Source organism: Luteimonas sp. 9C, assembly GCF_902506295.1.
In the GTDB taxonomy this organism is placed as follows: domain Bacteria; phylum Pseudomonadota; class Gammaproteobacteria; order Xanthomonadales; family Xanthomonadaceae; genus Luteimonas.
In genome coordinates this window covers 561502-674275 of the sequence record NZ_LR733312.1, presented here as the reverse complement: position 1 = coordinate 674275, position 112774 = coordinate 561502, and the positions used below count along the sequence as shown (strand labels likewise).

The 112774-nt window shown below is 69.9% G+C and carries 101 protein-coding genes and 1 pseudogene (2 of these 102 running past the window's edge); 45 read left to right on the top strand and 57 right to left on the bottom strand.

Annotation, left to right across the window (positions count from 1 at the left end; genetic code table 11):
- Both CURTO8I2_RS02930 and CURTO8I2_RS02925 read left to right on the top strand, forming a co-directional pair.
- Positions 1 to 465, top strand: the 3' end of a protein-coding gene (locus tag CURTO8I2_RS02930; RefSeq protein WP_159678530.1) for an acetyl-CoA carboxylase carboxyltransferase subunit alpha. 495 nt of this gene lie to the left of the window's left edge; 465 of the gene's 960 nt are visible here — the last part of the coding sequence; the start codon falls outside the window, past its left edge; its stop codon occupies positions 463 to 465.
- 11 nt (positions 466 to 476) lie between these two features.
- Complete coding sequence (locus CURTO8I2_RS02925; protein ID WP_159678528.1) at positions 477 to 1217, top strand: tetratricopeptide repeat protein; 741 nt, start codon at positions 477 to 479, stop codon at positions 1215 to 1217.
- A gap of 4 nt (positions 1218 to 1221) precedes the next feature.
- Here CURTO8I2_RS02925 and CURTO8I2_RS02920 read toward each other — a convergent pair whose 3' ends face one another.
- Positions 1222 to 2283: an NADH:flavin oxidoreductase/NADH oxidase gene (locus CURTO8I2_RS02920; RefSeq protein ID WP_159678526.1), complete on the bottom strand. Its 1062-nt coding sequence runs from the start codon at positions 2281 to 2283 to the stop codon at positions 1222 to 1224.
- Between the two features lie 151 nt (positions 2284 to 2434).
- Here CURTO8I2_RS02920 and tilS point away from each other — a divergent pair, with 151 nt between their 5' ends.
- Genes tilS through CURTO8I2_RS02905 form a run of 3 tightly spaced genes read left to right on the top strand, consistent with a single transcriptional unit; the run spans position 2435 to position 4937 of the window.
- Entirely contained in the window at positions 2435 to 3763 is a 1329-nt protein-coding gene (gene tilS, locus CURTO8I2_RS02915) for a tRNA lysidine(34) synthetase TilS (protein WP_159678524.1), read from the top strand.
- Between the two features lie 9 nt (positions 3764 to 3772).
- Positions 3773 to 4045: an exodeoxyribonuclease VII small subunit gene (locus tag CURTO8I2_RS02910; RefSeq protein WP_159678522.1), complete on the top strand. Its 273-nt coding sequence runs from the start codon at positions 3773 to 3775 to the stop codon at positions 4043 to 4045.
- The gene (locus tag CURTO8I2_RS02905) at positions 4038 to 4937 is read left to right on the top strand and encodes a farnesyl diphosphate synthase (protein ID WP_159678520.1); all 900 of its coding nucleotides are present in this window, start codon (positions 4038 to 4040) and stop codon (positions 4935 to 4937) included. Before CURTO8I2_RS02910 ends, CURTO8I2_RS02905 begins: the two co-directional genes overlap by 8 nt.
- 34 nt (positions 4938 to 4971) lie before the next feature.
- Here CURTO8I2_RS02905 and CURTO8I2_RS02900 read toward each other — a convergent pair whose 3' ends face one another.
- The 3 genes from CURTO8I2_RS02900 to pmbA form a co-directional block, all read right to left on the bottom strand.
- Positions 4972 to 5418 carry a DUF4870 domain-containing protein gene (locus CURTO8I2_RS02900; RefSeq protein ID WP_159678518.1) on the bottom strand — a complete coding sequence of 149 codons (447 nt, stop codon included), beginning with the start codon at positions 5416 to 5418 and terminating at the stop codon, positions 4972 to 4974.
- 149 nt (positions 5419 to 5567) lie between these two features.
- Complete coding sequence (locus tag CURTO8I2_RS02895; RefSeq protein WP_159678516.1) at positions 5568 to 5978, bottom strand: DUF4870 domain-containing protein; 411 nt, start codon at positions 5976 to 5978, stop codon at positions 5568 to 5570.
- A gap of 90 nt (positions 5979 to 6068) precedes the next feature.
- Positions 6069 to 7451, bottom strand: coding sequence for a metalloprotease PmbA (gene pmbA, locus CURTO8I2_RS02890; protein ID WP_159678514.1), 1383 nt, complete (start codon positions 7449 to 7451; stop codon positions 6069 to 6071).
- A gap of 23 nt (positions 7452 to 7474) precedes the next feature.
- Here pmbA and yjgA point away from each other — a divergent pair, with 23 nt between their 5' ends.
- The gene (gene yjgA, locus CURTO8I2_RS02885) at positions 7475 to 8083 is read left to right on the top strand and encodes a ribosome biogenesis factor YjgA (protein WP_159678512.1); all 609 of its coding nucleotides are present in this window, start codon (positions 7475 to 7477) and stop codon (positions 8081 to 8083) included.
- Positions 8084 to 8186: 103 nt separating this feature from the next.
- On the opposite strand, the gene tldD is transcribed toward yjgA, so the two are convergent.
- The 4 genes from tldD to CURTO8I2_RS02865 all read right to left on the bottom strand — a co-directional run bounded on the left by tldD (position 8187) and on the right by CURTO8I2_RS02865 (position 15801).
- Complete coding sequence (gene tldD / locus CURTO8I2_RS02880) at positions 8187 to 9650, bottom strand: metalloprotease TldD (RefSeq protein WP_159678510.1); 1464 nt, start codon at positions 9648 to 9650, stop codon at positions 8187 to 8189.
- Between the two features lie 78 nt (positions 9651 to 9728).
- On the bottom strand, positions 9729 to 13613 hold the full coding sequence (locus tag CURTO8I2_RS02875; RefSeq protein ID WP_159678508.1) for a YhdP family protein: 3885 nt from the start codon (positions 13611 to 13613) through the stop codon (positions 9729 to 9731).
- 51 nt (positions 13614 to 13664) lie between these two features.
- Complete coding sequence (gene rng, locus CURTO8I2_RS02870) at positions 13665 to 15185, bottom strand: ribonuclease G (RefSeq protein WP_159678506.1); 1521 nt, start codon at positions 15183 to 15185, stop codon at positions 13665 to 13667.
- A gap of 7 nt (positions 15186 to 15192) precedes the next feature.
- Entirely contained in the window at positions 15193 to 15801 is a 609-nt protein-coding gene (locus CURTO8I2_RS02865) for a Maf family nucleotide pyrophosphatase (RefSeq protein WP_159678503.1), read from the bottom strand.
- A gap of 119 nt (positions 15802 to 15920) precedes the next feature.
- On the opposite strand from CURTO8I2_RS02865, the gene CURTO8I2_RS02860 reads away from it, so the two are divergent.
- From CURTO8I2_RS02860 to CURTO8I2_RS02850, 3 genes are all read left to right on the top strand, one after another.
- Entirely contained in the window at positions 15921 to 16652 is a 732-nt protein-coding gene (locus CURTO8I2_RS02860; RefSeq protein WP_159678502.1) for an SIMPL domain-containing protein, read from the top strand.
- A 1-nt stretch (position 16653) separates the two neighbouring features.
- The gene (locus tag CURTO8I2_RS02855; protein ID WP_159678501.1) at positions 16654 to 16827 is read left to right on the top strand and encodes a hypothetical protein; all 174 of its coding nucleotides are present in this window, start codon (positions 16654 to 16656) and stop codon (positions 16825 to 16827) included.
- Between the two features lie 426 nt (positions 16828 to 17253).
- On the top strand, positions 17254 to 17919 hold the full coding sequence (locus tag CURTO8I2_RS02850) for an energy transducer TonB (RefSeq protein ID WP_159678500.1): 666 nt from the start codon (positions 17254 to 17256) through the stop codon (positions 17917 to 17919).
- A 289-nt stretch (positions 17920 to 18208) separates the two neighbouring features.
- On the opposite strand, the gene rlmH is transcribed toward CURTO8I2_RS02850, so the two are convergent.
- The 6 genes from rlmH to leuS form a co-directional block, all read right to left on the bottom strand.
- Positions 18209 to 18682, bottom strand: a complete 474-nt coding sequence (gene rlmH, locus CURTO8I2_RS02845) for a 23S rRNA (pseudouridine(1915)-N(3))-methyltransferase RlmH (protein ID WP_159678499.1) — start codon at positions 18680 to 18682, stop codon at positions 18209 to 18211.
- 39 nt (positions 18683 to 18721) lie between these two features.
- Positions 18722 to 19135, bottom strand: a complete 414-nt coding sequence (gene rsfS, locus CURTO8I2_RS02840) for a ribosome silencing factor (protein ID WP_159678498.1) — start codon at positions 19133 to 19135, stop codon at positions 18722 to 18724.
- A 28-nt stretch (positions 19136 to 19163) separates the two neighbouring features.
- Positions 19164 to 19823 carry a nicotinate-nucleotide adenylyltransferase gene (gene nadD, locus CURTO8I2_RS02835; protein ID WP_159678497.1) on the bottom strand — a complete coding sequence of 220 codons (660 nt, stop codon included), beginning with the start codon at positions 19821 to 19823 and terminating at the stop codon, positions 19164 to 19166.
- Between the two features lie 8 nt (positions 19824 to 19831).
- The gene (holA, locus tag CURTO8I2_RS02830) at positions 19832 to 20878 is read right to left on the bottom strand and encodes a DNA polymerase III subunit delta (protein WP_159678496.1); all 1047 of its coding nucleotides are present in this window, start codon (positions 20876 to 20878) and stop codon (positions 19832 to 19834) included.
- A 28-nt stretch (positions 20879 to 20906) separates the two neighbouring features.
- Positions 20907 to 21437: an LPS assembly lipoprotein LptE gene (lptE, locus tag CURTO8I2_RS02825; RefSeq protein WP_159678495.1), complete on the bottom strand. Its 531-nt coding sequence runs from the start codon at positions 21435 to 21437 to the stop codon at positions 20907 to 20909.
- A 66-nt stretch (positions 21438 to 21503) separates the two neighbouring features.
- A complete protein-coding gene (gene leuS, locus CURTO8I2_RS02820; RefSeq protein ID WP_159678494.1) occupies positions 21504 to 24260 on the bottom strand; it encodes a leucine--tRNA ligase in 2757 nt (918 codons plus the stop codon).
- 166 nt (positions 24261 to 24426) lie between these two features.
- Here leuS and CURTO8I2_RS02815 point away from each other — a divergent pair, with 166 nt between their 5' ends.
- Entirely contained in the window at positions 24427 to 26121 is a 1695-nt protein-coding gene (locus tag CURTO8I2_RS02815) for a diguanylate cyclase (RefSeq protein WP_236550985.1), read from the top strand.
- 62 nt (positions 26122 to 26183) lie between these two features.
- On the top strand, positions 26184 to 27551 hold the full coding sequence (locus tag CURTO8I2_RS02810; RefSeq protein ID WP_159678492.1) for an amidohydrolase family protein: 1368 nt from the start codon (positions 26184 to 26186) through the stop codon (positions 27549 to 27551).
- Between the two features lie 77 nt (positions 27552 to 27628).
- Here the strand turns inward: CURTO8I2_RS02810 and CURTO8I2_RS02805 are convergent, their stop codons facing one another.
- The 3 genes from CURTO8I2_RS02805 to CURTO8I2_RS02795 are packed head-to-tail and all read right to left on the bottom strand — an operon-like array spanning position 27629 to position 28864.
- Positions 27629 to 28207, bottom strand: a complete 579-nt coding sequence (locus CURTO8I2_RS02805) for a hypothetical protein (RefSeq protein ID WP_159678491.1) — start codon at positions 28205 to 28207, stop codon at positions 27629 to 27631.
- Positions 28195 to 28407 carry a helix-turn-helix transcriptional regulator gene (locus CURTO8I2_RS02800; protein WP_201295472.1) on the bottom strand — a complete coding sequence of 71 codons (213 nt, stop codon included), beginning with the start codon at positions 28405 to 28407 and terminating at the stop codon, positions 28195 to 28197. Before CURTO8I2_RS02800 ends, CURTO8I2_RS02805 begins: the two co-directional genes overlap by 13 nt.
- Before the next feature lie 10 nt (positions 28408 to 28417).
- Positions 28418 to 28864 carry a hypothetical protein gene (locus tag CURTO8I2_RS02795; protein WP_159678490.1) on the bottom strand — a complete coding sequence of 149 codons (447 nt, stop codon included), beginning with the start codon at positions 28862 to 28864 and terminating at the stop codon, positions 28418 to 28420.
- A 191-nt stretch (positions 28865 to 29055) separates the two neighbouring features.
- Between CURTO8I2_RS02795 and trxA the strand changes: the two genes are divergently transcribed.
- On the top strand, positions 29056 to 29904 hold the full coding sequence (gene trxA, locus CURTO8I2_RS02790; RefSeq protein WP_159678489.1) for a thioredoxin: 849 nt from the start codon (positions 29056 to 29058) through the stop codon (positions 29902 to 29904).
- 75 nt (positions 29905 to 29979) lie between these two features.
- Positions 29980 to 30459 (top strand): DUF4442 domain-containing protein, encoded by a 480-nt coding sequence (locus CURTO8I2_RS02785; protein ID WP_159678488.1) that lies wholly within the window; start codon positions 29980 to 29982, stop codon positions 30457 to 30459.
- Here the strand turns inward: CURTO8I2_RS02785 and CURTO8I2_RS02780 are convergent.
- Complete coding sequence (locus CURTO8I2_RS02780; RefSeq protein ID WP_159678487.1) at positions 30426 to 31754, bottom strand: hypothetical protein; 1329 nt, start codon at positions 31752 to 31754, stop codon at positions 30426 to 30428. The two genes, CURTO8I2_RS02785 and CURTO8I2_RS02780, sit on opposite strands and share 34 nt — an antisense overlap.
- A gap of 220 nt (positions 31755 to 31974) precedes the next feature.
- Between CURTO8I2_RS02780 and CURTO8I2_RS02775 the strand changes: the two genes are divergently transcribed.
- The 6 genes from CURTO8I2_RS02775 (at position 31975) to CURTO8I2_RS02750 (ending at position 40270) form a co-directional block, all read left to right on the top strand.
- Positions 31975 to 33678, top strand: a complete 1704-nt coding sequence (locus CURTO8I2_RS02775; protein ID WP_159678485.1) for an NAD(P)/FAD-dependent oxidoreductase — start codon at positions 31975 to 31977, stop codon at positions 33676 to 33678.
- 134 nt (positions 33679 to 33812) lie between these two features.
- Positions 33813 to 35891, top strand: coding sequence for a bifunctional serine/threonine-protein kinase/formylglycine-generating enzyme family protein (locus CURTO8I2_RS02770; protein ID WP_159678484.1), 2079 nt, complete (start codon positions 33813 to 33815; stop codon positions 35889 to 35891).
- Positions 35892 to 35999: 108 nt separating this feature from the next.
- Positions 36000 to 36698: a DUF502 domain-containing protein gene (locus tag CURTO8I2_RS02765; RefSeq protein ID WP_236550984.1), complete on the top strand. Its 699-nt coding sequence runs from the start codon at positions 36000 to 36002 to the stop codon at positions 36696 to 36698.
- A gap of 75 nt (positions 36699 to 36773) precedes the next feature.
- Positions 36774 to 38654, top strand: a complete 1881-nt coding sequence (locus tag CURTO8I2_RS02760) for a DUF885 family protein (RefSeq protein ID WP_159678480.1) — start codon at positions 36774 to 36776, stop codon at positions 38652 to 38654.
- Positions 38655 to 38958: 304 nt separating this feature from the next.
- The gene (locus CURTO8I2_RS02755) at positions 38959 to 39375 is read left to right on the top strand and encodes a hypothetical protein (RefSeq protein WP_159678478.1); all 417 of its coding nucleotides are present in this window, start codon (positions 38959 to 38961) and stop codon (positions 39373 to 39375) included.
- A gap of 16 nt (positions 39376 to 39391) precedes the next feature.
- The gene (locus tag CURTO8I2_RS02750; protein WP_159678476.1) at positions 39392 to 40270 is read left to right on the top strand and encodes a bile acid:sodium symporter family protein; all 879 of its coding nucleotides are present in this window, start codon (positions 39392 to 39394) and stop codon (positions 40268 to 40270) included.
- A gap of 244 nt (positions 40271 to 40514) precedes the next feature.
- Here the strand turns inward: CURTO8I2_RS02750 and CURTO8I2_RS02745 are convergent, their stop codons facing one another.
- The 3 genes from CURTO8I2_RS02745 to CURTO8I2_RS02735 all read right to left on the bottom strand — a co-directional run bounded on the left by CURTO8I2_RS02745 (position 40515) and on the right by CURTO8I2_RS02735 (position 44809).
- Positions 40515 to 41984 (bottom strand): pitrilysin family protein, encoded by a 1470-nt coding sequence (locus CURTO8I2_RS02745; protein WP_159678474.1) that lies wholly within the window; start codon positions 41982 to 41984, stop codon positions 40515 to 40517.
- 10 nt (positions 41985 to 41994) lie between these two features.
- Positions 41995 to 43416, bottom strand: coding sequence for a pitrilysin family protein (locus CURTO8I2_RS02740; protein WP_159678472.1), 1422 nt, complete (start codon positions 43414 to 43416; stop codon positions 41995 to 41997).
- Between the two features lie 100 nt (positions 43417 to 43516).
- Positions 43517 to 44809, bottom strand: coding sequence for a dicarboxylate/amino acid:cation symporter (locus tag CURTO8I2_RS02735; protein ID WP_159678470.1), 1293 nt, complete (start codon positions 44807 to 44809; stop codon positions 43517 to 43519).
- A gap of 219 nt (positions 44810 to 45028) precedes the next feature.
- Here CURTO8I2_RS02735 and CURTO8I2_RS02730 point away from each other — a divergent pair, with 219 nt between their 5' ends.
- The 3 genes from CURTO8I2_RS02730 (at position 45029) to CURTO8I2_RS02720 (ending at position 48848) form a co-directional block, all read left to right on the top strand.
- Positions 45029 to 46732: an alkaline phosphatase gene (locus CURTO8I2_RS02730; protein ID WP_159678469.1), complete on the top strand. Its 1704-nt coding sequence runs from the start codon at positions 45029 to 45031 to the stop codon at positions 46730 to 46732.
- Positions 46733 to 46884: 152 nt separating this feature from the next.
- Positions 46885 to 47670 (top strand): 3-hydroxybutyrate dehydrogenase, encoded by a 786-nt coding sequence (locus CURTO8I2_RS02725; protein WP_159678468.1) that lies wholly within the window; start codon positions 46885 to 46887, stop codon positions 47668 to 47670.
- Positions 47667 to 48848, top strand: coding sequence for a patatin-like phospholipase family protein (locus CURTO8I2_RS02720; protein ID WP_159678466.1), 1182 nt, complete (start codon positions 47667 to 47669; stop codon positions 48846 to 48848). The genes CURTO8I2_RS02725 and CURTO8I2_RS02720 overlap by 4 nt, the downstream gene beginning before the upstream one ends.
- Positions 48849 to 48910: 62 nt before the next feature.
- Here CURTO8I2_RS02720 and CURTO8I2_RS02715 read toward each other — a convergent pair whose 3' ends face one another.
- Positions 48911 to 49369, bottom strand: coding sequence for a CopD family protein (locus tag CURTO8I2_RS02715; RefSeq protein ID WP_159678464.1), 459 nt, complete (start codon positions 49367 to 49369; stop codon positions 48911 to 48913).
- A 134-nt stretch (positions 49370 to 49503) separates the two neighbouring features.
- Between CURTO8I2_RS02715 and CURTO8I2_RS02710 the strand changes: the two genes are divergently transcribed.
- Complete coding sequence (locus tag CURTO8I2_RS02710) at positions 49504 to 50094, top strand: class I SAM-dependent methyltransferase (protein WP_159678462.1); 591 nt, start codon at positions 49504 to 49506, stop codon at positions 50092 to 50094.
- Positions 50095 to 50189: 95 nt separating this feature from the next.
- Positions 50190 to 51533: a polyhydroxyalkanoate depolymerase gene (gene phaZ / locus CURTO8I2_RS02705; protein ID WP_201295471.1), complete on the top strand. Its 1344-nt coding sequence runs from the start codon at positions 50190 to 50192 to the stop codon at positions 51531 to 51533.
- Between the two features lie 91 nt (positions 51534 to 51624).
- On the opposite strand, the gene CURTO8I2_RS02700 is transcribed toward phaZ, so the two are convergent.
- Complete coding sequence (locus CURTO8I2_RS02700; protein ID WP_159678461.1) at positions 51625 to 52581, bottom strand: sensor domain-containing protein; 957 nt, start codon at positions 52579 to 52581, stop codon at positions 51625 to 51627.
- Positions 52578 to 52952, bottom strand: a complete 375-nt coding sequence (locus CURTO8I2_RS02695; protein ID WP_159678459.1) for a PadR family transcriptional regulator — start codon at positions 52950 to 52952, stop codon at positions 52578 to 52580. Before CURTO8I2_RS02695 ends, CURTO8I2_RS02700 begins: the two co-directional genes overlap by 4 nt.
- A gap of 120 nt (positions 52953 to 53072) precedes the next feature.
- Between CURTO8I2_RS02695 and CURTO8I2_RS02690 the strand changes: the two genes are divergently transcribed.
- Together CURTO8I2_RS02690 and CURTO8I2_RS02685 are read left to right on the top strand one after the other, a co-directional pair.
- Entirely contained in the window at positions 53073 to 54011 is a 939-nt protein-coding gene (locus tag CURTO8I2_RS02690) for a peptidylprolyl isomerase (RefSeq protein ID WP_159678457.1), read from the top strand.
- Positions 53969 to 54553 (top strand): GNAT family N-acetyltransferase, encoded by a 585-nt coding sequence (locus CURTO8I2_RS02685; RefSeq protein WP_159678455.1) that lies wholly within the window; start codon positions 53969 to 53971, stop codon positions 54551 to 54553. Before CURTO8I2_RS02690 ends, CURTO8I2_RS02685 begins: the two co-directional genes overlap by 43 nt.
- Here the strand turns inward: CURTO8I2_RS02685 and CURTO8I2_RS02680 are convergent.
- Positions 54550 to 55002 carry a hypothetical protein gene (locus CURTO8I2_RS02680; protein ID WP_159678453.1) on the bottom strand — a complete coding sequence of 151 codons (453 nt, stop codon included), beginning with the start codon at positions 55000 to 55002 and terminating at the stop codon, positions 54550 to 54552. The two genes, CURTO8I2_RS02685 and CURTO8I2_RS02680, sit on opposite strands and share 4 nt — an antisense overlap.
- A gap of 316 nt (positions 55003 to 55318) precedes the next feature.
- On the opposite strand from CURTO8I2_RS02680, the gene CURTO8I2_RS02675 reads away from it, so the two are divergent.
- Positions 55319 to 55615 (top strand): hypothetical protein, encoded by a 297-nt coding sequence (locus CURTO8I2_RS02675; protein ID WP_159678452.1) that lies wholly within the window; start codon positions 55319 to 55321, stop codon positions 55613 to 55615.
- A 9-nt stretch (positions 55616 to 55624) separates the two neighbouring features.
- On the opposite strand, the gene CURTO8I2_RS02670 is transcribed toward CURTO8I2_RS02675, so the two are convergent.
- Genes CURTO8I2_RS02670 through CURTO8I2_RS02650 form a run of 5 tightly spaced genes read right to left on the bottom strand, consistent with a single transcriptional unit; the run spans position 55625 to position 59916 of the window.
- Positions 55625 to 56410, bottom strand: a complete 786-nt coding sequence (locus tag CURTO8I2_RS02670) for a sulfite exporter TauE/SafE family protein (RefSeq protein WP_159678450.1) — start codon at positions 56408 to 56410, stop codon at positions 55625 to 55627.
- A gap of 6 nt (positions 56411 to 56416) precedes the next feature.
- The gene (locus CURTO8I2_RS02665; RefSeq protein WP_159678448.1) at positions 56417 to 58099 is read right to left on the bottom strand and encodes a bifunctional protein tyrosine phosphatase family protein/NAD(P)/FAD-dependent oxidoreductase; all 1683 of its coding nucleotides are present in this window, start codon (positions 58097 to 58099) and stop codon (positions 56417 to 56419) included.
- Between the two features lie 16 nt (positions 58100 to 58115).
- Positions 58116 to 58529: a DUF6691 family protein gene (locus tag CURTO8I2_RS02660; protein WP_159678447.1), complete on the bottom strand. Its 414-nt coding sequence runs from the start codon at positions 58527 to 58529 to the stop codon at positions 58116 to 58118.
- On the bottom strand, positions 58526 to 58948 hold the full coding sequence (locus CURTO8I2_RS02655; RefSeq protein WP_201295521.1) for a YeeE/YedE family protein: 423 nt from the start codon (positions 58946 to 58948) through the stop codon (positions 58526 to 58528). Before CURTO8I2_RS02655 ends, CURTO8I2_RS02660 begins: the two co-directional genes overlap by 4 nt.
- An 11-nt stretch (positions 58949 to 58959) precedes the next feature.
- Entirely contained in the window at positions 58960 to 59916 is a 957-nt protein-coding gene (locus CURTO8I2_RS02650; protein ID WP_159678444.1) for an MBL fold metallo-hydrolase, read from the bottom strand.
- A gap of 127 nt (positions 59917 to 60043) precedes the next feature.
- Here CURTO8I2_RS02650 and CURTO8I2_RS02645 point away from each other — a divergent pair, with 127 nt between their 5' ends.
- Both CURTO8I2_RS02645 and CURTO8I2_RS02640 read left to right on the top strand, forming a co-directional pair.
- Positions 60044 to 60691: a peroxiredoxin gene (locus CURTO8I2_RS02645; RefSeq protein WP_159678442.1), complete on the top strand. Its 648-nt coding sequence runs from the start codon at positions 60044 to 60046 to the stop codon at positions 60689 to 60691.
- A gap of 26 nt (positions 60692 to 60717) precedes the next feature.
- Positions 60718 to 60996 (top strand): annotated as a pseudogene (locus CURTO8I2_RS02640) (metalloregulator ArsR/SmtB family transcription factor); the annotation flags it as partial.
- Positions 60997 to 61136: 140 nt separating this feature from the next.
- On the opposite strand, the gene CURTO8I2_RS02635 reads toward CURTO8I2_RS02640, so the two are convergent.
- The 12 genes from CURTO8I2_RS02635 to CURTO8I2_RS02580 form a co-directional block, all read right to left on the bottom strand.
- A complete protein-coding gene (locus tag CURTO8I2_RS02635) occupies positions 61137 to 62084 on the bottom strand; it encodes an aldo/keto reductase (protein ID WP_159678438.1) in 948 nt (315 codons plus the stop codon).
- A gap of 155 nt (positions 62085 to 62239) precedes the next feature.
- Positions 62240 to 62947: a DUF4349 domain-containing protein gene (locus CURTO8I2_RS02630; RefSeq protein WP_159678436.1), complete on the bottom strand. Its 708-nt coding sequence runs from the start codon at positions 62945 to 62947 to the stop codon at positions 62240 to 62242.
- An 89-nt stretch (positions 62948 to 63036) separates the two neighbouring features.
- Entirely contained in the window at positions 63037 to 63381 is a 345-nt protein-coding gene (locus CURTO8I2_RS02625) for a GFA family protein (RefSeq protein ID WP_159678434.1), read from the bottom strand.
- A 27-nt stretch (positions 63382 to 63408) separates the two neighbouring features.
- The gene (locus tag CURTO8I2_RS02620) at positions 63409 to 65223 is read right to left on the bottom strand and encodes a carboxypeptidase regulatory-like domain-containing protein (RefSeq protein ID WP_159678432.1); all 1815 of its coding nucleotides are present in this window, start codon (positions 65221 to 65223) and stop codon (positions 63409 to 63411) included.
- The gene (locus tag CURTO8I2_RS02615) at positions 65220 to 67472 is read right to left on the bottom strand and encodes a hypothetical protein (RefSeq protein ID WP_159678430.1); all 2253 of its coding nucleotides are present in this window, start codon (positions 67470 to 67472) and stop codon (positions 65220 to 65222) included. Before CURTO8I2_RS02615 ends, CURTO8I2_RS02620 begins: the two co-directional genes overlap by 4 nt.
- Positions 67469 to 68617: a BatA domain-containing protein gene (locus CURTO8I2_RS02610; RefSeq protein WP_159678428.1), complete on the bottom strand. Its 1149-nt coding sequence runs from the start codon at positions 68615 to 68617 to the stop codon at positions 67469 to 67471. Before CURTO8I2_RS02610 ends, CURTO8I2_RS02615 begins: the two co-directional genes overlap by 4 nt.
- The gene (locus CURTO8I2_RS02605; protein WP_159678426.1) at positions 68614 to 69543 is read right to left on the bottom strand and encodes a DUF58 domain-containing protein; all 930 of its coding nucleotides are present in this window, start codon (positions 69541 to 69543) and stop codon (positions 68614 to 68616) included. The genes CURTO8I2_RS02610 and CURTO8I2_RS02605 overlap by 4 nt, the downstream gene beginning before the upstream one ends.
- An 8-nt stretch (positions 69544 to 69551) precedes the next feature.
- Positions 69552 to 70553: a MoxR family ATPase gene (locus CURTO8I2_RS02600; RefSeq protein WP_159678424.1), complete on the bottom strand. Its 1002-nt coding sequence runs from the start codon at positions 70551 to 70553 to the stop codon at positions 69552 to 69554.
- A gap of 52 nt (positions 70554 to 70605) precedes the next feature.
- Complete coding sequence (locus tag CURTO8I2_RS02595) at positions 70606 to 71304, bottom strand: DUF4159 domain-containing protein (protein ID WP_159678422.1); 699 nt, start codon at positions 71302 to 71304, stop codon at positions 70606 to 70608.
- Positions 71305 to 71937: 633 nt separating this feature from the next.
- Positions 71938 to 73272, bottom strand: a complete 1335-nt coding sequence (locus tag CURTO8I2_RS02590) for a TldD/PmbA family protein (RefSeq protein ID WP_159678420.1) — start codon at positions 73270 to 73272, stop codon at positions 71938 to 71940.
- 12 nt (positions 73273 to 73284) lie between these two features.
- The gene (locus CURTO8I2_RS02585; RefSeq protein ID WP_201295470.1) at positions 73285 to 74919 is read right to left on the bottom strand and encodes a TldD/PmbA family protein; all 1635 of its coding nucleotides are present in this window, start codon (positions 74917 to 74919) and stop codon (positions 73285 to 73287) included.
- 279 nt (positions 74920 to 75198) lie between these two features.
- Positions 75199 to 76830: a TldD/PmbA family protein gene (locus CURTO8I2_RS02580; RefSeq protein WP_201295469.1), complete on the bottom strand. Its 1632-nt coding sequence runs from the start codon at positions 76828 to 76830 to the stop codon at positions 75199 to 75201.
- Between the two features lie 203 nt (positions 76831 to 77033).
- On the opposite strand from CURTO8I2_RS02580, the gene CURTO8I2_RS02575 reads away from it, so the two are divergent.
- The gene (locus CURTO8I2_RS02575; RefSeq protein ID WP_159678418.1) at positions 77034 to 78845 is read left to right on the top strand and encodes a DUF885 domain-containing protein; all 1812 of its coding nucleotides are present in this window, start codon (positions 77034 to 77036) and stop codon (positions 78843 to 78845) included.
- 311 nt (positions 78846 to 79156) lie between these two features.
- Entirely contained in the window at positions 79157 to 80824 is a 1668-nt protein-coding gene (locus tag CURTO8I2_RS02570; protein ID WP_159678416.1) for an alpha/beta-hydrolase family protein, read from the top strand.
- Between the two features lie 36 nt (positions 80825 to 80860).
- Here CURTO8I2_RS02570 and CURTO8I2_RS02565 read toward each other — a convergent pair whose 3' ends face one another.
- From CURTO8I2_RS02565 to CURTO8I2_RS02555, 3 genes are all read right to left on the bottom strand, one after another.
- Entirely contained in the window at positions 80861 to 81271 is a 411-nt protein-coding gene (locus tag CURTO8I2_RS02565) for a CrcB family protein (protein ID WP_159678414.1), read from the bottom strand.
- Positions 81268 to 81672, bottom strand: coding sequence for a fluoride efflux transporter CrcB (gene crcB / locus CURTO8I2_RS02560; protein WP_159678412.1), 405 nt, complete (start codon positions 81670 to 81672; stop codon positions 81268 to 81270). Before crcB ends, CURTO8I2_RS02565 begins: the two co-directional genes overlap by 4 nt.
- 123 nt (positions 81673 to 81795) lie before the next feature.
- Complete coding sequence (locus CURTO8I2_RS02555) at positions 81796 to 82872, bottom strand: substrate-binding domain-containing protein (protein ID WP_159678410.1); 1077 nt, start codon at positions 82870 to 82872, stop codon at positions 81796 to 81798.
- Positions 82873 to 83079: 207 nt separating this feature from the next.
- Here CURTO8I2_RS02555 and CURTO8I2_RS02550 point away from each other — a divergent pair, with 207 nt between their 5' ends.
- From CURTO8I2_RS02550 to CURTO8I2_RS02535, 4 genes are read left to right on the top strand one after another with little or no spacing between them, the layout of a single operon-like run.
- Positions 83080 to 84765 (top strand): OFA family MFS transporter, encoded by a 1686-nt coding sequence (locus tag CURTO8I2_RS02550; protein ID WP_159678408.1) that lies wholly within the window; start codon positions 83080 to 83082, stop codon positions 84763 to 84765.
- 52 nt (positions 84766 to 84817) lie between these two features.
- Complete coding sequence (fdhD, locus tag CURTO8I2_RS02545; RefSeq protein WP_159678406.1) at positions 84818 to 85705, top strand: formate dehydrogenase accessory sulfurtransferase FdhD; 888 nt, start codon at positions 84818 to 84820, stop codon at positions 85703 to 85705.
- Entirely contained in the window at positions 85702 to 88056 is a 2355-nt protein-coding gene (locus tag CURTO8I2_RS02540; protein ID WP_159678404.1) for an FdhF/YdeP family oxidoreductase, read from the top strand. The genes fdhD and CURTO8I2_RS02540 overlap by 4 nt, the downstream gene beginning before the upstream one ends.
- Positions 88046 to 88324 carry a hypothetical protein gene (locus CURTO8I2_RS02535; protein ID WP_159678402.1) on the top strand — a complete coding sequence of 93 codons (279 nt, stop codon included), beginning with the start codon at positions 88046 to 88048 and terminating at the stop codon, positions 88322 to 88324. Before CURTO8I2_RS02540 ends, CURTO8I2_RS02535 begins: the two co-directional genes overlap by 11 nt.
- A gap of 530 nt (positions 88325 to 88854) precedes the next feature.
- Here the strand turns inward: CURTO8I2_RS02535 and CURTO8I2_RS02530 are convergent.
- The 9 genes from CURTO8I2_RS02530 to CURTO8I2_RS02490 all read right to left on the bottom strand — a co-directional run bounded on the left by CURTO8I2_RS02530 (position 88855) and on the right by CURTO8I2_RS02490 (position 99472).
- Entirely contained in the window at positions 88855 to 89214 is a 360-nt protein-coding gene (locus CURTO8I2_RS02530; RefSeq protein WP_159678400.1) for a VOC family protein, read from the bottom strand.
- A gap of 79 nt (positions 89215 to 89293) precedes the next feature.
- Complete coding sequence (locus CURTO8I2_RS02525; protein ID WP_201295467.1) at positions 89294 to 89764, bottom strand: NUDIX hydrolase; 471 nt, start codon at positions 89762 to 89764, stop codon at positions 89294 to 89296.
- 13 nt (positions 89765 to 89777) lie between these two features.
- Positions 89778 to 90542, bottom strand: coding sequence for a 2,3-dihydro-2,3-dihydroxybenzoate dehydrogenase (locus tag CURTO8I2_RS02520; protein WP_159678398.1), 765 nt, complete (start codon positions 90540 to 90542; stop codon positions 89778 to 89780).
- Positions 90543 to 90601: 59 nt separating this feature from the next.
- Entirely contained in the window at positions 90602 to 94531 is a 3930-nt protein-coding gene (locus tag CURTO8I2_RS02515; RefSeq protein ID WP_159678396.1) for a non-ribosomal peptide synthetase, read from the bottom strand.
- Entirely contained in the window at positions 94528 to 94755 is a 228-nt protein-coding gene (locus CURTO8I2_RS02510; RefSeq protein ID WP_159681521.1) for a phosphopantetheine-binding protein, read from the bottom strand. Before CURTO8I2_RS02510 ends, CURTO8I2_RS02515 begins: the two co-directional genes overlap by 4 nt.
- Before the next feature lie 35 nt (positions 94756 to 94790).
- Positions 94791 to 95426: an isochorismatase family protein gene (locus CURTO8I2_RS02505; protein WP_159678394.1), complete on the bottom strand. Its 636-nt coding sequence runs from the start codon at positions 95424 to 95426 to the stop codon at positions 94791 to 94793.
- On the bottom strand, positions 95426 to 97075 hold the full coding sequence (locus CURTO8I2_RS02500) for an AMP-binding protein (RefSeq protein ID WP_159678392.1): 1650 nt from the start codon (positions 97073 to 97075) through the stop codon (positions 95426 to 95428). The genes CURTO8I2_RS02505 and CURTO8I2_RS02500 overlap by 1 nt, the downstream gene beginning before the upstream one ends.
- A 25-nt stretch (positions 97076 to 97100) precedes the next feature.
- Positions 97101 to 98267, bottom strand: a complete 1167-nt coding sequence (locus CURTO8I2_RS02495; RefSeq protein WP_236550983.1) for an isochorismate synthase — start codon at positions 98265 to 98267, stop codon at positions 97101 to 97103.
- Positions 98264 to 99472 carry an MFS transporter gene (locus CURTO8I2_RS02490; RefSeq protein WP_159678390.1) on the bottom strand — a complete coding sequence of 403 codons (1209 nt, stop codon included), beginning with the start codon at positions 99470 to 99472 and terminating at the stop codon, positions 98264 to 98266. Before CURTO8I2_RS02490 ends, CURTO8I2_RS02495 begins: the two co-directional genes overlap by 4 nt.
- 278 nt (positions 99473 to 99750) lie before the next feature.
- Between CURTO8I2_RS02490 and CURTO8I2_RS02485 the strand changes: the two genes are divergently transcribed.
- The 7 genes from CURTO8I2_RS02485 (at position 99751) to CURTO8I2_RS02455 (ending at position 108939) form a co-directional block, all read left to right on the top strand.
- Positions 99751 to 102018, top strand: a complete 2268-nt coding sequence (locus CURTO8I2_RS02485) for a TonB-dependent siderophore receptor (RefSeq protein ID WP_159678388.1) — start codon at positions 99751 to 99753, stop codon at positions 102016 to 102018.
- A gap of 112 nt (positions 102019 to 102130) precedes the next feature.
- Positions 102131 to 103162 carry an alpha/beta hydrolase-fold protein gene (locus tag CURTO8I2_RS02480; RefSeq protein WP_236550982.1) on the top strand — a complete coding sequence of 344 codons (1032 nt, stop codon included), beginning with the start codon at positions 102131 to 102133 and terminating at the stop codon, positions 103160 to 103162.
- A complete protein-coding gene (locus CURTO8I2_RS02475; protein WP_159678386.1) occupies positions 103159 to 104484 on the top strand; it encodes a class I SAM-dependent methyltransferase in 1326 nt (441 codons plus the stop codon). The genes CURTO8I2_RS02480 and CURTO8I2_RS02475 overlap by 4 nt, the downstream gene beginning before the upstream one ends.
- 98 nt (positions 104485 to 104582) lie before the next feature.
- Positions 104583 to 105965: a YncE family protein gene (locus CURTO8I2_RS02470; protein WP_159678384.1), complete on the top strand. Its 1383-nt coding sequence runs from the start codon at positions 104583 to 104585 to the stop codon at positions 105963 to 105965.
- Between the two features lie 75 nt (positions 105966 to 106040).
- Positions 106041 to 107090 carry an ABC transporter substrate-binding protein gene (locus CURTO8I2_RS02465; protein ID WP_159678382.1) on the top strand — a complete coding sequence of 350 codons (1050 nt, stop codon included), beginning with the start codon at positions 106041 to 106043 and terminating at the stop codon, positions 107088 to 107090.
- On the top strand, positions 107087 to 108142 hold the full coding sequence (locus CURTO8I2_RS02460) for an iron ABC transporter permease (protein WP_159678380.1): 1056 nt from the start codon (positions 107087 to 107089) through the stop codon (positions 108140 to 108142). The genes CURTO8I2_RS02465 and CURTO8I2_RS02460 overlap by 4 nt, the downstream gene beginning before the upstream one ends.
- Positions 108139 to 108939 carry a heme ABC transporter ATP-binding protein gene (locus tag CURTO8I2_RS02455; protein ID WP_159678378.1) on the top strand — a complete coding sequence of 267 codons (801 nt, stop codon included), beginning with the start codon at positions 108139 to 108141 and terminating at the stop codon, positions 108937 to 108939. Before CURTO8I2_RS02460 ends, CURTO8I2_RS02455 begins: the two co-directional genes overlap by 4 nt.
- Before the next feature lie 118 nt (positions 108940 to 109057).
- Here CURTO8I2_RS02455 and CURTO8I2_RS02450 read toward each other — a convergent pair whose 3' ends face one another.
- On the bottom strand, positions 109058 to 110206 hold the full coding sequence (locus tag CURTO8I2_RS02450) for a 5-(carboxyamino)imidazole ribonucleotide synthase (protein ID WP_159678376.1): 1149 nt from the start codon (positions 110204 to 110206) through the stop codon (positions 109058 to 109060).
- Complete coding sequence (gene purE / locus CURTO8I2_RS02445; RefSeq protein ID WP_159678374.1) at positions 110203 to 110706, bottom strand: 5-(carboxyamino)imidazole ribonucleotide mutase; 504 nt, start codon at positions 110704 to 110706, stop codon at positions 110203 to 110205. Before purE ends, CURTO8I2_RS02450 begins: the two co-directional genes overlap by 4 nt.
- A gap of 121 nt (positions 110707 to 110827) precedes the next feature.
- Between purE and CURTO8I2_RS02440 the strand changes: the two genes are divergently transcribed.
- The 3 genes from CURTO8I2_RS02440 (at position 110828) to CURTO8I2_RS02430 (ending at position 112422) form a co-directional block, all read left to right on the top strand.
- Positions 110828 to 111097, top strand: a complete 270-nt coding sequence (locus CURTO8I2_RS02440) for a Trm112 family protein (RefSeq protein ID WP_159678372.1) — start codon at positions 110828 to 110830, stop codon at positions 111095 to 111097.
- A complete protein-coding gene (gene nadC, locus CURTO8I2_RS02435; protein ID WP_159678370.1) occupies positions 111094 to 111966 on the top strand; it encodes a carboxylating nicotinate-nucleotide diphosphorylase in 873 nt (290 codons plus the stop codon). Before CURTO8I2_RS02440 ends, nadC begins: the two co-directional genes overlap by 4 nt.
- 114 nt (positions 111967 to 112080) lie before the next feature.
- Positions 112081 to 112422 (top strand): DUF3301 domain-containing protein, encoded by a 342-nt coding sequence (locus tag CURTO8I2_RS02430; protein WP_159681518.1) that lies wholly within the window; start codon positions 112081 to 112083, stop codon positions 112420 to 112422.
- Between the two features lie 75 nt (positions 112423 to 112497).
- Here the strand turns inward: CURTO8I2_RS02430 and CURTO8I2_RS02425 are convergent, their stop codons facing one another.
- Positions 112498 to 112774 carry the 3' portion of a ClpXP protease specificity-enhancing factor gene (locus tag CURTO8I2_RS02425; RefSeq protein ID WP_159678368.1) on the bottom strand. The gene runs 212 nt beyond the window's last position, so the window shows 277 of its 489 coding nt (coding positions 213–489); the start codon falls outside the window, past its right edge; its stop codon occupies positions 112498 to 112500.

Sequence of the window (112774 nt, the reverse complement as noted above, 5' to 3'; positions counted from 1 at the left end):
GGCATCGGCGCCGAAGAGCGCGGCCAGTCGGAAGCCATCGCCCGCAACCTGCTGGAGATGGCGGAACTCAAGACGCCCATCATCTGCACCGTGATCGGCGAAGGCGGCTCGGGCGGCGCGCTGGCGATCGGCGTCGGCGACCGCACCCTGATGCTCGAATACAGCACCTATTCGGTGATCTCGCCGGAAGGCTGCGCGTCGATCCTGTGGAAGGACGCGGGCAAGGCGCGCGATGCCGCCGAGCAGCTCGGCCTGACCGCCAAACGGCTCAAGTCGCTGGGCCTGGTCGACAAGGTCGTGCGCGAGCCGATCGGCGGCGCGCACCGCAATCCGCGCCAGACCGCGACGCGTCTCAAGGCCGTGCTGATGAACGAGCTCGACCAGCTGGAACAGTTGCCGGTCGAGACGCTGCTGCAGCGCCGCTACGAGCGCCTGCGCAGCTACGGGGCGTACGAGGCGGCCTGAGGGGCGACACGATGGGGCCGATCCTGCTGCTCTCGATCCTGCTGCAGATCGGCTGCGGCGTGCACGTGGTCCGCACCGGACGGCCGCTGTACTGGATTTTCATCCTGCTGATCGGCTCCTACATCGGCGTGCTGGTGTATCTGCTCGCCGAAGTGCTGCCCGAACTGCGCAGCAACCGCGGCGCGAACCGGGCGCTGGGGCGTGTGCGCGACCGGATCGACCCGACGCGCCACACGCGCGCGGCGAGTCGCGATCTGGAAATCGCCGACACGCTCGACAACCGCCGCCGGCTCGCCGAGCGCAAGCTCGAGGACGGCGACTACGCCGGCGCCGAAACCCTCTACCGCGAGGCCCTGCGCGGCCTGTACGCGACTGATCCGACGCTGATGCTCGGTCTGGCGCAGGCACAGTTCCATCGCGGCGAACCATCCGCCGCCCGCGAGACGCTCGACGCGCTGATCGCCGCGAATCCCGACTTCCGTTCCCACGACGGCCATCTGCTCTACGCCCGCGCGGTCGAAGCCGGCGACGATTTCACGGCCGCCGTCGAAGAGTACGAAGCGCTGGTCCAGGACTATCCCGGCGAAGAAGCCCGGGTCCGCTACGCGGGCCTGCTGCAGCGCCACGGTCAGACGGACAAGGCCAAAGCGCTGTACGCCGACACGCTGCGCCGCGTCGATCTGGCGCCCGCGTACTACCGCCGCGAGCAGCGCGAATGGGTGGACATCGCCAGGCGCGAAGTGCGCGCCTGACGTCTCACCACGCGCGCAGGTACGGGTCCGGCGTCTCGATCTCGACGCCCAGGTCCCGCGCCGCACGACGCGGGAAGTAGGGATCGCGCAACAGCTCGCGTGCCAGCAGCACGAGGTCGGCATCGCCGTCGGCGACGATGCGCTCGGCCTGCGCCGGCGTCGTGATCAGACCCACCGCGCCGGTCGCGATGCCGACGTCCTCGCGGATGCGGCGCGCGAACGGCACCTGGTAGTCCGGTACCGCGTCGATCGACTGCAGCGGCGACAGGCCGCCGCTGGAGGTGTCGATCAGATCCACGCCGCGGTCCTTGAGCAGGCGTGCCAGCGCGACGCTCTGCTCGATATCCCAGCCGCCGTCGACCCAGTCGCTCGCCGAGATGCGTACCCACAGCGGCAATCGTTCGGGCCAGACGCCGCGCACGGCATCGACCACGTCGAGCACGATGCGGACGCGATTGTCGAAAGGGCCGCCCCACGCGTCATCGCGCGTGTTCGACAAGGGCGAGAGGAACTGGTGCAGCAGGTAGCCGTGCGCGGCATGGAGTTCGGCGACCTCGAAACCTGCGTCCAGTGCGCGCACCGCGCTCGCGCGGAAGTCGTCGACCACCTGCGCGATGCCGGCCGCATCGAGCGCCTGCGGCGCCGGATAGTCCGCGTTGTAGGCCAGCGCCGACGGCGCCACGACCTGCCAACCGCCGTCCGCGACCGGCACCGCGCTGCGGCCGCGCCACGGTGCGAACGTGCTGGCCTTGCGCCCGGCATGCGCGAGCTGGATCGCCGGCGCGGCGCCCTGCGCGCGGATGAAGTGCGCGATCGGCGCCCAAGCCTGCGCCTGCGCGGCGTTCCAGATGCCGGCGTCCTGCGGCGAGATCCGGCCTTCGGGCGAGACTGCGCAGGCTTCGGTCATCACCAGTCCCGCGCCCCCCACCGCGCGGCTGCCCAGATGCACGCGGTGCCAGTCGTCGGGCAGGCCGTCGACCGCGCTGTACTGGCACATCGGCGACACCGCGATGCGGTTGCGCAGGGTCAGGTCGCGCTGGCGGAACGGGGTGAACAGAGCGGACATGCGGGCGCTTCCTATGGCTGGGATCCGCGACTGTAGGCGGACGACGCGCGCGCGGCGACCGCACCACCGGATCGCTGCATCGCACCCTTCGGATGGACGCGGTCGCCGGCGCAGGCGGGTCGACGCGGACCCGCCTCGCTACCATGGCGGCATGCCCACCGAACTGCCCTTGCCCGACCTGCCACCCGATGCATCGGGACGCATCGTGGTGGGCTTTAGCGGCGGCCTGGATTCGGGGGTCCTGCTGCACGCGCTGGCGGAAACGCCCGCCCTGCGGATGCGTGGCCTGCGCGCCGTCCATGTCCACCACGGCCTCCAGCCCGGCGCCGACAGCTGGGCCGCATACTGCGTGGCGACCTGCGCACGTCTCGACGTCCCGTGCAGCGTGGTGCGCGTCGACGTGGCACGGAACACCGGCACCGGCCTCGAAGCCGCGGCCCGTGACGCGCGCCACGCCGCGTTCGCCGCGCACCTCGAGCCGGGAGACCTCCTCGCCCTGGCCCATCACCGCGACGACCAGGCCGAGACCATGCTGCTGCGTGCACTGCGCGCGTCGGGGCCGGATGGCCTCGCCGCGATGCGTCCAGTGCGCCGGTTCGCGAACGGCTGGCTGTGGCGGCCGCTGCTCGCGCTGCCGCGTGCGCAACTGCAGGCCTACGCACAGGCGCATGGTCTGCACTGGATCGAGGACCCGAGCAACGCCGCGGATGACGCCGACCGCAATTTCCTGCGCAATCGCGTGCTGCCGCTGCTGCGCGCGCGGTGGCCGCATGCGGACGCCGCACTGTCCACGGTCGCCACGTTGCAGGCCGACACCAGCGCTTTGCTCGCTGCGGGCGACGACGCTGCGCTGGCCACAGCGAGCACGGGCGATCCGGCCGTGTTGCGACTCGACGCGTTGCGCGCGCTCCCCGCTGCACGACGCGCACGCGCGCTGCGCCTCTGGATCGACACACGTGGCCTGCCCTCGCTACCGGCGCGCGCCATCGACTGGTGCAGCGCCGACCTCGCGACCGGCCGCACGGATCGCGTGCCCTGCTTCGACTGGGCCGGCCACCGTCTGCAGCGCTGGCGCAGACTGCTGCAGGCTGCGCCGGTCCGGGCGCCGCTGGACCCCGGCTTCACCGCGCGGTGGGATGGCGGCACGCCGCTGCGACTGCCCGACGGCGGCCGGCTGTGGCTCGACGGCGCGGCGGCGGGTCCGGGTTGGACCGTCCGCGCACGACGAGGCGGCGAGCGCATCCGTCTGCCCGGCCGCGCCCACACCCACGCGCTCAAGCACGTGCTGCAGTCGCTCGGCGTCCCGCCCTGGATCCGTGCGCACCTGCCGCTGCTCGTCGATGCCGACGAGCGCGTGCTGGCCGCCGGCGACCTGGCCTTCGACGCCGGCTTCGACGCCTGGCTGCGGGCGGGCGGTTGCCGCCTGCACTGGTCGCCCCCCGGCGCCATGCACACGGTGCTGGACGCGCCGATCGCTTAAAATCCGCGCATGCCGAAGAAAACCGCCGCCGCCGAAACCAGTCCTGTCGCCGACTTCGAAAACGCCCTGACCCAGCTCGAGTCGCTGGTCGAGCGCATGGAGGGCGGCGAGTTGAGTCTCGAAGACTCGCTGGGCGCCTACGAGCGCGGTGTCGGCCTGTATCGGCGATGCCAGCAGGCACTCGAAGATGCCGAGCTGCGCGTCAAGCTGCTCACCGATCCGACCACGCCGGAACGCGCGCAGCCCTTCGGTGACGCCGCGGTCGAGGATTCCGATGCCTGACGCGGCGCGCGACACCGCCGCGCTGATCGAGGCCTGGCGCGCACGCACCGACGTCACGCTGCAGCAGGCCCTCGACGCCGTCGCCGGCAGCGAGCCACGCCTGCACGCGGCCATGGCCCATGCGGTCCTGCTGGGGGGCAAGCGCATGCGTCCGTTGCTGGTCCACGCCACCGCATACGCCTTCGGCGCGCCGGCGAGCGCCGCCGATGCCGCGGCGGCCGCGGTCGAACTGGTACACGCCTACTCGCTGGTCCACGACGATCTGCCGGCGATGGACGACGACGCCCTGCGGCGCGGCCAGCCGACCGTGCACGTCGCCTTCGACGAGGCGACCGCGATCCTCGCCGGCGATGCCTTGCAGACGCTCGCGTTTTCGCTGCTCGCCGAGGCGCCGCTGGCTGCCGACGTCCGACTGGCGATGGTCGCCACGCTCGCACGTGCGTCCGGTGCACTCGGCATGTGCGGCGGCCAGGCGCTCGATCTGGCGGCGACGGGCGACAGCGTGTCGATCGGCGTGGACGCGCTCGAACGCCTGCACGCGATGAAGACCGGTGCGCTGCTGCGCGCGGCGGTCGCGCTGGGCGCACTCGCGGCGGGCGTGGATGCATCGACACGCGCACGGCTCGACGGTTTCGCCGATGCGCTGGGCCTGGCCTTCCAGATCCGCGACGACCTGCTCGACATCGAAGGCGACAGCGCCACGCTGGGCAAGACCGCCGGCAAGGACGTCGCGCAGGACAAGGCCACGTTTCCTGCGCTGATCGGCGCCGATGCCTCGCGTGCTCGGCTCGATGCGCTCGCCACGCGCATGCATGAGGCACTCGCGCCGTTCGGAGAGGCCGTCGCCCCGCTGGCCGCACTCGGCCGCCGCGCGATCGAACGCGATCACTGACGCGCGGGCACCGCGCGCCCGGGCTTAAACAGGATCAGCCGCCGAAGAACCGGATCGTCATCGGGTGCCGATAGTGCTCGCCGTTCAAGGCGCGCACCGCGGCGACGATGCTGCTGATCAGCCACAGCATCGCCAGTCCGCACGCGGCCGCCACCAGCAACAGGCCGGCCGGCAGCGTCACGATCGCGCCGATGCCCAGCGTCAGCACCGTCGCACCCAGCAGGCCGATGGCGGCCACGACGATCGCGCAGGCGTAGAGGCACATGCTCAGGTGGAAGTTCAGCGCGTCGCGCGCGTGCGCGGCCACGAAGGCATCGTCGTCGCGCCTGGCCAGATACACCACGCCGGCCACCAGCGCGCCGGCCACACCCGACATCCAGCTGGTCAGCAACGCGAGCACCAGCGCACCGATGTGCATCGCCGCCGCCCAGTGGCGGCTATCGCTGGCGGGCAGCGTCTGCGGGAAGGATGCGGTCTGCATGGGACACCTCCGGTCGTGGGTCGTGCATCCAGCCTGCGCGTGCGCCCGTTGCAACGCCAGATGCGGACGTCACCCGGACTTCCGGCACCCCGAACGCGACAGGCCCCGGCGCGGACGCCGGGGCCTGCGGATGCCGCGCCGTCGATCGTTTACTTGATCAGGCGCAGCGCGAACGGGTAGCGGTAGGCCACGCCTTCGTTCGCCTTCATGCCGCCGATGATGGTCAGCACCAGCCAGGCGATGCCGATCAGGACACCGAGCGGCACGGTCAGCAGCGCACCGAGGCCGAAGGTCACCAGCGTGATCAGGAACAGCACCACGCCGAGCAGCAGCAGGGTGATGTTGAAGTTCAGCGCCTCGCGCGCCTGGTCGGCGGCGAACGGCATGGTGTCCTTCTTCACCAGCCAGATCACCAGCGGGCCGACGATGTTGCCGATGCCGCCGGTGAACAGGCCGGTCAACGCCGACAGATGGCCGAACAGGCCCCACTGGCGTTCTTCCGAAGACGCCACGCCGGCGGGTGGAGGCGATGCGGTGGTGTACTTGTCGAACTCGCTCATGCGGAACGCCTCAGGTTGGGTGAAAGGAACAGGCCATGGCCTTGCGGCGCACTGTTCAGGCAAGCAGCGCCAGCGTCAAGTGCGGAAACGTCATTCGCCGCCCGCCACGGTCATGCGGCCGAGCAGGATCGAGCCGGTGCGCACGTGCGACCGCGGATCGACGTCGCTGCCGACCGCCTCGATGCCGGCGAACATCTGTTTCAGGTTGCCGGCGATGGTGATGCCATCCACCGCATGGCGGATCTCCCCGCCCTCGACCCAGAAACCGGACGCGCCGCGCGAGTAGTCGCCGGTGACCGCGTTGACGCCCTGCCCCATCAGGCCCGTGACCAGCAGTCCGCGGTCCATGCCGCGCAGCAGGTCCTGCAGACCGCCGGCGTTGGCGGGGATCTCCAGGTTGTGCACGCCGCCGGCGTTGCCCGTGCTCTGCAGGCCCAGCTTGCGCGCCGAATAACTGCCCAGCACGTAGCGCTGCAGGACGCCGTGCTCGATCAGCGGCGACTCGCGCGTGGCCACGCCCTCGGCATCGTAGGCCGAAGACTGGAAGCCGCGTTCGAGGAACGGGCGCTCATGGATGCCGAACCACTCGGGGAACAGCTGCGTGCCGACGCTGTCGAGGAGGAAGCTCGCGCGGCGGTACAGCGCGCCGCCGGAGACGGCGCCGAGCAGGTGTCCGATCAGCGAACGGGCCACCTCGGCCTGGAACAGCACCGGATAGCTGCCGGTCGCGAGCGGCCGCGGGTCCAGACGCGCGAGCGTGCGCTCGGCCGCGCGCCGGCCGATGGCGGCGGGTGATTCGAGATCGGATTGCGCCAGCGCCACGCTGTACCAGCCCTCGCGCTGCATGTGCTCGCCTGCGCCGGCGATCAGCGCGCACCCGATGCTGTGGTGACTGCCGCGCTCGGCACCGACGAAGCCGTGGCTGTTGGCGTAGACGCTCAGGCCCTTCGACGTGCTGACCGAGGCACCATCGGAATTGGCGATCCGCGCATCGCAGTCGCGGCCCGCCGCCTCGCAGGCCAGCGCGAGATCCACCGCGGCGTCCGCGTCCAAGGCCCAGGGGTGCCAGGCGTCGTACTCGTCGAAGCGGCCATCGGGGCCCGGCCGCGCCATCAGTTCGGCGTCGGCAAGTCCGGATGCCTCGTCGTCCTCGGTGAAGCGCGCGATCGCGCAGGCCTGGTCGACCGTCGCGGCGAGGCTGTCTTCGCGCAGATCCGCGGTGCTGGCGGTGCCCTTGCGCTTGCCGAAATAGACCGTCACGCCGATGCCGCGGTCGCGCGTGGACTCGACGGTCTCGACCTCGCCCATGCGCACATTGACGCTCAGACCGGCGTCTTCCGAGCACGACACCTCGGCCTGGGTGGCGCCGGCGGCGCGGCAGCGGTCGAGCAGGCGCTGCGACAAATCGGCCAGCGCATCGAGGCGGACGGCCGAATCCTCGGCCGGATGAACATCGATCAGGGCGTGGGACATGGGCAATGACTTATCCTGTTGCAATGAGAGGCATCAACGAAGCATCGGGCGAGTACCTGGGTCCCAGCCGCAAGCAGAACCGGCGCGAAGCGCTGGAAGTGCTGTCGCTGGCCGACGCCCTGGTCGCACTGTCCGAAAACCAGCTGGGCAAACTGCCCGTTCCCGAAGGCCTGCTGCCGCACATCGCCGATGCGCGACGCATCACGTCGCACATCGCACGCAAACGCCAGCTGGCCTTCCTGGCCAAGCAGATGCGGCGCGAGAGCGACGAGACGCTGGAAGCGATCCGCGACGCGATGGACGCCGGCGGCGCGGCGGCGCGCGTGGAGACCGCGCAGCTGCACCGGGCCGAAGCCTGGCGCACGCGTCTGCTCGACGACGGCGACGCGGCGCTGGCCGAACTGCTCGACGCGTACCCGGAGGCCGATCGCCAGCGCCTGCGCCAGCTGGTGCGCAATGCGCTGGCCGAGCGCGCGAAGAACAAGCCGCCGGCCGCGTTCCGCGAGCTTTTCCGCGAACTGCGCAACGTGTTCGCGGCGGCGTCGCTGGCGGCGGGCGAAGACGCTGCGGCCGAGGAAGCGCGTCTGGAAGACGAAGCCGACGAACCCGGCGACGGCGACGGCGCAGCCTGAGTGTGCCCTCCCGTCATTCCCGCGTGCGCGGGAATGACGGAGCGGTCAGCGCGCGCCTTCAGGCCGCGCCGAATCCCAAAACCCCGAACCGCCACCCCGGCGCTCAAGCCTGGGTGCCGCCGACGGTCAGCTGGTCGATCAGCAGATGCGGCTGGCCCACACCGACCGGCACGCTCTGGCCGTCCTTGCCGCAGACGCCGACGCCTTCGTCCAGCGCCATGTCGTGGCCGATCATGCGCACGCGCTGCATCGTTTCCGGACCGTTGCCGATCAGCGTCGCGCCCTTGACCGGCGCGGTGATCCTGCCGTCCTCGATCAGATAGGCCTCGGTCGCCGAAAACACGTACTTGCCGTTGGTGATGTCGACCTGGCCGCCGCCGAAGTTCACCGCGTAGAGGCCCTTCTTAACCGAGCGGATCATGTCCTGCGGATCGTCCTGCCCGGCCAGCATGTAGGTGTTGGTCATGCGCGGCATCACCAGATGCGCGAAGGATTCCCGGCGGCCGTTGCCGGTCGGCGCGACGCCCATCAGGCGCGCATTGAGCGTGTCCTGCATGTAGCCGGTCAGCACGCCATCCTCGATCAGGGTCGTGCAGGTCGTCGGCGTGCCTTCGTCGTCGATGTTGAGCGAGCCGCGCCGGCCGGCGAGCGTGCCGTCATCGACGATGGTCACGCCCGGCGAGGCCACGCGCTGGCCGATACGGCCTGCGTACGTGCTGGTGCCCTTGCGCGCGAAATCACCTTCCAGGCCGTGGCCGACCGCTTCGTGCAGCAGCACGCCCGGCCAGCCGGCGCCGAGCACGACCGGCATGGTGCCGGCCGGCGCATCGATCGCCTCGAGGTTGACCAGCGCCTGGCGCAGCGCCTCGCGCGCGAAGCGTTCCGGCTTGCCGTCGCCCAGCAGCTCTTCGTACGAATACCGCCCGCCGTAGCCCGAGTAGCCGGACTCGCGGCGACCGTTGTGTTCCACCAGCACCTGGATGTTGAGCCGCACCAGCGGGCGCACATCCCCGGCCAGCACGCCGTCGCTGCGCGCGACCAGCACGGTGTCGACGCCGCCCGACAGACTGACCATCACCTGCTGCACGCGCGGATCGGCGGCGCGCAGCAGGCGGTCGACGCGCCGCAGGGCTTCGACCTTCGCCTCGCTGCCGAGCACGTCGATCGGGTCCTGCGCGGGATACAGATCGTGCGCGCGGGTGCGCGACAGTGCGAGCGGTGCATGCGCGCGGCCGTCGCGGGCGATCGCGCGCGCCGACTGCGCCGCGCCCAGCAGGGCGACCGCATCGATGTCGTCGGAATAGGAGAAGCCGGTCTTCTCGCCACTGATCGCGCGCACCCCGACGCCCTGCTCGATCGCATGCGAGCCGCTCTTGACGATGCCGTCCTCGACCGCCCAGCTCTCGCGACGCGAGTGCTGGAAATACAGGTCGCCGAAATCGATGCCGGGACCGAGCAGGGCGGAGAACGCGCGGTCGAGACCGGAGGTGTCGAGACCGGCGGGCAGCAGCAGACGGGATTCGGCCAGCGCGAGCGCGCCGCCGGAGGACACGGAGGATTCGGACATCCCAGCAGTGTGGGGGCAAAGCCGGCGATGGCAAGCCGGCACTGGTCGTGCGCAGACGCGATGGCCCGGGAAAACGCTTCAGTCGGCGGATTGCGACCCTGTCGTAGGCGCCGTCGCGGGCTGCGCCGCGTCGCGACGTTCGACCACGTCCACCTTGGGGTCCTGCCAGGGACCGCTGACGTGATAGTTGCGCGCGCCCATCTCCGCCAGCGGCTTGCGCAGCACCGCGTTGGCGACTGCGCCCACCGCAGCGCCCACGGGGCCCAGGGTCAGCGCGCCCACGGCCGGCAGCAGATTGCCGGTCTTGGGCAGCACCTCGATGTTCTGGTCGTGCGTGCGCGCGGCCAGGTCGGCACTGCCGCGGATGCGGATCTCCGCCGCAGGTCCGTCGATGACGAGGTTCTCCCCGCGCGCGGTGCCGTTGCCGAAGCGGATGTCACCGGCGATGCGGTTGAAACCGAAGCCCTTGCTGAAGAAATCGCGGAAATCGAGCATCAGGCGGCGCGGCAGTTCGGCGACGCTCAGCAGACCCAGCACGCGTCCCGCGCCCGGCTCCACTTCGACCAGTTGCCCATCGCGCAGCGCGATCGACATCGCGCCATCGAGCTGCGCGACCTGGAACGCGTTCGGCGCACCGGGCCAGGCCGCGTCGAAGTCCACCCGGCCCTGGCCGCCGACGATGCTGCCGGCGAACCCGAGTCCCGATGCCAGCGTTCCGAAATTCCTGCTCTCGACATCGGCCTGCAGGCGGGTGCGCGCCGCGGCGCCGCGACCGGTCCAGCGCCCCGTCACGTCGATGCGGTGCTCCGGCGCGCGCAGCTGCAGGCGCTCGATCGCCAGTCCGCCGGGCACCCGGCGCGATGCCGCGTCCACGCGGCCGAGCACGACGCTGCCGTAGCGCAGGTCGTCGATCGCGAGCTCGATCGGAGGTACGGCGGCGGGATCGAGCGTGTCCTGCGCCGGCGTCGATGCCGGCACCCGGGCGATCGCCGGCACCGTCGGCGGCGCGGTCGCCGCAGCGTCCGGCTTCGGCGCAGGCGCCGGCCAGTGCAGGCGCTGCAGCGCGATCGAGACCGGCGCCCCCGCGCGGTCTGGCATCCGCACGTCACCCGCCAGCGCGGCGCCATCGAGACGCAGATCGGTGCCGCCATCCCGGCGCGCGGCGGTGATGCGCGTCTGCCCCAGCCGTCCACCGGCCAGGCGCAGGTCGGCCGTGGTCACGTCGACCTGCTGCAAGGCCGGACCGTCGCCATCGCCGCCCCCGCCCATCAGGCCGATCCAGTCGAGCACGTCGACCACCGGGGTGCGGCCGAAGACCACGAGACCCGCCGCCGGCGCTGCCGCGTCGACCCGCGCGCGGCCCAGGTCGACGCGAATGCCGGCGCGTGCGCCGCCGGTGCGCGCCCGCAGTGCGAGCTGGTTGCCGAACCCGACCAGGACGTCGCCGGTGCCGAACGGCAGCGGCGCCTCGATGGTGGTGCGCAGCGCGCGCGTGGCGGGCTTGTCCAGCGGTGCCGGCAGGCGCAGCGTCGTGCCGACCAGATCCGAGCGCAGCAGCAGCCGCGCCGCTGGCGCGCCGTCGGCCGCCGGCGCGCCGGGTACGGCGACCTGCACCTGCCACGGCGCGCGGCCGCGGACGTGCGGGCGCAGCCACGCCAGATCGGGCGCGCGCGCCAGCAGGGCGCTCGCATCGAGCGGCATGTCGAGCTGGCCTTCGAACGCATGTGCGCCCTGGCGCACGTGGCCGGGCCCCGCGCGCAGTGCCAGCGTGCCGGCCTGTCCGTCCTGCTGGGCGGCGAGCGCATCGGCATGGAAACCCGACTGGTCGAACGCCAGCTGGCCGCGCACGTGGTCGAACGCGAGATCGAAGCGCGACTCGCGCATCGCGACCCCGTCGAGCCGCACGGCGCCGTCGAGCCGCATCGGCGCACCGTGCCCCACCGCCAGCGACACCGACGCCTCTGCCGGACCTGCCAGATCGAGCGCATCGAGCGTGTCGGCGTGCGCGGCCCGGAGCGGGCTCTGCCGCAGCAGTGCCAGCAGCTGCTTCGCATCGGCCTGCGCCGTCGCGGTGACTTCGACCGGGGTCTGTCCGTAGTCACGGATCCCGGCGACCACATCGCGTACCGGCACGCCGGCGAGCTTCCCGGTCGCCGCGTCGAGCCGGAACCCGTCGTTGACGAACCGGATGTGGCCGGCAAGCCGGGTCATCGCAGGCCAGTCGTGCTGGAAGCGGACGGTCGCGTCCGCGATGTCGCCTTCGGCGAAGAACACGCCCCGGCGGTCCTTGCCGGCGTCCGTCCCGAACGGCCAGTCGTCGAGATCACCGGCGACGATGCCACGGCCGTTGCGCACGGTGCCGGCAACCAGGGCCATGTCCAGCCACTCGCGCGCGGCGACCGGCATGGTGTGGCGGACCCAGAACTTCTTCGCGACCGGAATCTGCGAGGCGTCGACATCCGCCGCCAGGTCCAGCCGCGGCCGCGTGCCGTCACCGTCGAACGACAGGCCGCCGCGCGCATCGGCGGCGTAGCCCTCGCCTTCCACCCGCAAGGCCGGCGTCTGGATGCGCCACACGCTGCCATCGCGCCAGCCGGCGATCTCGCCGTCGAGCCGCAGCGGATGCGGCACGCCGAAACCGGCCGGCCAGTCGAACACCGGGCGCGCGTCCGGATCGGGGCGGAACACCACGCCCTGTCCGTCGCCGACCAGGGTGCCACCGAGGCCATCCAGGCCCGGGCGATCGCCAACCGGCGAAAATCCGAACGCCTCAATCCGGGCCGACATCCGCACCGGACCGCCGGCACGCGCGGCGAATGCGACGTCCGACAGCACCGCGTGCGGCGCCGCGGACCGCACCCACGCACGCAGCGACGGCGGTACGCCTTCGCCCAACGCCGCCAGCGCGAGCAGTGGCGCCACCTCGACGCGTCCGGCCTGCATCGCCCAGTGCCGGCCGCCGGCGAGCACCAGCCCGTCGAGCACCTGTTCGCGGCCCTGCTGCGTGATGCGCAGCCTCGGCGCATCGAGTCGCCAGTCGCCGTCGGCATGCGTCCAGCGCACGCGCGCGCTCGCGCCTTCGAAGGCGACGGTGGGCGCGTCACCCGCTGCGCGTGCCACATCGTCCGCACGCTGCAACGACAGCGCGTCCAGCATCACTTCGCTGGTGACCGCCTCGACCTTGCGCGCGCGCAGGTCGATCCAGGCCGTCACCCGGCCGTGGCCCTCGCGGATCGCCACGCCACTGGGCGCCAGCAGCGGCGACCACAGTTGCAGGTCGTTGCGCGGCATCGCCACATACGCACGGCCATCGCCCTGCGCGCGCTGCAGATCCAGGCGCAGATCCAGGGGCGCACCGTCGGCCTCGACCCATGCACGCGCGGCCGCGCGGACGCGGCGCCGGTCGACGCGCAGGCGCAGATCCACGCGCGGCAGCGTGTGCGCGATCGACAGCGACGGCGCCTCGACCGTCAGCCGCGCATCGACCACCTGCAGCTCGCCCAGGCCCTGCAGCGCATCGAGCGGATCGTCTTCCGCATGGGCGGCGCCCGGCAGACCGCGAACCTGCCAGCTGCCGTCGTCCGCGCGCTGCAGCGTCAATTCGATGCCGTGCAGCCGCAGCTCGGTCAGCGAACGCCCCGGCAGCAGACCCGAGTACTGCGCGACCTGGATTTCGGCCGTGCCGATCGGCACGGCGGCCGCGGGATCGCCGATGCGCAGGCCGGTCACGCGCAGCAACGGCCCGCGCCGCGTCCAGGTCGCATCGAGCGTGTCGAACGCGACGGGTCGACCGGCGCGCTCGCCGAGCCAGGCTGCCACGGCCTGCGGATGACGCTCCAGCCACGGCAGCGCGAGTTGCGCCGCCGCCACTGCCACCAGCGCCATCGTGACCAGTACCGCCGCCGCCAGATACCACGCGCTCTTCCGCACGCGACGCAGCCGCGCCGCCCAGGCCGCGGTCATGCCCGTGCCCACACGGCCGACGCCGGATGTGCACGTCTCCAGCGGGGGCGGTCAGAGCAGTACAACGTCGAACTGTTCCTGCAGGTACTGGTCGTCGGACTGGAAGCGGATCGACTTGCCGAGGAACTCTTCCAGCTCGACCACGGCCGCCGACTCCTCGTCGGTGATCGTCGACACGACCTTCGGCGACGCGATCACCAGCAGACGTTCGGCCTCGAACTGGCGCACCGCGCGGACGATCTCGCGGAAGATCTCGTAGGTCACGGTCTCGATCGTCTTGACGATGCCGCGCCCGTTGCAGGCCGTGCAGGTCTCGCCGAGCTGGCGTTCCAGGCTCTCCACCGTGCGCTTGCGGGTCATTTCGACCAGGCCCAGCGGCGAGAAATCGTAGACCGTGGTCTTGGCGTGGTCCTTGGCGAGCGACTTCTCCAGCGTGCGCAGCACCTGGCGCTTGTGCTCGGGGTCCACCATGTCGATGAAGTCGATGACGATGATCCCGCCGAGATTGCGCAGGCGCAGCTGGCGCGCGACCGACTGGGCCGCCTCGAGATTGGTGCGGAACACCGTTTCCTCGAGATTGCGCTGGCCGAGGAACGAGCCGGTGTTGACGTCGACCGTGGTCATCGCCTCGGTCTGGTCGATGACCAGATAGCCGCCGGACTTCAGCGGCACGTCCTTCTTCAGGGCGCGCTGGATCTCGTCCTCGACGCCGTAGAGATCGAAGATCGGCCGCGTGCCGGTGTAGCACTCGATGCGGTCGACCAAACGCGCCTGCTCCGCAGGACCCGGCGCCGGCAGGTACTGCGCGGCGAAGATGCAGAGCTTCTCGTAGGTATCGCGCGAATCGACCTTGACCTTGTCGACATCGCGGCGCATCAGGTCACGCACCGCACGCATCGGCAGCGTCAGATCCTCGTAGACCCGCGCGCCGACGCGCGAGTCGCCCGTGGTGTGTCCGATCAGCGCCCAGGCGCGTTGCAGATAGGCGATGTCCTCGGCCAGCGCTTCGGCACTCTGGCCTTCCGCGTTGGTCCGCACGATGTAGCCGTGACCGCCGGTCGCCGCGGCCAGTTCGGAGACCAGGGTCTTGAGCCGCGTGCGCTCGACGTCGTCCTCGATCCGCGCCGACACACCGACCACCCGCGACTGCGGCAACAGCACGAGATAACGCGAGGGAATGCTGATCTGCGTCGTCAGACGCGCGCCCTTGGTGCCGATCGGATCCTTGACCACCTGCACCACGATGTCCTGGCCGTCGCGCAGCAGCTCGGTGACCGGCAGCGTCGGCGCGGTCGAGGGGAACAGGCTGTCGCCCGCGCCGTCGCCGTCGGTGCCGGTCTGCGGCGGGCGCATCACGTCGTTGGCGTGCAGGAACGCCGCGCGTTCCAGGCCGATGTCGACGAACGCCGCCTGCATGCCCGGCATGACCCGCTGCACCTTGCCCTTGTAGATGTTGCCGACCACGCCGCGCCGCCAGCCGCGTTCGATGTGCAGCTCCTGCAGCATGCCGTTCTCGACCACCGCCACGCGGGTCTCGCGCGGCGTCACGTTGATCAGGATCTCTTCGGACATGTCCGTGTCACGCCTTGTGGTCGTAAATGGCGAAGGGCTGCGGCTGCAGTCCGAACGATCGCAGCAGCGCTGCGGTCTGCTGCAGCGGCAGCCCGATCACGCCCGAATGGCTGCCGTCCATGCGTATGACGAACAGCTCGGCGCCGCCCTGGATCGCATACGCGCCGGCTTTCCCGTGCGGCTCGCCGCTGGCGACGTAGGCCGCGATGGTGTCGGCGTCGAGCACATCGAACGTGACCTCGGTGATCACGGTCGCCTCGGCCTGCCGGCCGATGCCGGCCAGGACCACGGCCGAGATCACCCGGTGCGTGCGGCCCGAGAGCGCCTGCAACATGCGCGTCGCATCGGCGGCGTCGCGCGGCTTGCCGAACACGACGCCGTCGAGCACGACCTCGGTGTCCGCGCCCAGCACGATCGCATCATCCGGCTCGCCGGATTCGATGAGCGCCCGCAGGCCGGCCCGCGCCTTGTCGGCCGCCACGCGCACGACGTAATCGGCAGCGGATTCGCCGGCGCTCCGGACCTCGGGCACGTCGACGTCGACCCGCCCGAAGGACAGTCCGAGACGGGCCAGGAGATCGCGGCGGCGGGGGGATTGCGAAGCCAGATGCAGCATCCGGGAAGGATACCGTGCGGGCGGTGTCCGACCGCCGGCTGAACATGCGTAACCCCGGACCGGCTCACGGGCCGTTCACCGGTGCGTGACGACCCTTGTTCATCTCAACGGAGCCTCGAATGCACCTGATCCCCCGCCCCCTGCTGCTCGCCTGCGGCCTCGCCCTCGGAACCCTGACGATGACCGCCAGCGCCCAGCCCGCCACGCACCACGCCGCCCCCAGCGACGGCACGCTGCTGTCGATTTCGGCCCAGGCCGAAGCCAGCCGTGCGCCCGACATCGCCACGCTCTCGACCGGCGTCGTGACCCAGGCCGCCGACGCCAATGCGGCGATGCGCGCCAATGCCGAGCAGATGTCCACGCTGATGGCGGCGATCAAGGCCGCCGGCATCGCCGAGCGCGATGTGCAGACGTCCGGCATCAATCTCAGCCCGCAGTACCGTTACGCCGAGAACCAGCCGCCGGCGATCACCGGCTACCAGGCCAGCAACACGGTCAACCTCAAGGTGCGCGACATCGGCAAGCTCGGCCAGGTGCTCGATGCGCTGGTCGCCAGCGGTGCCAACCAGATCAACGGCCCGACGTTCGAGATCGAGGACGCCGACGGCGTGCAGGACCTGGCGCGCGCCGATGCGCTGAAGAAGGCGCAGGCCCGGGCCGAGGTCTATGCGGCGTCGCTCGGCATGCGTGTGCGTCGCATCGTCAGCATCAGCGAGGGCGGCGGCTTCACGGCGCCGCGTCCGATGATGGCGATGCGTGCGATGGCCGACAGCGCACCGGAGACCTCGGTCTCACCGGGCGAAACCACCCTGACCGCCAACCTCGACATCGTTTTCGAACTGGGACGCTGACATGAGCCAAAACAGGACCACCCCCGAACCGGCGACCAAGCCCGGCCAGAATCCCGGATATCCGGAAAAGAACCCGACCGACAAGGGCGACGCCCAGCAGCCGGCGGATACCGGGGATCAGAACCCCGACGACGGCGGCCTCGACCGGGAGCCGGAGAACATGCCCGAGGACTGAGCCTCGGCCGGACACGCACTGACAGGGCCCGCCATGCGCGGGCCCTGTCGTATCCGGATGCCGCACAGGCAGGACGCGCGCCGCGCTCGACGTGTCGTGCGCCGCTGCGCGGCCCGGGCCAATGGAGTCGCGCTCGAACAGCTCGGGACGCGTGGATCGGGGCCCAGATCGGCCGGCCGGGCAGCTCGCACGCCGTGGAGTCCGTGCCTGCGCGCGTCTCGGCGACGTGCCGCCAATCCCGCGCAGGTCTCCGTTCGTCGGGGCGGTCTTGTCGTCCCGCCCCGATCGGCGCAGGTTCGGGACGACGATGCGACGGCGCGGCTGGCCTTCGACCCCATGGCCACCGCTGCCACGTTGACGCTTCCACGGGCCATCCGGCCCGCACACAGGAGGTGGTGCATGGTGCTGCAGCCCATTGGTCCCCGCATGCGCGGACCCGTCCACGAACCGTCACGTCCCGATGCGGTGCGCATCGTCGGACTCAGCGGCACCCTCGCCCTCAATGCCATGCTGTTCATGGTGCTGCTGGTGCCGGCCAGTCGCGACGCGCTCGAATACGCCCTGCCGGAGCGCAAGCAGGAATTCAACTGGATCACCCCGCCCGCGCCGAAGCCCGAGCTGCCGCCCGAACGGGTCGAGGTGGTGCAGCCGCGCAGCACGCCGTCACCGGTCGTGCCGCAACAGACGCTGCCGCGGATCGCACCGGTCGAGGCCGCGATCCTCGTCGATGCGGGCACCCTGCCCGCCCTGCCGACGATCGAAGGCCCGCCAGTGGCTGTCACGCCGACCGTGATCGACACCACGCCGGTGTCCGGCATCGCGCTGCAGTACGCGAGCGCACCCGCACCCGATTATCCGCGTGCGGCGCTGACCGCCGGTGCCGAGGGTGTGGTGTTGCTGGAAGTCCACGTCGGCATCGATGGCCGCCCGATGGACGTGCGCATCCACCGCAGCAGCGGCAACCGCGACCTCGATCGCGCTGCCCTTCGCCACGTGCAGCGGACGTGGACCTTCCAGCCGGCGATGCGCGATGGCGTGCCGGTGGAGGCGATCGGACTGGTGCCGATCGCGTTCAATCTGTCGAAGGGGTAACCCGAGCCTGCACCCAGCCCGATCCGCATGTTGTAGCGAGCGGGCACCGAGCACCTCTCCCTCAGGGGGAGGTGTTCGCGCGTCGGATGAGGAGCCGGTCACAGGGAAAGCAAACCGGCACTTTCCTGCAGAACGCAAGGAAGCAACACGTCACTCCCTTCATTCCATTGGCTTCCAACAGCCGCTTGTCTGGTCGTGCCGTCATGACGCTTCGATGCGTTGCGAAACGCACCGCACGGACGAGTATCCAGAGACAGCGCCACCGATCGATCAGATCGACGCGCGGCAGCTACCCAGCGCGGTGGTACGGATGGTTCGCCAGCATGGCCGCCGAGCGGTAGACCTGCTCGGCCAGCACCAGGCGCACCAGCATGTGCGGCAGCGTCAACGGCCCGAGCGACCAGCGCTCGTCGGCGCGTGCGAGCACATCGGGCGCGTGCCCTTCCGGCCCGCCGATCAGGAACGCGAGGTCGCGTCCCTGCATGCGCCAGTGCTCGAGGCGCTGCGCGAGATCTTCGGACGAATGCAGCCGGCCGCGGCCATCGAGCGCGACCACCAGCGCGTCGCGCGGAATCGCGGCGAGCACGCGCGCGCCTTCGTCGGACATCGCGCGCACGGTGTCGCGGCCTTTGCCACGCAGGCCGGGCTCGACTTCGATCAGATCCAGCGGCAGCCAGTGCGACAGCCGCTTGCGGTATTCGGCGAAACCCTCGGCCACCCAGCCGGGGGCGCGTTCGCCGACGGCGATCAGCTTCGCTTTCACGTCGCCGGGGATCCCGGCGGATGTGCCGGGATGCCGCGATCAGGCATCGCGACGCGGGCCGCGCGACTCGTCCGGCGGCTGGTCGCCGACGGTCCACAGGCGCTCGAGCGCATAGAACTCGCGCACCCGCGGCAGCATCACGTGGACGACAACGTCACCCAGATCGACGAGCACCCACTCGGCCTCGCGCTCGCCCTCGACGCCCAGCGGCTGGCAGCCGAGCTTCTTGGCGTGCTTGACCACTTCGTCGGCGATCGACTTGACGTGGCGGCTCGACGTGCCCGACGCGATGACCATGAAATCGCAGACGCTGCTGCGACCACGCACGTCGATGTCGACCACATCGACGGCCTTGATCTCAGCGACGGCGGCGCGGGCCACTTCGAGGAGCGCGTCCGGGGACGGCGGCGGCTCGGGCAGGCGGGTCTTGATGACGTGTGCGGGATTGGACAAGGGTCTGGCTCGGAAAGTGCGGCGGAAATTATAGCGGAGCGCGGGCGGCGGCTCCGTACAACCCCTTCTCCTGGATGAATGCGGCGACGGCAGGCACGAGTGCATCGCCGGTCGATGCGCCTGCGGACAGACGGGCGCGCACCGCGGTCGCCGACTCGTGCGACAGCGGCTGGAGCAGGCGCAACACCCGACCGGCGGGTGCCGCCTGCAGATCCAGCGGCGCGCGGGTCCACCGGTCGCGCAGTGCATCGGCGAGTCCGGCAGGCAGTGCCGCGTCCAGCGCACTGCCCGGCCGTTCGGCGACGACCAGATGCGCGAGCCCGAAGAGATCATGCCAGCGGTGCCAGCCCGGCAGGCCCAGCAGGCTGTCGGCCCCGACCAGCCAGGCCAGCGGCCTGGCGGGACCCAGCTCCTCGCGCAGCTCGGCCAGCGTGTCGACCGTGAAGCTGCGGCCCTGGCGGTGCAGCTCGCGGCGGTCGAGCACGAGGCCCGGCACGCCCTCGATCGCCCGCGCGACCATCGCCGCACGCATCGCGCCATCGGCGCCCGGCGGCGCACGATGCGGCGGATCGCCGGCCGGCATCAGGTGCACCGTGCAGCCGAGTGCATCGCGCGCGGCGCAGGCGATCGCCAGATGCCCGCGGTGGATCGGATCGAAGGTGCCGCCGTAGACCAGGTGCAGCGTCATCGCCGCGGTCAGGCTGCCAGCAGTGCGCCGGCGCGTGCATCGGCGACCGCCACCAGGAGGCGTTCCAGTGCAAGCCAGCCGTCGACGGGATCCTGACCCCAGCGGCCGCGGCCCTTGGCGATGCGGTCGACCCGCCCGGCCTCGGCGACGAACCGTACCCAGCGCGCCTCGGGGTGGCGCTGCAGCGCCCGGCGATAACCCGCTTGGCGGGCGTCCCAGATGCGCTGCGCCTTGAATTCGTTGGCCATGTTGCCGCCGCGGGCCTGCACCTGCGCCAGCTGCGCGGCGCGCGCGAGTTCCATGACCACCATGCCCATCAGCGCCGGAATCGCCGCGCCCTCGGCGCGCAGACCGGCGAGCATGCGCACGACCTGGGTCGGCTGGCCGTTGAGGGTGGCGTCGAGCAGACGGAACACGTCGAAACGCGCGGCATCGGCAACCAGCGCCTGCATCCGCGGCCCATCGAGCGTGCTGCCGTCGGCCAGCAGCGCGAGCTTGTCGACTTCCTGCGCCGCGGCCAGCAGGTTGCCGTCCACGCGCTCGGCCAGCTGCTGCACGGCGGCGCGATCGGCCAGCACGTTGCGACTGCGCAGGCGCGCTTCGATCCAGCCTTCCAACTCGTGCGGCTTGACCTGCCAGGCAACGACCAGATGGCCGATGCCGGTGATCGCCTCGCTCCACTTGCCGCCATGCTGCCGGCTCCACTCGCCGCCCGTGACCAGCAGCGTGACGTCGGACGGCGGATCGGCGCAGAAGCCGCTGATGACCGCAGCGCCGTCCTTGCCGGGTTTGGTCGTCGGCAGGCGGATCTCGACCAGGCGTCGTGAGGCGAACAGGCTCGGCGCCCGGAACGTGGCCTCGACCGCGCTCCAGTCGATGTCGCGGCCTTCGGGCTCGAACACCTCGCGCTCGGCGACCCCCTGCGCGCGCGCGGCGGCGCGTACCGCATCCGCAGCTTCCAGCACGCGCAGCGGCTCGGGGCCGGCAATCAGGTACGCGGGGCGCAGCGGCTCGCGGTCGAGCTGCGCGGGCAGGCGCTCGGGACTCAGTTCCACGGGCGGCGCACTCCGAGCACGACGGCGCTCACTCGCGCGCGCGTTCCTGCGGATTGCGGAACACGGCGTCGATGCGGCGCAGGATCGACGCGCTCATCTCGCGTTCCATCTCGTTCGACAGCAGGTCGCGCTCGGAGTCGGTGCCGATGGACTGGGTGGGAATCGACAGATAATCGCGTGCGAGTTCCACCGCCTGCTCCGGCACGATGTCGTCGCCATTGGCGTCCACCATCGAGAACACCACCGCGTAGCGGAGCGTGTATTCCTGCGCTCTACCCTGCGCGTCGATGCTCAAAGGCGTGGACGCCCAGCGCTCCGATTCGATCCGCAGCGTCGCGACATCCGTGCTGCTCGCGCTCGCCCGCTGGACACCGGCACTGTCGAGCGAACGGTTCAGCAGCTGCACAAGACCGCTGTAGCGATCCCGCGCAGTGACCTTGACCGGCCCGAGATCCGGCGGCAGCGTCAATGCGTTGCGCAGATGGAATCCGCAGGCCGGCAGCAGGAGCACGAGGCCGAGAACGGCAAGACGGATCGAAAACGGGCGAAGTCGGTTCATGCGCGAAGTCTGGACGAGGCGGAAGGGGGCGGCAAGCGGCGCGGGAAGGGCGATGGAACGCCGGGTTCAGCCGGCGACGATGTTGACGATCTTGCCGGGCACCACGATGACCTTGCGCACCGTCAGCTCACCGAGGAACTTCGCGACATTCGGCTCGGCGAGCGCCATCGCCTCGATCGCGTCCTTCGGCAGATCCACCGCGACCTCGATCGTGCCACGCAGCTTGCCGTTGACCTGGATCGCCAGCGTGACCGCGTCGCGCGCCAGCGCGGCCGGATCGGCCTGCGGGAACGCCTGGTCCTCAAGCAGCGTTTCGGCGTGGCCCAGCACCTGCCACAGCGTGTGCGCGATATGCGGGGTGATCGGGTTGAGCAGCAGGACGATGGTTTCGAACGTCTCCTGGCGCAGCGCGCGCGCGTTCGCATCCATCTCGTCGAACTTGCCGACATGGTTGAGCAGTTCCATCACCGCGGCGATCGCGGTGTTGAAGCTGTGCCGGCGGCCATAGTCGTCGCCAACCTTCTGGATCGCCTCGTGCAGCTGGCGGCGCAGGGTCTTCTGCGCGGGCGTCGCCGCAGCGACATCGAACGCGCCGACTTCCCCGCCCTGCACGTGCTTCTGCACCTGGTTCCACAGGCGCCGCAGGAAGCGCGACATGCCTTCGACGCCGGCCTCGTTCCACTCCAGCGACTGCTCGGGCGGCGCGGCGAACATCGAGAACAGGCGCACGGTGTCAGCGCCGTACTTGCCGATCATCGACTGCGGGTCGACGCCGTTGTTCTTCGACTTCGACATCTTCTCGGTGCCGCCGATCGAGACCGGTTGGCCGTCGAGCTTCGACGTGGCGCCGGTGATCCGGCCCTTGTCGTCGCGGACGATCTCGACATCGGCCGGGTTGATCCAGTCCTTGCCGCCGTTGCCCTGCTCCCGATAGAACGTGTCGGCGATGACCATGCCCTGGGTCAACAGGTTGATCACCGGCTCGTCGCTGCGCACCAGGCCTTCGTCGCGCATCAGGCGGTGGTAGAAGCGGAAATACAGCAGGTGCAGGATCGCGTGCTCGATGCCGCCGATGTACTGGTCGACCGGCGTCCAGTAGTCGGCGCGCGCGTCGACCATGTCAGCCGCGCCGGGCGAGGTGTAGCGCGCGGTGTACCAGCTCGACTCCATGAAGGTGTCGAAGGTGTCGGTCTCGCGTTCGGCCGGACCAGAGCAGGCCGGACACGTGGTCTTGCGCCACTCGGGGTTGGACTTGATCGGCGACTGCACGACGCCCGGATTGGCGAAGGCGTCTTCGACGTCCTCCGGCAGCAGCACGGGCAGTTGGTCCTCGGGCACCGGCACCGCGCCGCAGGCATCGCAGTAGATCACCGGAATCGGGCAGCCCCAGTAGCGCTGGCGGCTCACGCCCCAGTCGCGCAACCGGAAGTTGACCTTGCGCGCGCCGCGGCTTTCGGCCTCGAAGCGCGACGCCAGCGCATCGAGCGCCTGCTGGAAATCGAGACCGTCGAACTCGCCGGAGTTCACCAGCCAGCCGCGGTCGGTATAGGCGCCTTCCTCGGCGATGCGGCGCTCGAAGGACTCGACCACCTGCACGGCCGCGCCGGTGTCGTAGACATCCAGCGTCGCGCCGCCACCGAGCGCGGTCGCCATCGGATCGGCATGCGACGTGCGATCGCGGCCGATCTCCTGCAGCGCGTCGCGGACTTCGTCCGGCACGACCACCATCCGGATCGGCAGGCCGTAGGCCTTGGCGAATTCCCAGTCGCGCTGGTCGTGGCCGGGTACCGCCATGACGGCGCCGGTGCCATAGCCCATCAGCACGAAGTTGGCGACCCAGACCGGGATTTCTTCACCGGTCACCGGATGGATCGCGCGCAGGCCGGTGTCCATGCCGCGCTTGACCTGGGTCTCGAGCTCCGCCTCGGACACGCCGCCCTGGCGCAGGTCGGCGATGAATTCGGCCAGATCCGGGTCGCGTTCGGCCGCACGCATCGCCAGCGGATGCTCGGCGGCGACCGACACGAAGGTCACGCCCATCAGCGTGTCGGGGCGTGTGGTGTAGACGGCCAGTTTGTCGTCGCTGCCGACGACATCGAACGAAAATTCGAGACCTTCGCTGCGCCCGATCCAGTTGCGCTGCATGGTCTTGACCGAGTCCGGCCAGCCGCCCAGCGTGTCCAGACCGTCGAGCAGCTCCTGCGCGTAGGCGGTGATCTTGAGGAACCACTGCGGGATCTCGCGCTTCTCCACCAGCGCCCCGGAGCGCCAGCCGCGGCCGTCGATGACCTGCTCGTTGGCCAGCACGGTCTGGTCCACCGGATCCCAGTTGACGACCGAATTGCGGCGGTACGCCAGGCCCTTCTTCATCAGTCGGACGAACATGCGCTGCTCGTGGACGTAGTAGTCAGGGGCGCAGGTCGCGAACTCGCGGCTCCAGTCGATCGCATAGCCCAGTGACTGCAGCTGGCCGCGCATGTGGTCGATGTTGGCGTAGGTCCACTTCGCCGGCGCGGTCGCGTTCTTGATCGCGGCGTTCTCGGCCGGCAGGCCGAACGCGTCCCAGCCCATCGGCTGCAGCACGTTCTTACCCGTCATCCGCTGGTAGCGGCTGATGACGTCGCTGAGCGTGTAGTTGCGCACGTGGCCCATGTGCAGCGCGCCGGATGGATACGGCAGCATCGACAGGCAGTAGTACTTGGGCTTGTCGGCCCGCTCGGTGACCTCGAACGCGCGGGTCGACGTCCAGAAGGTCTGGGCATCGGATTCCACCGGCGTGGGCTGGTAGGCGTTGGGATCGACGACGACGGGTTCGCTGGACACGGGACGCTGCTTGCTGCGGAAACGGCCGGGAAGCCTACCGCAGCGCCGATGCCGCCGCCATTCGGACGGCGCCAGCCGCCGCGCCGTGAACGTGACGCACGTCACTGCGGCTAGAATCGCGTCAGCACCGTCAGGTTCCCCCGCCTTGCCTGCATCGTCTTCCCGGTTGTCGTCCTACCGCCTGCCCGCGTTCGCGCTGGCTCTGCTGCTGCTGTTGGGCGTCGGGATCGCCAGCGTCTGGGGCGTGTCGAGCCTGCGCACCAGCAACGAGTGGATCGGGCACACCTACGAGGTGATCAACCGGATCGAAGTCGCCGAGCGCGCGATCCGGAGTACCGAGGCCAACGCGCGCGCCTACCGGCTGACCGGCCATCCGGAGTTCCGCAGTCAGTACTTGATTGCCACGCATCAGGTGGAAACGGCCCACGAGGCGCTGGCGTCCGCGATCCGCGACAACCCCGCCCAGCACGCGCAGGTGAATCGGATGCGCGAGGCGGCGCAGGCGCATCTGGCCGAACTGCGCCGGCTGTTCGATCTGCAGGAGCTGCGGGGCCCCGACGCGGCCCGCCAGGCCACGAATTCGACCCTGACCCTGCGCCAGTGGAACGAATTCGACACCGCGGCATCGGAAATGCGGCGCGAGGAACTGCGCCTGCTCGATCAGCGCAAGGCACGCAGCGACCGGTCAGCGACCCTGCTGAGCGTCATCGTCGTGCTGGGCATGCTGCTGTCGGGCGGACTGATGATCTCGCTGATGGTCAGCGTCACCCGCGAGAACAAGCGTGCGCGGCGGCTCGAACTCGAAGCACGCGGCGCGGCGCACGAGATGGCGTTGAGCATGGCGCAGGTGGGGGAGCTGTCGAAGCAGCGGCATGAGCTGGCCCGCTATTCCGGTCTTCTGCAGAGCTGTCAGACGCTGGACGAGATCGTGCAGCTGTCGATCGACACCATCCGCCGTCTGGTGCCCGACGCCAGCGGCCGCTTCTATCTGATCCGCGCCTCGCAGAATTTCCACGACAGCGTCTCCAGCTTCGGCGATCACCTGATCAGCAGTCCCGATTCGCTGCTGCCGGCCGATTGTTGGGCGCTGCGTCGCGGGCAGGCGCACATGGTCTCCGGCGAAGAGAAGCGCCAGCTGAGCTGCGCGCATCTGGATGCTGGCACCCCGGCGCCGGGCATCACATCGCTGTGCCTGCCGCTCAGCGCGCAGGGCACGTCGATCGGCCTGTTGCAGGTCAGCGCAGCCACCGATGCGATGGACCACGGCTCGGCAGTCGACGAGCTCATCGGCCAGCTTGCCGAGCAAGTGGGTCTGGCGATCGCCAATCTGCAGCTGCGCGAGACGCTGCGCACGCAGTCGCTGCGCGACCCGCTGACCGGCTTGTTCAACCGCCGCTATCTCGAGGAAAGCCTCGCCCGCGAACTGCAGCGCTGCGAGCGGCGCGGCCTGCCACTGTCGGTACTGATGCTCGACGTCGACCACTTCAAGCGATTCAACGACACGCATGGCCACGCCGCCGGCGATGCGCTGTTGGGACAGGTCGGCCGCCAGATCCAGGCCGGGGTGCGCGCCGACGACATCGCCTGTCGTTACGGCGGTGAGGAGTTCACCGTGGTGCTGCCCGAGCTCGACGCTGCCGGCGCCCTCGTGCGCGCCGAACAGATCCGCCGCGCGGTCGAGATCGCGACCGTCCAGCATCTGGGTCAGCAGCTCGGCCCGGTGACGATGTCGATCGGCATCGCGACGTTCCCCGGCGACGGTCTGACGCCCGAAGTACTGCTGCAACTGGCCGATGCCACGCTGTATCGCGCCAAGGCCGAAGGCCGCAACCGCGTGCTGCACGTCTCCTACGACGATTGATGCCGCCCGCGCGGCGCGGCGGCGTGCTTCAATCCGGGACCGCCGCCGCTCCGGAGTTCCGCATGGCCCGTCGTCCCCTTGCCCGCCCGCTCGCCCTTCCATCGCTGGGTCTACTCGCGACCGCGCTCCTGTTGCCCGCTGCCGCGAGCGCCGCGACGCAGACTGCCGTGCACTGCGAGCGCCTGTTCGATGCGCGCAGCGGCCGCGTACTGGGCGAGCACACGATCCTGGTCGAGGACGGCAGGATCCGCGAGGTGATTCCCGGCCGCGCGAAACTGCAGGACGGCGTGGAATCGATCGTGCTCGGTGATCGCACCTGCATGCCCGGCTGGACGGATCTGCACGTGCACCTTGGCTCGCAATCGAGTCCGGCGAGCTATTCGGAGGGCTTTCGCCTCGATGAGGTGGACTACGCGTTCCGCGCGGTCGGCTATGCCGACAAGACGCTGTCCGCCGGCTTCACCACCGTGCGTGATCTCGGCGGCGACGTCAGCGTGCATCTGCGCGATGCGATCAACCAGGGCCTGGTGCCCGGGCCGCGCATCTTCGCCGCCGGCAAGTCCATCGCGACCACGGGCGGCCATGCCGATCCGAGCAACGGCTACAACTCGATGCTCTCGCACCTGATGGGCCCGCCCGGCCCCACCGAAGGCGTCATCAACTCGATCGACGACGCGCGCCAGGCCGTGCGCCAGCGTTATAAAGAAGGCAGCGACGTCATCAAGATCACCGCCACCGGCGGCGTGCTGAGCTACGCGCGCAGTGGCGATGCGCCACAGTTCACGGTGGATGAGGTGCAGGCGATCGTCGACACCGCCAAGGACTACGGCTATCGCGTCGCCGCGCACGCGCACGGGACCGAAGGCATGAAGCGCGCGGTGCTCGCCGGCGTGACCAGCATCGAACACGGCACGCACATGGACGACGAAGTCATGCGGCTGATGAAGCAGCGGGGCACCTGGTATGTGCCGACGATCTATGCCGGCCGCTTCGTCGCCGACAAGGCCAAGGAACCCGGCTACTTCCCCGAAGTCGTACGGCCGAAGGCCGCGACGATCGGCGCGCAGATCCAGGACACCGCGGCGCGCGCGTATCGCGCCGGGGTGCCGATCGCATTCGGCACCGACCAGGGCGTCGGCCCGCACGGCGACAACGCGCGCGAATTCCTCTACATGGTCGAGGCCGGCATTCCGGCGGCGTACGCGCTGCAATCGGCGACGCTGCATGCGGCCACGGTGCTCGGCGTCGACGACCAGGGCGTCATCGAGGCCGGAAAGCGCGCCGACATCATCGCCATGCCGGGCGATCCGGTCGCCGATATCAACGCGGTGATGGGCGTCGATTTCGTCATGACGGCCGGTCGCGTGCATCGCAGTCCCGACGCGGACATCACCGCGGACGATCGAGCGACGCCAGCGCGCGCCCTGTAGGCGCGCGTTGCGCGCGATCGACGTGCACGGAAAGCCGGATCGCGCGCCAGAGCGCGCCTGCAAAGGACATCCCGACGTCAACGTCGGGACGGCAGGCGCCACGCCAGCAACAGCGTCCAGCCCCACCAGCCCACCAGCACCATGCGCGCGCCGAGCTGATCGCCGAACAGCGACGGCACCAGCAAGCTCAGCGCCACCAGCGCGCAGATGACCAGCGACGGCCAGCGCACCGCACGCAGCGCGAAGGCCGCCATCAGCGCACCCGCACCGAACGCCAGGTTCCAGACCATCCACGCCGTGGCATGCCAGCGACTGGCGCCGGCATCGAGTTCATTCGGGTCCAGCGTCCAGACGCCCTGCGCCGCGAACGCCAGTGCGGCCAGCAGCCACAGGCGCAGCGCGATGCCGGCGCCCAACCCCGCCTCCGGCAGCGCCGCGCGCAGGCGCCAGGCCGCAAACGCCACGACGAATCCGGGCCCACACCAGGCCAGCAGATTGAACAGCCACGCCAACGGCATGCCGCGCGCACCCGACCACGCCAGCGGCGCGCCCGCAGGCACGGCGGTCATCACCGCGAACACCAGCAGCGTCATCAAGGTGCAGGCGTGCGCACCGGCGACCAGCGGCCGCAACCGCACGCCGCTCACGCCGCCCACCGGAACACGCCTTCGACGCCGACGCCAAACGTCCGCGCGATCCGGAACGCGAGTTCCAGCGACGGCGCATAGCGCCCCGCCTCCAGCGCGATGATCGTCTGCCGCGTGACGTGGCAGGCATCGGCGAGCGCCTGCTGGGTCATCTCGCCGTGCTCGAAGCGCAGGCGGCGGATCTCGTTGGCGATGGGCGTGCCGGTCATCAGACGCGGCTCATCGACGTTCGCGCGCATAGGCCATCGCGACCGAGGCATGGCCCGCAAAGTTGGCGATGATCACGCCCAGCAACAGCGCGCCCGGCAGGCGCAGATGGACGTCCAATAACACCGCGCGCGACGCCGGCACCGCCAAAGCGAATGCCAACCCAACCGCCCACGCACTCGCGACGGACCGGAACGCACGGTCGCCCCGCGCCAGGAACAACGCGTCCCGTTCGTCTTCGAGCACGCCGCGACGTCGCTCGGCATCGGCGAGCGCACGACGCCGGAACCAGTGCGACAACAGCAACACGCCCGCCATGCTGGCGAGCGGAAACGGGCTGGGCTCGATGACGCCGGTCATCAGGGTCCACGCGGCAAGACAGGCCGCGCCGAGCGCAGCACCGCGCGCATAGCGCTCGCCGAACGCCCGGACAGCGGATTGCAGAGAATCGATCGCCATTCGTGTCTCCTCCAACAGACATCAGGTGAAAATTAATTTACATCCCGTCGCAACCATGTCAACTATTTTTGACATGGTTGTATCCTGCGGATCCGTCGCCATCCTTCTGGATCGCGTCCTCGCGCACGCCTTCATCAATGGACTCCCGCATGCTTTTCGACGGCAACGCCCCCGCTTCCGCTCCCGCTGCAATGCCCCATGTCTTCGACGCGACCACTGCGACTTTCGAGACCGATGTCCTGCAGAAGTCACTGGACACCCCGGTCCTGATCGACTTCTGGGCCGAATGGTGCGGCCCGTGCAAGTCGCTGGGGCCGGTGCTGGAGAAGCTCGCGGCCGAGTACAACGGCGCGTTCGTGCTCGCCAAGGTCGATGTCGACAAGGAGCAGCAGATCGCGGCGGCGTTCCAGATCCGCTCGGTGCCGACGGTGTTCCTGCTGATCGGCGGCCAGCCGGTCGACGGCTTTCCGGGCGCGCTGCCCGAAGGCGAGATCCGCGAATTCCTGAAGAAGCACGGCGTCGAGCCTGCCGAGGGTGACGCCGTCGAGGCGGTCGAAGCCGCGCCGCTGGATCCGCTCGCCGAAGTCGCCCGCCTGCGCGACGCGGTCGCGGCTGAGCCGGACAAGTCCGAACTCCAGCTCGACCTCGCGCTCGCCCTGCTGCAGACCGGTGCGACGCAGGAGGCCGAACGCCTGCTCGACGGTCTGCCGGCGAACCTGTCCACCGACGATCGTGCGGTCAAGGCACGCGCGCGCCTCGGCTTTGCTGGCGCGCTGGCCGGCGCCCCGTCGACCGATGCGCTGCAGGCGGCGCTCGAAACCGATGCCGGCGATCTGCGCGCGCGTCATCTGCTCGGCGTGCAGCACATCGTTGCCGGCAATACCGAAGCGGGCCTGGAACAGCTCATCGAACTGCTGCGCCGCGACCGCGATTTCGACGACGGCCTGCCGCGCAAGGCCCTGATCGATGCGTTCCGCGTCATCGAGGATGCCGAACTCGTCGGCCGCTACCGCCGCAAGATGGCTTCGCTGCTGTTCTGATGCGGATGCGCCTGCGGGCGCGCTCCGTACAGACGCGTATGGCAAGATCGGCGTCCCCTCGCCGATCGTCCGTCCATGAGTCCGCGCCGCTTCCGCCTGCTGATGAACCTGTGGCCGCCGTTCCTGTTTTCGGGCATCCACGTGACCCGGATCGACGACGGCTTCCGGCATGCGCGCGTCGAACTGCGCCAGCGCTGGTTCAACCGCAACTACGTCGGCACGCACTTCGGCGGCAGCCTGTTCGCGATGACCGATCCGTTCTGGATGATCATGACCCTGCGCGCACTCGGCAGCGATCACGTGGTCTGGGACAAGGCCGGCGAGATCGAGTTCATCCGTCCCGGCCGCGGCACCGTGCACGCGGCCTTCGATCTCGATGACGCGACGGTCGAGGCGATCCGCACCGTCACCGCAGACGGCAGCAAGCATCTGCACTGGTTCACCACCGACGTCGTCGACGCCTCGGGCGAACTAGTCGCCCGCGTGCGCAAGCAGGTCTACGTGCGTCGCAAGCGGCGCAGTCAGTCGGACGTCGCGGTCGATTCGACGAGGTAGGGCGGCAGCGGGAGCGACCACGTCGCACCGCGGCTGGTGTCGTACTGCGGGATCTCCAGTGAACGTCCATCCGCGGTGACCGTGATGTCACGGGCGGGACTGCGCAGGTCTTCCGGGCGGCGCGCGAGGCGTTCGGCGAGCGTGCCGGTGTCAGGCTGCTCGCGCAGCCAGGCGAGCGTGGCCAGGACTTGCAGGCGGGCGTTCTGGTCCTGGGCGCGCAGAGCGTAGAGGTCGTATGCAGTACCTATGGTGTCACCCAGAATGCAGCCAGCGCTGTTGGCGATGCATTCGAAACGACGCCAGATCGGAACCGGGCCAGTGCTGAAGCTGGGGCGCTGGTCCGTCTGCAGGGTGAGCGACTGCGCCGCGCACGGTGCAAACATCTGCTCGGCAACGATGGCGCGATAGCCCTCACGATCGAGCACCAGCCAGCTCCATGCGTTGTGTTCGCGCATCTCCGGCATCCACTCGGCGATGCCCATGCTCCACGCCAGTTCCCCGCGCATGGCTGGACAGATCGAACCCTCCGCGGCGATTGGAGCGGCGAGCGCGGCTCGGCACCTGGAAGGCAGCGGCATGTCGCGTGGCAGGTGGGCCATCATCCGGGCCAACAGCGCGCCGTACCCATCAGTCGTGAGCGCAATGCCCATCATCCGCATGATCAGCGTGTCGCTCTGCACGCCGATGCGCCGCCAGGCTGCAAGATCCCGGCAGGTCGCAGCGACGGCGTCCAGCTGATCCCCCTTCGCGAACCGCACCGCATGCGCGGTGAGCGGCCATCCCAGCAGCGAGAACGACGGGGCCGGCACGTTCGGATCAGGCGGCAGACGCCAGGCATGGTGGTCATAGGCCGACAGCGCCTCGACCCGCTGGATCAGACGGGCATTGGCGCGCACCAACGCAGCGTGTTCGTCGAGCGCAGCGTCCACTTTTTCGAGGCAGTCCAAGCCATTGAATCCGCACGGCTGAACGTCACGCCCGCGCGGATTCAGATCCGGATACCGGGCGGCGGCGCTGGTGAACGACGCAGGCACTTTTCGCTGACGTGACGCTTCCGCCAGGGCCTTCATGTCGGCATCGGCCACTGACGCGACATCCGCATCCGGTACGTCGTAACGCAGCACCCAAACCGCATCGAAGGCATTGCGCCCCGCGAACGCGTTCGGTGCCTCCCAACGCGCCAGCGCCGCGCGCTGTTCCGGCGTCGGCCCGCGCAGCCGTGACCATGTCCACAGCGCCGCCAGCACCAGCACCACGACCAGTACCCCCAGGCCCAACCGTTTCAACCAGCGCATACCCGCTCCCCTGATCCGCGTCCTGCGGATCGACAGTCTGCCATTGCAGCAGGCCTGCCTGTGACCGCATGACAGGCACGCCGGCGTCGTGACCATAGGCGCGACAGGTATCCTGTCCGCCGCGCTAGACGCCGTGCCGGATGCACCGCCGCACCCGATCGCCTTCGTGCGGTGCGCCACTCCAGCAGATCCACGCCCGCCTCCACCGCCCTGAATCCCGATGCTCCGACTCACCGACCTCAAACTGCCGCTCGACCACGACGATGCCGCGCTGCCTGCGGCGATCATCGCGCGCCTGGGCATCCATGCCGACGAGCTCACCGGCTTCACCGTCGCCAAGCGCAGCTACGACGCGCGCCGGCGCGGGGCGATCGTGCTGATCTACTCGGTCGACGTGGAGACATCGCGCGAGGCCGACATCCTGCAGCGGCTGGACCTCGACCCGGAAGCCGCAGCGGCAGGCGACCAGAACGATGGCGCCGTCGCGAGCGGCAGCGGCAAGGTCGGCCCCGCTCCGGACACTTCGTACCGCTTCGTGGCGCGCGCCAGCGACGCGATGCCCTTGCGTCCGCTGGTGATCGGCACCGGGCCCTGCGGTCTGTTCGCCGCGCTTGTGCTCGCGCAGATGGGGTTCCGGCCGATCGTGCTCGAACGCGGCAAGGCGGTGCGCGAGCGCACCGTCGACACTTTCGGGCTGTGGCGGAAGAAAGTGCTCAACCCCGAGTCCAACGTGCAGTTCGGCGAAGGCGGCGCGGGCACGTTCTCCGACGGCAAGCTCTACAGCCAGATCTCCGACAAGCGCCATCACGGCCGCAAGGTGCTGACCGAGTTTGTCGCCGCGGGCGCGCCCGAGGAAATCCTCTACGTCAGCAAGCCGCATATCGGCACGTTCCGGCTGGTGTCGATGGTCGAACACATGCGCGCGACCATCGAATCGCTCGGCGGCGAGATCCGGTTCTCCAGCCGCGTGGACGATCTGCTGGTCGAGCCCGACGCCGACGGCGTGCGCCATGTGCGCGGCGTGACGCTGTCCAGCGGCGAGGCGATCCGCAGCGATCACGTGGTCATGGCGCTGGGCCACAGCGCGCGCGACACCTTCGCGATGCTGCATGCGCGCGGCGTGTTTCTCGAAGCCAAGCCCTTCTCGATCGGCTTCCGCATCGAGCATCCGCAGTCGCTGGTCGATGCCGCGCGTTTCGGCCCGCAGGCGGGTCATCCGCTGCTCGGCGCCGCCGACTACAAGCTGGTCCATCACGCGCGCAACGGCCGCTCGGTCTACAGCTTCTGCATGTGCCCCGGCGGGACGGTGGTCGCAGCGGCCAGCGAGCCGGGGCGCGTGGTGACCAACGGCATGAGCCAGTACTCGCGCAACGAACGCAATGCCAACGCCGCGATCGTCGTCGGCATCACGCCCGAGGACTTCCTCCCCTACGCACCGGAAGGCGGACCGCTCGCGGGCATCGCCCTGCAGCGGCACTGGGAAGCGAATGCGTTCGAACTCGGCGGCGGCGCATACGAGGCACCTGGGCAGCTGGTCGGCGATCTGCTCGCCGGGCGCGCGTCGAGCCAGTTCGGCAGCGTCGTGCCCTCGTACACGCCCGGCGTGCGCCTCGGCGATCTGTCGCGCGCATTGCCCGACTACGCGATCACCGCGATCCGCGAAGCCTTGCCGGCATTCGAGCGCCAGATCCGCGGCTTCGCGATGCACGATGCCTTGCTGACCGGTGTCGAGACACGCACATCATCGCCGCTGCGCATCACCCGACATGCCGATGGCCAGAGCTTGAACACGCGCGGCCTCTTCCCGGCCGGCGAAGGCGCCGGCTATGCCGGCGGCATCCTCTCGGCCGGCGTCGACGGCATCAAGGCCGCCGAATCGGTGGCGATGGCACTGGTCGCCGCCGGTCACGCACGCGCGGCCTGACCCCGACGCTGCCTGCATCCGTACGCGCCACGCCGTGCGTAGTGCGGGGTTACGCAGTCGCGTCGCAGACGCGGCACGCATCACATCGTTTTCCGTCGCGCCCTCGTTATGCTGTGCGACGCACAGGGGGAACCATGCCGCACTCGCCAACCGGGCCTGATTCGACGGTCTTTCCGGACATCGCCGGTTACCGCCTGCTGCGCGTCATCGGCCACGGGGGCATGGCCACGGTCTATCTCGGGACGCAGCTGTCGCTGGGTCGCGACGTGGCGATCAAGGTCATGCTGCCCGAGGCGCTCGCCGACGAAGTGAGCCGCCGCCGCTTCGAGAACGAGGCCCGCACGATCGCGCGGCTGGAGCACCCCAACATCGTCGGCATCCACGAGGTGGGCCGCACCGAAGCCGGCCTGCCGTGGTACGCCATGCCGCATCTGCCGCATGGTCATCTGGGCAGTCGCGATCTCACCGGCGACCACGCGCGCGTCCGCGACGTATTGCGCGCCCTGCTGTCGGCCCTGGCCTACGCCCATGCGCGCGGCGTGATCCATCGCGACGTCAAGGCTGAGAACGTGCTGTTCGACGAGGCCGACCGTCCGCTGCTGGCGGATTTCGGCATCGCGCTGCGCCGCGGCTACGGCACGCGCGTGACCATGGTCGGGCTCGCCGTCGGCAGCACCGCCTACATGGCGCCGGAGCAGGCGCGGGGCCAGCAGGTCGACTTCCGCGCCGATCTCTACAGCGTCGGCGTGCTGGCCTGGGAGATGCTCAACGGCAGCCTGCCGTACCAGGGCGAGGACGCGCTGTCGATGGCGATCGCCCACACCCAGAATCCGATTCCCCGTCTCGCCCCGCCCCTGCGCCACTGGCAGCGCTTCATCGACCGCGCCCTGGCCAAGTCGCCCGGCCGCCGTTTCGCCGATGCCAACCAGATGCTCCAGGCACTGGCGCAGGTACCGCAGCGCGACGGCAAGGGCGAGCCGGTCGTCACCGCCACCGTCCGGCGGCTGGGCGAAGGTGCGCGCCACATCGGCGAGGGTGCGCGGCGGGTGTCGCCGATGCTGTGGATCCCCGCCGTCCTGGTGGTCGCCGCGGGGATCGGATTCCTGTTCCAACCTTCGGACACCGGCAACGGCACCTCCGCAGCCGGACAGCCGCGCGTCGCCGGACGTGCGGCCGCCCCCGTCGATGCCGAAGGTCTGGCCTACGACGATGCGCGTACGCCGGCCGCCGCGACCGTGGCCGATCCCGCGGCGCCGCAGGCCGCGCCAGTGTCGGCGTCGGACCGCCATCTGGGCGAGGCCGAGCGCCAGCTGCGCAACAGCCAGCTGGCGGCGCCCGCCGGCGCGAATGCGTTCGAGTCGCTGACCCGCGCCTGGCAGGCCGATCGCGAGCATCTGCGGTTCGCGCCCCTGTCCGCACGTGCGATCGATGCAGCCGGCGCACGCGCGGCCGCGCTGATCGCCAAGGGCGACCACGCCGAGGCTGCCGCGCTGCTCACCGCTGCCCGCCAGCATGCCGTCGCCACCGGACAGGCCGACGGCGACGCGATGCGCCGTCTGCGCACCCGCGTCGACGCCGCCCTCGAAGCGCGCATCGGCCAGGGGGTCAGCGCTGTCGATCGCAGCGACGCCGTCGCGAGTCTGGCTTCGGCCGACGCGGTGGGTCTCGATGCCGCCGCCAACGCGCGCCTGCGTCGCCAGGCGATGACCATTCCCGACGTCGCCGCGCTGGCCGCCAGCGTGGCCGGCGGGGCGCGCGTCGTGCGCAGCAGCGACGGCGTCTACGCGATCTCCAACGCGCCGGTCAGTCGCGCGGACTATGCCGCGTTCGTCGCCGCCACCGGCCACAAGTCGGCCTCGTGCCGCGCGCGCGGCTCGGTGTTGCGGGCGCTGTCCTCGAAGGACTGGGAAGACCCCGGATTCGAGCAGTCACCGTCCGATCCGGTGGTCTGCGTGTCCTGGCACGACGCGGTCGAGTACGCACGCTGGCGCAGCGAGCGCGAGGGCCGCAGCATCGTCGTCGCGTCGACCGCGCAGGGTGCCAGCGTCGCCACGCGTGCCACCGGTCCGGCCGAATGGCGCAGCGATTGCGCCGCGGCCTGCAAGGACCGCGTCGCCGCCGGCCGCAGCCAGCGCGACGAACTGGCCAGCCGCGCGCTCGATCCGCGCCGCGGTTACGACGATGTCGGCTTCCGGCTCGCGCATCTGCCCTGACGCGCGACCGGCGCCGGACACGTCGAGCGGCGCCCGCGAGGGCGCGTGTTTCCGCGGTACAGGTGCCGGGCGCATCATGTCCGGCCCCACCCTGCCCCGCGGATGCCAATGAGTGCCCACACCCTGGGCGGACGCCTGCAGCGTCTGTTCCTCACCGGACTGCTGACCCTGCTGCCGATCTGGCTGACCTGGATCGTCGTCAAGTTCGTGTTCGTCCTGCTCTCGGACATCAGCACCCCCTGGGTCGCACCGCTGTCGCACCGGATTGCCGCCGGCTTTCCGAATGCACTGGGCTGGGCCAACGCCGCCTACGTGCAGGCCACCATCGCGATGCTGGCGACCATCGTCCTGATCCTCGGCGTGGGCTGGCTCGCACGGCGCGTCGTCGGCCAGCGCCTGCTCGCGTGGCTGGAAGCCCTGGTCCAGCGCATTCCGCTGGCGAACGTGATCTATTCCAGCGCCCGCAAGCTGCTCGACATCCTGCAGACCAAGCCCGATGGCACCCAGCGCGTGGTACTGATCGACTTCCCGCATCCGGAGATGAAATCCGTCGGGTTCGTCACGCGCGTGATCCGCGAGGCCGGCACCGGACGTGAACTCGCTGCCGTGTACGTGCCGACCACGCCGAACCCGACGTCCGGTTATCTCGAGATCGTGCCGCTGGAGAAGATCACGCCGACCGACTGGACCGTCGACCAGGCGATGAGCTTCATCATTTCCGGCGGCGCCGTCGCCCCGGACACGATCCCGTTCGATCCGCCGCGGACGCCCCCGGCCGGACCTGCGGACAGTGGACCCGCGTCCTGAGTCCGTGACCTACGACCCTTGCCCGCCGCAAACCGCGTCGGACAGCATCGACCCGCACATCCACTGGAGCCCCACATGCAGCAGCCGCTCGTCCTCGCCCTCGCCGTCGCCATCGCCGCCGGCGGCGGACTGGCCGCCTGCAGTCCCGATGCGCCCGCGCAGGCCTCGCCCACGGCCGTCGCCGAGGCGCCGGTCGAAGATGCCGCAGCCCGCGCGTCGCGCCTGACCACGCTCTACGCCGAGTACTGGGAGGAGCTGCTCAAACTCAACCCGGTCCAGGCGACCTTCCAGGGCGATGCGCGCTACAACGACCAATTGCCGGATTTCGGCAGCGCCGAGTACCGCGAGCAGGTCCGCAGCTTCAACGAGCGCTGGCTGAAGACCGTCGAGGCGATCGGCAGCGAGGGCCTGTCCGGGCAGGACCTGCTGAGCTACCGGATCTTCGTGCAGGAACGTCGCAACGCACTCGATGCCGAGCGGTTTCCGTCGTGGATGATGCCGGTCAACCAGATGGGCAGCATGGTCAGCTACGCCGTGCTGCTGGGCTCGGGCACCAACGCGCAACCGTTCGCGACCGTCGCCGATTACGAGGCCTGGCTGCGCCGCGCCGCCCGCATTCCGGTGCTGCTCGACACCGAGATCGCCAACATGCAGGCGGGTATCGACGCCAATGTCGTGCAGCCGCGCGTGGTGATGGAGAAGGTGCTGCCGCAGTTCGACGCGATCCTCGTCGAGGATGTCGAGAAGAGCCCGTTCTGGGGCCCGGTCGCGAAGTTCCCCGATGGCATTGCCGAGGCCGATCGCGCGCGCCTGACCGCCGCCTTCCGCACGCTGATCACCGACCAGCTCAATCCCGCGATCCGGCGCCAGCGCGACTTCATCGCCAACACCTACATTCCGAGCGCGCGCGACAGCGTGGGCCTCGACGCGCTGCCCGACGGCATGGCCTGGTACGCGTTTTCGGCGAAGCAGCAGACGACCTCCGACCTGACGCCCGAGGCGATCCACCAGATCGGACTCGACGAAGTGGCGCGCATCCACGAGCAGATCCGCGGCGTCATGGCGGAGACGGGGTTCGAAGGCACGCTGCAAGAGTTCTTCCGCTTCATGCAGACCGACCCCCGGTTCGAGTTCCGCTCCGAGGAACAGCTGCTCACGCACTACCGCGCCATCGAGCAGAAGATCGAGGCCAGGGTCCCCGAGCTGTTCTCGCTGACGCCCAAGGCCGGCTTCGAGATCCGGCCCGTCGAAGCCTTCCGCGCCGAATCCGCCGCCGGCGGTTCCTACCAGTCGCCGAGCGAGGACGGCAGCCGGCCGGGCATCTTCTACGTCAATACCTTCGACCTGCCGACGCGCAAGCGCTGGGACGCCGAAGACCTGTTCCTGCACGAAGCGATTCCCGGCCACCACTTCCAGCTGGCATTGCAGCAGGAACTGACCGACCTGCCCGCGTTCCGCCGCTTCGGTGGCGAGACCGCCTACATCGAGGGCTGGGGGCTCTACGCGGAGAGCCTGGGCAAGGAACTCGGTCTCTATGCCGATCCCTACGACTACTTCGGCCGCCTGCAGGGCGAGCTGTGGCGCGCGGTACGCCTGGTCGTCGACACCGGCCTGCACAGCAAGGGCTGGACGCGCCAGCAGGTGCTCGACTACATGTTCGAGAATTCCTCGGTCAGCGAGCCCGACGCGATCGCCGAGGCCGAGCGCTACATCGCCTGGCCCGGCCAGGCGCTGGCCTACAAGATCGGCGAGCTCAAGATCCAGGAGTTGCGCAAGCGCAGCGAGGCCGCGCTGGGCGACGCCTTCGACATCCGGCAATTCCACGCCGAAGTGCTGAAGGACGGTGCGCTGCCGCTGCCGCTGCTGGACGCGAAGATCGACGCGTGGATCGAAGCGCAGCGCCGCCGGGTCGATGACCAGCCGATCACGACGGCGCCGGCGGGCGTCGCGTCCTGAGGACGATCGACCGCGGCCTGTCGCTGGTCGGCAACGCCTGGGCGCAGTGCGTGTCCCGGCCGCTCACGCGAGCGACGCCGGATACGCGGCGCGGCCTCCCGTCGGGATGACGTCGATTCGATGATCCCCGGGAGGCGCGCACGTCCGGCTGTCGGCCGCCCGGCGGACGCAGGAATCCGGTCACGCGAGACGGCCTTGCGCGACGACAAGCGGTGTGGATGACGCCGCGCGATTGTCGCGCCGCCGCTTGCCCTCCTCCACCCGCCGCGCGATGCTGCACGCCGGTTCGCGCTGGGGAGGCGCCATGATCCGCACGATGTTCTCGGTGATGCTCGGCATGGTCGTCGCCATGATGGTGATGCTCGGGCTGGAGTTCGTGGGTTCGTGGATGTTTCCGATGCCCGCCGGCCAACTCGCCGGCGAGGCGGACCTGGCGCAGATCGTCGCCAACGCGCCGACCGGCAAGCTCGTCTGGGTGCTGCTGGGCTGGCTGCTCGCCGCGGTCTGCGGCGGCTGGGTCGCGGCGCGGCTCGCGCGCGTGCGCCGGATGAGCGCGGCGATCGCGGTCGGTGTGCTGATCGTGCTCGGCGTGATCGGCAATGCCTGGATGCTGCCGCATCCACTGTGGATGACCCTGCTCGGCGTGATCGGGCCGATCCCGCTCGCCTGGTGTGGTGGCCGGCTCGCGCTGCGGCGGGTACGCGCCGGCGCGCCCGCGTAACGACACAGGGCATTCCATGCAGGCCTCGCTGCTGACCACCCTGCTGTTGCCGCTCGCGCTCGGCGTGATCATGTTCGGGCTCGGCCTCGGCCTGACGCTCGACGATTTCCGCCGCGTGGCGCGTTATCCGCGCGCGGTGCTCATCGGTCTCGCCTTGCAGATCGGCGTGTTGCCCTGGGCCGCGCTCGGACTCGCGCTGCTGTTCCGGCTGCCGCCCGAACTCGCCGTCGGCCTGATGCTGCTGGCGGCATCGCCGGGCGGCGCGACCGCGAACATCTACAGCCACATCGCGCGCGGCGACGTGGCGCTCAACATCACCCTGACCGCGGTCAACAGCGTGCTGTGTCTGCTCACGCTGCCCATCATCCTCAATCTCTCGCTGGAATTCTTCCTCGGCGCCGGCCAATACGTGCCGCCGCCGACGCGCAAGATCGTCGAGGTCGCACTGATCATCCTGCTGCCGGTGAGCCTCGGCATGCTGGCGCGCGCCTTCGCGACCGGCTTCGCGTCACGGATGGAGAAGCCGATCCGGCTGCTGTCGGTGGTCGTGCTCGCGCTGCTGATCGTCGCGGCCGTCGCCGGCACCTGGGACACGCTGCTGGCCTACTTCGCCGCGGTCGGCATCGCCTGCCTGCTGTTCAATCTGGTAAGCATGGGCGTCGGCTACGCGGCGCCGCGTGCGCTCAAGCTGCCACGCCGCCAGGCGATCGCGATCGCGATGGAAATCGGCATCCACAACGGCACGCTGGCGATCTTCATCGCGCTCAGCGTGCTCGGCAACGCGACGATGTCGGCGCCGGCGGCGGTCTACAGCCTGCTGATGTTCTGCACCGCCGCGCTCTTCGCCGCGTGGCTCAACCGGCGCGGCGCACGCGCGGCCGACGCGGCCGCCTGAGGCGGCTGCAGACCACATCGCGCGGCGGGCTGGCCGCTCGCCATCTGCCCGTCGCCCCGGCGCGCAACGCGCGCAGGCCGTCGCCGCAGGCCGTGCGCCCCGGTGCGATCCGCGTTCGCATGAAGCGCGCCCTCGCAAGGCAGAAACGATGGCGTGCAGCATGTCGCTGCGCACCCGCCCAATTGCGATGCCGAAAAAAAGGCCCCGCACGTGCGGGGCCTGTGTGATCACGGGAGGCCCGGACTCACTCGCCGCTGCCGAAGGTTCCGTAGGTCTTCAACTGCTCGGCGACGGCCGCATCGCCGACCACGACGATGCTCTGCTGCTTCGGGTCGAAGAACTCGCGCGCCACCGACTGCACCTGCGCCGCGGTCACCGCGTTGGCCTTCTCGACATAGCTGCTGAGATAACCGGCCGGGCGACCCAGTACCCAGTTCGATGCCAGCGCCGACGCGACCGCGCCCTGCAACTGGTTCTGGAACAGGTAGGTGCCGGCGGTGAACCGTTTGGCGCGCAGCAGTTCGTCCGCATCCACGGTCACGCTGCGCATCTGCTCGAACTCCTTGAAGAACTCGCCGATCGCAGCCCCGGTCACCTCGTTGCGCACGTCGGCCTGGGCCTGGAACGCGCCACCTTCCGCGCGCAGGCCGAAGCTGCTGCCGGCGCCGTAGGTGTAGCCCTTGTCCTCGCGCAGGTTGCGCATCAGCCGACTGTCGAAACCGCCGCCGAGGATGGTGTTGGCGAGCGCAGCAGGAATCGCGCGGTCGTCGTCCGCATCGAATGCCGGACGGCCGATGCGCACCGCCGACTGCACGCTGCCGGTGCGTGGCACCAGGACGAACTGCGGACCGGCGGGATAGTCCGGCGCGGCGACATCGGCGACCGTGGTGTCCGCGCCGCGCCAGTCACCGAACGCCGACTGCGCCAACGCCATCGCCTGCCGCTCCGTCACCGGGCCGGCGATCACCAGCATCGCGCGTTCGGGATGGAAGCGCGCACCGTGCGCGGCCACCAGTCCGGTGACGTCGGTGCCTGCGATCGCGGCCTCGGTCGGCAGCGTATTGCCGTAGGGATGCGCGCCGAACAGCACGCGGCCCATCGCCCGGTTGGCCTGGTACGCAGGCTGCGCCTGCATCGCCTTGAGACCCTGCAGCGCATTGGTCTTGGCCAGCTGCACCTCGTTGGCGGGGAACGCCGGATTGCGCACCACATCCGCGAACACCGCTGCCAGCGGCTCCGCCGAGGACGACAGGCCCGACGCGGTGACGAACAGCCCATCGCTGCTCGCGCTCGCGCCGATCGATGCGCCCAGGCGCTGCAGTTCTTCCGCAATCTGCACCGAACTGCGCGTGGCGGTGCCTTCCTGCAGCAGGCCGGCGAGCAGGTTCGACATCCCCGGCAGCGCAGCGGGATCGCTGGCCAGTCCGCCGCGGACGGCGAGCACGTAGTCGACCTTCGGCAGACCGTCCTGGCGCGGCAGCACCCAGACGGTCAGACCGTTATCGAGCCGGCGTTCGATCAGACCCAGCTCGGGCAAGGGCTTGTCGGCGCCGTAGTCCGGCAGGCCGGCGGGGAGTTCGGTCGGCGGCGGCGTGGCCGGTGGCGCGCCGGGTGCAGCGGGCTGCTGCGCGTTGGCGGCGCTCGCGAGCAGGCAGGCGCCGAGCGCCAGGGCGAGCGGACGCAGGCCGCGGGTCGCAATGTAATGGGTGTGCATGTCGATCTCCTCAGTCCTGCGCCGGTGCGGCAGCGGGCGCCGGCGCGGCCGGCGGGGCGATGCCGCGCGCAGGCGCCATCGCGGCGGGCACGCGGTCGATGACGGTGCGGTTGGCATCGGTCAGATAGGTCTTCGCCACGCGCTGCACGTCGGCAACGCTGACCGCCTGCACCCACTCCGGCACCTGGTTGAGCGTCCCGGCATCGCCCCACAGCAGTTGCGCCTTGGCGAGCTCGTCGGCGCGCGAGATGAAGGGCTCGAGGCTGTTGACGTAGTCGGCCAGCAGCTTGGTCTTGGCCGCGGCCAGCGTGTCGGCCGGCACGCCGTCGGCCACGATGCGCGCGACTTCCTCGTTGACGGCGCCCAGCACTGCGTCCGGCTCGACGTTGGGCTTGTACAGCGCGAACAGCGTCATCAGCGTCGGACCGTCGTAGTCCCAGGCATGGCCCAGCGGCCAGCCCAGGCCACCGTCGATGTTGAGCAGCTGCTCGCGACCCTTGACCAGCCCCTGGTACAGGCGCGAGGCGTCGCCGCCGGCCAGCAGCTGCGACAGCACCGCCATCGGCGCGTGGTCGGGCGTACCGCGTGCGGGCATCTTCCAGCCGACCGCGAGCGCGGGCACCTGCGCCAGCGCATCGCCTTGCGCTTCGCGTTTTTCTGCCGTGTTCAGCGGTTCGGACACGTCGGGCCGGGCGGGCGTCGCGCGCGCGGGAATGTCGCCGAAGTAGTCCTCGACCATTGCGAAGGCCTCGTCCGGCGAGATGTCACCGACGATGCCGATGACCGCGTTGTTCGGGCCGTAGTAGTCGCGGTGGAAGGCTTCGACATCGGCAAGCGTCGCACCCTCGAGATCCTTGAAGCTGCCGTAGCCATCGTGCGCATTCGCCCATTTGGTGAACGCCAGTCGGTTGATGTCGAACACGAAGAACAGGCCGTAGGGCTGGTTCTGCACGTTGACGCGGATCTCTTCCTTGACCACGTCCTGCTGGTTCTTGAGGTTCTCGGGCGAGAAGTCGAGCGTCTTCATGCGGTCCGCTTCGAGCCACAGGATCGGCGCGAGCGCGGACACCGGTGCGGTCTCGATGTAGTTCGTGTAGTCGGGACGCGTGGAGCCGTTGAGCCGGCCACCGCCACCCTGGATCACCCGGTCGAACGTGCCCTTGGGCGCGACCGGCGTGCCCTGGAACATCAGGTGTTCGAACAGGTGCGCGAAGCCCGTGCGGTTCTCGGGCTCGAGGCGCATGCCCACGTGGTAGACCACGCTGACGCCGACCGTCGGCGAGCTGCGGTCCTCGGACACGACGACGGTCAGGCCGTTGTCGAGCTTCTTCGTTTCGATCGGCAGACGCCAATCGCCCTGCTCTGCAGCCGCAGGCGCGGCCAGCATCGCGAGCAGCACACATGTGCCACCCAATCCAGCGAGTCGTTTCATGGTCGGTTCCCTGTCCGCCCCGCTCCCCGGGGCACGAACACCGACTATAGGACGCCGGGGCGCGTTCCGGCGATGACGACGCCCTCGACGGCGCCGCGCGCTAGCGGCGCGCGTCGGCCTCCGTGTCTGCGTCGTCCACGCCGACATTGCTGCGCGCCGCCTCGTAGATGTCGCGATCCAGTAGGCCCGTCTCGCGCGCCACCAGCACCGGCACCAGCATCTGCCCGGTGACGTTGGTCATCGTGCGCATCATGTCGAGCACGCGATCGATCGCCAGCAGCAGGCCCAGGCCCTCCAGCGGCAGACCCGCCGCCGACAGCACCACGGTCGCCATCACCACTGCCGTGCCGGGCACGCCGGCCGTGCCGAAGCTGCCGAGCACCGAGGCCAGCAGGATGGCCGCGTACTGGGCGAAGCTCAGTTCGATGCCGAAGTACTGCGCGATGAACACCGACGCGAGCGTCGGATAGATCGCGCCGCAGCCGTCCATCTTGATCGTCGCGCCCAGCGGCACGGCGAACGCCGCGTAGTCGCGGTTGACGCCGAGGTTGTGGGTCACGCTGCGCAGCGCGACCGGCATCGACGCCAGACTCGAGGAGCTCACGAACGCGACCTGCATGCCGGGCGCGGCGCCGCGGAAGAACTTCAGCGGATTGAGGCCGTGCGCGAGCAGCAGTCCGCTGTAGACCACGAGGATGTGCGCCGCGCAGGCCACGTACAACGCGACCACGAAACTGCCGAGCGGCAGCAGCTTCTCGAAACCGTAGGTCCCGACCAGGGCGGCGATCAGGCCGAAGGTGCCGATCGGCGTGACTTCCAGCACGAAGCGCGTCACCTGGATCATCGCGTCGCTGGCCTGGCCGACCAGCGTCCGCAGCGCGGCCACGCGCTCACCGAGCTTGACCAGCGCGAAGCCGAGCAGACCGGCGAAGAAGATCACCTGCAGGATGTTGCCGTCCGACAGCGCCGCGAACGGATTGGTGGGCACCACGCCCAGCAGTACCTCGACCGGCGTCGGCACCTCGCGCGGCGTGTAGTCGGCCGCCGGGATCAGCGAACCCGCCTCGATGCTCAAGCCCGGATTGAAGGTGTAGGCGACCGCGAAGCCCACGCCGACCGCGAGCACCGCCGTCGCGGCGAACCAGCCGAAGGTCCGCCCGCCGAGCGCGGCGATCGACTGCTGCCCATGCAGGGCCGCCACCGCATTGATGACCGCGAAAAACACCAGCGGCACCGCGATCATGCGGATCAGGTTGACATACAGCGTGCCGAGCGGCTGCAGCCAGGTCCCGGCCGCCGGGCCCATCAGCCAGCCGACCAGCGCGCCGAGCACAAAGGCCCCCAGCACCCGCTGCCAGAACGGGATCCGGAACCACCAGGCCAGAAGTTTCATTCGAGGCGTGTCCACGACTGCAACAGGCGACGATACGTGACGTCATCCATGTTGGCGATGCCGGCGCCGGGACGCCAGCGTCCTGCATGTGGAACACCGGTGCGGTGTCGTCGGCCCGCCGGTGCAGGCCATCGAAGCGCCGCGCCCGTTGCGCCGCCGTGAAGCTGCCATACACCGCAGGCATACTTGCGCGGCTTTTTTTCAGGAGTTCCCAGCCCCATGCGCGTTCTCACCGCAGGCTTCGCCTGCTCGATGACCCTGCTGTGCGCCGCGTGCGCGTCCACCGCCGGTGACCCCGCCTCCGGCACCGTGCGACCGATCGCCGTGTCGCCCGTTGCCGCGCGCGCCGACGAGACGGCTCCGTGGTGGTACCGCAGCGGCGCGGCGCGCGCGGCCGGCAACGGGGCGATGGACGGCACCGCGAAGAACGTCATCGTGTTCCTCGGCGACGGCATGAGCCTGACCACGGTCGCCGCGGCGCGCATCCTCGAAGGCCAGCGCCTGGGCGGCAGCGGTGAAGAGCACGCGCTGAGCTGGGAGGCGTTTCCGGCGACCGGACTGTCGAAGACCTACAACACCGACTCGCAGACCCCCGACTCCGCCGGCACCATGACCGCGGTCGCGACCGGCGTGAAGTCGCACATGGGCGCGATCGGCGTGTCGTCCGGCAGCCGCTTCGACTGCGAAGACAGCCGCCAACGCCATGTGCAGTCGTGGCTGCGCCTGGCCAGCGACGCCGGCATGGACACCGGCATCGTCACCACCGCGCGCCTGACCCATGCAACGCCTGCGGCGACCTACGCGCACGTGCCCGACCGCAACTGGGAGAGCGATGCGGACCTGCCCGAACAGGCACGCCTCCAGGGCTGCCGCGACATCGCCCAGCAGCTCCTCGACTTCGCCCCGGGCCGCGCGCCGAAGGTGCTGCTGGGCGGCGGCCGTGGCATGTTCCGCCCGGCCGGCCTGCGCGATCCCGAATACGACGACAAGGTGGGCCAGCGTCTCGACGGCCGTGACCTCACGGCCGAATGGCAGGCGGCGAATCCCGGCGGCGCCTTCGTCTGGAACACCACGCAGCTGCGCGCCGCGCAGAACGCCTACGCGGTCTTCGGCCTGTTCGAACCCGAGCACATGCAGTACGAGCACGACCGCAACCAGGGCGCCGACGGCGAACCGAATCTGGCCGAGATGACCCGGTTCGCGATCGAGCGCCTGGCCCGCGACGGCAAGGGCTACGTGCTGCTGGTCGAGAGTGGCCGCATCGACCACGCCAACCACGAGGGCAACGCCTTCCGCGCACTCGACGAGACGGTGGCGATGTCGCGCGCGGTGCAGGCCGCGGCCGAGGCGACGTCGGCCGAGGACACGCTGATCCTGGTCACCGCGGACCATTCGCACACGCTGAACTTCGTCGGCTACCCGACCCGCGGCAATCCGATCCTGGGCAAGGTGCGCGGCCGCGTCAGCGAGGACGACGACCCGAACGCCTATGCGCTCGATGCGACCGGCCTGCCCTACACCACGCTGTCCTACGCGAATGGGCCCGGCTACACCGGCGCCAGCAACCGGCAGCCTGCGGGCCCGAAGCGCCACCATCACCAGCCGAGCAGCTTCGAGCCCGCGAGTGGCCGCCCGGACCTGCGCGAGGTGGACACCGAGCATCCCGATTTCATGCAGGAAGCGCTGGTGCCGATGAAGAGCGAATCGCATGGCGGCGACGACGTCGGCATCTGGGCGCGTGGCCCGGGCAGCGCGGCGGTACGCGGCACCGTCGAGCAGAACGTGATCTACCACCTGATCGTGCAGGCCACGCCCGCATTGCGCGCGCAGCTGTGCGCGACCGGCCATTGCAATGCGGACGGCGTGCCGGTGGACCTGCCGGTGATGACGCCGGTGGACGCGCCGGTGCGCGCGGCCGACTGAGGCCGACGCCCTTGATCCGCACGCGATCGGCCCACCCGATCGCGTACGGAGCGTTCCACGCAAGGCACCCCGCCTCGCCCGAAAGTACGACGCGGCCCGCAACCTCGAGGGGCTAAGCTGCCCGCATCCCCATTCGAAGCGGAGCGGCACCCATGAATCGACTCGACGGCAAGGTCTGCGTGGTCACCGGCGCGGCCAGCGGCATCGGCAAGCGCATCGCCGAGGTCTACGCCCAGGCCGGCGGCAAGGTCGTCATCGCCGATCTCAAGCTCGACGCGGCCGAGGCGACCGCCGACGAGATCCGCAACGCCGGCGGCGATGCGCTGGCGGTGGCGATGGACGTCACCGACGAGGCGCAGGTGGTCGACGGCATCGCCAAGGCCGTCGCGCACTACGGCCGGGTCGACGTGCTGGTGTCGAACGCCGGCATCCAGATCGTCAACAAGCTCACCGACTTCAGCTACGCCGACTGGAAGAAGATGCTCGCCATCCATCTCGACGGCGCGTTCCTCACCACGCGCGAGTGCCTGCGCGACATGGAGACGCGCAAGACCGGCGGCGCGATCATCTACATGGGCTCGGTGCATTCGCATACCGCGTCCAAGCTCAAGGCGCCCTACGTCACCGCCAAGCACGGCCTGCTGGGCCTGGCCCGCACGGTCGCCAAGGAAGCGGCGGCCTACGGCGTGCGCGCCAACGTCATCTGCCCCGGATTCGTACGCACGCCGCTGGTCGACAAGCAGATTCCCGAACAGGCGAAGGAGCTGGGCATCAGCGAGGACGAGGTGATCCAGAACGTGATGCTCAAGGACACCGTGGATGGCGAGTTCACGACCGTCGACGATGTCGCCAACGTCGCGCTGATGCTGGCCGCGTTCGAGACCAACGCGCTGACCGGCCAGAGCCTGGTCGTGAGCCACGGCTGGTACATGCAGTGAGCGAAGCAGCGGTCCGCCGCGAGGTCGCGCGCTACCCCACCGTCGCCCTGGTGCTGCAGGGCGGCGGCGCGCTCGGCGCCTACCAGTGCGGCGTCTACGAGCGCCTGCACGAGGCGGGCATCGCGCCGAACTGGTATGCCGGCATTTCCATCGGCGCGATCAACGCGGCGATCCTCGCCGGCAACGCGCCCGAAGACCGCGTCGCGCAGCTGCAGGCGTTCTGGCAGACGATCACCGAACCGGCCGGGCCCATGTCGCTGCCGGCGCTGGCGATCCGCACCGCGATCGCCGGCCTGCCGGAAGATCCGATGCTGCTGTCGTGGGCGCGCGGCATGAGCGCGATGGGCGCGCTGCTGCAGGGCCAGCGCGGCTTCTTCGAAGCGCGGCCCATCTCGCCGTTTCTCGTGCCCGGCGACGGCAGCGACGCGGCGACGAGCTTCTACGACACCGCGCCGCTGCGCGACACGCTGCTGCGCTTCGTCGATTTCGACCGCATCAACCGCGACCGCAACGTGCGCCTGACCGTCGGCGCCACCAGCGTGACCCGCGGCAACTTCCGCTATTTCGACAGCGCGCTCGAACCCCTGCGGGTCGAACACATCCTGGCCTCGGGCGCCCTGCCGCCGGCGTTTCCGGCGGTGGAGATCGACGGCGAGCCCTACTGGGATGGCGGCATTGTCTCCAACACGCCGCTGGAATACATCCTCGACTGCCGCCCGCACGAGGACACGCTGGTGTTCCAGGTGGACCTGTGGAGCGCGCGCGGCGCGGCGCCGCTGTCGATGCTCGACGTGCTCGAGCGTGCGAAGGACATCCGTTTCTCCAGCCGCACGCGACACGGCACGCGCATGGTGGAAATGGCGCAGACCCTGCGTACCTCGCTCAAGGAGCTGATCGCGCATCTGCCCGACCGCGTGCTGCCCGCACATCTCGAAGACGCGTTGTCGCCGTATCTCGACGACCGCGTGTTCAATGTGATCCACCTGATCTACCAGACCAAGCCGCACGAACAGCAGAACAAGGATTACGCCTTCGGCCATATCCCGCTGCGCGAACACTGGGACAGTGGCCGGCGCGACATGGATCGCACCCTGGCGCATCCGCAGTACTTCGCGCTGCCGGACCGCGCGCGGGGCATGGCGACGCACGACGTCCATCGCACGCGGTCGAAGGGCTGACGCGTCGGCCGGGCCGCCGGCCGCGACGGACGCGCAGTGCAGGCCGCGCCCGGGTCTCACGCTCAGAACGGCTTGGCGAGCACCAGCCACACCACGGCGACCAACAGCAGCACCGGAATTTCGTTGAACCAGCGCAGGGTCCGGGTCGACGGCAGCGGGCGGCCCCGGTCGGCCCCCTTGAGCCAGCGACCGGCGACGACGTAGTGCACCACCAGCAGCACGACCAGGCCCAGCTTGGCGTGCAACCAGCCGGCGCCGCCGCCCATGGGCGCCATCGTCGGGAAATCGGTGAGGACGGTGTAGCCCATCCACAGCACCACGCCAAGGCCCAGCGCCAGCCCCAGCATCACGTGGCCGAAGCGGTACAGACGGCGGCCCATCAGCACCAGACGCGCACGCACGTCGACGGTGTCGCCGGCCTCGACCAGGTTGATCAGGATGCGCGGCAGGTAGAACGCGGCGGCGATCCACGCCATCACGAACACCAGATGGAAGGTCTTGACCCACAGATAGGCTTGCATCGCGCTGGCTCCTCGGCTGACGGACAAGGATCGCACGACCGTGCACGTCCATCGCACGCGGCAGCCGCCTGCGACTTCCGGTCGCAGCGCCGGCAGCGCCTAGAATGCGCGTCCCGCATGCAACCGGCCTCCCGATGTCCAAGCATTACGATCGCGCCTATTTCGACCGCTGGTACCGCGCCGGCGCTATCGGCGGCCCTGCGCGCCTGGCGCGCAAGGTCGCGCTCGCGGTCGCGACCGCCGAGTACCACCTCGAACGGCCAGTGCGGACCGTGCTCGACATCGGCGCCGGGGAAGGCGCGTGGCGCGCGCCGCTGCTCAAGCTGCGGCCGAACGTGCAGTACCTGGGATTCGACGCCAGCGACTATGCGGTGTCGCGCTTCGGTCGCGCGCGCAACCTGCACCACGCGCGCTTCGCCGATTTCGCCATGCTGCGCCCCTGCCCGCCGGTGGACCTGCTGGTCTGCAGCGATGTGCTGCATTACCTCGAGACGCGCGAACTCGACCGCGGCCTGCCCGGCCTGGCCGAGCTCACCGGCGGCGTCGCATTCCTCGAGTGCTTCACTCGCGAGGACGGCGCGGAAGGCGATGCCGACGGCTTCAAGCAGCGTCCGGCGCGCTTCTACCGCAGCCGCTTCACCGACGCCGGCTTCCGCGCGCTCGGTTCGCATTGCTGGCTGTCGCCGCAGCTGGCCGACGCGGCGACGTCCCTCGAGACCGTCTGATCCGGTGGTTTGGCGCGACTGAACCGCGACAGTGCCGGCACCGGCCGGTCACCGGCGATGCGCTATGCTGCGACGCAGCAACCCCACACACCGGAATGCCGATGCTGTTCTACCAAATGCACGAGATGGGCCGCGCCTGGATGAAGCCGTGGACGCTGCTGGCCGACGCGAACGCCAAGGCGTTCGGCGCCGACGGCACCTGGCTGTCCAGCCTGCCCGGCGCCGAGCAGCTCTCTGCCGCCAACGAACTGCTCTACCGCATCGGCAAGGACTACGAGAAGCCGGACTTCGGCATCCACGCCATCGAGAACGACGACAACGACCGCACCTACCCGGTCGTGCAGCTCGACGCGCTGGTCAAACCGTTCTGCAAGCTGCTGCGCTTCAAGCGCTATACCGACGATCCCGCGCATCTGGACGTCATCAAGGCCCAGCCGACCGTGCTGGTCGTCGCGCCCCTGTCGGGCCACCACGCCACCCTGCTGCGCGACACCGTGCGCACCCTGCTGCGCGACCACAAGGTCTACGTGACCGACTGGATCGACGCGCGCATGGTGCCGGCCGAGGCCGGTGCGTTCTCGCTCGACGACTACATCGCCTACATCGAGGACTTCATCCGCCACATCGGCGCCGAAGCGCTGCACGTGGTCAGCGTGTGCCAGCCGACCGTGCCGGTGCTCGCCGCGGTCTCGCTGATGGCCGCGCGCGGCGAGGCCACGCCGCGTTCGCTGGTGATGATGGGCGGGCCGATCGACACCCGCCAGTCGCCGACCGCGGTCAACAACCTCGCGACCGAAAAGCCGCACACCTGGTTCGAACAGAACGTGATCCACCCCGTGCCCGTGAACTATCCCGGCCGCGGTCGCCTGGTCTATCCGGGCTTCCTGCAGCACATGGGCTTCATGGCGATGAATCCCGAGCGCCACCTGGAATCGCACTGGGATTTCTATCGCGACCTGGTCAAGGGCGATGACGACGACGCGCAGTCGCATCGCCGTTTCTACGACGAGTACAACGCCGTGCTCGACATGCCCGCCGAGTACTACCTCGACACCATCCGCGTGGTGTTCCAGCAGCACCTGCTGCCGCGCGGCACCTGGGTGGTGGCCGGCGAGCGCGTGGACCCGTCGAAGATCACCGGCACCGCGCTGCTGACGATCGAGGGCGAGCTCGACGACATCTCCGGCGAAGGCCAGACCCGCGCCGCGCACACGCTGTGCACCGGGGTGTCGGAAGCCGATCGTGCGCATCTCACCGTCGAGGGCGCGGGTCACTACGGCATCTTCAGCGGCCGCCGCTGGCGCACGCAGGTGTATCCGCAGGTGCGCGCGTTCATCGCTTCGCATGCGCAGGGCGCGCGCCCGGCGGAGGCGAAGCCGGCAGCGAAGACCGCACGCAAGAAAGCTGCGAAGCGGACGACGAAAAAGAAGCCGACCTGATCACGCGCGCCACGCAGGCGCGGATCACGCACACAAAAGGCGCGCCGGTTTCGACCGGCGCGCCTTTTTCGTGGATCGGAGAACCGGTTGCTCAGCTGTACTGCGCGGTCTTCACCAGCAGGTGCTTGGCGATGTTGCCGTGCATGCGGCCGATGCCGCGGAACAGGTGCAGGCTGGCGAACAGGGTGAGCACGCCGGTGACCAGCAGCAACGGCGTCGCGACCAGCGGGAACGAGGTCGACAGGCCCGCACCGGGTGCCCAGTTCAGCACCGCCCAGCCGAAGTCGCTCACGCCGGACGTCGCCACGCCCGTCCACACCAGTAGCGGTGCGGCGATCATGCTCAGCGACAGCGACAGCAGCGTGACGTTGATCGTGAAGTAGACGATGCCCAGCGGCAGCATCAGCAGCAGGTAGAACAACGTGCTCCAGGTGCGCGCGTCGGTGAACATGTCGCCGATGCGCTGCAGCCAGTTGCGCCCGCGCGCCGAATACAGCGGCCGCCGCGGCATGCGCTCGCCGAGCATGACTTCCACCAGACGACCCTCGACCAGCGACAGCAGCCGCACCGAGCCGAAGAACAGGATCAGCAGCGGAATGCCGATCAGCACGACCACCAGGCTCAGCGACACCGACAGGCCGGTCACCACCCAGGTGAAATAGAAGATGCCCGTCGCCAGCGACAGCACCATGTAGAACATCGACGCGTATGTGCGCGGGTCGGCGGCGACGCCGAAGAAGCGGCCGATCAGCGAGGTACGCGGCTTCGGCGCCGGCGGTCGCAGCGCGGTCTGCACCTTGACCTCGGTGTCGCGGTAGATGTCGGCCACCTCGTCCGGCGCGCCGTAGCTCGACGCGACCGAGGCGATGACGTCGGCTTCCGAACGGCCCGGCTGCTCGGCGAGCTCCGAGCGCAGGTATTCCTCGGCGTCGTAGAGCGCGTCCTGCACCAGCGCGGGATCCGCGCCAGTGAGTGCGACGCGCAACTGTTCCAGGTACTCGGGGATGCTCTGCGGTGGCGTTTGCAAGTTCGTGCGGATGCTGCTCATTGGCGCTCCCCCTCCAGGACGGCGTCGACGGAATCCCGTGTGGCCCGCCAGGCGGCGGTCCACTGCTGCAGGGTGGTCCGCCCTGCTTCGGTGATGCGGTAGTAACGGCGCGGCGGTCCGGCGACGGACGGTTCCACGTGGCTGTCGAGCAGACCGGCGGCACTGAGGTTGCGCAGCACCGGATACAACGCGCTCTGCTTGCCGCTGAGCACGCCGTCGAGCGATTCGAGACGCTTGGCGATCTGGTAGCCGTACATCGGCTCGGCCGCACTGCCCAGCACCGCCAGCAACGCCAGCGACACCGTGCCCGCGCTCAGTTCCTTCTGGAACTTGCGCAGCTGCAGCTCGCTGTCATCCGGGGCATCGGCCATGGGCCACCTCCGCTAGGTTGATCAGATACTAGTGCGGACTTCGCTATAGCGGATGTGCCGGTAGTCACGCAGACCATCGACTCGGCCACAATCGGGATCTGTCTTCCGGGGAATCGATCCATGCGCCAGCTGCCGCGCCACGCCTTGTCTGCCACCCTCGCCGCCTGCGTGCTCGCGCTGGCCGGCTGCGCCACGTCCGGCGCACCGACGACCACCGAGACCCGCTCCACGCAGGAGTTGCTGGACGCCTCCACGCCCGCGGACTGGCGCACGCCCGATCCGGCCAACCTGCTGTACATGGACGTCGACGGCGGCCGTGTGGTGATCGAACTGGCGCCGGCGTTCGCGCCCGAACACGTCGCCAACATCCGCACCCTCGCCCGCGGCGGCTTCTGGAACGGGCTCACGCTGTACCGCTCGCAGGACAACTTCGTCGTGCAGTTCGGCGACGTCACCGAAGAAGGCGCACCCGGCAAGCCGATCGGCAGCGCACGCGCGAAGCTGCCGGCCGAGTTCGACCGCGCCTCTGCCGGGCTCGCGTTCCACGCCCTGCCCGATGCCGACGGCTGGGCGGCGCAGGCCGGTTTCGCCGACGGCTTTCCGGCCGCGCGCGACGACCGGAACGGCGCCGGCCGCGCGTGGCTCGCGCATTGCTACGGCACGCTGGGCGCGGGCCGCGACATGGCGCCCGATTCGAGCAACGGCACCGAGCTCTACATCGTCACCGGCCAGTCGCCGCGCCAGCTCGACCGCAACATCACCACCGTCGGCCGCGTGCTGCAGGGCATGGAACTGCTGAGCGTGCTGCCGCGCGGCACCGGCCCGCTGGGTTTCTACGAGGATCCGACACAGCGCACGCCGATCCGCCGCATCCGCCTCGCCTCCGAAGTGCCCGCGGCCGAGCGCACGCCGCTGCAGGTGCTGCGCACCGATACGCCCCTGTTCGACGCGGTGGTGGAGTCGCGCCGCAACCGTCGCGACGACTGGTACGTGCGCCCCGCCGGGCACATCGACCTGTGCAACATCAGCGTGCCGGTGCGCACCCCGCCGGCCGGCTGAGCGTGGTGCGGATCGAGACCGGACGCCTGCTGTTGCGTCCACACGCGATCGAGGATTTCGACGCGCTCCGGGCGATGATCCGTGACCCCGAGGTGATGCGGCACATCACCTCGATCGTGCCCAGCGACGAGGACATCTGGAACCGGCTGCTGCGCTACATCGGCCACTGGACCGCGTTCGGCTTCGGCATCTTCGCGGTCATCGAACGCGAGACCGGCCGCTGTATCGGCGGCGCCGGTTTCGCGGATTTCCATCGCGGCCTCGGCAACGCTTTCGCCGCCTCGCCCGAAGGCGCGTGGGTGTTCGCGCAAGAAGCGCACGGCCGCGGTATCGCCTCGGAAGCCACGCAGGCGATGCACGACTGGTTCGACGCACAGCCCTTCGGCGGACGCAGCGTCTGCATCATCAACCCGGACAACACGCCGTCGCGCAGACTGGCCGCCAGACTCGGCTACGTCGAAACCGGACCGACGCAGTACCACGGCGAGACCACGCTGACCTTCGAGCGCCTGGCGCCAGGGGCCCTCGAGCGAACGGTCTAGAGCGCGTCCACCAGGCGGATCTGCGATGCGTCCGTCACCCTGAGCTGGGTCTGGTAGTAGTACGCGCCAACGGGAATGCCCTGGTACGAGAACGAGATCTGCACGCGCTCGGCGATGCCCTCCACCAGAATCCTGCGCCCTCGCAGCGCATCCGCGGGAGGCGCACCGAGTGAGACCTCGAGCGCCTCGGCGGCCGGCCTGGTGATCACGATCGCCAGGTTCCGCTGATCGCGGTAATCCAGTTCGGAACTGAGATAGGTCACGTCCGGGGTGGCTTCCGACCCCCGCACGTCCATGATGAAGACACCGGCAACCCCATCCGGTGCGGCCGCGTTGGCCAGCTCGACCGCGCGCACGGACGTGATGCTCGAGGCGGTCTCCGGCGAGGTGCTCGCGCCTGCGGTGAGCGCGAGGGTGCAGCCCACTGCGAACGTCTTCATCCAATCCATGGTCAGGTGCGCCTTCCGGTCGTTCTGCGGGGTGTGCGCTCGATCTTCCCAAACGGGGGCCGCGCTGTCATCGGATGTGGCCGCGGGCGCCATCAAGCACGACCTGCGGACCACCACGGGATGGCGCTGCGGGAGCGCGTCCGCGACAACGCGTCGTCTCCGACCTCATCGATCGACGACCGCGTGCGGATCGACACCGCCACTGGACATGCACGCGATGGCATTCACCCGCGCGCGAGCACCCGCGTCTCGTCACGTCGGCTTTCCGTTTCGCTGCCTAGCCTGCACGTCATCCCCGCCCCACAAGGACACCGACATGCCCATGCTCCGCATCCGCCTCACCGGCAGCGACGACACCGCGCGCGCGGTGATCAATCTGCTGTCCAGCGTGGAAGGCATCGAACACGTGGAAGAGATCGACGATCTGATGCCGCACATGGACGATGCCGACTCCAGCTCCGCGGGGCTCAGCGATGTCGCCGGACCGAAGATGCACGAGATCGAAGTCGAGGTCGGCAACCCGTCGACGGGCCGCAAGGTCCGCGAGGCCGTCGAAGCACTGGCGTTCGATCTCGACGCCGTGGTCGAGTTCGAAACCGAAGAAGAAGGCTGAGCCCCGCGCTCAGCTTCCGAGCAAAGCGCGCGTACTGCGCACGAGCATGTACAGCGCGACCGCGAAGATCAGCCCCGCGAATACGAGGTTGAGCGCGCCGCGCGAACGCGACAGGCGCGTGGCCAGTGACGCGCCGAAAAGCCCGCCCAGCAGGCCACCGCCGACGAACACGCCGGCCAGCGTCCAGTCGATGAGTCCCGAGCGCGCGTAGTTCAATGCGGTGGTCAGGCCGAACGCGGTGACCGCGACCAGGGAGCTGCCGATCGCCAGCAGCATCGGCATGCGCGTTGCGGCGATCAGGCCGGGCACGATCAGAAAGCCGCCGCCGATCCCGAAGAACCCCGACAGCGCGCCGGCAAGCCCACCGAACCCGGCCAGGCGCGGGGCGGTGCGGCGGTCGAGACGGACGTCCGCGTTGCCACCCGCGCCGCGTCCGCGCAGCATCAGCGCGCCGACGACCAGCATCAGCAGCGCGAACAGCAGCAACAGCTTCTGACCATCGATCGCCTTGCCGAGTGTGGAGCCGCCATAGGCGCCGATCACACCGGCCGCCGCGAATACCGCCGCGCAATCCCAGCGCACGTTGCCGCGACGCGAATGGTTGCCTAGATTCATTGCGGCATTCGCCGCCACCGCGAGCGCGCTGGTGCCGATGGCGACATGCGGATTGTCGACGCCGACCACGTAGACCATCAGTGGCACGGCGAGGATCGATCCACCGCCACCGACAAGCCCGAGGGTGAAACCGACCAGCACGCCGGACATCACGCCCAGCAGCAACTGCAGGAGGTCCATCGTCGCTCAGCTCGCCGTCGCGGTATCGCGGGGCTGGGGCGCGCACAGCCATTCGCGCCCCTTGAGCATCGCGTTCCAGTACAGCGCCGGGAGCGCTTCGGACTTGAGATGCCAGGCCAGGCGCGAGGGCTTGCGGCCGTCGATGAGCCAGCGCGGAAACGTCGGCATCAGCGTGCCCCCGTAGCCGAACTCGGCGAGGACGATCTTTCCGCGCTCGACGGTCAACGGGCAGGATCCGTACCCGTCGTAGGCGGCAGGCAGCGGCAGGCCGTCGAGCGTCGCGAGCACGTTCTCGGCCACGACCGGCGCCTGTTTGCGCGCCGCCGCGGCGGTCTTGGCATTCGGCGTGCTGGTGGCATCCCCCAGCCCGAACACGTTCGCATGCCGTACGTGGCGCAAGGTGTCCGCTTCGACATCCAGCCAGCCCGCCGCGTTGGCGAGCGCACTGCCGCGCACGACGTCGGGCGCACGCTGTGGTGGGCACACGTGCAGCATGTCGAAGCCGACGACCTGCTCGGTGGCGGCGCCGTCAGGGGTCTGACGCTGGAACGTCGCGCTGCGCGCGCCGCCATCGACCGCCACCAGTCGCGAACCGAGTTGCAGATCGATCGCGTAGCGCTCGATGTAGTGCATCAGCGCCGGCACGTAGGCCTCGACGCCGAAGAGCACCGCGCCGGCAGTGTGGAACTGGATGTCGACATCACGCAGCACCCCCTGCCGCCGCCAATGATCGGCTGAGAGGTACATCGCCTTCTGCGGCGCGCCGGCGCATTTGATCGGCATCGGCGGCTGGGTGAACAGCGCGCGCCCGCGCCGCAGCTGCTGCACCAGCGACCAGGTGTAAGGCGCGAGGTCCTGCCGGTAATTCGATGTCACGCCGTTCCGGCCGAGTGCATCGCGCAGGCCCGGGATGCCGTCCCAGTCCAGCGTCAGCCCGGGCGCGACGACCAGCACGCGATAGCCGATGCACTCGCCGTTCTGCAGCGCGATTTCATTGCGCGCGCAATCGAAGGCGGCTGCCGCCGAGCGCTTCCAGGTCACACAGTCGGGAATCAGCGACGCCATCGGACGGAGGGTCTGATCGAGATCGAACACGCCAGCGCCAACCATCGTCCAGCCCGGCTGATAGGCATGCTGCTCGGCGGGGTCCACCACGCAGATGCGCAGACCGGGACGACGCTTGAGCAGGCTCGCCATCGTCGCCAGGCCTGCGGCGCCACCGCCGATCACCACGACATCGAACACGTCGCGTGACGTCGCGCCCGGTGCAGCGGCCGCTTCGAGCTTCGGCCGCAACGCAGAGAGGTCGTAGCCGGCGCGCTGGGCGTCGGCGAGCACGTCGTCGACCGGACGCCGCCGCGCCTGGCCCAGCGCCCACAGCGTCGTCGAGCGCGTGCCGGTGCGGCAGAACGCGAGCACAGGTCCACGCGCCTGGGCGAGTGCGGCCTCGAACGCGTCCGCATCGGCTGTGTCGATCGCGCTGCCGACCACCGGCTGGTGCACGAAGTCCAGGCCGTGCCGGCGCGCTTCCGCGGCGAGGGCGGCGGTGTCGGGCTGGTCCTCGGCTTCGCCGTCGGGCCGGTTGCCGATCAGCGTGGTGAAGCCGGCCTCGGCGATCGCGGGGATGTCGTCGAGGGTGATCTGCGGGGCGACCGACACGCGGTCATCGAGCTTGGCGTAAGCAGGCATCGGGATCCCTCCGGGATCAGGCGGGCGCGTGCAGCGCGCGATGAAGGGCCATGCCGGCGAGCATGGCGGCGGCGAATGCGAGGAACGGGGTCTGCAGCGTGACGAGGGCTGCGATCGCAGGCCCTGGGCAGAGCCCGACCAGGCCCCAGCCGATGCCGAACAGCGCGGCGCCGCCGAGCAGGCGCGCATCGATGCGCCGGTTGCCGGGCACGTGGAAGTCCGCCGCGGCGAGCGGCTGCAGTCGACGCCGGCGCCAGGCATAGGCCAGCGCCGAGGGCACCAGGGCCGCGCCCATCACCAGCGCCAGCGCCGGATCCCAGTCGCCGGCGACATCCAGGAACGCCAGCACGCGTTCGGGATTGACCATGTCCGAGACCACCAGGCCGGCACCGAACAGCAGGCCGCAGAGCAGCGCGATCAGGCGGATCACGCGCCACCCCCGATGCCGTGGCGCACGACGAAAACGGTCAAGGCCGCGGTCGCCATGAACACGCCGGTCGCGGCCAGCGAGCGCGGCGACAGCCGGGCCAGGCCGCAGACGCCGTGACCGCTGGTGCAGCCCGATCCCAGCCGCGTGCCGTAGCCCACCAGCAGGCCGCCGGCGATCAGCAGCGGCCAGGACGCGGTGACCTCGAACGCCGGCATGCGGATCCACGCCATCGCGACCAGCGTGCCGACGAGCAGCCCGGCGATGAACAAGGCCGACGCCACGCGCGTGCCGCCGGGCCCGAGGCCGGTCGCACCGGCCAGCAGGCCCGACACGCCCATCACCCGGCCGGCAAGGATCAGATACAGCGCGGCCGCGGTGCCGATCATCAAGCCGCCGGCGACCGGCCAGCCCCAGTGCAGCGCGGCGACGCTCACAGCGCGTCCACCGGCAGCTTGAGGTAGCGCACGCCGTTGTCTTCCGGCTCGGGCAGATGGCCGCCGCGCATGTTCACCTGCACCGACGGCAGGATCAGCTTCGGCATCGACAGCGTCGCGTCACGTGCCTCGCGCATGGCGACGAAGGCCGCCTCGGTCACGCCGTCACGCACGTGGACGTTGCCGGTGCGCTGCGCGCCGATCGTCGTCTCCCACGCGAACGCATCACGTCCCGGCGCCTTGTAGTCGTGGCACAGAAACAGGCGGGCCGCCTCGGGCAGTGCGAGCAGACGGTGGATGGAGCGGTACAGCTGGGCCGCATCGCCGCCGGGGAAGTCGCAGCGCGCCGTGCCGTAGTCGGGCATGAACAGCGTGTCGCCCGGGAACACCGCATCGCCGATCACATAGGCCATGCACGCGGGGGTGTGGCCGGGCACGTGCAGCGCCACCGCTTCGAGGCCACCGATGCGGAAGCGGTCGCCGTCGGCGAACAGCTGGTCGAACTGGCTGCCGTCGCGCGCGAACCGCGTGCCGGCGTTGAAGATCTTGCCGAAGACCTCCTGCACGGTCGTGATGTGGGCACCGATCGCCAGCCGTCCCCCGACCCGCGCCTGCAGCAGCGGCGCAGCCGACAGATGGTCGGCATGGGCATGGGTTTCCAGCAGCCAGTCGACGCGCAGACCATGGTCACCGACGTAGTCGATGAGGTGGCGCGCCGACTCGTCTGCGGTGCGGCCGCTGGGCGCGTCGAAGTCGAGCACGCTGTCGACGATCGCGCAGGCCGGGCTGTCCGGATCGCGCACCACGTGACTCACCGTGAATGTGGCCTCGTCGAAGAACGACGCGACCACCGGGCGCGGGTGTGCGCCCGCCAGGGTCTGCTCCACCAGTGCGCGCGCCGCGGCGAGCGGCGCGTCCGGGTTGGCGGTCGAGGGCACGACAGGCTGCGACATGACACGGCTCCAGATGAGGTGAGGCTACATTTTCATACTTTGCGAAAGTGTGCAAGTATGTGCGCGCCACGTCGACATCCTGCCCACGCGGCTTTAGCGTGGGCCGCCCCGGACCCGCACACCGCCCATGCCCGACCTCCCCGCCTCGCCCGCCCATCCGCCCCTGCGCCTGCACGAGCCGGCGCCGGCATTCCGCGCCCGCACCACACAGGGCGATCTCGCGCTGGAGGACTACCGCGGCCGCTGGGTGCTGCTGTTCTCGCATCCGGCGGATTTCACCCCGGTGTGCACCAGTGAATTCATCGCCTTCGCCCGCGCCCAGGCCCGCTTCGACGCGCTGGACTGCGCGCTGCTCGCGCTGTCGGTCGATGGCCTGTTCTCGCATCTGGCCTGGCTGCGCGACATCCAGACGCGCTTCGGGGTCACGATCGGATTCCCGGTGATCGAAGACCCGTCGATGGCGATCGCACGCGGCTACGGCATGGTCGATCCCGCTGCCGGCGACAGCGCGACGACACGCGTGACCTACGTGATCGACCCGCAAGGCATCGTGCGCGCGATGAGCTGGTATCCGATGGAGGTCGGTCGTTCGGTCGAGGAACTGCTGCGGCTGGTGACCGCGCTGCAGACCGCCGACCGCGAGCGCGCCGCCACTCCGGAAGGCTGGCAGCCCGGCGGTCGCCTGCTCGAACCCGTGCCGCTGGACGCCGAGGCCGCGCTGGCTGTACAGCCGGCCGACGACGAGGCCTGGTACTTCCGCTGGCGGGCGCCATGACCATGGCGACCGCCGACCTGGACGCAATGAAGGCGCAGGTGCCCGAAGTGGCCGAACTGCTGCGCACGATCGCCACGCCCACGCGCCTGCTGCTGCTGTGCCAGATCGCCCAGGGCGAGCCGTCGGTGGCCGATCTCGAACGCGATCTGGGCCTGCGCCAGCCGGGGCTGTCCCAGCAGCTGGCCGAGTTGCGCCGGTTCGATCTGGTCAAGACCCGGCGTGAATCGCGCTCGATCCACTACTCGATCGCCGATCCGCGCGTGCGCACGCTGCTCGGCGCACTGCACGCGATCTTCTGCGGCGACGGCGCGGGTCTGCCCGCACTGGGCGCTGAGCCTCTTGCCGAGCCGGCGCGCGGTCCGGCGTCGTCGACACAGGCGGCGCGCTTCGCCCGCGTCGTGCGGTAAGCCGCGCGGGGTGCAGGGCCAACGCCGACCCGACTGGGTCAGGCGCTCGGCAACGCCTCGATCAGCCTGGCCATGCGCTCGCGCTGCGCGGTATCCGGCAGGCGCCCACGCCCGGCCCCGAGATTGTCGACCAGGTTCGAAGCGCGGCTGGTCGCCGGCGTGACGCAGGTGACCGCGGGGTGCGACAGCACGAACTTCAGGAAGAACTGGCCCCAGGTGGCCGCACCGAATTCCGCGGCCCAGTCCGGCACCGGCGTTTCCCCCACGCGCTGCCACAATCGCGTGCGGCCGAACGGCGCATAGACCAGCACGCCGATGCCACGTTCTGCCGCCAGCGGCAGGATCGTCTCTTCGACATCGCGGTTGTCGACCGCGTAGTCGACGCCGATGAAATCCAGAGGTTCGTTGCGCATCGTCTCGATCAGCTTCGGATACGCCGGCTTGCTGGTCGAGGTGACGCCGATGTAGCGCACGCGCTTGGCGTCCTTCAGCTCCTTGAGGATGCCGAGCTGGGTCGGAATGTCGCCCAGGTTGTGCACCTGGATCAGATCGATCGTGTCGCGCCCGAGACGCGAGAACGAGGCTTCGATCTGCGCGCGCGCCGCCGCCGGATCGGCCTTCGCATCCGCGTCGCGGCCGGCGACATTGACCTTGGTCGCCCAGAACACGCGATCGGCGATGCCGAGATCCTGCACCGCCTTGCCGGCGACTGCTTCCGAGGCGCCGTAGCTGGGCGCGGTGTCGAACACGGCGCCGCCCTGGTCGACCAGCGTGCGCAGTACTTCATTGAGGGCGGATGCGTCGTCGCGCGCGGTCGACGAAAACGTCGCGGAGCTGCCGAGACCGACGACGGGAATGCGCTGGCCGCTCGACGGAATCGGGCGCGTCCGCATCGGCGCAGGCGTGGCGGCGAACAGCGCGCCGGGCAATGCCAGCGACAGGCCGGCACCGAGTGAGAGTTTCAGGGCATCGCGACGGGTGACCATGGCGTCCTCCTTGCAGGGATGACGCAGACGGTGCCTGCGTCTTGAACCGGCGCGGTCCCGGATCTGCGCGGCGCGACCGGAATGCCGGCATGACATGCGGCGTCCCGAGTCTGCAGCAGCCCATCGCCCTGGGCAACCAACGTGCGTTCCGGAGCTCAGCCGCGGCGACGCCGCCGCCACAGCGCACGCAGCAGGGCGAACAGCGCGACACCGACGATCGCCAACGGGAACAGGAACGCAGTCGCACGGATCGTCCAGGCGGTGCCGGTGGCGAGGGTGCCACCGAACTCGCGGAACGCGGCGCCGATCTCGCTGCGCCCCTGTTCGCCATCGCGCGCACGCAGCTGCACGGTCAGCAGTTGGGTGTCGATGCGACGGCGGTGCTGGGCGCCATCGCGACGCGCGGCCTCGATCTGCGCTTCGGTCGCGGCGATGCGCTCCGACAACGCGATCATGTCCGCCACCGACAGATCGCGTCGCGACTCGAACGCCTGCAGCCGCGCCATTTCCTTCGTCAGCCGGTCCTGCTCGGTGGTGTTGTCGCGCACGAGGACCGCGAGATCTTCGGCACGCGTGCTGCGCTCACCGGCCTCACCCCCCTCGCCTGCCAACGCGATCATCGGTTCGATGCCCGCGGGCGCCATGCGCACCACCGCACGTGCGGACGGGCGATCGCCGGCCGACTGCTGCGCTTCGATCAGCGTGCACGCACCGAAGCGCGCATCGCGGCAAGAGGCCTGGATCGCCTGCAGGCGCGGCAGGATGGTGTCGCTGTCGAGCTGCACGCCGATGCTGTGTTCGTAGGCCAGCAACGCGCCATCGGAATCCGCCGTCGGCGCGTTGCCAGCTTCCGCGTAGGCCATGCCGTTCGCGTCGGCGCTGGGGCTTGAACAGCCGCTCGCCAGCGCTGCCAGCACCAGGACCGCGGAGACCCGACGCAGCCGCGCGCGCCTCACAGGCGGGCCCCGTCGATCTGCACGATCTGCAGCGACGCAAGATCGAGTCCGTCGATGCAACGCACGTTGACGCAGGCCATCTCCGTACCATCCGGACCGACGCCGCGGCTGTACGGCGCGATGCCACAGGTCCCGCAGAAATGATGCGCGATGTGGTGGGTGTTGAAGCGATAGGTCTGCGGCGTGCCGCTGCCGGTTTCGCGCAGTGCGTCGGCGGCGGCGAACGCCAGCAGGCCGCCGCGCCGTCGGCACATCGAGCAGTTGCAGTCGTAGACCTCGGCGATGTCGCCGTCCAGTTCAAACGCCAGGCTGCCGCAGTGGCAGCGCCCCGTATGCGCCATCGTCGTCTCTCCGGTTGTACGGCGGGATTATGCGCTGCGTGCGGGCCCTGGCGGCTGCTGACGCCCCGCGCGCGCGCGACCCAGCCCCCACAGCGCAGCAGTGACGCACAGCCAGGCCAGCAGCCACGGCCAGGCGCGGCCCGGGCGTGTCGCCGTCATCGTGTCGGGCGTCGTGTCCGATGCACGCACCAGCGCCTGCGTCGCACGCGCCAGTGCGGCGCTGTGCAGGCCCGCGGCGGCATTGTCGGCGCGGACCAGAAATGGCCAGCTGCCGGAAGCCGATTCGATGCGATGCCATCCGGCCATCGTCGGCCAGATGCCGGCGCACCCGTTCGCCGCGGGGTCGGGCGCGGGCGCGGACGTCGTGCCGTCGGGCGCGTGGAGGCGCGCGTCGGCCTCCAGCCCGCAGACCATCGAAGGGGTGCCGACACGGAATTCGCCGTCGAAATGCGGTGGCTGCACATCACCGGCGCGCGCGAGCGTGTTCGCCCAGCCACTCCACAGGCCGGCGTGCAGATCCGCGCGGCCGGCCAGCGGGAGCTGCCAGCTGTCGGCGAGCGTGACCACACCGATGCGCCCCTGCCCGACCGCCTGCCAACGCATCATTCCGGGCGGCCCATCGCCGGGCGCCGGCGCGCCGCCCGACAGCGGCAGATACGCGAGCGTCGGCGCCGCTTCGCCGGCCAGCAGCGGATCGAACGGGGCGTCGTCGCTGCCCGGCCCCATCCAGGCGCGCAGACGTGCGACATCGTCCGGACCGCCATCCGGTTGCCAGTCGACGGCGCGACCGGTCTCGATCGTCAGGCCGGCGCCGCGCAGCCAGCCACGCAACGCTGCGGACGGCGCCTGTGGCGCATGGATCAGCAAGCCCAGCCCACCACGCACGGCCGTCAGCAACGCCGCACGCGCGCCGGCGCCGAGGCCGTCCCAGGCGCGCGTGTCGAGCAGCACCAGATCCTGTCCGGCGAGCGATGCGGCATCGAATGCGGGTGAATCGCCCATGCCCGCGCCACCACCGAAGGTCGTGCGCCAGCGCAAGGTCAGACCCGCATCCTCGGCCCAGCGCCGCAGGGCCCGCACATCCGGATTCGGCGGTCCCGCGATCAGCAGCACGCGCACCGGCGCGGCCGCATCGACGATCACCGGCATCTGCACGCGCTCGATCTCACGCGCGTCCACGTCGTGCACGACGACATCGAACAGCGTCGCGCCGGCATCGCGCGCGGTCGCGCCCAGCCGGAAACGTCCGGCGTCGTCTGCTTCCACGCTCGACACGACACGCCCCGCCGGATCCAGCAGCGACACGCGCGCCGCAGCGATGCCCGATACGCGACCGCGCACCGCGAACCGCGCACCGGGGCCGATCTGTGTGGGCGCGACGAGTTCGACCAGTCCCGCAGGCGTTTCGGCAGGCACGAACGCAAGCGCGCGACCACCGACCGCATCGCGATCACGTGCTTCGAGTCCATGACCGACGACGACCAGTGCGCGGGCCTCGGGATGCCGACGCAGCGCGGTCGCGAGATCCGGCATGCGCTCGGCGCCTGGTGGTACGTCACCGTACTCGGGCAAGGCGACGACGGTCTCGGCCGCCGGCACCGCGAGACCCTCAGCGCCAGCGGTCAGCACGGCGAGCGTGCCGCGCTCGACCGCCACGGGCGGCGGTAAAAGTCCGCGGAACAGCAGGACCGTCGACAGCAGGGTCAATGCGACGAGCGCGCACGTGCGCCACGCGGCAGGACGTGCGTCGGGCGCTGCACGCAGATGTCCGACGACCAGTCGCAGCACCGCAAGTGCGGCGCCGACGACGAGCATGATGAGCAGCCAGCGTTCCGGGCTCATGGGGCGTCTTCCTGCAGTGCATCGAGATAACGCGTCCCCATCGCATCGGGAGACGCGCGCCGCGCGGGCGCCGGCAGCGGCCGCTGCAGCACGCGCCACAACTGGCCGCGCAAGGCGTGGCGGCAGTCAGCGCAGGCCGCATCGCGTCGCAATGCATCGACCGCGGCCAGCAACGCGAGCGGATCGTCGACCTGGCGCGGATGTGCCTGCGCCCACGCAATCAATGCATCGAGATCCGGCGCATCGTGCCAGGCGAGCGCGCGCCAGGCGTTCGCGGGTGCGGCGTCCGACTCCAGGTCCGGCGCCGGTACGGCGCGTGGCGCGATGCCGTCGCGGTCGCCACCGAGTCGCCGGGTGGGATCGACGGGCGGCAGCACGGAACCCACCCGCGCCAGGTAGATGCGGTCGGCTTCCTGCACCTGCTTGATCAGTTCGAGCGCGCGGTTGGCATGCGGCAGCGCCTCGCGCGGCGCGGCCTGACGCAGGTGCAGTTCCGACTGCCACATCGCCTGCAGCGCGCCGCGCAGGATTTCGCGCGTTTTCGGATCGAGCAGCGTCGCCGCTTCCGGCAGATCGTGGGTGTGGCCGAATGTCGCCAGCACGTCGTCGGCGCGACCGAAGGTCGTCGCGTCCTGCGGTGCGTGGTCGTGATCGTGGTCGTCGTGCGCGGCTGCGCCCTGTGCGGCAGGCGCATCGTCGTGCGCATGACCGTCCTCGTCGTGCGCGTGCGCATCGTCCGCCGCCACCGCCGGCGCGTCGGTCTGGCCGAAGTCGTCGATCGGCAGCGGCTTGCGCGCGGGCGGGGGCGCGTCCTGCGCATCGTCGGTGGGGGGCGGGCGCGAGCCGCCTTCCGACTCTTCGCCGAGGAACTGGCCGTAGCGCAGGCGCAGGATGCGCTGGTCGACGCCGAGTGCATCGGAGCGTCCTTCGAAGGCGCTGCGCTCGATACGCGGCTGTTCGGCGATCAGGGCTTCGGCGTCGATGATGATCTGGCGCTGGCTGCGGAAATACGCGGGCAGCACGTCGCGCGCGAGGCCTTCGAGCCCATCCGCATCGACCGGCGCCGGTGGTGGCCAGCGCAGGATCAGGCTGGCACTGCGGGCACGTTGCGGTTCCGGAACGCGGTTGTCGCGCACTTCGAGCTGGGCGACGAGATCGCCGCCCTCTTCCAGACCGAGCGCGACCGGATCGAGCGTGGTCGCAAACGTCATCGCACGCGCATCGCCGCGTCCGCGCAGCGGCATCGTGCGGTCCTCGAAGGTGATCGCCTCGCCACTGCCGCGCGTGACCGTGATCCGCAGCTGCGCGGTCGACGCGATGCCGTGATCGTCGCTGGCCTCGAACGCCAGCGCCCAGGCGCGCTGCCCGCGCGTATAGGTCGACAAGGTCTCTTCCGGCGTGCGCACGCGCACCTCGGGCGGCCGGTCCGGCACCGCGTCCAGTCGCCAGGGCTGCGCGCGCGCCAGGATGTGGTCGGTGTCGCCATCGACGGCGATGCGGTACAGCCAGGACTGGTCGAGCCGCAGCGTCGCCACCCAGTCCTCGCCGTCGCGCACGAACGCGATCTCGCTGTCGTCGTGCAGCCGCAACGCCACACGCTGCGGCTGTGGCGCGAAGCGCAAGGTCCAGCGCAGCGTCCCGCCCGCGGGCGCCTGTGCGTCGAGTTCGGTCTGGGTGCGCACGGCCTGCCCGGTGTAGGGCGGTGCTTCGATCCGCAGCGATTGCGACTGCAGGACCAGCGTGCCATCCACGGCAGCGGATCCGGACATCGCGCGTGCCTGCGCGTCCGCGCGCGGAGTGATCGGCGGCCACCACACGGCAGCGGCGATCAGGATCGCGCCGGATATCCAGGCGGCCGCGAGTCCGCGCTTCGGCCACGGTGCGGGCGCAGGCGTCCACGGCGTCGACGCGAGGCGTGCCCGCAGACGCGACTGCTGCAAGCGCTGCAGCGCACCGAGCGCCTCGGGGCGCGCGAACACCAGCGCGGCGCTGTCGTCCATGTCGACGCGGCCCGCGTCCAGGCGGCGGGTCAGCCAGGCACGATCGAAGCGCGCCGCGCGCCGCGACGCCAACCACACGGCGGTCGCCAGTCCCACCAGCACGAAACCGGCCGCGAGCGGCACGCCCGCGAATCGCCACGCCAGCGTCGCGATGCCCGCGACCAGCGGCAGCGCGCACAGCAGCACGATCGCGGCCGCGCGACGACGCGCGGCGCCGAGCGTGCGGGTCAGCTGCGCGGTGACGCTCATGTCGTCCGGTTCCGACGCGGCGCCGCGGCCATCCAGCGCTCCAGCGCGAAGACCAGTGCGGCGAGCAGGACCCACCACGGCCGCAGATCGCGCGGTGTCGGCGGCCAGGTATCGGCGCCGGTCGACGGCGCCAGATCCGCCGCGGCAATGCGTCGGGGTGAAGGCGGCGGCTGCAGCAGGTCGCGCAGGCGCGCCGGGAAGTCGGGATCGAGCAGGCCGGGCATCGTCGCCGGATGGACGGCCTGCGCGACACGCACGCAGATCGCCCCGCCGCAGGCGGCGCGTTCGAACAGCGGGTCGCCGTCGGCGCCCTGCCAGACCGGCTGCCAGTCGATCGCTTCGCGCGGCACATCAGGACCCAACAGCAGCACGCGACCAGTCGTTTGCGTGCGCAACGCAGCGGGCGGCGCGGTGTCGTCCCACCACACGGCAATCGCATCCGCACGCGGTGATTCATCTGCGTTGGCGATGCGCAACGCATCGGCATCATCAGGACGCCAGGCGCGCGCGACCGCGCGCAGCACCCGCAATGCCGGATCGTCGGCGGCGATGCCGAAGACATCGAGACGCGGCGGCAGTGTCGGCGGCACGTCCACGTCGGGTTCGCGGCCCGCCACGATCTGCCAGTCGACCGGCCGCGACAGCACGATGCGTCCACCGTCGGCGCCATCGATCGTGTCGGGCACCAGCACGGTCAGCGCGGTGCCGGCCGGTGCGGTCATGTCCAGCTCGCGCAACAGGCTGGCGACACTGGCGCCGGCGCGTGCGGGCGTGGATTCGCGCCCGACTTCCGGAAACCCGGGCGCCAGCCAGCGGGGCGCCGGCGCGCCGTCTTCGATGGGCGGCAGCGCCGTGTCGGCGACGCCGGGCACGATGACGGTCCAGCGCGCCGGCGCGGTTTCGCCGTGCAGGACCGGCCACGCCAGCCACACCGCGAGCAGTGCCAACAGCAGCAGCCGCACCAGCAGCAGCGGCCAGTCGTCGAACCGCAGGCGACGTCGCGGTTTCGGCCGCTCGCGCAACCAGCGCAATGCAGCGAAGGGCGTGGGGCGCGTCGCATCGCGCCGCGCCAGATGCAGCAACAGCGGCAACAGCAACGCGATCAACGCTGCAAGCGCAGCCGGCGCGAGCAGACCGACACTCACGACGCGCGATCGCCGAACAGTGCGCCGAGGACGGCGTCCGGCGGTGCATCGATCACATGCGTGGCGAACCGGATGCCGGCCGCCGCGAATCGCGCCGCCAGCGCCGTACGCGCCGCTTCGAAACGCTGCAGATAGGCCGCACGCAAGGCGGGGCCGTCGCCGAGCAGCGACTCCCCGGCCTCGGGTTCCACGAAGCGGCGCCCGTCGCGGAACGGAAAGTCCCGTTCGTCCGCGGTCAGCACCTGCAGGGCGACCACGTCGCGGCCCGCATTGGCGAGCTGGACCAGTTGTTCGACTGCGGCCTCATCGAACCAGTCACCGATCGCGACCACGAGGTCGCCACGTGCGATGCGTCCCCACGCGGGCGCCAGCGCCTTCGCATCGGGCCATTCGCCGTGCGGCCGCGCCGCAGCCAGCGCATGCCGCAGCCGGTCCCGCTGGCGTGGGCCGGTACCCGGCGTGACCAGCGCGACGCCTGCGCCACCGCACAGCACCAGGCCGCAGGCATCGCCCTGACGCTGCGCGATCTCGTAGACGCAGGTCGCCAGCAGCCGCGCCACATCGAATCGGGAGCGCGTCGGCGCGGCTTCGTCGGCCTGGGTCATCGACGCGGTGGTGTCGAGCAGCAGCCATGCACGGACCGGACTGTCGCGCTCGGCTTCGCGGACGAAGAACCGGTCGCTGCGCGCGTAGAGCTTCCAGTCGATCTGCCGCGGCTCGTCGCCGGACTCGTAGGCGCGGTACTGGGCGAACTCGAGCCCGCTGCCGCGGTTGCGGCTCGCGTGGTGGCCGATGCCCTGCCGGCCCAGGGCATGACGCGGCCGCAGGCGCAGGGTCGCCAGCAATGCGCGCAATGCCGGCGACAGGCCGTCGCCCGCGGCATCGGCCACCGGCGTTCCGGGCGCGTCGGGTCCCGCAGTCGCCATCGGGGAGATCAGCGCGCCGGCGCGGGCAAGGCGCGCAACAGGCCCGCGATCACCGCGTCGGCGTCGATCTGCGCGGCTTCGGCCGCGAACGACAGCACCAGACGATGACGCAGCACGGGCGCCAGCAACGCCGCGACATCCTCGCGCGTTGCCGCGAGCCGGCCCTGCAGCAGCGCACGCGCCTTCGCGGCCAGTACCAGCGACTGGCCGGCGCGCGGACCCGCGCCCCAGCGCACGTACTCGCGCACGATCTCCGGCGCGCCCTCGCCCGGGCGCGTCGCGCGCACCAGCGCTGTGATCCAGGCCAGCAGGTCCTCGCTCACGTGCACCTGGCGCACCAGCGCCTGCAGCGCGAGCACCGCGTCGGCGCCCATCACCCGCGGCACCTCCGCTTCGGCCGTGCCGGTGGTGCGCGCGAGGATCGCCTGCTCCTCGTCGGCATCGGGATAGCCGAGCGCGACGTGCAGCAGGAAGCGATCGAGCTGCGCTTCGGGCAACGGATAGGTACCGGCCTGTTCGATCGGATTCTGCGTGGCCAGCACGAAGAACGGTCGCGGCAATGCTCGGGTCACGCCGGCATGGCTGACCGTGTGCTCGGCCATCGCTTCGAGCAACGCGGCCTGGGTCTTGGGCGGCGTGCGGTTGAGCTCGTCGGCCAGCAGCAGCTGGGTGAACACCGGGCCTTCCTGGAAGCGGAAATGGCGCTTGCCGGTGCCGTGGTCTTCCTCGAGCAATTCGGTGCCGAGCAGATCGCTCGGCATCAGGTCGGGCGTGAACTGCACGCGCCGGAAGCCCATATCGAGCGCCTGCCCCAGGGTGCGCACCAGCAGCGTCTTGCCGAGCCCGGGCACACCTTCGAGCAGCACGTGACCGCCGGCGAGCAAGGCCACCAGCAGCTGTTCGACGACATCGGCCTGGCCGACGACCGCGCGGCCGATCGCGGCGCGCAGCGCATCGAGCTGCGCGAGGCGGGCCTGCAGGTCGGCTTCGGTGGGAGCTGTGTCGGTCATGCGTGCCTCGAAAAATGCGGGTGTGGGCGCGCGCCCACGACAGAAATGGTGGTCATGCGCTCAAGGCATACATGACGATGTTGACCGCGAACTTGGTGTTGTCCTCGGCCAGGAAACGCTTGTTGCGCCAGTCGTAATCCCACTCGCAGCCGTAATCCTTGTTGCTGTAGAGCACGGCCAGGCGCCCGTCGATCGTGATGCCCTTGAGGTAGTCGTGCACCAGATCGTCGCCCCAGCCGTTGAGCTCGAAGCTCGTCGCCGGGGGGCCATCCGGGAACTGGAAGAAGCTGCGGTAGAGCGCATGATTGTTCGGCAGCTTCCGCAGCGCGGATGCGCCGAAGATCGCGGCCATCTGCGCCTCGAACGATTTGGCGAACAGGCCGTCGATGTCGTGGTTGCAGTCATCGACGAACACGAAGCCGCCACCGCGCACATAACGCTCGAAGTTGCGTCGCTCGGCCGGACTGAACTCGACCAGCTTGTGGCCGGCGAGATAGCAGAACGGCGATGCCAGCATCTTCGGATCCGACAGCGCGACGACCCGCTCCTCCGGATCGACCCGCAGGCTGGTGTAGTCGATCAGCGAGGTGATGACGTTGGACGGCATCCGCTGGTCCACATCCCAATTGCCGGATTCATAGCGCAGGCGGGTGAACCAGAAGTCGTAGCGGGCGGATTGGGCTGCGAGCGGCGGCAACGCGAGTGTTGCGGCGCTGGCGAGCAGCAGTTGCAGGGATTGGCGGCGATTCATTGCGCGTACGTTCCCGCAAACCCGGGGTATCGCCGATGCAGCACGTACTTGCTTTGGCTTTGGCTTTGGCTTTGGCTTTGGCTTTGGCTTTGGCTTTGGCTTTGGCTTTGGCTTTGCAACGAATGGTCAATGCAGGGTGCAGACCCGGAGGGCGCCGCACATGGATGTGCGGCGTTTTTCGACCGAGCCAGGGATGGCGAGTCGAAAAATTCCGAAACGAGTGACTCGCCGAGTGAGCTTCGTCGGGGCTGGCCCTTTTCTTTGGTTCCGTTTCTTTTGGGCCAGCAAAAGAAATGAACCCGCTCGCCGCCAGGTGAGTGGAAGCGTTTGACGTTGCTTCTCTTGCCGAAGACGAGCGCGCAGGCGTAGATCAAACGCTTTCGTCCGCTGAAGCGGCCGAGTTCATTTCTTTTGGTAAGCGCCAAAAGAAACGGAACCAAAGAAAAGCGCTTCCTCGACACGTCCACAGCCCGCGGCGTCGCGTGCCTAGGGATTTTCCGACTCGGCATCCTGCCTCGGTCGGAAAACGCCGCCCATCCATGGGCGACGCCCTTCGGGTCTGCAGACGATCGTGAAGCCGTCACGGCGAGCAGAGCCTCACCGTGACGAGCGAAAAACCGCGACGCGAATGCCTCAGACCGCATCCGACAACGACGTAAACGTGAAGTCCCGCAGCCGCATCGGCGGCAGCATCATCACCATCGACGACTCGTCGCCACCCACCCGCACCGGGCGGCCCAGCTCGTCGATATTGTTGAGCATGATCACCGGCGATTCGTTGAAACGGAAATTCTTGACCGGGTGCTTGATTTCGCCGTTCTCGATATAGAACGTGCCGTCGCGGGTGAGCCCCGTCAGCAGCACGGTCTGCGGATCGACCATGCGGATGTACCAGGTGCGCGTGACCAGGATGCCGCGATCGGTGCCGCGGATGAGGTCGGCCGTCGTGCCCTCGCCGCCGGACATCAGCAGGTTGCCCGGGCGGCCCACGGCCCGCTTGCCCTGCTGCTGCGCCCAGAAGCGCGAGTAGTCGAGGTTGGCGATCTTGCCGTTCTCGATGATCGGCATCTTCTCGCGCGGCAGGCCTTCGCCGTCCCACGGCATCACCGCCGCTTCCGGATGCCAAGGGTCGGCGACGATGTTGACGCGCGGGTCGTAGACCTGCTCGCCCAGCTTGTTGCCGCCGCCGCGCTTGGACAGGAAGCTGCGCCCCTCATCCGCCGTGCGCGCGTCGAAGAACCGCATCATGAAACTGATCAGGCCGGCGGCCGCCGCGGGCTCCAGGATCACCGTGTACTTGCCCGGCTCCAGCGCCTTGGCCTCGGCCGAGTCGCTGGCCTTGCGCATCGCCACGCGCACGTCGCGCTCGGCATTGAACGCGCTGGCGTCCTTGAGGTTGCGTCCCACCCAGCCCGAACCGCGGCCGTCTTCGGTGCGCACAGTGCAGGTGTAGTTGAAGTTCGTCGCCTGCTGGTAACCGAAGTTGCCGTTGCTGTTGGCGAAGGCGACGAAGTTCTTGCCGTCGTCGAGGAAGCCGGCCGCGATCAGCTGCTCGGCGCGGCACGGGGTGATCGAACCGGCCGCGACCTGCGCGCGGAATTCCGGGGTGATCGCCGCCGTCGATTCGCTGTAGGTCGGGCTGGCCCGGTATTCCTGCTTGCCGATCGCCGGCAGGAACTCGGGGTTCTCCGGCGCCAGACGCGCGAGGTCTTCGGCGCGCTTGACCACGCTCCGCAGCGAGGCCTCGTCGAAGGCATTGATGCTGGCCGTGCCGACGCGCTTGCCGAACGCGACCTGCACCGCGAGCTCGGCATTGCTGACGATGCCGCTGGTGGAGACGTTGTTGAGCGCGAAGCGGATGTTGCCGTCGACGGAGCCGGCCAGCGTGGCCGTGCATTCGTCGGCGGTGGACAGGGCGACGGTCTTTTCGAGGATCTCGCGCGCCTGGGCTTCGGTGAAGATGGTCATGTGGGAGTCTCCTTAGCCGAGCGAACGCGCGGTGTTGATCACGTTGATGCCGTCGAAACGGGCGGTGGACGAACCGTGCGACACGGCCGACACCTGGCTCGGCTGGCCCTTGCCGTCGAAGAACGAACCGCCGAGGCGGTAATCGCTTTCGTCGCAGATCGCGGTGCAGGCGTTCCAGAATTCCGGCGTGCGGATCTGGTAGGCCACGTCCTCGATCATGCCGGTGATCGCACCGTCCTTGATCTCGTAGAACAGCTGGCCGCCGAACTGCGCGTTGTAGCGCTGCTGGTCGATCGAGAACGAGCCGTCGCCGATAATGTAGATGCCGTTCTCGACGTCCTTGATCATGTCCGCGACGCTCAGCTTTGCCTTGCCCGGCGCCAGCGAGACATTGGGCATGCGCTGGAACTGCACGCTCGACCACGAGTCGGCATAGCAGCAGCCGTCGGACTCGGTCTTGCCGAGGATGTGGGCCTGGTCGCGGATCGCCTGGTAATCGACCAGCTTGCCGTCGGTGATCATGTTCCAGCGCTTGGTCGATACGCCTTCGTCGTCATAGCCCACGGCGCCGAGGCTGCCTGCCTGGGTCTTGTCGGCGAACACGGTGACGATGTCGCTGCCGTACTGGAAACGCTGCTCGCGCTTGTCGAGCGTGGCGAAGCTGGTGCCGGCGTAATTGGCTTCGTAACCGAGCACGCGGTCGAGCTCGAGCGGATGGCCGATCGCTTCGTGGATGGTGAGCCAGGTGTGCGAGGGGTCGAGCACCAGGTCGTAGCGACCCGGCTTGACCGACGGCGCCTTGAGCTTCTCCTGCGCCTGGCGGGCCGCGGCGATCGCGTCCTCGCGCATGTCGTAGGACTTGCCGTAGTTGGTCACGCCGTTGGGCGAGACGATCTTGCCCGACGCCGCGCCGTCCAGATATTCGTAGCCCATGCCCATCGGCGCGGACAGACCTTCGCGCGTGCGGAACTTGCCGCTGGCCTTGTCGATGGCGGTCACCGTCATCGGCGCCCAGATGCGGTGCACGTCCTGGTCGATGTAGGAGCCGTCGGTGCTGGCGAAGTATTTCTGCTCGTTGACCAGGAACAGCGTGGAGTTCACGAAGCTCGCGCCCGCGCCCATCGCCGCAGCGTTGACGCCCAGCAGCAGCTCGACCTTCTCGGCCACCGGCACTTCCATGCCGTTCTTGCTGATCGGCGTGCGCCACGCGACTTCGCCCACGCCCTTGACCGGGGCCAGCTGTACCGGCGCGGTCTGCACCTTGGAATTCGCCATCGCGATCGCCGTCGCCTGGCGCGCGGCCTCGGCCACGCCCTGTTCGGTCAGCGTATTGGTCGCCGCGAAGCCCCAGGCGCCGCCCGCGATCACGCGCACGCCGACACCGATCGACTCCGTGCTGACGACGTTCTGCACCTTGTCCTCGCGCGTCATCACGAACTGGCGCAGGTAGCGCCCGACGCGGACATCGCAGTACGTGGCACCGGCGGAGGTCGCCGCGTTGAGACCGGCATCGGCGAGCCGCTTCTTGAAGCCGATGTCGAGCGTGGCCACCAGCTGCTCGGCGGCGATGACCCGGCCGAAGACGGCGGGCAGCATCAGGCCGCCCGCGCCGACACCAGCGAGGGCGAGGAAGTCGCGTCTATGCAAGGGAGCTCTCCGAAGAACGGGTCCGCAGCGGCGCTCGCCGTGGACGGGATTGACTGGGGTGGCATCGCATCCAGCGGGGCCACCCCGATTCTTGACGCGATGCATGCGGAGCGTCCAGTGACTTTCGGCACAGGACGATGTGATGGATGTCGCTGCGCGGGAGCATGCAGTCCGGCGACGACGCGCGGTCGGAGCGTGCGCCAATGCCGGGCAGCGAGGTGTCGGACGGCGTCATCGCCCATCCGTGGACCGGTGCGCGCGTCGCATGCGCCCGGCGGCTCAGAGGTTGCGCGCCGTATTGATGATGTTGATGCCGTCGAAGCGCGTCGTCGCCGAACCGTGCGACACCGCCGAAACCTGGCTGGGCTGGCCCTTGCCGTCGAAGAACGAGCCGCCGAGACGGAAGTCGCGTGCGTCGCAGATCGCCGAGCAGGCGTTCCAGAATTCCGGCGTGCGGATCTGGTAGGCGGCGTCCTCGACCATGCCGGCGATCTCGCCGTTCTTGATCTCGTAGTACAGCTGCCCGCCGAACTGCGCGTTGTAGCGCTGCTGGTCGATCGAGTACGAGCCGCGGCCGTGGATGTAGAGGCCGCGTTCGACGCCAGCGATCATCTCCTTGACCGTCAGCGGCGCCTGGCCCGGCGCCAGCGAGACGTTGGGCATGCGCTGGAACTGCACGCTCGACCATGCATCGGCATAACTGCACCCGTCCGATTCGGTCTTGCCGAGGATATGGGCCTGGTCGCGCGTCGCCTGGTAGTCGACGAGGATGCCGTCCTTGACCAGATCCCAACGCTTGCACTGCACGCCTTCGTCGTCGTACGCCACCGCGCCGAGGCTGCCCGGCTGGGTCTTGTCGGCGAAGAAGTTGACGATGTCGCTGCCCCAGCGATAACCCTCGTCGCGCTTGTCGAGCGTGGCGAAGCTGGTGCCGGCGTAGTTGGCCTCGTACCCCAGCACGCGGTCGAGTTCGAGCGGGTGGCCGACGTTCTCGTGGATGGTTAAAAACAGGTTCGACGGATCGAGCACGAGATCGTAGCGGCCGGGCTGCACCGACGGCGCCGACAGCTTCTCGCGGGCCTGGCGCGCCGCAGCGGCGGCATCGGCGCGCATGTCGTAGGCCTGGCCGTAGGCGATCACGCCGCCAGGCAATTCGAAGCGCTGCGCGGGATCGGGTGAGAGGTATTCGTAGCCCAGGCCCATCGGCGCCGACAGGCCGTCGCGAGTGCGGAACTTGCCGCTGGCCTTGTCGACGGCGGTGACGGTGAACGGCGCCCAGATCCGGTGCACGTCCTGGTCGATGTAGGAGCCGTCGGTGCTGGCGAAGTACTTCTGCTCGTTGACCAGGAACAGCCGCGAGCTCACGAAGTCCGCGCCCTCAGCGGTCGCCGCCGCGTTCACGTCCATCAGCAGCGCGACCTTTTCTTCCAGCGGCACCGCCATGCCGTTGCGACGCACCGGCGTCGCCCACGCCACTTCGCCCACGCCGCGCACCGGCGCCAGCTGCACCGGCGCGGTCTGGATGCGCGCATTGGCCTTGGCGATCGCCAGCGCCTGACGTGTCGCTTCGGCGATGCCGTCGGGATCGAGCGAGCGCGTCGCCGCGAAGCCCCAGGCACCGTTCGCGATCACGCGGATGCCGACGCCGGTCGATTCCTCGTTGACCACGTTCTCCACGCGCGTCTCGCGGGTCATCACGTAATGGCGCAGATAGCGCCCGATGCGCACGTCGCAGTAGCTGCCGCCGCCATCGCGCGACGCCTGCAGGGCGACATCGGCAAGCCGCTTCTTCAGCGCCGGATCGAGCGTACCGGTCAGTTCTTCCGCCGCGATCGCGCGGCCGATGCCACCGGGCAACAACAGGCTGCCGAGCCCGATTCCACCGTAGGCCATGAAGTCGCGACGCCGCATTCCACTCTCCCCGCGGCGATGGCCGCTTGCCGTCCGATTCTTCGGTGCGCGCGTGGATGCGTCAAATCAGGTGCCATCCGCATGCGTGAGGACGCATGCGCGACGCCGCCGGGTGAATCCGCGTTCCGCCACCATCGGCACATGCAGGCGCGCCGGTGCGCCTCTATGCTTGCGCGCTGTCCCGACTTCCGGAAAACCGCCGCATGCGTCGTTCCCTGCTCGCTGTCGCCGTGCTCACCGCCGCCCTCGCCGGCTGCAACCGTGAGGCGCCGACCACGCCCGCCACTGCGCAGGACGCGCCCGCTGCCACCGCACCGTCGCAGGCCGACGCCGCATTCGCCGAACTGTCGAAGCGCTATCTCGACGAAGGCATGAAGCTCTCGCCGATCTCGGCCACGCAGATCGGCGATCACCGCTTCGATGCGGAGGTCGACGATCTCTCCGCGGCCGGCCGTCAGGCGGCGCTCGACTTCAACCGCCGTTACGTGACCGAACTCGAGGCGATCGACTTCGCCCAGCTCTCGCGCGACAACCACGTCGATGCGCTGATCCTCAAGAACACGCTCGAATACGGCATCTGGGACACCGAGACGCTGCAGAGCTGGGCCTGGGATCCGCAGATCTACAGTGGCCTCGCTGGCGGCGCGATCTACAACCTGATGGCGCGCGAGTTCGCGCCGATGCCCGAGCGCCTGAAGTCGGCGACGGCGCGCATGGAGAAGATCCCGGCGATCCTCGCCCAGGCGCGCGAGAACCTCGACCCCGCGCGTGTCCCCGCCACCCATGCGCGCACCGTCGCTGCGCAGAACAAGGGCGTGCTGTCGCTGATCGACACCTTCATCACGCCCAACGCCGACCAGCTGCAGGGCGAGGACCGCACGCGTCTCGATGCCGCGGTGGAGACGCTGCGCGCCGCGGTCGACGAACACCAGACCTGGCTCGACGGCACCCTGGTGCCGAACGCCAAGGGCGAGTTCCGCGTCGGCGCCGAGATCTACGACCAGAAGCTCAAGTTCGCGCTCAATTCCTCGCTCAGCCGACAGGACATCCGCCAGCGTGCGGAAGCCGAACTGGTGCGCATCCGCGACGAGATGTACGTCGTCGCCCAGGCCGTGCTGAAGGACCGCGAAGGCGCGCCGGAGACGCCCGCGCAGCCGAGCGAGGACCAGCGCCAGGCCGCCATCGAAGCGGCGATGGAAGTCGCCTACGCCGACAAGCCGGGCCGCGACGAAGTGGTCGACTTCGCCAAGCACACGCTGGACGTGGCCACCGAATTCACCCGCCAGAACGACCTGGTCACGGTGCCCGACGATCCGGTCAAGATCATCCTGATGCCGGAATTCCAGCGCGGCGTCGCGGTCGCCTACTGCGATTCGCCCGGCCCGCTCGACAAGGGCCTGGACACCTATTACGCGATCTCGCCAATCCCCGACGACTGGGACGATGGCCAGGTCGATTCGTTCCTGCGCGAATACAACAAGCACATGATCCACGTGCTGACGATCCACGAGGCGATGCCCGGTCATTACCTCGAAGGCGCACATTCGGTGAACCATCCGTCGACGCTGCGCGCGGTGTTCCGCTCGGGTCCGTTCGCCGAAGGCTGGGCGGTCTACACCGAGCGGATGATGGCCGACGCCGGCTACGCCGACAACGATCCGCTGTTCCGCCTGATGCAGCTGAAGTTCTATGCGCGCGCCGTGGCCAACGCGATCCTCGACCAGGGCATCCACGTCGACAACTGGACCAAGGAACAGGCGATGGACCTGATGGTCCGCCAGACCTTCCAGCAGACCAGCGAAGCCGAAGGCAAGTGGATCCGCGCGCAGCTCTCGTCGACCCAGCTCGCGACCTACTTCGTCGGCGCGCAGGAGCACTTCGACGCGCGCAAGGCCGCCGAAGCGAAGGCCGGCGACGCCTTCAACCTCAAGCAGTACCACGACGACATGCTGGCCCAGGGCGCGCCGCCGGTGCGCTTCGCACGTCAGCTGATGCTGGACGAGACGATCGAGTAAGCGTCCGGTTTTCGATCCGTCGATTGCAACGTCACGTCGCCCCGGCGCAGGCCGGGGCCCGGTGACTTCGGATCCGAAACACCGACCAGGCGCGATGGCGGAATCCGCACGCGCGAGGTGACGGGTATTGCCGCCTAACGATGCAGCATCGTCGCCCCCGCCTGACGCGACATGCGTCTGTCAAAAGACGATGGGACGAAGCGTCGAAAGATGCACCGGCTGCCGAGGGGCAGCAGCGTTTCACGCGCCCGGTGTCGTGCTTGGCATGGACGCTTTCAGAGTCGTGGAAGCACCCGCGCTACCATCGCGTCATGCCCACACGCGCTTCCATTCGCCACGCCGCCGCACGCATGCTCGATCCGCTGTGCAGCATGGGCCTGTGGCTCGGCACGCTGTGCTTCGCCGCGTCGCTGACGCCCAGCCTGATTCCGCGCGACGCGCTGCTGCAGGGCGTGCTGTCGGGTATCGCGTTCGCGGCCGGTTACGGTGTCGGCGTGCTGATGCGGTGGCTGTGGATCTTCCTCGGCCTGCCGCGGCTGCGTGATCTGGCGATCGGGCGTGTCGCGACCGGGCTCGCGGTGGTCGTCTGCGCAGCGATGGTGATCGTCTTCCTCGCGCAGGCCTCGGGCTGGCAGAACGACATCCGCGCACGCATGGGCATGGCGGCGGTGACGAGTGCGCGCCCGGTCTTCGTCGGTCTGGTGGCGGGCGGCGTCGCGCTGGTGCTGCTGCTGCTCGGTCGACTCTTCGGCGGCGTGGTGTACGTGCTCTCGCAGCGCCTGGGCCGGCATCTGCCGCGGCGCGTGTCGCTGATCGTCAGCGTGGCGCTGGCGGGCCTGCTGTTCTGGGGCATCGGCAACGGCCTCGTGTTCGAAGCCGGCCTGCGGGCGCTGGATTCCTCGTACCGGCAACTCGACGCCGTCGTCGATACCGCGCTCGACCCGCCGCGTGATCCGTCGAAGACCGGCAGCGCGGCCTCGCTGATCGACTGGTCCGGCCTGGGCCGCATGGGACGCGCGGCGGTGGCCGCCGGCCCGACGCAGGCGGAGATCGAAGCACTGACCGGCCAGCCCGCGCAGGAGCCGTTGCGCATCTACGTCGGCCTCAATTCCGCGCCGGACATCCGTGCCCGCGCCGATCTCGCACTGGCCGAGATGATCCGCGTCGGCGCGTTCGAGCGTTCGACGCTGGTGATCAACACACCCACCGGCACCGGCTGGCTCGATCCCGCGAGCCAGAAGGCACTGGGATATCTGCAGCGCGGCGACGTCGCCACGGTGTCGATGCAGTACTCGTATCTGGCCAGCTGGCTGGCGCTGATGGTCGACCCGACCTACGGCGCGGATTCGGCGCGTGCGCTGTTCGCCGCCGTGCACGGCCACTGGCGCACGTTGCCGCGCGACCGCCGCCCGCGGCTGTATCTGCACGGCCTGAGCCTCGGCGCGCTGAACTCCGACCTGTCGCTCGATCTGTTCGACCTGCTCGGTGAGCCCTTCGACGGCGCGCTGTGGGCCGGCCCGCCGTTTCCGAGCCGGACCTGGCGCCATGCGACGCTCGGACGCGATCCGGCCACGCCCGCCTGGCGCCCGCGCTACGGCGACGGCTCGGTGGTGCGCTTCATGACGCAGGACGGGGCGCCTGCCGGCAATGCCGCCTGGAGCGGCCCGCGCATCGTCTATCTGCAGTACCCCAGCGATCCGATCACGTTCTTCGAACCCGGTTCGGCGCTGCGCCGACCGGTCTGGCTGTCCGGACCGCGCGCGGACGACGTGTCCGGTTCGCTGCGCTGGTTTCCGCTGGTGACCTTCCTGCAGCTGGGCATGGACATGGCGGTCGCGACCTCGACACCGACCGGCTACGGCCATGTGTTCGCCGCCGACGACTATGTGGATGCGTGGATCGCAACCGCGGGCGCGGACACCTGGGACGCGCGCTCGGTAGCCGCGCTGAAGGCGGAGCTGGCGGCGCAGGGGCTGTAGCGGACGCCCCGTGGGACGCGGTCCGGACCGGCCGCCCTACCGCGTGCGGACCGCCGAATTGCATCGCATGCCGACCGCATGGCCGGCCCACACGGCCAGCAGCCACGCGATGACCGATGCCGCGACATTGAGGCCGGCGAACGCAAACGCGCCCACCTCGACGAGGTAGAGCGTTTCCAGGCTGAAGACCGAGAACGTGGTGAAGCCGCCGCACACGCCCGCGAGCAGGAAGTGACGCTGCGCAGGCGTGGCGGGCCATCGCCCGTCGGGCGCGGTGACGGCGGCGAACAGACCGATCAGGAAGGAGCCGATCACGTTGACCGCCCACGTCCCCCACGGAAAGCCGGGGCCCAGCAGCTGCAGCATCGCCAGCGAGCAACCGAAGCGCGCGAGCGCGCCCAGCGCGCTGCCCAGCATCACCGCCGCATGGACACGCTCCGCACTCATGCAGCGCCCCGGATCAGCAGCGCCAGCAGATACCCGGCGCACACCGCAGCCAGGCAACCGGCCAGTGAGGCGGCCACGTTGCCGAGCGCGCGTGCGTAGTCGCGCTCGCGCAGCAGCGCGAGCGTCTGCAGCGAGAACGAGGAGACCGTGGTGTAGCTGCCGAGCACGCCGATGACCAGCGCGGCCCAGAGCGGGGTGTGGAGGACGGTGTGGCCCGGGCGCGCCGTCAGCAGCGCTGCCAGCGCACCGATCGCGAACGCACCGGTCGTGTTCACCACCAGGGTGCCCCAGGGAAAGGTCTCGCGAAGACGGCGCGCGATCACGCCCGACAACCAGAAGCGCGCCAGCCCGCCCAGCGCCCCGCCGATCGCCACACCCAGCAGCTGCAGCACCCAGTGCATGTCGTCTCCCGTGGCCGGATCGTGATGGCGCGGCGCCGCCGCACGGTACGCGGCGCGCCTGCGCGATACAAGGCAGGACACGCGCGGTCGCAACGCGTCGCAGGACCGCGCCGGCGGCGTGGTCTAGATGCGCGCCGACGCGAACGCCTCGCGCAGCGTCTGCACGTTGCCGCAGTAGCTGGGGTCGTAGCCGGGCAGCAGCCCGAGTTCGCGGCGGAAGCGGTCGCTGCGCAGCAGCGCGAGCAGGTCGACCAGTCGCCCGGCATCGAGCACGTCGCTGTGGCACAGGAAGAAATAGTGCTCGGTGATCAGCGGAAAGAAATCCAGCCCGTACTTGCGCGCCGGCGGTTCGAGCGCGAATCCGACATCCGCCAGACCGCTGGCGACGTAGGCAGCGACCGCCGCGTGCGTGAGTTCTTCCACGTCGCAGGCGCGGATGCGCTCGAAGGCGATGCCGTGACGCGCGAGCATCGCCTCGAGCAGCAGACGCGTTCCCGAGCCCGGCTGGCGATGGATCATGCGGATGTCCGGACGCTCGAGATCCTGCAGGGTCTCGATGCGCAGCGGATTGCCGGGCGCCAGCACCAGACCCTGCCGGCGCATCGCCAGGTGGATCACCCGGTCGTGGTCCAGATCGAGGCGCTCGAGATAGTGCGCGAACAGTGCCGGCTCCAGATCGCCGATCGGCAGGTGCAGGCCCGCGATGTCGCAGGCGCCGGCGCGCAGCGCGGCCAGGGCGTCGTCGGGGCTGCGGTACTTGAGGTCCAGCGGCAGTTCGCCCTCGGCCATGCAGCGGCGCAGGGTCTCGACGCCGAACCCGTGGGAGGCGTGGATGCGCAGCGGCGTGGCATGCGCGCTGACCGTGCGTTCGAGTTCGGCCTCCAGCTCCGTCGCCAGACTGTCGAGCATTGGCGACAGGCGCGCGGCGATGCGGTTGTCGGCCCAGACCAGCCGCTCGCCGATCGGCGTCAGCCGCGCGCCGCGGCCGCGGGTCATGCGCAGCAGCGGCTGGCCGAAGACGGCGCGCGCGTCCTGCAGCTGGCCCCAGGCGTAGCGGTAGGACAGTCCGACCTCGCGCGCGGCAGCGGCGAGCGAGCCGGTGCCGCGCACCGCGATCAGCAGGGCCACCAGATGCGATGGCAGCTTCGCCCCCGACGCGCTTTCCAGCGCCCACTGCGGCTGGATGCGGACCTTGTACATGCGGTGCTCCCCTGGAACCTGCTGCGGTGCAGCGCGCGCGGGCCGCAGGTTCAATATGTTCATGAAAGCCGGATATTCGACCAATGGAAGTGGCGGCGCAAGGCCACCGGGGGTACCGTTGCGGCGATTTGTCGCAGCCAATATGTATCCAAGAACATAACCAGGCGACAGACACCAGCTTTCGGCACATCGACCCGGGGAGGATTCATGGCCACCAGTTCCGCAGCGACACATTCCGCCGGCAGCGCCCGCGAAGGCAGTCTGCTCTCGAAAGAACGCATCATCGCCAGGCCCGGTTTCAACCGCTGGCTGGTCCCGCCGGCCGCATTGGCGATCCATCTGTGCATCGGCATGGCCTACGGCTTCAGCGTGTTCTGGCTGCCGCTGTCGAAGGCGGTGGGCATCGATGCCGCGGTCGCCTGCGGCGCCGACATGGGCTTCTTCGCCCGCATCACCTCGGCCAGCTGCGACTGGAACATCAGCGAGCTGCAGTGGATGTACACGCTGTTCTTCGTGCTGCTGGGGTGCTCGGCGGCGATCTGGGGTGGCTGGCTGGAACGCGTCGGCCCGCGCAAGGCCGGTTTCGTCGCCGCGCTGTGCTGGTGCGGCGGCCTGCTGATCTCCGCGCTCGGTGTGCACCTGCACCAGATCTGGATGCTGTGGCTGGGTTCGGGCGTGATCGGCGGTATCGGCCTGGGCCTGGGCTACATCTCGCCGGTGTCGACGCTGATCAAGTGGTTCCCGGACCGTCGCGGCATGGCGACCGGCATGGCGATCATGGGTTTCGGCGGCGGCGCGCTGATCGGCAGCCCGCTGGCCGACATGCTGATGCGCCACTTCGCCACCCCGACCTCGGTCGGCGTGAAGGAAACCTTCCTGGTGATGGCCGCGGCCTACTTCGTCTTCATGATGGCCGGCGCGTTCGGCTACCGCGTGCCGCCGACCGGCTGGAAGCCCAAGGGCTGGACGCCGCCGCCGGCGAAGGACAACGCGATGATCACCCAGGGCCACGTGCACGTGAAGCGCGTCTGGGGCATTCCGCAGTTCTGGCTGGTCTGGGGCGTGCTGTGCCTCAACGTCTCGGCCGGTATCGGCGTGCTGGGTCTGGCCTCGCCGATGCTGCAGGAGATGTTCGGTGGCCGTCTGATCGGTCTGGATGTCGGCTTCGGTGACCTCAGCACCGAGCAGCTGTCGGCCATCGCCGCGATCGCCGCGGGCTTCGTCGGCATGCTGAGCCTGGCCAACATCATCGGCCGGTTCTTCTGGGCCTCGATGTCGGACAAGTTCGGACGCAAGGTCACGTACTCGATCTTCTTCATCCTCGGCATCGCGCTCTACGCTTCGGCGCCGACGCTCGGCAATGCGGGTTCGATCGCACTGTTCGTCGCGGCCTTCTGCGTGATCCTGTCGATGTACGGCGGCGGCTTCGCCACCGTGCCGGCGTACCTCGCCGATCTCTTCGGCACCCAGCACGTGGGCGCGATCCACGGTCGTCTGCTGACCGCCTGGGCGACCGCCGGCATCCTCGGTCCGTTCGTGATCGGCTACATGCGCGAGTACCAGCTGGGCCTGGGCATGCCGCCGTCGCAGGTCTACAACACCACGATGTACATCCTGGCCGGCATGCTGGTGCTGGGCCTGATCTGCAACCTGCTGGTGCGCCCGGTCAACCCGAAGTACTTCATGACGCCGGAAGAACTGGCACACGAGAAGCAGCTGGCGCACGAAAAAGTCGACGCATCCGGCAACTCGCTGGTGTCGCAGGACGAGATGGATCGCATCGGCTCGGGTGGCAATCCGGCACTGGTCGCCTTCTGCTGGGCCGCGGTCGGCGTTCCGCTCGCCTTCGGCATCTGGAAAACACTGGAAAAAGCCTTGGTGTTGTTCACCTGAGGCCAGGCACAGGACCGGCGGCCGCTCACGCGGTCGCCGGTACGCTTCCGACATGACACAGACCTCCGACACGGATCTTCCGCAGGGCGACACGACCACCGGCGCGGTGCGTCGGCCGGTCGAGCGCTGGCGCGAAGGCGCGGTGCGTCAGGTCGACGACCACGTGGCCGAGGAAGTGCCGGTGGCCTTCGTCTACAACGACGTGCCGTTCGCAGTGATGATGGCGACGCCCGTCGATCTCGAGGATTTCGCGCGTGGTTTCGCGATCAGCGAGGGCATCGTCGATGCACCGGGCGATGTGGCGATCGAACGCGTCGAACACTTCATCGAAGGCATCGAGATCCGCCTGCGGATTCCCGACGCGCGCGCCGAGGCCCTGGCCCTGCGTCGCCGCAGCATGAGCGGACGCAGCGGCTGCGGCGTCTGCGGCAGCGAACTGCTCGAAGCGGCGTTGCGGTATCCGGCGCCGGTCACCACCGATGTCCGCGTGTCGCCCGAATCGCTCGGTCGCGCCTTGCGTGCATTGCGCGAGGCGCAATCCATCGCCGTGCTCACCGGCGCCACGCACGCGGCCGGCTGGGCGTCGCTCGACGGCACGCTGCAGCTCGCACGCGAGGACGTCGGCCGCCACAACGCGCTCGACAAGTTGATCGGCGCGCTGCACGTCACCGGCTTCGATCCTGCCACCGGGTTCCTCGTCGTCACCAGCCGCGCCAGTTACGAAATGGCGATGAAGGCGGCGAGCGTCGGTATTTCATTGATGGCGGCGATTTCCGCACCGACTGCACTCGCGATTTCGCTGGCGCAGCGCGCCCATCTCACCCTGATCGGTTTCGCCCGCGACGACGGGCACGCCGTGTACACCCACGCGCAGCGGCTGCTGCCCCCGCCGGCGCCATCGCCGGACGCCGCGCGCACAGGCAGGAGCTTTGCACCATGAGCAACGACACGATCCGCAAGTACGACGGCCCCGCCGGTGGCTGGGGCGCGCTCAAGAGCGTGGCCAGGCATCTGAGCGAACAGAAGATCGCGGTCAGCGGCGCGAAGACCCTGCTGCGCGCCAACCAGCCCGACGGCTTCGACTGTCCCGGCTGCGCCTGGCCCGACCGCGACCACACCTCGACCTTCGAGTTCTGCGAGAACGGCGCCAAGGCCGTCGCCGCCGAAGCCACGAAGTTCCGCGCCGGTCCCGAGCTGTTCGCCAAATACACGGTCACGCAGCTGGCCGAATACAGCGATTACTGGCTGGAACAGCAGGGCCGCCTGACCACGCCGATGCGTTACGACGCGGCGACCGACCACTACGTGCCGGTGAGCTGGGACGAAGCGCTCGGCCTCGTCGCGACGCATCTCAAGGCCCTGCCCTCGCCCGACAACGCGATCTTCTACACCTCGGGCCGCACCTCGAACGAGGCCGCGTTCCTCTACCAGCTGTTCGTGCGCGAGTACGGCACCAACAATTTTCCCGACTGCTCGAACATGTGCCACGAATCGTCCGGCACCGCGCTCAAGAAGCAGATCGGCGTCGGCAAGGGCACGGTGTCGCTGCACGATTTCGAACTGGCGGACGGCATCTTCATCTTCGGACAGAACCCGGGCACCAACCATCCCCGCATGCTCGGCGAACTGCGCGAGGCGGCGAAGCGCGGCGCGAAGATCGTCTCGTTCAACCCGCTGCGCGAGCGCGGCCTGGAACGCTTCGCCGATCCGCAGGACAAGCTGGAGATGGCGACCTACGGCTCGACGCAGATCTCGTCGGACTATTTCCAGCTCAAGATCGGCGGCGACCTCGCGGCCGTGAAAGGCATGATCAAGCACGTGCTGGAGCGCGACATCGAAGTCACCGGCAACGGCGGCGCGACGCTGCTCGACCAGGCCTTCATCGCCGAGCACACCACCGGCTTCGAGGACTTCGTGGCCGACGTACTGGCCGAACCCTGGGACGTGATCATCGAGGAGTCCGGACTCGACGAGGCGCAGATCCGCCGCGCCGGCGAGCTGTATCTGTCGTGCGAACGCGTGATCGCGTGCTGGGGCATGGGCATCACCCAGCACAAGCATTCGGTCGCGACGATCAACGTGCTGATGAACCTGCTGCTGCTGCGCGGCAACCTCGGGCGCCCCGGTGCGGGCCCCTGCCCGGTGCGCGGCCACAGCAACGTGCAGGGCGACCGCACGATGATGATCTACGAGAAGCCGCCGGCCGCATTCCTCGACCGCATCCGCGACGTGTTCGGCTTCGAGCCGCCGCGCGAGGACGGCTTCGATACCGTCGGCGCGATCGAGGCGATGCTCGACGGACGCGGCCGGGTGTTCTTCGGCATGGGCGGCAATTTCGCCATCGCCACCCCGGATTCGGACGCCACCGCGCGCGGCCTGCGCAACTGCGACCTGACCGCGCACGTGACCACCAAGCTCAACCGCAGCCATCTGATCCACGGCCGGGACGCGCTGATCCTGCCCTGCCTGGGGCGCACCGAGATCGACGTCCAGGCCGGCGGCCCGCAGGGCGTGACGGTCGAGGATTCGATGAGCATGGTGCACCTGTCGTCGGGCATCAATCCGCCGGCGTCCGACACGCTGCTGTCGGAACCGGCGATCGTCGCGCGACTCGCGCATGCCACGCTCGGCACGCGGTCGAAGATCGACTGGCTGGGCGTGATCGAGGACTACGACCGCATCCGCGACATGATCGCGCTGACGTTCGAGGACTTCCACGACTTCAATATCCGCGTGCGCGTGCCGGGCGGCTTCCGCCTCTCCAACACCGCGCGCGACCGCAAATGGGCGAACCCCGCCGGCAAGGCCGTGTTCTTCGCCTGCCCGGTGCCGACCGACAATCCGATCCACCGTGCGCGCCGCATGCACGGCACGCAGCCGGTGTTCACGCTCGCGACCACGCGTTCGCATGACCAGTACAACACCACGATCTACGGACTCGACGACCGCTACCGCGGCGTGTTCGGCGAGCGTCGCGTGCTGTTCGCACATGCCGACGACATCGCCGCGCTGGGCATGAAGGCCGGCGACTGGGTGGATCTGGAGAGCATCTGCGACGACGGCGTGCGCCGGCAGGCACCGCGCTTCCTGCTGGTCGAGTACAACATCCCGCGCGGGTGCCTGGCGGCGTATTACCCGGAGACCAATCCGCTGGTACCGCTGTCGAGCTTCGCCGACGAGTCGCGCACGCCGACGTCGAAGTCGGTACCGGTCATCGTGACCCCGCACCTCGCCGACGTCGGCGCGCACATGCCGCGCCAGCGCGACATCCACGCCGCCGTTGTCCGCTGACGAGGCCCTGCTGCAGGCGCTGCTGACCGAGCTGGCGGCAGCGCCGGACGGCATGTCGCTGCCGCGGTTGTGCAAGCGCCTCGGCATCCGCATGAGCGTGCTGCTGCGCACCCTCGCCTATCTCGGCGACGACCGCATCGGCGACGCGCAGGGACCGGGCTGGGTACGCACGGTCGAGGATGGCGAGCGCACGCTGGCGCGTCTCACCGACAGCGGGCGCGCTGTCGCGATGTCCCTGGCGCAGCCCGGCGGCGACGCGACGGACTGATCCCGACCGCGCCGATGCGGCGCTTGACGGCGTGGTCCCGAAACGTTGCGGGCGCGTTGTCCACACCGCATGTGGATGGTCCGATGACAAAGGTGTGGATAAGCCGCGCGAGCCCGCGTCCCGTGCGGCCCGCGACACGCTGGTCAATTCATCGCCACATGCATCCGGCGTGGCACACGCCGGTCTTGATCCGCGCAACGCGACGTGCATCGGGCGGCTGACCCGGATTGCGCTGCACGCTTCGACGCGACATGTCCATTCGCACGCGACATCCCGGCGCCGACCGCACCCGCGCGACGGGAGACGGCGCCCCGCTTGACGCACGCGCACGGACGCGCTCGGCATCGCTTGTCCACACCGGGTGTGGATGCCCGGATGACAAAGATGTGGATAAGCGGCGCGAACCCGCTGCGGAAGCGGGCCATTCCGGGGTGGTCATAAAATCACCATGCGCGGATCCGCTCCCGATCCATGGTCTTGATCCGCGCACGCGGCTGTGCTTCCCGATCGATCCGCGTTGCGCCGCCCGGTCACGCCACCGGATCGGACCACACTGCGAACTCGTTGCCGCTCGGCTCGGCGAAATGGAAACGACGGCCACCCGGGAACTCGAACACGGGCTTGAGGATCGTGCCGCCCGCAGCCTCGACCTTCGCCAGCGTGTCCTCGAGGCGAGTGCTGTAGAACACCAGCAGCGCACTGCCCGCCTCGCTGCGCGCCTGCAGGTCGGCGCGGTAGAAACCGCCGTCGAGGCCCTGGTTGGCGAACGCGATGTAATCGGGACCGTAATCGTCGAAGGTCCAGTCGAACGCCGCTGCGAAGAAGCGCTTCGTCGCGTCCAGATCGCGGGCGGGAAATTCGACGTAGTCGAGGGTGGCGTGGACAGGCATGGCGGGCTCCGGCGCGGTTTCGCGGATCATGCCGCAACGCGGTCGATACCGGGCGCCCGCAGGCCGGGTCCGGACGCCGTCAGGCAGTGCCGGCCGGGACGAAGCCGGAGGCGTGCAGGCTTTGCAAGGGCGCGAACAGGGGCCCGGGGAGATCGGACCATCGGCACCAGGTCCAACCCAGGCACTTCGCGGGCTCGAGAACCGCCGGCGTTCCGGTGGCCTGGGCGGTGACGAACAGGGTGACGTAATGCTGGCCTGCGTCTGCGAAGACATCGCTGGCATACGGCGCAGGCGCGATGTCGTGCAACACCAGACCGGTTTCTTCCAGAGCCTCGCGCCGCGCACAGTCGGCCACCGTCTCGCCGAATTCCAGATGGCCGCCGGGCAAGGCCCAGGTGCCGGCGCCGTGCGCGCCCGCGCGTTCGCCCAGCAGCACGCGCCCGTCGCGAAGGATGATCACGCCGACGCCGACCAGGATGGCGCCGGGCTGCACTGGTGGGGTCATGGTCGTGGCCTGTCGTATCGGGAAGACGGTGGACCGGAAGTGCACCGCGCAGCAATCATCAGGCGCGCAGCGTGGCCCCGCCATCGACATAGAGATCGCCCATCGCGATATGCCCGGCCTGGTCCGACAGCAGGAACATCACCGCATGCGCGATGTCTTCGGGCTCGGCGAGCTTGCCCAGCGGAATACCGCTCTTGAAGGTCTCCAGCGTGCCTTTGATCGTGCGCGCCTCGCCGCCGGCGTCGGTCCACATGCCGGTCTGCATCGGCGTGCGCGTCGAACCGGGCGCGACGATGTTGCAGCGGATGCCCAGCGGCGCGAGCTCCAGGCCGAGGCAGCGCGCGAACATCGTCGTCGCGGCCTTCGATGCGGCATAGGCCGCCATGTTCTGGCGCGGAATGCCGGCCGCGTTGGAACTGACGGTCACCATCGCACCGCGACAACGCGGCGCCATCACGCGGGCCACGGCCTGCGAGACGTGAAAGACGCCGTCGGTGTTGACGGCGAAGGTGTGGCGCCACTCTTCGGCAGTGAGGTCGAGGACCGATGCGGTCGAAAGGATGCCGGCGACGTTGATGGCGAGGTCGATCGGGCCGATGTCGGCCTCGACCTGTGCCACGCACGCGTCGACGGCCGCGGCATCCGTGACGTCGAGCGCACGGGCCCGCACGCGCGTGCCGCCATCCTCGATCACCGGCGCCTCGCGATCGGTCGCGATCACCGTCGCGCCGCTGACCTGCAGCAGCCGCACCACCGCAGCGCCGATACCCCCTGCCGCGCCGGTGACGAGAGCGATCTTTCCGTCGAAGCCTGTGAGTTGCATGGAAGCGGGTCCTTGGGATGCGACGCGCGCGTCGCGGGTAGATGGATGCCGGCCGGGCCTCAGCGCATGTCGACGGGATCGAACGTCGCCAGTCTTGCATCGAGCAACGGCGCGATGCGCGCAGTGGCATCTCGACCCGTCAGTTCGGCATGCAGGAACGGCAACTCGATCGATTCGACGCGAGCGGCATGTGCCGCCCACAGCGACGATTGCAGCTGCGGGCGGTCGGCGTGGTCGTTGCCGGCGCGCACGTGCAGCAGCGTGCCGTCGAAACGATGGTGGTGATGCAGGCGCACGAGACGATTGGTGTCGGTGACCGCGCGCACCACGCCGTCGAGCACCGCACCGGGCAGGTTGCCCAGCGCGCTGTCACCGCGACGCAGGAAGTCGACAATCGCTTCGCGGGTGCGCAGCTCGGGATAGGCCTCCGGGTCGTAGCCGGCAATCGCCAGCAACGCGCGCAGTGCAGCGACGGCATCGGGCTCGGGTTCCGCGCGCCAGACGTCGGCGGGATACGCATCGAGCAGCGCGAGCACGCCGACCTGGCGACCCAGCGCGTGCAGGCGCACAGCCATCGCCTGGGCGAGGATGCCGCCGACCGACCAGCCGAGCAGATGCACAGGACCCTCCGGCTGCAGCGCGATGACGCGGTCGGCGTACTCCGCCGCCAGCGCGTCGATGCTGCCGGGCAGCGCCTGCGTGCGATCGAGCGCAGGCGACTGCAGGCCATACACGCTGCGCGCCGTTGCGAGCGACCGCGCGAGTTCGCGATAGCACCAGGCGATGCCGCCCGCCGGATGCACGACGAACAGCGGCGCACGCGCGGCATCGGCTCGTGCGAGTGCGATCACCGGCGCCAGGCCGTGATCGGGATCGTCGCCCTTGCCTGCGTCGAGCGCGGCAGCGAGACTTTCGACCGTCGGCATGGCGAACAGCGCGCCGAGCCCCGGATCGCGGCCGACGCGTTGCTGGATCGCGAGCAGCAGATGCACCGCGAGCAGCGAATCACCACCGAGTGCGAAGAAGTCGGCATCCGCGCCGACGCGCTCGACGCCGAGGGCTTCGGCGAACAAGGCGGCCAATGCGGTTTCGGTCGGCGTGCGCGGCGCGACGAAGGCGCCGGCCTCGAATGCAGGCGCCGGCAGCGCATCGCGGTCGAGCTTGCCGTTCGCGGTGACCGGCCAGTCGGCGAGCGCGACGAAGGCCGACGGCACCATGTAGTCCGGCAGCTGCGCGGCGACGGCTGTCCGCAGCGTTGCGGGATCGAAACCTGACGCAGGCTGCAGATAGCCGACCAGGCGCCGGTCGCCGGCGCGGTCCTCGCGCACGATGACCGCCGCCTGCGAGGCGAGTCCGCTGGCGACGATGGCCGCTTCGATCTCGCCCAGCTCGATGCGCAGGCCGCGCAGCTTGACCTGGTGATCGCTGCGGCCGAGGAATTCGACGGCGCCATCGTCGCGCCAGCGGGCAAGGTCTCCGGTGCGGTAGATGCGCTCGCCGGGCAGATGCGGGTCGTCGAGGAAGCGTTCGGCAGTCAGATCATCGCGGCCCAGATAGCCGCGCGCGAGCTGCACGCCGCCGAGGTACAGATCGCCGACGACACCGGTCGGCAGCGCGCGCATGCGCGCATCGAGCACGTACAGCCGCGTGTTCCAGACCGGGAAGCCGATCGGCACCGGACGCGAGTTGTCGTCGGCAGCGGCCGGCCAGAAGCTGACGTCGACTGCGGCTTCGGTGGGACCGTAGAGGTTGTGCAGCTCGGCATCCACGGTCGCGTGGAAACGGTCGCGCAGATCCGCGTCCAGGGCCTCGCCACTGACGAAGACGCGACGCGTCGACAGCCCACGCGCTTCGGGCGCCGCGAGAAAGGCAGCCAGCATCGACGGCACGAAATGCAGCGTGGTGATGCCGGCCTCACGGATCAACCGCGCGATCGCGAGCGGGTCGCGGTGTGCGTCCGGCGGCGCGACCACCAGCGTCGCCCCGGCCAGCAGCGGCAGGAAGAATTCCCAGACCGAAACGTCGAACGTCGCCGGCGTCTTCTGCAGGATGCGATCACTCGCATCGATTCCGTAATGCGTGCGCATCCATTCGAGGCGGTTGACGATCGCGCGATGCTCGACGACGACGCCCTTGGGCTCGCCGGTCGAGCCGGAGGTGTAGATGACGTAGGCAGCATGCTGCGGGTCGATGGCCGGCAGCGCGCCGTCGTCCGCGATCTGCGGCCAAGTGCGCGGTGCGAAGCGCGGCGTATCGTCCGGCCAGTCGATCCCGTCGTCGGCATGCGCCAGCAGCACGGCCGGTTGCGCGGATCGCAGGATGCGCGCGCGGCGTTCCACAGGATGCGCAAGATCCATCGGCAGATAGGCCGCACCGGCGCGCAGCACCGCCACCAGCGCGACGACCAGTTCGATCGAGCGCGGCAATGCGACGGCGACGACGGTGTCGGCGCCTGCCCCGCGCGCCTGCAGCGCCTGTGCGAGTGCGCGGCTGCGTGTGTCGAGTGCGCGGTATGTCAGCGTCTCGCTTTCGAACGCCAGTGCCGGCGCATCGGGCGTGGCGGCCATCGACGCTTCGATCAGCGCGACCAGGGTCGTATCGGGTACGGGATGCGCGGTGGCGTTGAATTCGAACAGCGTGCGCGCGGCTTCGGCCGGTGTCGCCAGCGGCACGTCGTCGAGCCGCGCATCCGGCTGCGTCGCGAGCGCGAACGCAGCGGCCAGGAAGATGCGCAGACGCGTCGCATGCGACGCGACATCGGTCCGCGTGTACAGACCGGGATTGGCTTCGATCTCCAGATCGAGCGCCTGCACACCGTCGCCGCGGAAGCCCAGGGTGATGTCGTCGACCGGGCCGGTGCCGAGGATTTCCATGGACGCGCGCGTGCCGGCGAGCAGTGTCGGGCGATAGAACGGTTGCACGTTGATCAGCGGACCATGCAGCCGGCGCTGCCCACCGATCAGACCGAGATCGCGCCGCAGTTGCTCGCCGCGATAGCGACCATGCCGGCGGCCGCGCAGCAGCGCGCGGACCATCGCCTGCATGAAATCCGCGGCGCTGGCATCCCGCAGCGCGGGCACGCGCAGCGGCAACACGTTCATGACCATCGCCGGCACGCGCGCGGACGCGCTGCCGAGGCGGCCCATGAAAGGCACGCCGACGACGGCCTCGCCCTGCCCGCCGAAGCGCTGGCAATAGGCGGCGGTGAGTGCGGTCAGCACGTCCGGCCAGGGCTGGCCGAGCGCGGTGGCCGCGCGTGCAAGCCCGTCACGGAAATCCGCATCGAGCGCTTCGACGTGGCGCAGGCAATCGGGCGCGGCATGGGCGAAGCCGCCGCCGAGCCCCGACGCCGCCGGCATGCCGGCCAGCGTCTGCTGCCAGTACGCCGCGTCGGTCGCGCGCTTCTCCGACGCGCCATAGGTCGCGTCCTCGGCCCGCACGCCATCGAGCGGCGCGAAGGCCGCGCCGGCCGATGCGTCGGCATACAGCGCACAGACGCGCTCGGTGAGCAGCGCCATGCCGTAACCGTCGGTCGCGAGGTGATGCACGCGCAGATACCAGACGAAGCGCTCGCTACCGAGCACGAACAGTTGCTGCAGCGCGAGGCGATCACGCGCGGGATCGACCGGCGACAGCCGATCGCGCGTCATCGCTGCGCGCGCGGCCTCGTCTGGTAAAGGTTCGGCCGACAGGTCGACGACGTCCAGATGCGGCACGTGACCCGCATCGATCCACTGGATCGGCCCCTCGGCCGTCTTGCGCATGCGCAAGGCCAGCGCCGGCGCCTCGTCGGCGGCCTGGTCCGCCGCGCGCACGAAGGCGTCGACGTCCAGCGCGCCATCGATCCACAAGGCGTGCGCGGTGTTGAACGCGGGGTTGTCCGGCGCCAGCCGCTGCGCATACCAGAGGCCGGCCTGCGCTTCGGTCAGCGGCCAGACCGTGCCCGACGCTGCGGCGTCGGATTCGACAGGAGACGCCGTCGCGGTCATCCGGCGGCGGGCGTGTCGCGCTGCAGGCCCTGCACCACCTGCCACCAGCCGGCGAGCGTGGTGTGCTCGGCGAGCTGCGAGAACTCCAGCGCGATGCCGTGCTCGCCCCAGGCCATCACCAGGCCCAGCACGCGCATCGAGTCGAGGCCGAGGTCCATGAGGTTGTCGTCGTCGCGCACGTCTTCCGGCGCTTCACTGATCAGCTTGGCGACATCGGCGCGCATGCGCTCGAGGGTCAACGGGCCGGTGCGGTCCACAATCACTGCAGCATCTCCAAGAGTCGGTCGGTGGTCAGCGGCACGCCGCAGGTGCGCGCGATCCAGTGCAGCGCGAGGTCGTGGTCGGCGCGCGAGAAATCGGCGATCGCGTCAGCGACGACGAAGGTTTCGATATCGCGCTGGAAGGCGTCGGTCGCCGTCGACAGCACACCGATATGTGCGTAGACGCCGGTGATCAACAACTGGTCGCGGCCGCGCGCGCGCATCAGCGTCTCGAGGTTGCTGCGCTGGAAGGCGCTGTAGCGATGCTTGACCAGCACGTGGTCGCCGTCGGCAGGCGCCAGCGCATCGATGATGCTTTCGTGTTCGGGAATCGCCTGCATGCCCGGGCCCCAGAGATCGGCCTGCAGGCCGCGATCGCGCCGGTCCTGGTGGCCGCGCTGCGCGGTGTAGAAGACCGGGATGCCGGCGCTGCGGCAATGCGCGAGCAGGCGCGCGAGGTTCTGGATCGCGGGCGCCAGCGGCGCGTCGTCCTGCGCGAATGCGGCGAGGAAGTAGCGCTGCATGTCGTGGACGAGCAACGCGGCGCGGGAGGTTTCGGGCGTCCACTGGCCGCGGGCAGCCGGCAGTTCGGCTGGGGTGGGCAGCGGGTATGACGCGATCTTCGGCAGGCCCATCAGCCGGCATCCTTCTGCTCGTCGAGGAAACGCGCGCGCAGCTGCGCACGCAGCTCGCGCCGGCTGATCTTGCCGACCGCCGTGGTCCCGAACGCGTCGACGAACACGATCTGGTCCGGCACCTTGAACGCGGCGAGACCGCGGCCACGCACCCAGGCCTTGAGCTCGGCCGGACGCGGCTTCGTATCGCCGGGAATCACGAACGCGCAGCTGCGCTCGCCGAGGAATTCGTCGGGGATCGACACCACCGCCGCATCGAACACCTGCGGATGCGCGAGCAGGTGGTCTTCGATTTCCTCGGCCGAGATCTTCTCGCCGGCGCGGTTGATGTGGTCGGTCGCCCGGCCCTGCACGATCAGATGACCGCTCGGCAGGCGCTGCACCATGTCGCCGGTGCGGTAGAAACCGTCGTCGGTGAACGCGCGCGCGTTCGCCGCGCCGTCGGCGTGGTAGCCGCGGATCGTGTACGGCCCGCGCGTCAGCAGATGGCCGACCTCGCCCTCGGCGACCGGCGTGCCGTGGTCATCCACCACCAGCACTTCGTCGTCGGCGCTGATCGGCCGGCCCTGCGTGGTCAACACGATCTCGTCCGGATCGTCGAGCCGCGTGTAGTTCACCAGCCCCTCGGCCATGCCGAACACCTGCTGCAGCGTGCAGCCCAGGCCCGCGACAACGCGGCGTGCGGCCTCCGGCACCAGCTTGGCGCCGCCGACCTGCAGCACCTGCAGGCTCGACAGATCGTGCGAAGTCTTGCCCGCAGCATCGGCCCACAACAGCGCGAGCGGCGGCACCAGGCCGACGCAGGTCACGCGCTCAGCCGCGATCAGCGGGAACGCGGCATCGGGGCCCGGACCAGGGCTCAGCACCACGCGCGCGCCGGCATACAGCGCGCCGAAGAAACCGGGCGAACTCATCGGGAAATTGTGCGCGGCCGGCAGCGCGACCAGGTAGACGCTGTCCGCATCGATGCCGCACAGGTCGTTGCTGGCGCGGAAGCTGTAGATGTAGTCGTCGTGTGTGCGCGGGATCAGCTTCGACAGGCCGGTACTGCCGCCGGAGATCTGCAGGAAGGCGACCGACTGCGGGTCGGGATCGCCCGGGAGCGCGTCGCGCGGGCCGTCGAGCGCATCGATCGAAGCGAACTCCGCCGCATCGCCGACGACGAACACCTGCCGCACCGCCGGCACCTCGGCCTGCAGTTCGCGGGCGAGCGTGCGGTAGTCGAATGTCTCGTAGCGGTCCGCGCAGATGTAGGCGCTGGCCTCGGCCTTGCGCGCGAAGTGCGCGACCTCGGTCAGGCGATGCGCGGGCAATGCGTAGACCGGCACCAGTTGCGCGCGGAACAGCGCGCAGACCACGGCGATGAATTCCGGAATGTTGCCCAGCTGCACGACGACGCGGTCGCCGGATGCGAGGCCCTGTGCGAGCAGGCCGGCGGCGATGCGCTCGGCCTGCGCCCACAGCTGCGCGTAGGTCCAGCGGGTATCGCCACCGACGACGGCGATGCCGTCGGCAAAGCGCGTCACGCGCTCGCGCAGGAAGCCGGGAAAGGTCTCGCCGCGCCAGTGCCCGGCGGCGCGGTAGCGCGCGACGAAATCGTCGGGCCACGTCTGCCGCAGCGGCACGGTGTGTCGGGATGCATCGGTCATGCGCAACAGGGGTCCAGGTGGGTCTTCAGGCCGCGCGGGCGTCGTCGATGCCGAGCGCATTGCGCAGGGCCATGAACTTGGCCGCGGTCTCGTCGACCTCGAGCGCGGGCTGCGAGTCGGCCACGATACCGGCCCCGGCGAACAGATGCATCGTGTGACCCTGCACGCGCGCGCAGCGGATCGCCACGTACCAGTCGCCATCGCCCGACGCATCGGTCCAGCCGACTGCGCCGGCATAGAAACCGCGGTCGAAGGGTTCGAGTTCGCGGATCGCCTGCAGCGCCGGCAGCCGCGGCGTGCCGCAGACCGCGGGCGTGGGATGCAGCACACCAGCGAGCGTCGCCGACGAGATGTCGTCACGTTTCAGCGTGCCGGTGATGCGCGTCGCGAGATGCCACATCGTCGCGGTCGCATGCAGCGACGGCCGCGGCGGTGCCTGCAGCTGGCTGCACAGCGGCGCCAGGCCGTCGAGGATCGCTTCGACGACGAGGCGGTGCTCGTGCAGATCCTTGTCCGATGCCAGCAGCGCATCGGTACGGCGGCGGTCTTCGGCCTCGTGGCCGACGCGACGCGCGGAGCCGGCCAGCGGGTGCGAGACGACCGCGCGACCGCGCCGCGACACCAGCAGTTCCGGCGTGGCACCGACCAGCCACGCGGGCGGCTCGCCGGATGCCGCCGGCAACGGCACGACGTAGGTGGTCACGCTGGCATCGCTGGCGAGCCGGCGGGCGAGCATGCCCGGATCGATCGGCGTCGCGCTGTCCACACGCAGGCCGCGCGCGAGCACGACCTTGTGCAATGCGTCCGGGCCGGCAGGCGCGTGGCGCAGCATGGCCACGCAGCGTGCGACGGCATCGGCGTAGTCGTCCGCCGACGGCAGCTCCGTCGCCGCGCACGACGGCCCGGGCGTCGGGAGCGCCGCGGGGCGCGCCGGCGCGGCGATCTGCGCCGGCTGGTACAGCGCGTCGTCGTGATGCGGATCGAACGGCAGCGCGCCCACCAGCAGCTCCGGCCCGCTGCGCCGCGCGGCGAAGAACGCAGCGACGCGTGCGCCGAGCGTCGCGGCAGGACCCGGGGGTAGGCGCTCGTGAATGCCGCCGGTGGTCAGGCGCCGGTCCGGCGCATGCAGCCGGAACAGGCTGGCGACATCGCCCGCCGGGTCGCGCATCTCTCCGGCGCGGACCGCACTCACGCGGGCCGCCTCGCGTGCAGCGCCGCGACCAGCGACAGGCCGACCAGGACCGCCCCGACGCAGATGTACGGCGCCGCCGGCGACCCGCGATACAGCAGCGTCCCCAGCAGGGGACCGGCCACCATGCCCATGCCCTGCACCGACGCGACCGTGCCCGCAGCGGCGCCCTGCTCGTGCGATTCCACGGAATCGGCGGCCAGCGCCTGGAAGGACGGGAACACGAAGCCCATGCCGAACGCTGCGACGCCGTAAGCCAGCAACAACTGCCACTGCGCCGCCACCAGCGCCGCGGAGGCGAAGCCGACACCGGAGATCAGCGCGCCGGCGGCGATCCAGCGCGCTGGCGGCACGGCTTTGAAGCGCATCACCAGCGACTGCGCCAGGATCAGCCCGACGCCGACCGCGGTCAGCGCCAGACCGGCGACCCGCGCGCCGTCGGCCGGCGACAGCTGCAGACGGTCGATCGCGAAGAAGCCGACCACGACCTGCGCGATGCTCACCGAGGCCATCGCCGCGAAGACCGCGCACAGCGGCAGCCGCAACCGCGGATCGGCATACGCGAGCGTCGGCCGCGGGCCCGCGCGTCCGGCATGGGATGGCGTCGTGTCGGGCAAGCGGCTCCACACGACCGCCAGGGAGAGCAGCGGCAGCGACGCGGCGATGTAGAGCGTGATGCCGATGCCGTGGGCGGCGATCCAGCCGGCCACCGCCGGTCCGATCACCATGCCGATCGCGCTGGCGGTGCCGAGCTTGGCCATCGCCGCCCCGCGGACGCCCGCGGGCATTTCGTCGGCGATGGTCGCCATCGCCGTCGGGGACACCGCCGCCCAGAACAGACCGATCAGCGCGCGCGTGGCCACCAGCATCGCCACCGAGAGCAACACGGCCGGTGGCCCGCGCAGCGCGGCATCCACGAACACGGCCATCACGATGTACACGGCGGCGTAACCGGACAGGCCGATCAACAGCACACGCCGGCGGCCGATCCGGTCACTCAGCCGACCCCAGCGCCGCGCCGACACGATCAGCAGCACACCCGCCGCGCTCACCGACAGACCTGCGTGCCATTCGGCCAGACCCAGCAACCGGACGATCGGACCCACCACGGCGACGAACGCCATCATCGCCATCGTGCCCACCAGGACGGTGAACACCAGCGTCGGCAGTGCGGACGCGGTGGAACGCGTGGTCGTCGCAGTGAGCATCAGAATCTCGGTTGGCGGCCGCGGGCGGCGGTCCAGCAGGCGGATCACGGCGTCGTGCCCGGGGGAACCGGCACGGCGATCGACTTCCAAATGATAACAGATCGCATTTACACGCGAACCGGGGCGGCGCGGAACGGTCAGTCCCGGCGCCTCGAGAGCATGATGTGATTGAGAACAATTCGCATTCAATTTACTATGGGCGGACGTCGTCCCGCGACGCCCTTCCCCATCTACCGCCTGCCGCCGCCATGGCGAGTGACCCGCGCCGGAGTTCCTGCATGTCGTCCGCCCCCGTGTACCGCACCACGCTGTCCGCCTCGATCGCCCTGTTGATCTGGGGCCCCGCCTTCGCGCAAAGCCCGGCCCCGGATGCCGACCGCACGGCGGTGGATCTCGACACGGTGCGCGTCACTGCCGAAGCCATCGCCCGCCAGGCGCTGGGCACCTCGGTCATCACGGTGGAGGACATCGAACGCCGCCCGCCGGCCAACGATCTGTCCGAACTGATCCGCACCATGCCGGGCGTGAACCTCACCGGAAACAGCGCGTCCGGCCAGTACGGCAACAACCGCCAGATCGACCTGCGCGGCATGGGGCCTGAAAACACGCTAATCCTCGTCGACGGCAAGCCGGTCGGCTCGCGCGATTCGATCCGCATGGGCCGCAGCGGCGAGCGCAACACGCGCGGCGACACCAACTGGGTGCCGGCCGAAGCGGTCGAGCGCATCGAAGTGCTGCGCGGTCCCGCAGCCGCGCGCTACGGCTCAGGCGCCTCGGGCGGCGTGGTCAACATCATCACCAAGCGACCGACCGGTGACCTCACCGGGTCGCTGAGCCTGTTCGGCCAGGTGCCGCAGCACGGCGAGGAAGGCGGCAGCCAGCGCGCCGGCGTGACCCTGAGCGGTCCGCTGACCGATGCGCTGTCGTTCCGCCTCTACGGCAACCTCAACAAGACCGAGGCCGATTCGCTCGACCTCAACGGCGATTTCCTGACCGATGCGGGCGTCACCCCGCCCGCGGGCCGCGAGGGCGTGCGGAATCGGGATGTCAACGCGCTGCTGCGCTGGGACCTCGACGACGCGCACGTGGTCGAGTTCGAGGCCGGCACCAGCCGCCAGGGCAACATCTACGCCGGCGACCGCGCGGTCAGCCTCGACGGCACACCGCTGACGACCGAACTCGCCGAACAGGGCGCCGAGACCAACCGCATGTACCGCAACAGCGGCGCGGTGACGCACCGCGGCCGCTGGGGCGATGCGTCCTCGCGTGTCACGCTCGCGTTCGAAGGGACGAACAACACCCGCCTCAACGAAGGCCTGGCCGGTGGTCCGGAAGGCACGATCGGCAGCGCGACCGCGTCGTCGACCTCGCGCCTGCGCAACTACGCGATCGACGGCGAAGTGAACCTGCCGACGACCCTCGGCGCGACCGAGCACGTCTGGACCGTCGGTTTCGAACATCGCGACAGCGAGCTTGAGGATCCCTATTCGGTGTCGCAGTCCGGCAACAACGGCGGCGGCATCCCGGGCCTCGATCCCGACCGCGGCGGCGGCAAGGCCGATTCCCGGACATCGGCCGTGTTCGTCGAAGACAACATCTACGCCGGCGAGCGCTGGATCGTGACGCCGGGCGTGCGCTTCGACCACCACAGCCAGTTCGGCAACAACGCCAGCCCCAGTCTCAACGTGCAGTTCGCGCTGGGCGACGACCTCAAGCTCAAGGGCGGCGTGGCGCGCGCGTTCAAGGCGCCCAACCTCTACCAGTCGAACCCGAATTACCTCTACTACACGATGGGGTTCGGCTGCCCGGACAACTTCCCGAGCCTCGGTTCGGGTTGCTACATCCTCGGCAACGCCGATCTCGACGCCGAGACCAGCCTCAACAAGGAGATCGGCATCGAGTGGGCGCCGGTCTCCGGCCACCACGCGTCGCTGACCTATTTCCACAACGACTACCGCGACAAGGTGGTCGCCGGCGTCACCCCGGTCGGACTGACGCCCGGCACACCCGTGGCCGGGCCGGCCCGCATCTTCAGGTGGGAGAACGCGCCCGAAGCGGTGGTCTCGGGCCTGGAAGGCAACTTCAATGTTCCGCTGCTCGGCACGGGTGGCAACGTGCTGAAGTGGAACAACAACGTCACCTACATGATCGAGAACGAGAACACGGTGACCCGCCAGCCGCTGTCGGTGATTCCCGAGTACACCGTCAACACCTCGCTCGACTGGCAGGCCACCGACGCGCTGTCGCTGCTGCTGACCGGCACGTTCTACGGCCGCCAGGCGCCGGCGACGCGCGACATCAACAACGACGACCGCTGCGACGAGGCCGGCGCCGACTGTGCGTCGGTGCGCCAGGTGCGCGAGCCGTACAGCATCTGGGGCATCGGCGCGCGCTACCGCATCACGCCGACGGTGAGCCTGGGCGGCGGCGTGAACAACCTGCTCGACAAGCGCCTGTTCCGCGAGTCCAACAGCCAGTACGCCGGCGCGGCGACCTACAACGAGCCGGGCCGTTCCTATTACGTCAGCGTGCGCCTCGGCTTCTGATGCCGTGCGCACCCCGTCGGACCGTCCGCGGTCCGGCCTCCATTCCGCGACGATCTGGACGCATCCGGCCCGTCGCACGAAGATCGGACCCCCGCCCCACGCGATGCCCTACATGATGCTCCGCCGCCCCTCCGCTCCTCGCCCGCTGCGCCTGGCCACGCTTGCAGCGGCCGCGGGCCTGCTGTTCGCGCTGCAGGCCATGCCGCAGACCGCGTCCGCGCAGCAGCGCGATCCCACCCGGTCGATCGGCGAGACCGTCGCCAGCCAACCGTCGGCGCACTACGCCTTCAACCGGTTCGAGGTCCACAGCGCCGACGGACAGCGGACCTGGCGCGTGCACGTCGCGGCGCCGAAAGGCGCGGCGCCCGAAGGCGGCTGGCCGGCGTTCTGGATGCTCGACGGCAATGCCGCACTGATCGAATTCGACGAGGCGCTGCTGGCCGAACTCGCCGCGCAACCGGTGCCGCAGGCGCTGGTGTTCGTCGGCTACGCCAATGATCTGCGCATCGATTCCGAAGCGCGGACGCGCGACTACACGCCGTTCGCCGGTGAACGCCCGGTCCGCAGTGGCGGCACGATCACCGGCGGTGGCGGCGCGGATGCGTTGCTGGAGGTCATCGAACGGCAGATCCGGCCCGAAGTCGAACGCCGGGTCGCGACCGATCCGACGCAGCAGACCTTGTGGGGCCACTCGCTGGCGGGTCTGTTCGCGCTGCATGCGCTCTACACCCGCACCGGTGCGTTCGACACCTACGCAGCCGGCAGCCCGTCGCTGTGGTGGGGCGACGGCGCCCTGCTGGGCGAGCCCGAGCAGCGCTTCGTGGACAACAACGCCGGCCGTCCGGCGCGTGTGCTGATCGGCCTGGGGGAAGGCGAACGCCAGGTCGCGCACCGTGATCTCGACGATCCGCGTGTGCAGGTACACCTGCGCCGCATCGCTGCCGCGCCGCCGGATTCGGCGGAAAAGCTGGCGCGGCGGCTGTCGGATGTCGATGGTCTGCAGGTCACCTACCGCGAGTTCCCCGCCCTGACCCACGGCCCGATGTTCCGCGCATCGCTGATGTGGGCGCTGCACGCGGTCGCCGGCATCGCCGACCACAGCGACACGCCGAGCCGCGCCGACGGCGTGGATCCGAACCGGTGACCGCAGTCGCGATGGACATCGACGGCGACGTGGCGGATGCCGATGCCGCGTACCCGATGCATTTCCATCGCGAACAGATGCCCGCGTGGCTGCACGCCACCGCAACCGCGCTCGGTTTCCGCGCGCCCGACCTCGCACGGCCCTACCGCTGGTGCGAGCTCGGCAGCGGCGCGGGTCTCACCGCGCTGGTCGCCGCGGCCTGCAATCCCTCGGGCCGGCTCACCGCCGTCGATGCCGACGCGGCCCAGATCGCCCGCGCACGCGGCATCGCCGAACGCGCGGGCCTGGCCAATCTCGAATTCGTCCTTGCCGACCTGCGCGACTACGCAACGCAGCACGGCGATGCCTTCGATTTCATCGTCTCGCACGGTCTGTGGGCCTGGGTGTCGGATGCGGTCCGTGACGCGATCCTCGAAACTGTCGAGCGACGTCTCGCGCCCGGTGGCCTGCTCGAACTCGGCTACATGAGCCATCCCGGCGCCTCGCAGCTACAGGGCGCCCAACGTCTGCTGCGCGAAGCCGCACGGCACCTGGAAGGCGACGTGGCCGCGCGCAGTGCCACCGCGCTGTCGCTGCTGCGCGAGTTCGCCGACGGCGGCGCCGGCTTCTTCGCCGAACATCCGGGCGCGGCGCGCCAGCTCGACGCAATGGAACGCGAGCCGGCCGGCTACATCGCCCACGAATTCCTCGGCGCGCACTGGCAACCGCAGCACGTCGCCGATGTGATCCGCGCGTTCGCCGGTGTGGGCTGCGGGTTTATCGGCAGCGCGACACCGATCGAGAACATCGATGCGCTGTCGATTCCTGCTGCGCTGCAGGCGCGGTTGCGCAGGTTGCCACCCGGGCCCCTGGCCGAGACCGCACGCGATCTCGCCCGCAACCAGAGCCTGCGCCGGGACCTGTTCCAGCGCGGCGCACAGCGCCTCGACGACGCCGCGCATCTCGACGCGCTCGATGCGCTGGTGTTCGCCGCCCTGCCCGGCGCGCCATCGGCGCTCGGCGGCGATCTGCGCTTCGACACACGCATCGGCCCGGTGACCGGCGCGCGCGACCTGTTCGCCCCGGCGCTGGAGGCGCTGGCGCAGGGACCCCGGTCGTTTGCGGGCCTGCGTACGCGCGCGCCCTACGACGCTGCGCCCGGCCTGCTCAACCAGGCCCTGCAGGCGCTGACCTGGGCCGGATGCGTGCACATCTGCGTGCCGGCGGGTCGCGATGCGCCGGCCGACGCCTTGGCACGTCAACTCGCGTCGCGCACGGACGTTCCCGCGCTGGCGTTGCTGCCTGCAGCCGGGACGGCCGCCTCCCGGCGGGCGCCGCGATGAAGATCCTCGCGATCCCGGGCGCCGTACTGCCCGCTCTACACGCTGCTTCCCTCCGGCGATACGGAATGCCGGTCAAATCCATGTTCCAGGAGTGCCTCATGCAAAAGCTGTCCTCGCGTCGTCTGCGCATCGCCGCCCTGTCCATCGCCCTGTGCGCCGCCGTCGGTGCTGCAGGCGCGCAGGGCTTCGGCCAGCCGGACCCCGATTTCAAGGGCGCCGTGCGCGCCGCCAGCCCCGTGATCAAGGCCGGCGACACCGTCGAGATGACCGGCCAGGGCTTCACGCCGGGCCAGGCGGTGACGCTGTTGCGCGGCGAGACCGTGCTCAATGCCAGCCCGTGGACCGCCGATGCCGAAGGCAAGGTCGCCGGCTCGGTGCAGATTCCCGCCGATGCCGCCGTCGGCCGCCACCCGGTCGTGGTCCGCGTCGCCAATCCGGATGCCGCCGCCGTGGTCGAAGTGAAGGTCTCCAAGGACGTGCCGCTGTCGGGTGCGGAGCGCTACGACGTGGTCACCAACAAGCTGGTGCAGGGCCTGTACCAGGTCGCGCACAGCCAGGCGTCGAACGCGCTGTTCGTCACCGCCGCGGTGGGACGTCCGCCGGTCACCCGGTCGGAACTGCTCAAGCTCGATCCGCAGACGCTGGAGATCACCGCACGCGTCACGCCGGCGCAGGTCGAGGGCCAGACCGACGGTCGTGTCTACGCGGTCTACGGGGTCGCCGTCGACGATGCCAATGGCAACGTCTGGGTGACCAATACCCGTGACGATTCCGTGGCCGTGTACCGCCAGTCCGACCTGTCGCTGGTCAAGCAGTTCGACGCGGGTGTGCTGCCGCACGGCCGCGACGTGGTCGTGGACACCAAGGACAACCGCGTCTGGGCCAGCGGCTTCGGCGGCGGCAAGTTCGTGGCCTTCGACGCGACGACGCTCGAGCTGGTGCAGGACCTGACCGTGCCGTCGGAGGTGCGCGGCGAGGAATTCGGACCGATGGCGCTGACCGTCGACCCGGTCGGCGGCAAGCTCTACTCGGTGGGCCTGTCGACCGGCGAAGTGGTGGTGCTCGACGGCGCCACCGGCAAGGTCGACAGGATGTTCCGCTTCCCGACCATCAACGGCGGCATCGGCGTCGCGATCGATCCCGTGGGCCGTCGCCTCTACGTCGCAGCGCAGGGCAGCGACAACCTGGTGATCGCCAACGCCGACACCGGCGAAGTGCTGCACGACGTCTACGTGGGCGCGGGCGCGGTCTACGTGGCATTCGATCCGCACACCAGGCTCGCCTATGTCGCGAGCCGCGGCGCCGGCACGATCACCGCCGTGGACGCGGACGGCACCATCGTCGCCAACCTCGACGGCGGCACGTTCCCCAACCACGTGTTGCCGACCGGCGACGGCACGGTCTACGCGATCAACAAGTCGCGCGGCGCCGAGGATGTCGACGGCGACCAGATCCGCCGGATCACGCCGAAGGCCGACTGAGAAACCCCTGTAAAATGCGCCACGCGGCGGCCGGACTTCGGTCCGGCCGTCGTCTTTTGTCCCGAGATATTGCAGATGTCCGAACGCCGCCTCCGCGCCCCGCTGATCCTCGTCCTCGCCAGTGCGCTGGTCGCCTGCGCACCGTCGTCCAAGCCGCCCGAGGCCGCATCGACGACCGGGGCGCGCGCCACGCCGGATGCCCTGCCCGACGGCTGGTTGCGCATCGCCGGCACCGACATTCCGCGCGTCGCGCGTTCGCAGCAGGATCTTCCGGTCACGGTGCGCTCCGACGACGACGTCGAAGTCACCATCACCGACACCAGTCGCACGATCGTCGGCAACGACGACATCGTGATGGTCATGGACGCGCTGGGTCTGTCCGACCAAGTCTTCGCCGCACCGACCAACGCCGTCACCGGCACCGGCCGCGCCGCGCAGCACCACTTCCTGTTCAACCGCACCACCGGCGTCGAAGGCATCCTCAGCCTCGACGGCACGCTGTTCGTCGGCAACAGCCTGCGCCGCCACGGCAAGCTCGCGCAGCCGCTGCGCGATGCCGGGCAGACGCTCGTGATCGTCGACGAGTTGCAGCCGATTCCCGACAAGGTGCGCAAGCTCGCCACCGTGTTCGGCCACGCCGACGAAGGCGAGCAGCTCGCCGCGCAGGTGCAGCAGCAGCTCGACGAGGCCGCGCGCATCGCCGGCACCCATACGCGGAAGCCGCGCGTGATCCACATTTCCGCCACCGGTGGCGGCGGCTCGCCCACCGTCGGCGGCGCCGATACCGCAGCCGCGGGACTGATCCGCCTCGCCGGCGGCATCAACGTCGGCGACGAGGCCAAGGTGGCCAACTATTCGCAGCTCAGCAACGAGGGCATCGTCGCCGTCGAGCCCGAGGTGATCCTCGTCAGCGAGGACGACTTGCGCGTGTTCGGCGGTGAAGCCGGGCTTTGGAAGGCGTACCCGTCGCTGAAGCAGACGCCCGCCGGCTTCGCCAATCGTGTCTGGGTGATGCCCGACACCCAGCTCAAGGTCAGCAGCATCGGCGGCGGCGCAGGTGCGGTGGCACTGGCACAGGCGCTGTCCACGCTGGCCGCCGAACTCGACGCCGCGCCCGGCGCATGAGCGGCGCCGCGGCACGACGCACCGGCCTGGTCCGGCGACCGCCGGGCGGCCTGCTGTTCGTCGGCCTGCTGGCGCTGCTGGTCGTCGTGATCGTGCTGTCGTTCGGCATCGGCCCGCTGCGGATTCCGCCGGGCGACGTGGTGCACGTGATCGCGCACAAGCTCGGGCTGGTCGATGCCGGAAGCTTGAGCCAGCGCGACATCTCGGTGGTCTGGAACCTGCGCGTGCCGCGTGCGCTGCTGGCGGTGATCGTCGGCGCGTCGCTGGCGATGGCCGGCGCCGGCCTGCAGGGTTTGTTCGGCAACCCGCTGGCCGATCCCGGCATCGTCGGCGTGACCCATGGCGCGGCGCTCGGCGCGGTCGGCGCGATCGTGATCGGCGCCACTGCATTCGGTGCGTGGACGATTCCGGTCGCGGCCTTCCTCGGCGGCGCCGCGACCACGACGCTGATCTACGTGCTCGCCCGGCCCGATCGCGGCACCGGCACGGCGACCCTGCTGCTGGTCGGCATCGCGATCGCCGCAGCGTGTTCGGCAGCGATCGGGTTCTTCACCTACATCGCCGATGCCGACGATCTGCAGTCGCTGGTGTTCTGGCAGATGGGTTCGCTGGCGATGGCGAACTGGAACTCGATGCTGGCCGCCCTGCCCGCGTTCGCACTCGGCGCGGTCGCACTGCGCGCGTTGGCGACGCCACTCGACATGCTCGCGCTCGGCGAGCGCCAGGCGCAGCACATCGGTCTGGACGTCAAACGCGCGCGCCTGATGCTGATCGCGGTCTGCGCGCTGCTGGTCGGCTCGGCGGTCGCGTTCGCCGGCGTGGTCGGGTTCGTCGGTCTGGTCGTGCCGCATTTCGTGCGCCTGCTGGCCGGCCCGGGCCACCGCTGGCTGGTGCCGCTGTCGGCGGTCGCCGGCGGCCTGCTGATCGTCGTCGCCGACACCGCGGCGCGCAGTCTCGATCCGCCATCGGAAATTCCGCTCGGCCTGTTCTCGGCCGCCCTCGGCGCGCCGTTCTTCCTGTGGCTGGTGCTGCGTCGCAAGGGTGCCGCATGAGGCACGACGCCGCCGTCGCCGCGCAGGACGTGCTCGCGCTCGACGGCGTGAGCGTGCGCATCGATGGCCGCGCGATTCTCGACAGCGTCGATCTGCGCTTCGCACGCGGCACGCTGACCGCACTCGTCGGCCCCAACGGCGCCGGCAAATCCACCCTGCTCGCGGTCGCCAGTGGCGATCTCGTGCCGGCTGCGGGACGCGTGCGCCTGTCGGGCGCCGAACTGCGCGACTGGAAGGCCCGGCCGCTCGCCCGCGAGCGCAGCGTGCTGCCGCAGGACCACGCGGTACGCTTCGGCTTCAGCGTGCGCGAGGTCGTCGCGATGGGCCGCCTGCCGCATGCGCCGGATCCCGCGGCCGACGCCCGCATCGTCGACGCCGCGCTCGCCTCGGCGGACGTCACGCATTTCGAGGGACGCGACGTGCAGACGCTGTCCGGCGGCGAGGCCTCGCGCACCGCGTTCGCCCGTGTGCTCGCGCAGACCACGCTGGTGGTCTTCCTCGACGAACCCACCGCCGCCCTCGACCTGCAACACCAGGAAGCCGTGCTGCGCATTGCCCGCGGCCTGGCCGACGACGGCGCCTGCGTGATCGTCGTGCTGCACGATCTGAATCTGGCCGCTGGCCACGCCGACCGGATCGTGATGCTGCACCAGGGCCGCATCGCCGCCGACGGCAGCCCGCGCGAGGTGCTGACCCAGGCCACGATCGAACGCGTCTACGCGCAGCCGGTGCTCGTGCTCGAACACCCGACCCGCGGCGTGCCGCTGGTCGTCAGCGACGATCCGCGTCAGGCCTGAGGCACACCGGCGCAGGATGCCGGGCGTAGGATGACAGGCGCGCAGCCGCAGTAGGCGCGCGCGCGATCAAGCTTCAACGCGAGATCCGATCACGCGCGAGCGCGCTGCTACGCGCGCATCACTCGCGCAGACGCGCCACGACCGGCGCGACCTGCGCCTGCCGGCCCAGCGCGTCGCCGACATCCGCCAGCCGCTGCGCGAGCGCCTCGGCTTCATCGGCGCGCAGCGTCGCGTGGCCGACCTTGCGGCCGTCGCGCGCCTGCTTGCCGTAGTCGTGCCAGTGGCCGCCGGTCGTCGACAGCACCGGCGCGGCATCGGGCATCTCGCCGATCCAGTTGAGCATGCAGGCCACGCCGCGCACGGCGGTATCGCCGAGCGGCAGGCCGAGCACCGCGCGCAGATGGTTCTGGAACTGCGAGGTCTCGCTGCCTTCGATCGTCCAGTGTCCGGAGTTGTGCACGCGCGGCGCGAGTTCGTTGGCGAGCAGTTCGCCATCGCGGCAGAACAGTTCGAGCGCGAACACTCCCACGTAACCCAGACGCTCGGCGATCGCCCGCGCATGCGACAGCGCGGTCGCGTGCAGGGATGCATCGACGCGCGCAGGCGCGAGGCTCGCCGACAGCACGCCGTCGACATGCCAGTTCTCGGTCAGCGGCCAGGCGCGGAACTCGCCGTCGCGGCCGCGCACGGCCACCACGCTGAGTTCGCGCTGGAACGCCACGAAGCCTTCGAGGATCAGTCCGACCGTATCGGCCTGCGCGCCGAGTGCAGTCCATGCCGCCTCGACATCCGCCGGCGACTTGATCCGGAACTGGCCCTTGCCGTCGTAGCCGAGGCGCCGCGTCTTGAGGATGCAGGGCGTCCCGATGCGGACGACGGCATCGTCGAGCTGCGCGCGCGTGGCGACGTCGGCGAACTCAGGCACCGGGATGTCGAGTTCGCGGAACAGCGTCTTCTCGGCAAGCCGGTCCTGGGTCAGCGCCAGCGCGCCGGGATTGGGGAACACCGGCACCCGCTCGGCCAGCCAGCGCGCGCTCTCGGCGGGCACGTTCTCGAAGTCGAACGTCGCGACGTCGACCTTCGACGCGAACTCGGCCAGCGCGGCTTCGTCGCGGTAGTCACCGACCAGCAGCGGCGCGAACTGGCCCGCGCACGCATCGCCCGAGGTGTCCATCACCAGGAACCGCAGGCCCAGCGGCGCACCCGACAGCGCGAGCATGCGGGCGAGCTGGCCACCGCCCAGGATGCCGACCGTGGTCGCGCTCATCGACGCGGATCGTCGTTGCCGGCGACGTCGTCGGTCTGGCGCTGACGGAACTCGGCCAGCGCCGCGGCGACCGCCGCATCGTTGGACGCCAGCATCGCCGCGGCGAACAACGCCGCATTGGCGGCACCGGCATTGCCGATCGCGAACGTCGCCACCGGAATACCGGCCGGCATCTGCACGATCGACAGCAGCGAATCCATGCCGTTGAGCGCCTTGGACTGCACCGGTACGCCGAGCACCGGCACCGCGGTCTTCGACGCCAGCATGCCCGGCAGATGCGCCGCGCCACCTGCGCCGGCGATGATCGCGCGCAGCCCGCGCGACTGGGCGGTGGACGCGTAGTCGAACAGCACGTCGGGCGTGCGATGCGCGGACACCACGCGGACTTCATGGGCCACGCCCAACTGCTCGAGCTTCTGCGCGGCGTGCTGCATCGTGTCCCAGTCGGATCGCGATCCCATCACGATGCCGACCTTCGGCGGTACGGAACTGGCGGTCATTGGGGGTCCCCGGCCACAAAGACGCATTTTATCCGTCCCGGCCGCATCGTGCGCGTGCAGCGGCCGCGCGGGGCCGAATGCTACCCTTCCGGTCCGTTCCCACGCCCGCACAAGACCGCCCATGGACCGCAAGCTGCTCGACATCCTCGTCTGCCCTGCCAGCCGCCAGCCGCTCGCACTGCTCGACGCGGCGGGACTCGACGCGCTCAATGCGGCCATCGCCGCGGGCGCTGCGCGACGCGAAGACGGCGCCGCGCAGGGCGGACCGGTGCGCGAGGCCCTGATCACCCACGACCGCAAGCGCGTCTATCGCGTCGACGACGGCATCCCGGTGCTGCTGGTCGAGGAAGCGATCGGCACCGCGCAGATTCCCGACTTCCCGAAGGCATGAGCGGACCCGACCGCTTCGACATTCCGCACGCGGCGGTCGCGGACAACGTCACGGCCGCGCTCGCCGAGGACATCGGCAGCGGCGACGTCACCGCGGCGCTGCTGCCAGATCACGGCGACGTCGCCTACCTGCTCTGCAAGGAAGACGCCGTGGTCTGCGGCCGTCCCTGGTTCGACGCCTGCCATCGCGCACTCGATCCCGATGTGCACATCGAATGGCGCGTGGCCGAGGGCGACCACGTCGCCGCAGGCACCGTGCTCGCGACCCTGAAAGGACGTGCCCGCGCGCTGGTCAGCGCAGAGCGCACCTCGCTCAACTTCATGCAGACGCTGAGCGCGACCGCGACCGTCACCGCGCGCCACGTCGCCGCGGTGGCCGGCACCGCTACGCGCATCCTCGATACCCGCAAGACCCTGCCCGGACTGCGCTTGGCGCAGAAATACGCGGTCCGTGTCGGTGGCGGCCACAACCATCGCGTCGGGCTCTACGACACGGTGATGCTCAAGGAAAACCACGTGCGCGCGGCAGGCGGCATCGCGGCCGCGGTCGCGGCCGCGCGTGCGCAATCGCCGGACCTGCCACTGGTGGTCGAGGTGGAGACGCTCGACGAGCTGCGTGCCGCACTGGACGCGGGGTGCACGCGCGTACTGATCGACGACTTCGACGCGGCCACGCGCCGCGAAGCCGTGCGGATCGCGAAGGCCGCACCGTATGCGGGACGCATTCCGCTGGAGGTCTCGGGCAGCGTGGACCTTGATGGACTGCGCGCGATCGCCGGGGACGGCGTGGACTGCGTGTCGATCGGCGCGCTGACCAAGCACGTCCGCGCGATCGATCTGTCGCTCAAGCTCGGCCCACCGCCGGGCTGATCGCGCCGCGCGTCGTGCGCGACGCGACACGCCATCTCCACGAGAGACGCGATGCACCTGCGTCCCGACGCAGGCGGACTTGTATCCCGTCCCGGCCGCCGCCACAGTGCACGCATGCTCGATTTCCCGACGATGATCTTCGCGATGCTGGCCGCATTCGCCGCGTTCCTGTGGTGGAGCGGCGCGCGTGCGGCTGCCGAGCGTGCCGGTCAGCTCGGGCGCGAAGCCTGCGAGCGTGCAGGCGTGCAGTGGCTCGACCAGGCCGTGCACGCGCACTCGATGCGCCTGCGCCGCGGCGACGACGGGCGGCTCGGTGTCGAGCGCAGTTTCCGCTTCGAATATTCCGAGGACGGGATGCAACGGCACATCGGGCAGCTCGTGCTGCGCGGCGAACACCTGGTCGCGTTCAGCGGGCCGACCCGGCCGCAGCCCGTCTCACTCCACTCGACGCACTGACGCGCGCGGGGCACCCGGGCGGGCGGCGCGCGGCGCCGGTCCGATCCGCTGTTCCAGGCGCGGCCGCGGTGGCAGTTACTTCACGACGCGCAGATGTCCGCGGCGCGGCTCCGGCGGCGTGTCGCCATCGGGCGGATCGACCGGACCGTCGGAAGGACCGCTTCCGTCGTCTTCGACGGCGTGGAGGGCCGGCGCGCTGTCTTCCGCGTCGTCGTGCACTTCGCCGGACCCGCCGATCTCCTCCGGCAGTGCCATGCCCTGCCCGGTCTCCCGGGCGTAGATCGCGAGCACCGCGCCGACGGGCACCAGCACCGACTGGCTGACGCCACCGAAGCGCGCCGAAAAACGCACG

What these genes read in the sequence shown, in the direction of transcription:
- CURTO8I2_RS02530 (WP_159678400.1), bottom strand. Translation starts at nt 89,214, where the DNA reads ATGCCTGTCCACGCCACCCTCGACTACGTCGAATTTCCCGCCCGCGAT.
- CURTO8I2_RS02670 (WP_159678450.1), bottom strand. Translation starts at nt 56,410, where the DNA reads ATGGACCTCCTGCAGTTGCTGCTGGGCGTGATGTCCGGCGTGCTGGTC.
- CURTO8I2_RS02730 (WP_159678469.1), top strand. Translation starts at nt 45,029, where the DNA reads ATGCGCGTTCTCACCGCAGGCTTCGCCTGCTCGATGACCCTGCTGTGC.
- CURTO8I2_RS02605 (WP_159678426.1), bottom strand. Translation starts at nt 69,543, where the DNA reads ATGGCGACTGCGGGACCCGACGCGCCCGGAACGCCGGTGGCCGATGCC.
- CURTO8I2_RS02470 (WP_159678384.1), top strand. Translation starts at nt 104,583, where the DNA reads ATGCAAAAGCTGTCCTCGCGTCGTCTGCGCATCGCCGCCCTGTCCATC.
- CURTO8I2_RS02430 (WP_159681518.1), top strand. Translation starts at nt 112,081, where the DNA reads ATGCTCGATTTCCCGACGATGATCTTCGCGATGCTGGCCGCATTCGCC.
- CURTO8I2_RS02895 (WP_159678516.1), bottom strand. Translation starts at nt 5,978, where the DNA reads ATGAGCGAGTTCGACAAGTACACCACCGCATCGCCTCCACCCGCCGGC.
- tldD (WP_159678510.1), bottom strand. Translation starts at nt 9,650, where the DNA reads ATGTCCGAATCCTCCGTGTCCTCCGGCGGCGCGCTCGCGCTGGCCGAA.
- CURTO8I2_RS02590 (WP_159678420.1), bottom strand. Translation starts at nt 73,272, where the DNA reads ATGACCATCTTCACCGAAGCCCAGGCGCGCGAGATCCTCGAAAAGACC.
- CURTO8I2_RS02765 (WP_236550984.1), top strand. Translation starts at nt 36,000, where the DNA reads ATGAGTGCCCACACCCTGGGCGGACGCCTGCAGCGTCTGTTCCTCACC.
- CURTO8I2_RS02800 (WP_201295472.1), bottom strand. Translation starts at nt 28,407, where the DNA reads ATGACCGGCACGCCCATCGCCAACGAGATCCGCCGCCTGCGCTTCGAG.
- CURTO8I2_RS02455 (WP_159678378.1), top strand. Translation starts at nt 108,139, where the DNA reads ATGAGGCACGACGCCGCCGTCGCCGCGCAGGACGTGCTCGCGCTCGAC.
- CURTO8I2_RS02600 (WP_159678424.1), bottom strand. Translation starts at nt 70,553, where the DNA reads ATGACCGACACAGCTCCCACCGAAGCCGACCTGCAGGCCCGCCTCGCG.
- CURTO8I2_RS02860 (WP_159678502.1), top strand. Translation starts at nt 15,921, where the DNA reads ATGCACCTGATCCCCCGCCCCCTGCTGCTCGCCTGCGGCCTCGCCCTC.
- CURTO8I2_RS02760 (WP_159678480.1), top strand. Translation starts at nt 36,774, where the DNA reads ATGCAGCAGCCGCTCGTCCTCGCCCTCGCCGTCGCCATCGCCGCCGGC.
- CURTO8I2_RS02575 (WP_159678418.1), top strand. Translation starts at nt 77,034, where the DNA reads ATGCGTCGTTCCCTGCTCGCTGTCGCCGTGCTCACCGCCGCCCTCGCC.
- CURTO8I2_RS02680 (WP_159678453.1), bottom strand. Translation starts at nt 55,002, where the DNA reads ATGGATTGGATGAAGACGTTCGCAGTGGGCTGCACCCTCGCGCTCACC.
- CURTO8I2_RS02745 (WP_159678474.1), bottom strand. Translation starts at nt 41,984, where the DNA reads ATGCACACCCATTACATTGCGACCCGCGGCCTGCGTCCGCTCGCCCTG.
- CURTO8I2_RS02450 (WP_159678376.1), bottom strand. Translation starts at nt 110,206, where the DNA reads ATGAGCGCGACCACGGTCGGCATCCTGGGCGGTGGCCAGCTCGCCCGC.
- CURTO8I2_RS02500 (WP_159678392.1), bottom strand. Translation starts at nt 97,075, where the DNA reads ATGACCGATGCATCCCGACACACCGTGCCGCTGCGGCAGACGTGGCCC.
- CURTO8I2_RS02725 (WP_159678468.1), top strand. Translation starts at nt 46,885, where the DNA reads ATGAATCGACTCGACGGCAAGGTCTGCGTGGTCACCGGCGCGGCCAGC.
- nadD (WP_159678497.1), bottom strand. Translation starts at nt 19,823, where the DNA reads ATGACGCTGCACCTGGTCTACGGCGGCACCTTCGATCCGATCCACCGC.
- crcB (WP_159678412.1), bottom strand. Translation starts at nt 81,672, where the DNA reads ATGCACTGGGTGCTGCAGCTGCTGGGTGTGGCGATCGGCGGGGCGCTG.
- CURTO8I2_RS02675 (WP_159678452.1), top strand. Translation starts at nt 55,319, where the DNA reads ATGCCCATGCTCCGCATCCGCCTCACCGGCAGCGACGACACCGCGCGC.
- CURTO8I2_RS02485 (WP_159678388.1), top strand. Translation starts at nt 99,751, where the DNA reads ATGTCGTCCGCCCCCGTGTACCGCACCACGCTGTCCGCCTCGATCGCC.
- CURTO8I2_RS02750 (WP_159678476.1), top strand. Translation starts at nt 39,392, where the DNA reads ATGCAGGCCTCGCTGCTGACCACCCTGCTGTTGCCGCTCGCGCTCGGC.
- CURTO8I2_RS02565 (WP_159678414.1), bottom strand. Translation starts at nt 81,271, where the DNA reads ATGAGTGCGGAGCGTGTCCATGCGGCGGTGATGCTGGGCAGCGCGCTG.
- CURTO8I2_RS02905 (WP_159678520.1), top strand. Translation starts at nt 4,038, where the DNA reads ATGCCTGACGCGGCGCGCGACACCGCCGCGCTGATCGAGGCCTGGCGC.
- CURTO8I2_RS02710 (WP_159678462.1), top strand. Translation starts at nt 49,504, where the DNA reads ATGTCCAAGCATTACGATCGCGCCTATTTCGACCGCTGGTACCGCGCC.
- phaZ (WP_201295471.1), top strand. Translation starts at nt 50,190, where the DNA reads ATGCCGATGCTGTTCTACCAAATGCACGAGATGGGCCGCGCCTGGATG.
- CURTO8I2_RS02900 (WP_159678518.1), bottom strand. Translation starts at nt 5,418, where the DNA reads ATGCAGACCGCATCCTTCCCGCAGACGCTGCCCGCCAGCGATAGCCGC.
- CURTO8I2_RS02490 (WP_159678390.1), bottom strand. Translation starts at nt 99,472, where the DNA reads ATGCTCACTGCGACGACCACGCGTTCCACCGCGTCCGCACTGCCGACG.
- CURTO8I2_RS02625 (WP_159678434.1), bottom strand. Translation starts at nt 63,381, where the DNA reads ATGGCGCATACGGGGCGCTGCCACTGCGGCAGCCTGGCGTTTGAACTG.
- CURTO8I2_RS02550 (WP_159678408.1), top strand. Translation starts at nt 83,080, where the DNA reads ATGGCCACCAGTTCCGCAGCGACACATTCCGCCGGCAGCGCCCGCGAA.
- trxA (WP_159678489.1), top strand. Translation starts at nt 29,056, where the DNA reads ATGCCCCATGTCTTCGACGCGACCACTGCGACTTTCGAGACCGATGTC.
- fdhD (WP_159678406.1), top strand. Translation starts at nt 84,818, where the DNA reads ATGACACAGACCTCCGACACGGATCTTCCGCAGGGCGACACGACCACC.
- CURTO8I2_RS02810 (WP_159678492.1), top strand. Translation starts at nt 26,184, where the DNA reads ATGGCCCGTCGTCCCCTTGCCCGCCCGCTCGCCCTTCCATCGCTGGGT.
- CURTO8I2_RS02650 (WP_159678444.1), bottom strand. Translation starts at nt 59,916, where the DNA reads ATGTCGCAGCCTGTCGTGCCCTCGACCGCCAACCCGGACGCGCCGCTC.
- CURTO8I2_RS02520 (WP_159678398.1), bottom strand. Translation starts at nt 90,542, where the DNA reads ATGCAACTCACAGGCTTCGACGGAAAGATCGCTCTCGTCACCGGCGCG.
- CURTO8I2_RS02505 (WP_159678394.1), bottom strand. Translation starts at nt 95,426, where the DNA reads ATGGGCCTGCCGAAGATCGCGTCATACCCGCTGCCCACCCCAGCCGAA.
- CURTO8I2_RS02770 (WP_159678484.1), top strand. Translation starts at nt 33,813, where the DNA reads ATGCCGCACTCGCCAACCGGGCCTGATTCGACGGTCTTTCCGGACATC.
- CURTO8I2_RS02775 (WP_159678485.1), top strand. Translation starts at nt 31,975, where the DNA reads ATGCTCCGACTCACCGACCTCAAACTGCCGCTCGACCACGACGATGCC.
- CURTO8I2_RS02645 (WP_159678442.1), top strand. Translation starts at nt 60,044, where the DNA reads ATGCCCGACCTCCCCGCCTCGCCCGCCCATCCGCCCCTGCGCCTGCAC.
- CURTO8I2_RS02855 (WP_159678501.1), top strand. Translation starts at nt 16,654, where the DNA reads ATGAGCCAAAACAGGACCACCCCCGAACCGGCGACCAAGCCCGGCCAG.
- CURTO8I2_RS02510 (WP_159681521.1), bottom strand. Translation starts at nt 94,755, where the DNA reads ATGCGCGCCGATGTCGCCAAGCTGATCAGTGAAGCGCCGGAAGACGTG.
- CURTO8I2_RS02925 (WP_159678528.1), top strand. Translation starts at nt 477, where the DNA reads ATGGGGCCGATCCTGCTGCTCTCGATCCTGCTGCAGATCGGCTGCGGC.
- CURTO8I2_RS02555 (WP_159678410.1), bottom strand. Translation starts at nt 82,872, where the DNA reads ATGTACAAGGTCCGCATCCAGCCGCAGTGGGCGCTGGAAAGCGCGTCG.
- CURTO8I2_RS02785 (WP_159678488.1), top strand. Translation starts at nt 29,980, where the DNA reads ATGAGTCCGCGCCGCTTCCGCCTGCTGATGAACCTGTGGCCGCCGTTC.
- CURTO8I2_RS02515 (WP_159678396.1), bottom strand. Translation starts at nt 94,531, where the DNA reads ATGACCGCGACGGCGTCTCCTGTCGAATCCGACGCCGCAGCGTCGGGC.
- CURTO8I2_RS02780 (WP_159678487.1), bottom strand. Translation starts at nt 31,754, where the DNA reads ATGCGCTGGTTGAAACGGTTGGGCCTGGGGGTACTGGTCGTGGTGCTG.
- CURTO8I2_RS02635 (WP_159678438.1), bottom strand. Translation starts at nt 62,084, where the DNA reads ATGGTCACCCGTCGCGATGCCCTGAAACTCTCACTCGGTGCCGGCCTG.
- CURTO8I2_RS02460 (WP_159678380.1), top strand. Translation starts at nt 107,087, where the DNA reads ATGAGCGGCGCCGCGGCACGACGCACCGGCCTGGTCCGGCGACCGCCG.
- CURTO8I2_RS02440 (WP_159678372.1), top strand. Translation starts at nt 110,828, where the DNA reads ATGGACCGCAAGCTGCTCGACATCCTCGTCTGCCCTGCCAGCCGCCAG.
- CURTO8I2_RS02920 (WP_159678526.1), bottom strand. Translation starts at nt 2,283, where the DNA reads ATGTCCGCTCTGTTCACCCCGTTCCGCCAGCGCGACCTGACCCTGCGC.
- CURTO8I2_RS02690 (WP_159678457.1), top strand. Translation starts at nt 53,073, where the DNA reads ATGCGCCAGCTGCCGCGCCACGCCTTGTCTGCCACCCTCGCCGCCTGC.
- CURTO8I2_RS02755 (WP_159678478.1), top strand. Translation starts at nt 38,959, where the DNA reads ATGATCCGCACGATGTTCTCGGTGATGCTCGGCATGGTCGTCGCCATG.
- CURTO8I2_RS02580 (WP_201295469.1), bottom strand. Translation starts at nt 76,830, where the DNA reads ATGCGGCGTCGCGACTTCATGGCCTACGGTGGAATCGGGCTCGGCAGC.
- pmbA (WP_159678514.1), bottom strand. Translation starts at nt 7,451, where the DNA reads ATGTCCCACGCCCTGATCGATGTTCATCCGGCCGAGGATTCGGCCGTC.
- CURTO8I2_RS02700 (WP_159678461.1), bottom strand. Translation starts at nt 52,581, where the DNA reads ATGAGCAGCATCCGCACGAACTTGCAAACGCCACCGCAGAGCATCCCC.
- CURTO8I2_RS02480 (WP_236550982.1), top strand. Translation starts at nt 102,131, where the DNA reads ATGATGCTCCGCCGCCCCTCCGCTCCTCGCCCGCTGCGCCTGGCCACG.
- CURTO8I2_RS02865 (WP_159678503.1), bottom strand. Translation starts at nt 15,801, where the DNA reads ATGCTGCATCTGGCTTCGCAATCCCCCCGCCGCCGCGATCTCCTGGCC.
- CURTO8I2_RS02465 (WP_159678382.1), top strand. Translation starts at nt 106,041, where the DNA reads ATGTCCGAACGCCGCCTCCGCGCCCCGCTGATCCTCGTCCTCGCCAGT.
- CURTO8I2_RS02665 (WP_159678448.1), bottom strand. Translation starts at nt 58,099, where the DNA reads ATGCCTGCTTACGCCAAGCTCGATGACCGCGTGTCGGTCGCCCCGCAG.
- yjgA (WP_159678512.1), top strand. Translation starts at nt 7,475, where the DNA reads ATGAGAGGCATCAACGAAGCATCGGGCGAGTACCTGGGTCCCAGCCGC.
- CURTO8I2_RS02595 (WP_159678422.1), bottom strand. Translation starts at nt 71,304, where the DNA reads ATGAATCGCCGCCAATCCCTGCAACTGCTGCTCGCCAGCGCCGCAACA.
- CURTO8I2_RS02570 (WP_159678416.1), top strand. Translation starts at nt 79,157, where the DNA reads ATGCCCACACGCGCTTCCATTCGCCACGCCGCCGCACGCATGCTCGAT.
- CURTO8I2_RS02795 (WP_159678490.1), bottom strand. Translation starts at nt 28,864, where the DNA reads ATGGCGATCGATTCTCTGCAATCCGCTGTCCGGGCGTTCGGCGAGCGC.
- CURTO8I2_RS02740 (WP_159678472.1), bottom strand. Translation starts at nt 43,416, where the DNA reads ATGAAACGACTCGCTGGATTGGGTGGCACATGTGTGCTGCTCGCGATG.
- CURTO8I2_RS02850 (WP_159678500.1), top strand. Translation starts at nt 17,254, where the DNA reads ATGCGCGGACCCGTCCACGAACCGTCACGTCCCGATGCGGTGCGCATC.
- CURTO8I2_RS02620 (WP_159678432.1), bottom strand. Translation starts at nt 65,223, where the DNA reads ATGAGCCCGGAACGCTGGCTGCTCATCATGCTCGTCGTCGGCGCCGCA.
- tilS (WP_159678524.1), top strand. Translation starts at nt 2,435, where the DNA reads ATGCCCACCGAACTGCCCTTGCCCGACCTGCCACCCGATGCATCGGGA.
- CURTO8I2_RS02540 (WP_159678404.1), top strand. Translation starts at nt 85,702, where the DNA reads ATGAGCAACGACACGATCCGCAAGTACGACGGCCCCGCCGGTGGCTGG.
- CURTO8I2_RS02735 (WP_159678470.1), bottom strand. Translation starts at nt 44,809, where the DNA reads ATGAAACTTCTGGCCTGGTGGTTCCGGATCCCGTTCTGGCAGCGGGTG.
- CURTO8I2_RS02630 (WP_159678436.1), bottom strand. Translation starts at nt 62,947, where the DNA reads ATGGCCTACGCGGAAGCTGGCAACGCGCCGACGGCGGATTCCGATGGC.
- rng (WP_159678506.1), bottom strand. Translation starts at nt 15,185, where the DNA reads ATGTCCGAAGAGATCCTGATCAACGTGACGCCGCGCGAGACCCGCGTG.
- purE (WP_159678374.1), bottom strand. Translation starts at nt 110,706, where the DNA reads ATGACCGCCAGTTCCGTACCGCCGAAGGTCGGCATCGTGATGGGATCG.
- CURTO8I2_RS02695 (WP_159678459.1), bottom strand. Translation starts at nt 52,952, where the DNA reads ATGGCCGATGCCCCGGATGACAGCGAGCTGCAGCTGCGCAAGTTCCAG.
- CURTO8I2_RS02715 (WP_159678464.1), bottom strand. Translation starts at nt 49,369, where the DNA reads ATGCAAGCCTATCTGTGGGTCAAGACCTTCCATCTGGTGTTCGTGATG.
- CURTO8I2_RS02875 (WP_159678508.1), bottom strand. Translation starts at nt 13,613, where the DNA reads ATGACCGCGGCCTGGGCGGCGCGGCTGCGTCGCGTGCGGAAGAGCGCG.
- CURTO8I2_RS02910 (WP_159678522.1), top strand. Translation starts at nt 3,773, where the DNA reads ATGCCGAAGAAAACCGCCGCCGCCGAAACCAGTCCTGTCGCCGACTTC.
- nadC (WP_159678370.1), top strand. Translation starts at nt 111,094, where the DNA reads ATGAGCGGACCCGACCGCTTCGACATTCCGCACGCGGCGGTCGCGGAC.
- lptE (WP_159678495.1), bottom strand. Translation starts at nt 21,437, where the DNA reads ATGAACCGACTTCGCCCGTTTTCGATCCGTCTTGCCGTTCTCGGCCTC.
- CURTO8I2_RS02615 (WP_159678430.1), bottom strand. Translation starts at nt 67,472, where the DNA reads ATGAGCGTCACCGCGCAGCTGACCCGCACGCTCGGCGCCGCGCGTCGT.